Below are 98113 nucleotides of genomic sequence, written 5' to 3' on the forward strand. Positions count from 1 at the left end.
GCCCCTTCGGGGTGAGCAAGGCATTAGCGTGTGACACGAGGACCTCTCGGTTGTCGGTGCAGTTGTGGTAACCACACCGATACCGGAGGTCCTCACCTATCTGTCGCTGCCACGCCGTCCACAACGTCCCTGCTCATTACATCTAGCCCTGCCCCCGCCCCCGCCCCCCGCTTTCCGCGTGAATGGACCACTGAATACGTCTGGGCAGTGCAGTGGTCCATCCACTCGGATACCGGCGGAAGGTGAATAGACCATTGCATACGTCTCGACGGTGCAGTGGTCCATTCACGCGAGTGGGGCGGGCGGTCCGGTCGCGGGCGGGTGGGGCCGGAACTACAGCGGCATTGCCCACATCGAGCTCGATCGCTCCTTCAATTCGGTGCAGTTCGCGTGCAGGGCGCTCGCCCGCTGGTAAAACGTCTGCAGCGGCGCAGCGGGTGGAGCGGCCTTCGGTGCCGGGGCCGCCGGGAGATCGCTGAGTTCGAGCGCGGCGTCAAGGGCTTCCTCTGCCTCGATGCGTCGGGTACGTGCCAGGTTCGACAGCGCGAGCTGGTGAATGGTTACCCGATCGCCGGGCGTGGAGTCCATCGCGGCCAATCGGGCAACCGAGGCGTCGAGATCGTAGACCTTCGAGGCCAGCTGATAGATGCTGGGACGCTCGAGTTCTGCGTCCACCAGGCCCGGCGCGGCCACGGTGCGCCTCGAAGTCACGGGTTTCGTCGACTTCTCGGGCTTGTCGGGCATCGTGGTCTTCGCTGCCGACGGTCTTTCCAGTAGCTGCTCGAGTTCTGCCACCTCCCGGTTTGCCACTTCTCGGTTCGATGCGGTGTCCTTGGCGGGAGCAACGAAAGGCACGATCGGCTCGAACGGGATGGTCGCAGAGCTCGTCGCCGATGCCCGCTTCTTCGACGGGATCAAGACTGCCACGATCACGGCGCCGACTCCGAACACCACCGCCGCCACCACCGAGGTGTGCGCCACCGCAGTCCCGAACGCAGCGACAGCGTTGGCTTCCAGGTTGTCGGCGAACCCGCTGAGGAAGGCGTTCTGTTCACGAATGATGTCGGACACGATCACTGCGCCTGCGAGCGAATCCTGCGAAGCAGCAAGCCCTTCCGCGGCTTGTCCGGTGTACTGGCCGTTCGGCTGCTTACCGGGGAAGGTCTGCAGAAATCCGTCGATCCCGTGGCGATACGACGCTGCCAGCACCGACCCGAGTACCGCGATGCCCAGAGATCCGCCGAGCTCGAGAGCGGTGTCGTTGAGGCCGCCACCCACGCCGAGCTTGCTGTCCGGAAACTCGCCCATGATGGCATCGGTACAGGGCGAGACGGACAGTCCGATTGCCAGGCCGAGCATGCTCAATGCGGGCAGGAAGTCGTTGTATGTTGCCGACGGGTCGATCCCGATGAGCGAGACGACCGACAGCGTCCCCACGATCATCCCCGCCGTCACCGTGACGCGTGGTCCGAGCTTGGGTGTGAGCCACATCGTGATTCCGGATCCGACGAACACCGCTCCGGCCAGCGGCAGCAGATGCACGCCCGTCGACACCGGCCCGTAGCCGAGAGCGAATTGAAGATACTGGGCGACGAAGTAGATAGCGCCGAACGTGACGAGAAAGAACACCAGCACCGCGAGGGTCGCACCACTGAGGATGCGGGAGGAAAACCTTCGTACGTCGAGCAGCGGATTGGGATGTCGCAGTTCCCATCCGACGAATCCCAGAACCGACAGCAGTCCGACGAGACCGAAATACAACGGCCCGACGGTCCAGCCGAAGTGCATCCCCTCGATGATGGCGTAGACGATGGTCGACACGGCCAGCACCGACAACAATCCGCCGATCCAATCGATCGGTCCCGGAGCGACGGCCCGCGACGGCGGAACCAGAACGACGGCTCCGACAACGGCCGACAATGCAATCGGCACGTTGATCAAGAATGTCGAGTGCCAACTGAAGCTCTCGAGGAGCCAGCCGGCGAGGAGCGGACCGGCGGCGATCGCAAGTCCGGAGGTGGCAGCCCACACGGTGACAGCGGTGGCGCGTTCCCGCTTCGGGAACGTGGCGACCAACAGCGACAAGGTCGCGGGCATGACGATGGCGGCGGCCACACCCATGACGATGCGCGCCAGGATGACGCCGACCGTGGCCTCGGTGAGTGCCCCCGCGATCGACCCCGCCACGAAGACGATCAAGCCGAGGATCAGCGCCCCGCGGCGGCTGTAGCGGTCGCCGATCACGCCACACAGCAGCATCAGCGATGCGTACGGGACGGTGTAACCGTCGATCACCCACTGCAGGTCGCTACTGGACAGGCGCAGGTCGAGTGTCATCGACGGGGCTGCAACCAGCAGCGAGGTATTGGCCATCACCACGATCAGCAGGCTCAGGCACAGCACTACCAGCGCCGACCAGCGTCGCGGATACGGCCTGCGCATATCTTCGACAGGCGTCATCGCAAGTAACGTCATTGTGTTCCCCCCCATTGGCACGGTGCGACACACCTTGCACAGTGCTGTGCAGCTTAAGAATGATCGTCTAAGATCCGCAATCTTTTGTGGCGGCAACCACACTCTGCGTCCGCGATCGTGCTAGATGTTGAATCGTGCGCAAGACGACGGAGTCCAGGTCGAGTACACGGGATGCCGCAGCGCCGCCCGTGCAACGACGCGACGCTCGGTCGAACCGAGCGAGAATTCTCGATGTGGCACAAAGGGTCTTGGCAGACAATCCGGATGCAACCATCAACGACGTTGCTGCCGCGGCAGGGGTGGTCCGGCGAACGGTGTACGCCCACTTCGCATCGCGGGAGGCGTTGATCGACGGTATCGCGTTGGAAGCAGTGGAACGCATCTCGGCGGCCCTCGCCCGCGTTCCGGCTGCGGACGAATCGGCGGTGACGGTGTTCGTGCGGCAGACGCTGGCCCTGACCCGCGTCGGCGATCAGTACCGCCTACTCCTTGCGGTTGCGCGAACAGATCTGGGTCACAACGGTATTCACGATCTTCTCGCACCGATGCGAGAGTCGGCAGCCGCTGTCATCCGGCGCGGCCAGCGCGAGGGTGTGTTCTCGTCGTATCAGAACGCGGACGTGCTCATCCTCAACATCGAGGCCATCGCCCTGTCGATTCTCGACGCCACCAATGCCGCATTACTCACCGATCCGGCCGGTGCCACAACGACATCGAGTCTGGTGTTGCTGGGCATCGCCCCGGACGAGGCCGAACGCATCGTGGCAGACATCCGAGCCTCCGACTCTCCTACTCGGGCCCTCTGACCGACCCGGGCCACTTCGAAACGACGAATGCCCCGCTCGATGTGCATACTGCACCGAGCGGGGCATGTCGGTCGAGTGACGGCCGAAGCCGAACGATCAGGGGGCGGGGACGAATCCTGCGCCGAGTCCGTTGCCCTGATCGACATTGCGAAGGATCGCGTCGAAGTTGGTGCCGACCTCGGGGCCGAAGCACGCCACACCGAGGTAGGCGTTGACCATTCCCACGAGCGTGTTGCCGACGACGACCGGGCTGCCCGAGTCGCCTTCTACGACGCACAGCTGAGCCCACGTCTCCTGTGACTGCAGGATGTCGCCGTACGCGAGGCCGCAGGTGTTGCCCGTGGTGCGGCCTTCCTTGCAGACGATGTTCGGGAACCCGGTGGGCGGGCCGACCTGAGAGATGGTCACATTGCCGACGCGGTTGATCGGTGCGACCTTGTCACGCTGGAATTCGATGACCGCGTAGTCGTACTCCGGGTTGGAGAACGCGATTCGGCCGACCTCGCCGAGGGAGGTGTCGTACTCGGGAACGATGGAATCGCCTGCGCGCCCACAGTGGCCGGCGGTGAAGCCGACGAGATTTCCACTGCGATCGTTACCGATCGTCGTCAGCGTGCACTCGGCCTGACCTCCGACGATGATCCCCGAGCCGCCGCCGAGAGCAGCTGGAGCGGCCGCGGATGCGGTCCCCACGCCGACGCTGGCTACGACTGCAGCCGCCCCCACGACGACGAGCATGAATTTCTTGAACATGTACTCCCTCTCAGCGGTGTCGGCAGAACAGTAGCAACAACAGGTGTACTTATACGAGCGAGTAGCTCATACGTCCTGCTCGAGCGCGGCAAGCGTGGTGCGCGCTTCTTCCAGTTGCCTGCTCAGTTCTGCAACGCGGACCGCTGCCTCCTCGCGCGCGTGCGAGATGACGGCTTCGACGGCATCCCGAGCGGTGGGATCGCCCAACTCGCGGACGGCGCGGCTGACCGACTCGGGGCTGACCGGCTGCGCCTTGGTTGGCCGCTTCGCGCCGTGGGTGACGGTGACCGACCAATCGTTGTCGGGCCCGGCATGAATGGTGACACTGACTCCGCTCGGAGCCTTCTTGGCTCGACGCGCAGTCTCGCGGCGGGGAGTCTGCGGTGGCGTCTGCACGGCCGTGCTCGCTCCGGGGGCAGTCTTTCGTGCCGCTGCACGCGGCTTGTCCTCCACCGGTACGGCCCGGCTGTCCGCCGAGACAGCCTTCGGTTGCGCCGTCACGGACGCCGCGGTGCGCGTTGATTGCGGTGGCGTCGACACGGCCGCCACTTTCTTGGCGGGCACCCTCTTGGCCGGCGCGGCAGGGGTTGCCGCGTTGCGCGTGATCCGCAGTTCCTCGGCCTCGTAGGGCAATTCGTCATTGACACCCTTCGGACTGATGGTGACCGTCGTGCCGTCGATCGACACCACCTTCGCCGACGTTCCTTCTGGTAGGCCGAGGCTGGGGTTCGGTTCGCGGAGATACACAGTGGCCCGGCGGCCATCGGCGAGAGCCGCGGCGAGTGTCGCCAGATTCTCGGGCGTCAACGAATCGTGCGCGGCGCGCCCACGAGGTGGCATCGAAAACCGGCCTTTCTCGAAAGTGTTTGCGAATACTCTCGCACAGATGGGCAGGCAATGTCATTGCCCGGGTCACGACAGAATCGGTGCCGGCGTGCAGAGGCGGCGAACGGCCCCGAGGAGAGAAGCGATCCTCCGGGAATGGAGCGGCGGAAATCGCCTGCGTCGACCCGGTTCAGCGGTGGGAAGGCGCGACTCGACCGATGCACGGTTCTCGGATTCACCGAGCGAGGCTTTGCGAGATTCCACGTCGGCCAAGTAAATGTAACCAAAAGTAACTGTTACTTGGATTCACACTTAGATTTGGTGGGCGATACGACCGATGAAATCGACTGTATACGACAGCCTTCCCGAGCGCCCTACGAGTCCACTCGACGTGACATCGACTCCCGAGTACCCGCGAGTAGCCGTCCGCAACAGCACCGAAGATTTCGCCTCCGGGCCACCTCGCCGAACCACCCTCGCGGCCGGTATCTCCCGCGTAGCCTGGCGACGTGCCTTGTTGTGGAGGTACGGAACAGGAGCCTCGATGTACCACCTCGACGCGAACGAGCAATCACTGAGCGACGGGTCGCACGTATATCTACTCGACGCCACATCCACCCTCGAGGTTCAGGCACTGAATCAGTGGATCGACGCCACCACACCCGAAGGGCAACCGCGCCCGCCCTCGGTGGTGCTCACCGGTGAGGCGAGAACCTCACTGTCGGACAGTGTCCGCGGGTACGCCGACGATCCCCTGCTGATCCCTCTGCGCGTCACATTGTCCGACCGCAAGAGCGGCATCCTGCACCGCATCTTCGCGCCCCGAGGTCGTTCCAAGCCCACGCAGGTGTGGCAGCGTTGGGTAGCCGGCGACGATCCCGATCATTCCGCGGTTCTGGTCGGCGAACCGGCAACCCTCAGCGATCTGAAGGAACGGTTCGAGCGCGGCGGTGGCACCTCGTTGTCGTCGTTCATCCTGCGTCAGGCCAGTCTGGCACTGGACAAGGCCGAGCGAGGCGTCATCGGCTCGGAGTACAAGATTCCGCGATTCGTCGTCGAGGACATGACGGAGCAGAAGAAGTTCCACGACGGCATCACCGCACTCGCGGACGAAGTGGGCCAGGACCGGGACGCGGTCGACACACGCGTCAACGAGATCCTCGGCGAGATGGTGGCCACCGAGACCCGCCGGGCAGTGGAGATGTGGGGAACGCTCGGCGCGTACTTCTCCCGGGCCTACAAAGTCGACGTCGATCGGGCTCAGTTGCAGAAGGTCCGCGATCTGAACAAGAACTATCCGTTGGTGTTTCTGCCCAATCACCGTTCCTATCTCGATCCGCTGGTGCTACGTCCTGCCCTGTTGGCCGAGGGTCTGCCACTCAATCACGTCATGGGCGGCATCAATGTCGGCTTCTGGCCGTTGGGTCCCATCGCCAAACGCAGTGGCGTCGTACTCATTCAACGCAAGTTCTCCGACGCGATCTACAAGTGGACGCTGCGGCAGTACATGAGCTTTCTGCTGAGCAAACGGTTCAACCTCGAGTGGTACATCGAGGGTGGCCGCAGTCGTACCGGAAAGCTCCGCCCGCCCAGGTTCGGCCTGCTGACCTATTTGGTCGACGCCCTCGAGTCGAGCGACGCCGAGGACGTCTATCTGGTTCCGACGTCCATCACCTACGACCGTCTGCACGAGGTCGGCGCGATGGCCGAGGAATCACACGGCGCGAAGAAACAGGCCGAGGGAATCCGGATGGCCATCGGATACATCCGCGCGCAGGGAACGTTGCGCGGCAACGTGTATCTCAATTTCGGCGAGCCGATGTCGGTGGCCTCGATCGTCGCCGAGAACACCGACAAACGAGTGGCCGTGCAGAAGATCGCGTTGGGTGTGTCCCACGCGATCAACGACGCGACCCCGGTCACTCCGGCCGCGCTGGTCACCATGGCACTGTTGGGTATCGAGGACCGCGCCCTCAACGTCAACGAGATGTGGGCCATCATCGCCCCACTCGCCCGCTACATCAAGCGTCGAAATCTGCCCACCGCAGGAGGCGTCGACGTCTCCGACCTCGATGTGGTGCGCTCGGCCGTCATCGCTCAGGTCAACGCCAACGTCGTCAAACGATTCGACGACGGCCCCGAGCCGCTGTTCCATCTGGCCCAGGACAAGCACCTGGTAGCAGCGTTCTTCCGCAACAACGCTATTCACTTCTTCGTCATGCGCGCCATCGGGGAACTGGTGGTGCTGCCGACAGCCGGCGATTCGGCCCCCCTGACACAGGACACGCTGTGGCAGTCGGCATTGCAGCTACGCGATCTGCTCAAGTTCGAATTCTTCTTCGGCGACAAGAAGGACTTCGGCGAACGACTCGAATCCGAGGTCGATCTGATCGATCCGGACTGGCGAGCCAAGATAAGCGATCCCGATTATGCTGCGCAGCAACTCCAGTCGCAGGATCTCCATCTCGCGCACCGAGTACTACAGCCGATCTTCGAGGCGTATCAGGTGGTGGCCGATCAGCTGATGCTGCTGCCTCAGAGCTCCGAATTCGACAAACCGAAGTTCATCGCCGAGTGCCTCGGTGCCGCACAGGCCAGGAGGCTTCGCCAACAACTCGATCACAGCGAGGCCATCTCCGGCGAATTGTTCGATACGGCACTGCAATTGGCCGATAATCGCGATCTCATCGATTCCACCTCCGACGGTATCGCCCGCCGCCGCAGGGAGTTCGCACTCGAGATCGACGAATGGGCCCGCAAAGTCCGCATCATTCGCGACATGGCCCATCGCATGCTGAATGAAGTCGAACCCCTCCAGGCTACCGAGGAGACCAATTCATGACTCAGTTCGACGATCGGCTGATCGCGATCGCCGCAGCACCACCCGGCCGAGACACCGTCGCATTCTTCGATCTCGACGGCACGCTGATCAATGGGTTCTCGGCCCGCGCAGTGTTTCTCGAACGCCTCAAAACGCTCGACGTCACCGTCAAGGAACTGTGGGAGATCTCGAGCGCCGTCGTCGAGATGCGCATGCGTAACTCACCCGTCGACAACCTGATGGGCAAAGCCGTCCGCGGCCTCGAAGGCCGCCGAGAAGCAGACCTGATGGAGCAGGCATACACCCTGTTCCGCAACGAAATCGCCCCGATGATCTACCCACAGGCCCGCGCGCTCGTCGAAGCTCACCGGCACGCGGGTCATCGATTGGTGATGGCCACCTCGGCCACGCCGTACCAGGCCATCCCGGTGCAGCAAGACATGATGTTCGAAGAACTGCTGTGCACCACCCCCGTCGTCACCGACGGAATTCTCACCGGCGATCTGGTCGGCGAATCACTGTGGGGTCCACGCAAAGCGCAGGCGGCGATCGACTACGCCGAGCGGGAGGGCATCGAGTTGGCGGGTTGCTTCGCATACTCCAACGGCGGTGAGGACGTGCCGCTGCTCGAGGCCGTCGGTCGACCCGTCGCCCTCAACCCCGATCCGGAACTGCAGCGCTACGCGGCGAAGAAGAACTGGCCGTCGCTGACGTTGGACAAGCCGAAACGCGGTACCGATCTCACCTCCGCCGTCCGGAGCTCGGCCGCTCTGGGTTCGGTACTGGCCAGCGCATCGATCGGCCTCGGGCTCGGAATTCTGACGCGGAGCCGCCGCACCGGCGCGAACATCACCAGCACCATCGCACCGGACATCGCTTTGACCATCGCCGGTGTCAAGCTCGACGTCACCGGCACGGAGAATGCGTGGTCGGCTCGGCCCGCAGTATTCATGTTCAATCACCAGAGCACCGCGGACTCCATCATCGTCACATCGATCCTTCGCCGCGACATCACGGCCGTGGCCAAACGCGAACTCGAACGCGATCCGCGGTTCGCGCTGCTGGGCAGGATGTTCGACGTCGCATACGTCGATCGTGGTGATCCCTCACAAGCGCGAGAGGCGATGCTGCCCGCCATCGAGAAGTTGCACAGTGGCATTTCCGTGGCCATCGCGCCCGAGGGAACGCGAATGCCGACCTCGCGTCTGGGCCGGTTCAAGAAGGGCGGCTTCCACCTGGCAATGCAGGCAGGTGTACCGATCGTTCCCATCGTCATCCACAATGCAGGGGACGTGATGTGGAAAAAGGATTTCACCGTCCATTCCGGTACCGTCAAGGTCACCGTCGGCGAGCCCATTCCCACCACGGATTGGATACCCGACAAGATCGACGCCTACGTCGACGATGTCCGTTCCTATTTCGACAGAACGTTGGGATATGCCTGAGAATCAGATCAACTCGGTGGTGCAAGCGGAGATCGAACACAATCTCCTGGGCGGCACACCGAAGTACAACCGCGCCGACATCGTCGAGAAGTCGGGACTGCCCCTCGAGCGCGTCATCGCCCTGTGGATCGGCATGGGCTTTCCGATCCACACCGATACCGAGGCCGTGGTGTACACCGACGCCGATCTCGAGGCGCTCGAGCTGATCACCGGTCTTTCCGAGCAGAAGGTCATCAAGCCCGAAATGGAGGTCGCGATCGCCCGCACGCTCGGACAGTCGATGTCCAGGCTCGCGGAATGGCAAGTGGGCGTTGTGAACTCTCACATCCTCGAGCGCATCACCAACAGCGACGAGGACAAGAACGACATCGCCGCGATCCGGCGCAACGCCCGAGACATCGCAGCCGAGACGGTACCCACCCTCGAAGCCCTCCAGGCCTATACCTGGCGCAGGCATCTGGCCGCGGCCGCCGGGCGCTCCATCGCCGCTCCCGACGACACCGCCGACAGCCCCACCATGGCTGTCGGTTTCGCAGACATGGTCGGCTACACCAGCCTGACCCGTCGACTCGACATCGGCGAGCTGACGACGCTGCTCGAGGAATTCGAGTCCCTGGCCACCAACATCATCGCCCGTGGACGGGGTTCGGTGATCAAGAACGTCGGCGACGAGGTGATGTTCAGCGCGCAGACTCCCGAGGACGCCGCTCACATCGCTCTCGACCTGCAGGACGCCTTCGCCGAACAAGAGGACATGCCAGACCTGCGCGTCGGGCTGGCGTGGGGGCCGGTCCTGGCCCGATACGGCGACCTGTACGGATCGGTGGTCAATATCGCTGCACGCCTTACCAGTTCGGCCAATCCAGGGACGACACTCGTCGATACCGTGTTGACCGAGGAACTGCGCCACGACTCCGAGTTCTATCTCAAATCGATTCGTTCACTGCGGGTCAAGGGTTTCCACAAGCTCAAGCCGCATGCCTTGCGTCGAAACAAGCGCGGAAGTCAACGAAGCGAGGAGTAGAAGTCCACGTGTCTGCGCGCGGCCTCGTCCCAGGTGAGACTGTGCGCCAGCAACAACCCCGGTGTCGGATCGGGTGGCTCGACCAACGCACGTTCGATCTCGATCGCCATCGACTCCACCGATGATGCGTACGTGACACTGTCTGCGAATACTTCTCGCAGTACCGGCAGATCTCGGGCGACCACGGGGGTCGACGCAGCGAGCGCCTCCATGGCGGCAAGTCCGAAGCCCTCCTTCGTGGAGAAGAACGGCAACACTGCGGCCTGGGCGACGAGGTGCGGCAACTCGTCGTCGTCGACGGTACCGAGTATCACCGGTTCGACTCCCAATTCCCTTGCACGACGGTCGAACTCCGCTCGGTACTCGCGATAGTCGAACAGCGTCTCGCCGCCCGCGAACACCAACTGCAGCTCCCCGGTGCCTGCGTCCGACCGCACCCGAGCGAATGCGTCGAGCAGATCGAGGCTGCCCTTGCGTGGCTCGATCCCGCCCACCGCCACCACGTAGCGACCGAGCTGGGCGCTCCAGTGGGAGCGTCCCGATCGCGCGGCCGCCGCGAATCGTTCGGCGTCGACCCCGTTGGGGATCACCGTGGGCTCCACACCCCATCCGCGCCGAACATCGTTCGCCACCGCTGCCGAGACGCAGATGCGCGCATACGGCACCGTGATCGCCCGCTCGTGGCACGCCGCCAGCTCGGGGGTGGTGAACTCGTCGAGGTGATGGATGGTTCTGACGCATCGGCCCACGGCATTGGCCGAGATGCAGTCCTGGGCATGAACGATGTCGTACTCGTCCGGTGTGAAGGCATGTCGCAGCACTGCGATCGATCGTAGGATCCGTTCGCCTACGCTCTCACCATCGCGGTGCTCGAACGCCACCATGCGCACGTCCACGGCCGGGTCCACCGGACGGAAGAACGCGCTGTCACCGCCTCGGCCGAGAGACCACACCGCGACGTCCTGCTCGGAGCGCGCCAGTGCCTCGGCCAACGCCAGGGTGTGCACCACTCCGCCGCGTGGCTTGGAGGAGTACGTGAGCAAGGCGATCTTCACTGATCCGGCTTCTCCTGCAACAGGTTCGGGTAGGCATCCACGCGGCGTTCGGCGAGGTGATGCAGACCCCGCCTGGCACGGTCCACCTCGGCGTCGACGTCGATGTCGTGCACGGCCAGGCCACCTTTCGACCAGGTCTTCGCCAGGACGTCACCGCCGGGCCCGACGATCTTCGCCTGCCCCAGAAACCGCAGAGATCCCATCACCCCGGTCTGATTGGACGACACCAGCACCACCTGATTCTCGGCGGCTCGGGCGGCGTCGTACAGATCGAACAGTCGGGACTGCCGATCATTGGGCAGCGAGGACGCGCGATCGGTGACGCTCGCCGGCCATGCCGACAGCGCCGCAATGATTCTCGCACCATCGAGCGCCAGTGCTCGCGCCGATTCGGGAAACGTCTTGTCGTAGTCGATCAGCATGCCCATCCGCCCGACCGGAGTGTCGAAGGCCTCGAAGCGATCTCCGGCGGCGTAGGCGAGCGACTCGCCGAGCGGTTGATGCACCTTACGGTGACTGCCCAGGATCCCGTCGCCGGTCAGGCAGGCAGCAGCGTTGTACCGCAATCCTTTCGACAACTCGGTGTAGCCGATACAGATCGTCATATCACCGGCTGCCGCAATGATGGCACCCAGTTCCGGACCGTCCGGATCGAGAGCAGGCGGTAGTTCCGCCGGGTCAGGATCGCTGAGACTGTTGATGTAACCCCCGAGGGATGCGTCGGGCAACACCAACAGGTCGATGCCCTCCCGAGCCGCGCTGGAGATGATCGTGGTGATCTTCAGCACGGCCCGGTCGACGTCTCGGCCGAAATGCGCTGCCAGCGCACCGATCTTGATGGGGGCCACGATCAGTCAGGCCATCTGACTCTGCGGTTGCACTGAGTTTCTGGAGTGCGCCGCGCTGACCTCGAGTCCGATCTGATCGGCCAGGAAGGCGGCGTCCCTGGCAACCGAGGCGAAGCGTCCCGAACCCCACGTGTGCTGCCACGGTAGCCCCAGAAAGTACAGACCGGGGACGGCGGTGACCCCGCGGTTGTGAGTCGGATGCCCTTCGCCGTCGAACGCGCCGATCTCGAGCCACCGATAGTCGGTGCGGAAGCCCACCGACCACACGACTGCCCTGATCTCGCTCGTGGCGAGGTCGAGTTCGGTGGTCTCGGCATCGGGACGCCACACCGGCACATAGCGCTCCTCGGTGGGAGCGTTGATTCCCTCGCGCTCGATGTACGCGTCGATGTTGTCCTTGATGCTCTCGGCCACTCGATCTGCAGCATCGAGTGATGCCTCCAGAGTCGGTGCGAACCGCAGTACCCCGTTCTCGACGCCCAGCAGTCTGCCGTAGAGCTGCATCCCCTCGACGGCGAATGCGCGCAGGTCGATGTCACGACCACCGTCACGGCCGGTGACGTAGTGGTTGGTGTTCTCGCGTTTGCCGACGCCACCGGGTTGATCTTCGATGGAGACATCGTACGTTCCCATGTCGTGCAGCCAGGCGACACAGTCCCGGCCACGATAGAAACGAGCGACACGAGGCGCGGTACCTGCCACCAGGTGCACACGTCGACCGTCGAGATGCAGGTCTTCGGCGATCTGAGCACCCGACTGGCCCGTACCGACCACCAGCACGTCGCCGTCCGGGAACTGATGTGAGCCGCGGTAGTCGCTGGAGTGGATCTGGACGATCTCCGATGGCATCTTCTCGGCGAACCGCGGGATGACGGGGATGTGGTAACCACCCACCGCCACGACTATCTGCTCAGCGTGCATCGGACCCGCGGAGGTCTGTAGCTCGAAGCCGCCCTCTCGGCCCTGCCGTGCGGAAGTGACCGAAACATGTTCCAGCACCGGCGCATCGAAGCTCTCCGCATAGCGCCGCACGAAGGCATACACCTCGTCACGCTGCATGAATCCGTCGGGATCGTCTCCGTCGTAGGAGAATCCCGGCAGTGCGCACTGCCAATTCGGAGTCACCAGAGTGAAGTTGTCCCAGCGCGAATCCTTCCACTCGTGTGCCACGGTGTCGCGTTCGAGGACGACATGGTCGATGCCTCGCTGGGTCAGGTGCCAGCTGATGGACAGCCCTGCCTGGCCGCCGCCGATGACGATCACAGTGTGATGATCGGCTCCTCTGCTGCCGCTCATAGCAATTCAGCTCCCGACATGCTCAGCACTCGAACGGCACCGCGCTCGTACGAGGCACTGACGCCGTGAATTTCCGCCATCTGTTGCGCTGCCGAGGTGCACCGCATGCCGAACTTGGCGAGCACTCGATCGCTCGCGACCGTCAGCGCCTCCGAGGTTCGCTGCACGAACTCTGCCACCGGGTACTCCGCGCCGGGAGTCAGATAGTCGTGCATGACCAGTGACGGTGAGTAGCAGGACTGCTCGCGACCATCGGGCCACCGAACGACGAACGACATCTCAGGCATGGACCGCCTCCTTGGTGATGGTCCGGTAGACGGCGGGTCTGCGATCGCGCAGATTGAACATTCCGCCGCCACGTGCGGCACCGATGAGCCCGGCGACATCGACGGTTGCCGTGGCCAACCCGGGCTCCACACCCGTACCGGCGAGGATCTCTCCACCTGGCCCGACGATCTTCGCGCTGCAGACGAATCGCAGAGATCCGAAGGTGCCTGCCTGATTGGCAGCGACCCAGACTATCTGGTTCTCGAGGGCGCGAGCCCGGTCGTAGATGTCGAATCGCTGTTTCCAACGATCCTCCTCCATGTTCTCCACCGTCGCGGTGCGGGCTGTCGGCCATGCGGAGATCGACGCGACGATCTCGGCACCGTCGAGTGCCAGTTCTCGTGCAGCCTCGGGAAATCCCTTGTCGTAGCAGATCTGCATACCCATCCGGCCGACCGGAGTGTCGAACGCGGAGTAGCTCTCTCCCGCGTCGTAGCAGAGGTTTTCACCGAGCGGTTGATGCACCTTGCGGTACGAGCCGAGGATGCCGCTGCCGTCGACGGTCACTGCGGCGTTGTACCGGGTGTCTCCGTCCTTCTCGCAGAACCCGAACGTGATGACGGTGTCGCCCGCCATGTCGATGACGCGTCTGATCTCGGGACCGTCGAGTTCCAGCGCAGGCGGTAGAGCTCTGCGCCTGCGCTCACGCGATTCCTCGGTCTCGTCTCCGCCGCCGAGGCTCGGCAGATATCCGCCGAGGCAGGCCTCGGGCAGCACCAGCAGTTGGCTGCCGCGGTTGCGAGCTTCTTCGAGCAGTGCGGCGATAGTGGCGTACCCCTGTTCCATGTCGCGACCGAACTCGGCCGCGGCGACGGAAATGGTGACGGGCTTCGGGTGGGTGGTCATGCTTCTCCCAATCCGGTCACAGTGGATGTGACCGCGCGAGTGGTGATTCCATCGGGCCATCGCAGCGCGACACCCGGAATGTCGGTGAGCTCTCCGCAGACTGCGGACAGTGCAGGTCCTGACGGTGCGGTAGCTGCACCGGGACGGTCCGCGGTGATCATCGCGAACCCTGGAAAACACGTGATCCATTCGCCCATCGACGCGGCGTCCGGCTTCGGTATCGAGGCGATGTCCAGTACGGCACCCGTCCCGCTCGCCTCGGCGAGCATTCCGGTGGTACCGGCCAGCCCCGCCATCGAGACGTCCTTCGCGGCCTTGGGTGCGGCGCGGGAAACGAACGAGGCCATTGCCGTGAGTTCCTCGGTGTTCCGTCGCGAGGACGAATCCCATTGCTGACCATGGTATCCGCGTCGCCATTCGCCTTCGATGTCCGCGGTGAGCGTCAACAGATCTCCGACGCTTCCGCCGCCTGCCCGTATCGGTCGCGAGGTCCGCCCGAGTGCGGTGACCGACAGTGACGACGGCACCCCGGCCTGGGTGTGGCCGCCGAGCACCGGAACCTGCCATGCCGCAGACGCATCGGCGAGACCGCGGATGATGCGGGTCAGTCGACTCCGAGTCGGGGCTCCGACGGAATCGAGCATTCCGACAGCTTCTGCGCCCATCGCCGAGAGATCGTTCAGATTGACCAGCGCCGCGCACCAGCCGGCCCACTCGGGATCGCGATCGACCATGGAAGGGATGATGGCATCGCACGCGGCGATCATGTCGCTACCCGGCACCGGAACTCCGTCGTCGCCGCGAAAGCCTCTGGCCCCGAGTCCGAGTGGCTGCGCTCGCAGTGGTGCGAGCACCCCGGCGAGCATCGACTTGGTCGTCGAGACGAGCCGTTCGATGCGGTCGATCGGCCAGTACATCGCCACATGTGGGGTACCCGCCACCTCGACGTCGCCGCGCCTGACCCAACCGAGTCGAGTGAACAGTTGCTCACTGCGCTTCTGCACCGTCGCGTCGAAGCGAAGCACCCCGCGGCTCTCGGCATGTGCGCAGGCGGCACGAACCAGGGCAGGCCCGACGCCGGAAGTGCGCGCCGCGGCAGCGACGACGAGGCGGCTTCCTGACCACCACCCCAGATCCGTTGCCGTGCAGGGTGCCAACCGTACTCCGCCGAGTACGACGCCCTCCCGGTCGAGTGCGACCAGCACGACCGTTCGCGGATCGTCGTCCACGTCGTCCCGGTCGGTGCCGGCGAACAAGCCCTGCTCGGCGACGAACGTTGCTCTTCGCAGCGATCGATACGCATTCGATTCTGCTGTACCGGTGCATGGTTGGACGATGAACTCGGGCTCCACACCACGGTGTGCCGTGCCCGACAACCCCGCGGGATCCTGCACGTCCACGCGGTACATCTCAGCCCCCTGCATTCTGTAGGACGCTGCACGCACCGCAGGCCGCGCATCCTGCCTTCTGGTCCGCACCGAGCATCGACGCGGCCTGAAGTTCCTTGGCTACGCGTCGGGTCACGCTCTCGAGAACGTCGGCGGCGGGTGCCGTCGCGCGATCTGCGTCTGCGGCCAAGGTTCCCGCGAGCGGTCGGAACGGAACGACGAAGGGGTACACGCCCATCTCGATGAGTTCGGCTGCCCCGGAGACCAACTCGTCCGGATCCTCCCCGAGACCGACCAGAATGTACGTCGAGACCTGATTGCGGCCGAAGATTCGCACAGCTTCTTTCCATGCCGCGCGATACTCGTCGATCGACACCGACGCCTTGCCCGGCATCCAATGTCGCCGAACCTCGTCGTCGAGCGATTCGACGTGGATGCCGATGGATTCGGCTCCGGCGTCGTACAGATCCTGAATGGACGTCAGATCACCGGGCGGTTCGCACTGCACCTGAATCGGGAGCTGGGGAACCACAGCCTTGATGGCACGTACACACCGAGCCAAATGACGGGCACCGCGGTCCTTTGCCGCCGACGTACCCGTCGTCATGACCATCTGGGTGACCCCGTCCAACCGCACCGCCGCCTCCGCGACCTCGGCCAGTTGCGCCGGGGTTTTGACGGCGATGGTGTCGCCTGCCTCGAGGGAAGCCTCGATGGAGCAGAAGCGGCACCGCTGATCGGCGTGGTAGCGGATGCAGGTCTGCACCACTGTCGTCGCGAGAACACTGGAACCGTGCAACTTCGCGATCTTGTCGTAACCGATACCGTCGGAGGTGACGAGATCGTAGAACTTCGGCCGTTCGACGGCCGCAACATCGAGACCGATATCGTTGCCGTCGAACAGAACTCGACCATTTTCGAGAACATACGGACTCAGCGGATTGCGCGGGATGGCCGCGCCGAGGCCATCGATGGTGACATGCCCGTCATCGCTCGGCCCGGCGCCTGCCGTTCTCGAGACCGGCGTGGATCCTCGGATTCCGAGCAACGCCAGATCTACCCGCGTACTGACCGACATGATGAACTCCTAGACCATGTAGGTCGAGTTGATGATGGCACCTTTGCGCGCGTAGTGAATCAGCGCGTCTTGCACATCGAGGGGATGAGCCGGGATGACGCCCTCGATGAGGTCCTCTTCACGACCGCCGTGCAGAGCCAGTCCGAATCGGCAGCAGAACACCGTGCCACCCTCGGCGATGAACGTCGCCAAGGAATCGTTGATGTTCTGCTCGCCGGGAAAGCCGGAGTCTCCCGTCGTCGGAAATCCGCGAGTAGCAAGGCAATTGATGGCTCCGGGACCGTAGAAGTACATGGCCGACTCGAAGCCCTTACGTAGAGCGCGGGTCGCCTGGAGCACCGCGACGAACGACACCGAGGACTCGTGGGCGATACCGTGCACCAACGTGAAGTAGCTCTCACCGTTCTCGGCCTTGTAGTCGGGAAATATCTTGGTGGAGCCGTAGATGTTGCTGCCCTTGGGAAGTGACGGGTGCGGGATCTCTTCGAGAGACTTCTTGATGTTCTCGGCGATGGTCTGATCGATATCTGACACGGATGTCTCCTGAGGTTCGCAGAGCGGGCTGGATGCGGTGGACACCGATGGCCACCTGAGGAAGAGAAGTCATGTCCGGCGAGAGAGCGGATCCTCTGCGGCCATGCAACAAGTACACGACTCATCCATTTCCCATTGGTCACGTACGGAATAACGCCGCGTTTCGAGGGCCTCACAGTGTTGACGTGGCGTTACGCGGATAGTGTGGAGGCGGAACCACCCATCCACCACGACCTTGACGAGGAACTCGATGATCGGCGCCGTCACCGGCTTGTTGTACGCGTTGTCCCTGGTAGTGGGCATCTGGGTGCTCGCGAAGCTCATCTCCAACCGTCCTGTGCTGTTGAAGAACAAGTCCGATCGGGCACTGTTCTGGACGATCGCTGCCACCGAGGCCGTCGTGGCGCTGCAGGCCGTGATCGGGTTCGTCCTGATGTTCACCTCCGATCGCGATATTCACCGACTGACGTTCGGTTCGTATCTCGTCGGGCTGCTGTTTCTACTTCCACTCGGCACGTGGTGGTCGCTGGGTGACCGTTCTCGCGGCGGCACAGCGGTTCTGCTCGTTGCCGTCCTCACCCTCGCAGCCATGGTGCTGCGCCTGAGCCAGATTTGGGCCGGATATGCCTGACAGTCTCCAGCAAGCGACGCGCACCGGTTTCGGGCGCTTCCTCATCGCCGTCTACGCCGTGTTCGCCGTCGCCGCGACCTCGCGCTCGATCGTGCAGCTCACCACCCGATTCGACGAGGCACCCGTCGCGTACCTACTGTCGGCATTCGCAGCGGTGGTCTACATCGTGGCCACGTTCGGTTTGGCCAGAGCGACCGAGGCTTCCCGACGCGTGGTGACGGTGTCCTGCATCATCGAACTCGTCGGCGTCATCGGAATCGGGACTCTCAGCTACATCCAGCCGCAGGACTTCCCGGAGCCGACGGTGTGGTCGCACTTCGGATCCGGCTACCTCTTCATCCCGGTAGTGCTCCCCATCGCGGGGCTGTGGTGGTTGCGAAAGACTCAGCAGCGCTGACGTTCGACACCTGCCCGCGCAGGCGGTCCCGCCACTGTGGACGACGCCCCCGCTACCTTGTTCGTGGGTCTGAGACCAGGCCCACGGTCGCCGGTCCCGGTACGACTTCTTCCTGTCCCGATCAGGCAACCACAAACTCGAACGGGTGTTGTTCCTCTCGGCGTTCGCGGCCCTGCACGACCCCGCCTCTCGCACCTACAACGACCGAACAAGAGCCGAAGGCAAGAAGCGCAACGCCGCGCTCATCTGCCTTGCCCGACGACGCTGCGACGTCCTCTACGCGATGCTGAAAACCAAGCAGCCCTAACGAATCCCGGATCCCGTCGCCGGTCGAGCCTCGGCGCGCACGAGGTCATAGACATAGGATCGTTCGCCCTTACGGCTCACCCACACGCCCTCGGGCGGCAGGTCACCTCGACCTGCCGCGTCGAACGGACACCACACCGGCCGCATCGCACACCACCCAACCGAAATCAGGCAGTCGTCGACACCACATATCGAGGTCGACCCGCTTATACGACAGAAACCCGTCAGCTTCTCCGTCGCGGGCGAACTCGTAGGTCAACCCGTCCATACGCCGCACGAACCGAATACCCGACATAACGCCATCCTGGCCGACGATCCCGATCTCTTCAACCAACGACCGGCGTTGGGCTCGACGAAAACCACAGGGACACCCCCGGGCAGCACCGGGGAGTTCATCGATGCCACCCGCGAGTGCATTCACATTCACAGTGTGAAATCGCGCAGGCGGACAGACTGACGGCCCTCGAATGCCCGCGCAGGACGCCTACCACGAGCTACCGACAAGAACGTGCTCTCGAATAGTTGTGCAGGGCAATAGTTTTCGATTCGACGATCATTGAGACTCGAACACCAGTTCGATACTGTTGGGTCATGACGACCGAGATCTGGCAACTGAGCGAGGACCAACTCCTCGCCGACGCCGCCGCGGTCTCCCACCAGATCCAGTTGCTCGAAGCCCGCCGCATCGCCCTCGTCGCCGAGGTCGACACCCGCGTCACCCGCGAGAAACTCGGCTTCCCCGGCCCCGCCGGCTGGCTCACCTCCACCACCCTGCTCTCGCCGTCCAAAGCGAACAAGATTCTCGCCCTCGCCCGCGGACTGAAGAACTTCCCCGACATCGCCGACGCCGTCAACACCGGCGTCATGTCCATCGACCATGCCGCCCTCATCCTCGACTTCGCCGAAACCCCACCCCACGACCTCCCACCCGAGGGCCGCGACATGGCTCGAGCAGCGCTGATCACCGCCGCGACCGGACCCGAAGCCCGCACCGGACCCCTACGCGCAGCCATCACCCGCTTGCACGACCTCTACGGCGGCACCACCCCACCCGCCGAGGACACCGACCGCAACGAACTCTTCGCCTCGAAAACCCTCAACGGACGAATGATCATGAAAGGTGGCTTCGATGCCGTCACCGGCGAAAAACTCCTCACCGCCCTCTCACCCCTGACCGCACCCCGCCCCGCCGTCGACGGCACCCCCGACGAACGCAGCCCCGCCCGACGCCGCGCCGACGCATTCGGACACATCCTCGACCGCTACCTCGCCGCCAACAACCGGCCCACCGAAGGTGGAGAAAAACCGCACGTCAACCTCCACATCAACCTGCGAGATCTGACCGACCTCACCGGCAGCGGGAACAGTACCGACGACATCGCCGACGACGAAACCTCAAGCACCGCAGCGCAATCCGACAACTCCACCGAAAGGGACGCAGTCGACCCGGTCGACACCGGCGGCCCAAGACACCCCGACACGGCCGAGTCGAACGCCACAAACGAATCCGACACCGACAGCGCTGCCGGACCGCCTACCGATCGCGGCACCTATCGGGACGTGTTCGGTGACGGCACCAGTGTCGGGTGGCTGCCCTGGATGGGACCACTCTCGCGCACCACCTCCCGGCAACTGGCGTGCGATTGCATCCTCACCGCCATCGTGATGGACGAGACCGGTAACCCGATCAACCTCGCCCGCACCGCCCGCACGGTCACCGCCACACAGAAACGCGCCCTGACCGCCCGCGATCACGGCTGCGCATTCCCCGGCTGCGGCACACCCGCCGCCTGGACCGAAGGCCACCACATCCGACACTGGGCAGACGGCGGCCCCACCAACCTGAACAACCTCGTCCTACTCTGCGGCTTCCACCACCGACTCATCCACTATTCGGACTGGGAAGTGTTCATCGGCGACGACAACCACCCCTGGTTCATCCCACCGGCATCAGTGGACCCCAACCGAGAACCCCGACCCTCCCACGCCCGAGCCGGCCCCCACATCGCCTGAACCCGCCCACACCTGAACGACCCCGAAACGCAATCCAGCCCCGCACCGAGAACACGGTGCGGGGCCGGAAGAGGTCATTCGACAGGCTGATTCGGTCGAATCAAGGAGTAGACACCGCGGTCGTGCCACATCACCTCGAGCAGGTGTTGGTACAGCACGACAGCGCGAGGTCTACTGACCTAGTTCGCGTCGAGCTTCGCAACCGCCTCGTCGATCATCGGCACATAGCGCTCGAGTGCCCAGGGCACCGTCAGCGGATTGATGATGGACGACCCGGTGACGAACGACTGATCCGTCGGTGCCACGACCGAACCGCGGGACACGGCCGGAATCTGCTTGTAGGCAGGCTGATTCTCGGTGTCCGTTCGGTTCTGCGGGTCCGAGTAGAACGTGAAGATCAGGTCGGAATCGTTGAGCAGGTTCCCATTCTCCAACCCGATGACCGACGAATCGGTGCCCTCGGTTTCGTCCAGTGTGTTCACCACCGGATCTACCTGCAGCCCTAGCCCGCGGACCATCGCGACGCGCTGCTCGTCGGCGAGAAACACTCCGAGCGTCCCGGGACCGGTGTTGTAGATGTACGAAAAGCTCACGTCCGCATACTCGGGGTGCTGGGCAGCGGCATCCGCGAAGCGGCTCTCGATCCTGTCGATCTCCTCCGCAGCCTTCTCCTGTTCGCCCATGGCCTTGCCGATCACGGTGATCTGGTCTTCCCAAGTCGTCGTCCACGGCTGCTCCTTTTACGCGACCACCGGAGCGAAGGCACTGAGTTTGTCGAATTGATCCTGTGTCACTCCCGACCACGGCGCCAGAATCAGATCGGGATCGAGAGCGGCGACGGCCTCGATGTTCAATTCGGTTCCGCCGGTGAACTGTTCGGGAAGCTCGGCCCCCGCTTCGGTGACCGCGTCATGAATCCACGGCAGGTAGCCGGTGTCGTCGGCACCCCACGAATACTCCTCCACGCCGACCGGGACGGTACCCAGCGCGATCGCCGTTTCCGCCGAACCCTGACCGAGAGTGACGATGCGCTCGGGCTTCTCGGTGATGACCGCCCGGCCCAAGGCCGAGTCGATCGTCACGGCCGTGAACTCACCGCCGGAACGATCGGGTTCGCGATCCTCGGCACTCGAACATGCGGCGACGACAAGCGCCGAAGCGGCGAGCGCAGACAGTAGAGACGCACGGCGGGCAGTCCGTGGACCGACCCTGGGAGCTGAAAACATGGCTACCTCTCGACGAACAATCACAGCGTGAAGTAAGAGTAGGCTACCCTTCTACATCGACTCAAATGCGCTGCACAGCAGTCGTTCGCTACGGTGGGACACATGAGCCTTCCCCGCCCAGCACCTGACCGGACAGCCGTGGTGACCGGAGCGTCCTCCGGAATCGGGGCCGCCATCGCTCGCCAACTCGCCTCCCGAGGCCACGGCGTCACTCTCGTCGCCCGGCGCGCCGACAAACTCGAAGAGTTGGCACAGGAGATCCGCGCGCTGGGTGTACGGGCGGAGGTGCTGGCGGCGGATCTCTCCGATCGCACGGTGCGTGCAGAACTACTCGGTCGTATCACCGAACTCGGCCTGATCCCGGACATCCTGATCAACAACGCCGGGCTCTCCACGCTCGGACCGGTCGCAGAATCCGACCCGGACGCCGAGATGCACATGATCGAGGTCGACGTGGTCGCCGTCGCGGACCTGTGCACCCGCTTCCTCCCCGGCATGACCGAACGACGACGCGGCGCACTGCTCAATGTCGCCTCGACCGCCGCGTTCCAGCCCTTGCCCGGCCAAGCCGGCTACGGCGCATGCAAAGCATTCGTGCTCTCCTACACCCAATCTCTGACCGGCGAACTGCGCGGCACCGGAGTGACCGCAACTGCGCTGTGCCCCGGCCCGGTGCACACCGGATTCGGTGAGGCCGCAGGTTTCGCGAAAGACGATGCCGAAAAAGCACTTCCATCGATCATGTGGGTGTCGGCAGAAGCGGTGGCGAAGACTGCCGTCGACGACATGGCCAAGGGACGCATGGTATCGATCCCCGGGCCCGCCAACCGCATCGGATCGATCTTCGCCCAAATCACCCCGCGAACCCTGTTGGTGCCCATGCTCACTCGAATTCATCCCGGCCTGAAGAACGGTGCGTCCTCATGAAACGCGAACTCGAAGTCTCCGACAGCATCGTCGTCGCCGCCGACGCCGACACTCTTTACGCTGCGATCAGCGACCCCACCAAGATGGGCCAGTGGAGCCCCGAAAATACCGGTGCCACGGTCCACGAACCCCGCGAGAGCGCTTACGTGGGAATGGTGTTCGACGGAACCAACAAGCGCGGCCGGGCGAAGTGGATCACTCGCTGCACCGTCACGGCGGCCGACCCGGGCAAGACCTTCGAGTTCCGTGTCCACGCCATCGGCAAGAGCGCTCCGAAGATCAAGGGCGCGAACGCAACCTGGCGATACGACTTCGAGCCTGTCGCCGGCGGCACGAGAGTCACCGAGACCTGGACCGACGACCGAACGAAATGGCCCGACGCCCTGGCCCTGGTGTTCGACAAGATCGTCACCAGCGGCAAGACATTTCCGCAGTTCCAGCGTCGAAACATCCGTAAGACGCTGGAGAACCTGCAGAAGCGTTACGCCTGACGGCTAGGCCTGCCGGGTGTACAGGCCGAGAACATACGAGGCCTGCCCGGCATGCTGAAGGTCGTCGGCGACCACGGACACCAGCCGCGCCCCCAATGTGACCGGCGGATCCCAGTTCTCGTCGACGATCCGGTCCAAATCGTCGGTCGAGATACCGCTCAGGTAGGCAACGGTTTTCGAGTGCACGGCGTCGTGGTACTCACGCAGCAACTCGGCGCTCGAGGTGACCTGAGCGACCTCGGAGGACGATTGGCCGTACCCGATGTCGGAGCGGTCGAACGGAAGATCGAAGCGCTCGAACCACGAATCCGAATTCCAGACCTGCTCGCTTCCGGCCACACCAGCGATGTGATCGTCCTGCACCCGCGTCAGGTGCCACAGCAACCACGCGATGCTGTTGGCCTCGGAATCGGGGCGATAGGTCAACGCCGCAGCCGGAATCTCGTCCAGCACCGAGTGGACGAGTTCCTTGATCCGACCGAACGCGTCGGTGAGCAGGTCGTTGTGGTTCATCGAATACCCCTCTTTCGTCGAGCACTGATAACCAGTCATGCATACCCCGATTGCGTCGCAGGGAACATCCGGGTCCTCCAGGCGCGTTGCACCGAATATGACAGCTCCAGCAATTGTGTACACCCGCACCGGCGATTCCTCCGTCCTCGAGTTGAAGGACCGCGAGGTGACCGAGCCCGCCGCAGGCGAAGTCCGCGTCCGCATCGTCGTCTCGGGCGTCAATCCGACGGACTGGAAGAATCGAACCGGCTCCGGGCCGGGTGAGAAGCTGGCATTCGACGAGGTGGTTCCGAACCAGGACGGTGCCGGGGTGATCGACGCAGTCGGCCCCGATGTCGATGGCGTCTCCGTCGGAGATCGCGTCTGGGTGTACTTGGCCCAGCATCAGCGTCCGACCGGAACAGCACAGTCGTTTGCGATTTTGCCCGCCTCTCGGGTGGTGCCTCTGCCCGAGGGCGTCGGCTTCGACGTGGGTGCCAGCCTCGGAGTGCCCGCGATGACGGCGCACCGCGCACTGACCGTCTCCGAGGACGGACCCACCCGACTGCACCCGGGCGCACTGGACGGCAAGTCTGTACTCGTCGCCGGTGGTGCCGGTGCCGTCGGGCATGCCGCGATCCAGTTGGCCCGCTGGGCGGGCGCGACTGTGGTGACGACGGTCAGCGGCCCGGAGAAGGGCGCACTGGCCACCGCCGCGGGTGCGCACCACGTGGTGAACTACAAGACCGGCGACGCCGCCGCAGAGATCCGCGAGTTGGTTCCCGACGGAATCGACCTCATCGTCGAGGTCGCTCCCGCACAGAACGCCGCACTCAACGCAGCCGTGGGAGCGAACCGCGCATCGATCGCGGTGTACGCCAACAATGGTGGCGACACCGTGACCCTCGACGTCCGGCCGAACATGGTGCTCAACACCCGCTACCAGTTCGTACTCCTCTACACCGTGGGCGACGAGGCGCTGCGCAACGCCGAAGCAGATGTCAGCGCCGCGGCAGCCGCAGGTGTGCTGGAGGTGGGTGAAGCCACCGGTCTACCGCTGCACCGCTTCTCTTTGAGCGAGACCGCTGCGGCTCACGACGCCGTCGAAAACGGAACCGTCGGCAAGGTGCTCATCGACGTCTCCAGCGAATAACTCAGGTGATGACCGGCAATGTGGACCACGGAAAATTGATCCACTTGTCGGTCTCTCGCCACGAGTAATCCGGCTGCACGATGGTTCTGGGCTTGGTGTAGATCACTGCCGACCGGACGTCGGGTGTGTGTGCCTTCAGCAGATCGATCACCAGGGCGAGCGTGCGGCCGGAATCGGCGACGTCGTCGACGACGAGCAACTTCTTGTCGACGATGGCGTCGGTGTCCAGAAGCGGTTCCAGGACAACAGGATCGGGCAAGGTCTCTTCGATGTCCGAGTAGAACTCGACGTTGAGGGTGCCCGCAGCCTTGACTCCCATCGCGTAGGCAATCGCGCCCGCGGGAACGAGTCCGCCACGGGCGATCGCGATGACGATGTCCGGAACGAAGCCGTCGTCGACGATCACTCGGGTCAGTTCACGCGAGGCGTCTCCGAAGGCTTCCCACGTCAGCACTTCGCGTTCCTGTTCGGTCACGAGCATGACTCTACCCAGACCCTTTTGCCAATCGAGCAAAGATATTTGCGCCAAGCCTCGTCGGCGGGCACTCTCGAACCATGGCAGAGCACAAGCACGCACACATCCACGCCGAGAACGACCGCGGCCACGCAGAACCGGATTTCGAGAACGGCGCGTTCGACGCAGCGTTCTGGGACGACCTCTACAACCAACGCACCTCCATCTGGAGCGGAAACCCCAACGCCGTGTTGGTACAAGAGGCGTCCGAGCTGACCCCGGGCCGCGCCCTGGACATCGGCTGCGGAGAAGGTGCCGACACCCTGTGGCTGGCCGATGAAGGGTGGAACGTCACCGGCGTGGACATCTCCGATGTCGCCCTCGGCCGCGCTCGCGCGGCACAACAGGCACTCGAGTCGCAGACACTCGCGGTGGAGTGGAGACAGGAAGACGTTCTGGATTGGACTCCTCCGGCCGCGGCGTTCGATCTGGTGTCGGTGCACTTCCTGCAGGTGCCACCCGACGAACTCGAACTGACCACACGCAGGTTCGCCGCAGCAGTTGCGCCGAAAGGACGTCTACTGATCGTCGGCCACAGCCCCAACGACAGCCACGCATCGCAGCATCCGGCCCAGAATCGAATGTTCGGGCCGGAACCGGTTGTCGCCGCGGCAGGCGACGGGTTCGAGGTGATCCACGCCGAACACCGCACCCGTACGACGCCGGACGGTGACGAGCGAATCGACACGGTGGTGGTGCTGCAACGCCGGTAAACTCCTCGCGGTGTTCTCGCCGTCGACGTATCGAATTCCGCTGGGCGTCACTTTCGTCGTGGCCTTGGTCGTGCTGTTCACCCCCGCGTCGGGGGTGCCCTCTGGTTTCGAGCACAGCGACAAGATCATTCACTTCGTGCTCTTCGCCGCCCTCGCGTACACCTCACGCATGGCTGGAATCGGTTGGGCCGGGACCGCGCTGTGGGTGCTGGGATTCGCGGTGCTCTCGGAGTTCCTTCAGGCGATCCTGCCTCTGGGACGCTCCGGGTCGGTCGCCGACGCACTCGCCGACGCCGCTGGAATCGCAGTCGGCCTGGCCACGGCGAGCAGGGTTCTACCGCAGCGCGTTCAACAAGCCCCGGACCTGCACTAGACTGATGAAGCACCGGGTTTCCTCGGCCAGCGAGTTCACTCCGGAAGGAACGCCATCACCTCGTCTTCTGCCCCGCACGATATCTACCTCGTTCCACCGGAGCACGAGACGAACGATGCCGTCACTCGAGAATCAGCAGCATCCGCGGCGCGACTGAGCGAACGTTCCGACGTGGTCAGCCACGATGGCCGCTACGCGCTGACGATCACCTCCACCACACCCCAGCAGGCGATGGTCGAGGACCTGCTGTTCCTGCGCGGAGTTCTCGACGCCGCAGGCATCGAATACCTGCTCGTTCGCGGCAACGACGAACGACCCGTCATCGCCATCGAACTGAGTTCCCGCGAGGCACTCACCACTGCGCTGGCACACGCCTGCCGCGCCGAGCCGTTCTACTCGAAGACCGTCGACGCCCGCGGAAAAGCGGTGCTGGTGGCCGACGGCACCCTCTCGCCGTCCGCGAACGCACGGATCGTGCGCCTGTACCGTCCGCGGGTCGAACCGTTCAGCGGCTTGTACTACGGCGCATCGACGGCAGTGCAGATCGAACTGTGGTCGTTCTCGCCGAGCGAGATCGTGCTACCCATCGAGAACTCCCTGACCAGACGCAATATCCGGCCCGATGAGGCCGTCCGCGGAACCGTCGAACGCTTCGGCAGGACCTGGCCGACCATCGAGAACATGTTCGCCGACCACGCCTCGGACATCAATTTCGATATCGACATCGTCTTCTCCTGGGTCGACGGCTCGTCAGCGGAATTTCAGGCACAGCGCGCTCGCCGGATGGCGAATTACGTCGTCGGCGAAGGCGACGACTCGGCAGCCCGCTATCGACAGATCGACGAACTGAAGTACGCACTGCGGTCGATTCACCTGTACGCGCCGTGGATAAGACGCATCTTCGTTGCCACCGACTCGCCGAGACCGGCGTGGCTGGCCGAGCATCCGAAGGTGACGTTCGTGCCGAGCGAGGCATTCTTCGTCGACACTTCCGTTCTGCCGACCCATAATTCGCAGGCCGTCGAGTGCCAACTGCACCATATCCCCGGATTGTCCGAGCACTTCCTGTACTCGAACGACGACATGTTCTTCGGCCGTCCGGTCAACCCGTCGATGTTCTTCTCCCCTGGCGGAATCAGCATGTTCATCGAGGCGACAACGCGAATCGGGTTGGGTTACAGCGACGCCGACCGCAGCGGATTCGAGAACGCGGCGCGAGTGAACCGTCGTATCCTGCAGGACCGATTCGGAATGACCACCACCCGACATCTCGAACATGCGGCAACCCCGTTGCGCCGCAGCGTGATGCAGGAAATGGAGAACAAGTTTCCGGACGAGTTCGCTTCCACTGCTGCCAGCGCGTTCCGCGCGAGTACCAACATCTCGGTGACGAACTCGCTGTACCACTACTACGCGCTGATGAGTGGCCGCGCCGTGGTGCAGAAAGACGCCAAGGTGCGATACATCGACACCACCACCGCAGCCGGCCTCGACGCGATGGCGAAACTGCTCCCCAAACGGTCGGTGGATTTCTTCTGCCTCAACGACGGCAGCTTCCCGGAAGTCGACCTGGACCTGCGCACTCGGACGGTGACGCAGTTCCTGGACAAGTACTTCCCCATCGTCGCGCCGTGGGAACGCGAACAGCGTTAGGCGTCGCTGAACGTCTTCCGGCGAGCACTGTCTGCGATGGTGACTCCAGCCGCATCGAGCCTGCGTGCCGTCTCCTCGGCCGAGACCGCTTCTCCCACAGTGTCGTACGAGCCCGTAGGCACAACCGAGTGGACGACGGTGTCGTCGTAGACGTGCACGAGGTTGTATCCCTGGGCTCCGTCGCGGCCGCGCAATCCGCCGGCAGGCACGTTGAGATCCTGGGTGTAGCACGTGGCAGACGCGACCGACACGGGAATGCCTGCGAAGGTGGCAGTGGTCGAATAGTGCAGGTGCCCAGCAAGAATGGATCGCACGTCGGTTCCGCGCAGCACCTCTGCCAGGCGTGACTGATCGATCAACTCGACCAGCACCGCGAGATCGAGCACGGTGGGTACCGGCGGGTGATGCATCGCCAGGATGGTACCGAACTGGGCTGGTGTGGCGAGAATCTCGGTCAACCAAGCCAATTGCTCGTCGCCGAGCTCGCCGTGGTGCTCACCTGGAACCGTCGTGTCGAGGGTGACGACCCGAAGACCATCGACATCGTGCACCCGATCGATGGACTGGCCGCTCGGTTCCGCGTCGAGCAACTTCTGCCGGAACGCCGAACGATCGTCGTGATTGCCCATCGCCCACACGATCTGCGCGCCCAGTTCCGCTGCGACCGGCTCGACCAACTCCCGCAGCTTCTCGTACGCGCCCGGCTCGCCCTTGTCGGTGAGGTCTCCGGTGAACACCAACGCGTCGGGGCGCACACCCGAGTTGCGCACATCGGTCAAGACCTGCTCGAGCCTCAGCTCACTGTCCACGCCGCCGTACAACCGACCGCCGTCGACGAGATGCGTGTCGCTGACATGCAGCAAGCAGTGGTGGGGACGTGGGTACTCGGCCATCCGAGACTTCATCGAACTCTCGCTCACGATCGGACCTACCGTTTCGCAATCGTCCGGATTGGACGACCGCCGCTACTGCAACCCAAGCATACGAGCGTTCCCTGAGACCAGGCTGGTCGAATCTCGGCGGTGAACAGCGCGCAAACACCGGGTGCAGGCCCCGCACACGACTCTGGGCCCGGCCACCGTTCGACGGCAACCGGGCCCAGAGTGACACGACCTGGGTGTACTCAGATCCCGATGAGGTCGTGATCGGAGACCTTCGAGGCCAGGATGCGCAGGTGCTCGTCGGCACCACCGAGAGTGTGCTCGATAGCCACGAGCCGGCTGGTGTAGTGCCCCACCGGGTACTCGGCGGTGACGCCGATGCCGCCGTGCAGCTGAATCGCTTCCTGGCCGATCTTGCGACCGGACCGCGAGATCTGCAGCTTCGCACGCGAGGCGATTGTCGTGTCCACGTTGCCGTCCGACAACGACATCGTGGCGTAAAGGCTCATGCTGCGGGCCAGCTCGAGCAGCACGTACATGTCTGCCGCACGGAAAGTGAGCGCCTGGAACTTGGCCAGCGGGACCCCGAACTGCTTGCGCTGCTTGAGATAATCGGTGGTCAGCCGCAGCGCCTCCTCCATGGCACCGATTGCCTCCGCGCACAGCGCGGCCTGCGCCCGTACCTCGGCACCGGTGATCGCCGCTGCCGCGTTCTCTGCGGTGCCGAGCGGTTCCGCTGCAACGTCGACGAATTCGATCTGCGCCGCGCGCTGGCCGTCGTGGGTGGCATAGGACTTGCGTGTCACACCGGTCGCGTCGGCATCGACGACGAACAGTCCCGTTCCACCGGTGGGAAGCACGGCACTGACGACGATCACGTCTGCGCTACCGCCGTGCGGAACCGGGTTCTTGACGCCGGTGATCGACCACGATCCACCGTCCTCGGTGGCGGTGGTGGCCACCTGGATGTTCGGCCAGCGGCTACCGGATTCGTTGTGCGCGAACGCCAACATCGACGATCCTTCTGCCACCGGCGGCAACAGCCTCCGGCGCTGATCGGCGCTGCCGAGTTCGGAGATCAACCCACCGGGGACGAGGACGGCGTCGAGAATCGGCTCCGGAGCCAATCTGCGTCCGACCTCGGTCATGACCGCCATGATCTCCACGGGACCGGCGTCCATGCCACCGTCCTCCTCGCCGAATGTCAGGCCCAGCAGCCCGACCTCGGCCAGCTGCTTCCAGACATCGGTGCTCCAGCCCAACTCACCGGCAACGACCTTGTTGCGCTTCTCGGTGTCGTAGGCCCGCGAGAGGACCTCACGAGTGGTGTCGCGCAGCAGCTTCTGTTCTTCGCTGAAATCGAAATCCATGTCTTCAGATGCTCCCTTACAGTCCGAGGATCGCCGAGGCGATGATGGTGCGCTGAACCTCGTTCGAGCCACCGTAGATCGAGACCTTGCGGTAATTGAGGTAATTCGGTACGGATCGCTGTGCCCACCCGTCGCTCTCGATGTCATCGCCTGCCTCGTACGGCAGCGAGTCGGGTCCGGCGATGTCCATCAGCAATTCGGTGGTGGCCTGCTGCAACTCCGATCCTCGCAACTTGAGGATGGACGACGCAGGGTTCGGCTTGCCGTCGTCCGAGCTGGACACCATCCGCAGCTGGGTCAGCTCCAGAGCGAGCAGTTCGTTCTCCACCTCGGCCAGTTTCGCCGCGAACAACGGATCCTCGAGCAGCGTGCCGGTGCCGACCTTCGTCTGCGCGGCATGCTTTTTCGCCTGTCCCAGCCGCACCGTGGTGTGTCCGGCGCGGGCGACTCCGGTGCGCTCGTTACCGAGCAAGAACTTGGCGTAGCTCCAACCCTGGTTCTCCTCGCCGACGAGGTTCTCGGCCGGAACGCGGACGTTGTCGAAGAAGACCTCGTTGACCTCGACACTGCCGTCGACCAACTTGATCGGCCGCATCTCGATGCCGGGGGTGCTCAGATCGATGAGCAGAAACGAGATTCCGGCCTGCTTCTTCGGCGCGTCCGGGTTGGTGCGTACGAGTGCGAAGATCCAGTCGGCGTACTGACCGAGCGTGGTCCATGTCTTCTGCCCGTTGACGATGTAATCGTCGCCGTCGCGAATTGCGGTGGTGCGGAGCGAGGCGAGATCCGATCCGGCCTCGGGCTCGGAGAAGCCCTGGCACCACCAGATGTCGAGGTTCGCCGTTTTCGGGAGGAACTTTTCCTTGAGTTCCTGGGAGCCGAACGTCGCGATGACCGGGCCGACCATCGAGGCGTTGAACGCCAGCGGCTCCGGCACCGATGCCAGCTGCATTTCGTCGAGCCAGATGTGACGCTGTACTGCGGTCCAGTCCCGGCCGCCGAACTCCGCGGGCCAATGCGGCACCGCCAGGCCGTTCTCGTTCAAGATCCGCATGGTCGTGACCACGTCGTCCTTGCTCAACTCCTGGCCCGTCGCGTTCTTCTCGCGAATCTCGGCAGGGATCTTCGTGGTGAAGAACGTCCGCATCTCGTCGCGGAACGCGGCCTCTTCTTCTGTCAGGGCAAGATTCATCGACAATCCTCCGTGCTCGTTCGCGTATCTTCGTATCGACCGTACTCCCAGGTAACTGTGGGATATTCTCCGCTCACTATGACTTTTCTGGCGCTGGTTCGGCACGGCGAAACGAACTGGAATCTGCACGGGCGTCTGCAAGGCTCATCGGACATTCCTCTCAACGACACCGGCCGCGCTCAGGCCCGTGAGGCCGGCTACGAACTCGCGTACCGGCCTTGGGACCAGCTTGTCAGCTCACCGCTGATCCGAGCAGCGGAAACCGCCGACATCATCGGTGCTCACATAGGCCTGACACGAACAGCCGAATTCCCCGATCTGGCCGAACGGCACTTCGGCGAGGCCGAGGGATTCACGGACTGGGATGCCTATTCGCACTGGCCCGACGGTCGATACCCCGGTTTGGAGCCGCGCTCGAATCTGATGCTCAGGGGTGTGCGCGCGGTCGACGAGATCGCCTCCCTGCATCCCGATTCGGCAGTGGTCGCCGTCGCACACGGGGGCGTCATCCGGGCGATCTTGGACTCGATTCGTCGCCGACACTCACCGCGCATTCTCAATGCCGGCGTCTCGACCCTCGAACACGACGGTATCCGCTGGACCGTTCGCACCATCAACGGTGTTGTGGTCTGACAGGATTTTCGTTCATGGAGATCGAACGCCGCATCACCGAACTCGGCTTCACGTTGCCCGGTGAACCGACCGCACCCCCGGGATTCGAGTTCTCCTTCGAGTGGGCACGTGTGCGCGGCAACCGCGTATTCGCCTCGGGGCATTCTCCCTTGGCACCGGACGGCACTCTCGCGGGCCCGTTCGGTGCCGTCCCGTCACAGGTGAGTCTCGATGCGGCCACCGACGCCGCGCGCGATACGGCGCTGGCGCTGCTCGGTAGCGTCGCCCGTGCCGTCGGCGACCTCGATCGAATCAGTGCGTGGTTCACCGTCACCGGGTCGGTCAACGCCGATCACGGCTTCACCCAGACCACCACGGTCGTCAACGGCTTCTCGGATCTGGTGCTGGCCGTCTTCGGCCCCGAGATCGGCGCTCATGCACGCACCGCACTCGGGGTGGCCGCGCTGCCGATGAACAACACCGTGGTGGTGTCAGCGGAGTTGGAGATCGACGGGTAGGTTTTTCTCCACTCGTCAATACAGCGAAAGCAGGCGCAAATGGTGCGCAGATCGACCCTGGCTCTGGTCGCGATCCTGATCGGCATCCTGGGGTTGTCCGGATGCAGTTCGTCCTCGCAGTCGCTACTGGACCGCGTGCGGGACGAGGGCGTGCTGGTGGTCGGCACCGAGGGCACGTACAGCCCGTTCAGCTATCAGGGAGCGGACGGGCAACTCACCGGATACGACATCGACGTGATCGACGCGGTGGGTGCCGAATTGGGCGTGCGCGTGGACTTCGTGCAGACCCCGTTCGACTCGATCTTCGCCGGCCTCCAGTCGCAGCGATTCGACCTCATCGCCAATCAGGTCTCGATCACTCCCGCTCGACAATCCGCGTACGACCTGTCCAAGCCCTACACGGTGTCGCAGGGCCAGATCCTCACTGCCGCAGACAACACCACCATCACCTCGCTGGCCGACTTGGCAGGCAAGACCACAGCGCAATCGTCGACGAGCAACTGGGCCGAGGTCGCCGCGAACGCAGGCGCGAACGTCGAGGCCGTCGAGGGATTCGTTCAGGCCGTCACTCTCGTCAAGGACGGACGCGTCGACGCCACCGTCAACGACTCGCTCGCCATCGCCGAGTACCTTCAGCAGACCGGCGACACCGGCGTGAAAATCGCGGCCGATACCGGAGACACGACGCTGCAATCGTTCGTGGCCCGCAAGAACAGTGGGCTGATGGGCGAAGTCGACACCGCGATCGACACCTTGCGGGAGAACGGCACTCTCGCCGAGATCTCGCGGAAGTACTTCGGCAGCGATGTCGCCGCACCCACCGCGGACACTGCGGCCCCGGTCGGTGACGAGGCTGCGTCGACCGCTCCTTCGAAGATGCAGTTGGTTCTCGACAATCTGTGGCCGATGCTCAAAGCCACCGTCACGATGACCATTCCGCTGACCGCGATCAGCTTCGTGATCGGGCTCGTCATCGCCTTGGCGGTTGCGCTGGCACGCATTTCGTCGATGAAGCCACTCGCTGCGGTCGCCCGGTTCTACGTCTCGATCATCCGCGGTACTCCCCTACTGCTGCAGCTGTTCATCATCTTCTACGGGCTGCCACAGTTCGGTATCGTGATCTCGCCGTTCCCGGCCGCGGTGGTGGCGTTCTCCTTGAATGTCGGCGGCTACGCCGCAGAGGTCATTCGTGCCGCGATTCTGAGCGTGCCCAAGGGCCAGTGGGAGGCCGCCCAGACCATCGGGATGGGCTACCGAACCACGTTGCAACGCATCGTGCTTCCGCAGGCCCTCCGTACTGCGGTACCCCCACTGTCGAACACACTGATCTCGCTGGTCAAGGACACCTCACTGGCATCGACGATTCTGGTGACCGAACTGCTGCGCGTCGCTCAGCTCGCCGCAGCCCCGACCTTCGACTTCTTCACGCTCTACTCCGTCGCGGCTCTCTACTACTGGGTGATCTGCATCATTCTCTCGTTCTTCCAAGGCAAGCTCGAAGTCCGACTCGACAGGTACGTGGCCACATGACAGACCTGCTGGAAGTATCCGCACTGAACAAATCGTTCGGCGAACTCGAGGTACTCGAAGACATCTCGTTCACCGTGCCCTCCGGCACCGTCACCGTCATCATCGGCCCGTCCGGCTCGGGCAAGACCACGGTGCTGCGTTCCCTCAATGCACTCGACCGGGCAGACTCGGGAGTCATCCGAATCGGCGAGGTGTCGGTGGATTTCGCCCAACCCGTCGATGCCGCACAGCTGCGACACTTTCGTGCTCAGAGCGGCATGGTGTTCCAGAGCCACAACCTCTTTCCACACAAGACGGTGCTGCAGAACATCATCGAAGGACCGGTCGTCGTGCAGAAACGCGCGAAGGAGGACGCCGTCCGCGACGCTCATGCGATCCTCGACCAGATCGGTCTCGACGCCAAGTCCGACCAGTACCCGTTCCAGCTTTCCGGTGGCCAACAGCAACGCGTCGGAATTGCCAGAGCTCTCGCTCTGCGTCCCAAGCTGATGCTCTTCGACGAGCCCACCTCCGCGCTCGATCCCGAACTGGTCGGCGAGGTTCTCTCGGTCATCAAAGGCCTTGCCGCCGAAGGCTGGACGATGGTGATCGTCACCCACGAGATCCGGTTCGCCCAGCAGGTCGCCGATCAGGTGCTGTTCATCGAGAACGGCGTCGTCCTCGAACGAGGCACGCCGGACCAGGTGCTGGTGAACCCGACCGAGCCCCGGACACGGCAGTTCCTGCAGCGGATCTTGGCGTAGCCCGGCTAGAGGTGCGGCAGCACCTTGTCCAGTGTGATCGGCAGATCACGCACCCGAACCCCGGTGGCGTTGTAGACCGCGTTACCGATGGCCGCAGGCGACCCGACGGTACCGATCTCACCGATTCCCTTGCCTCCCATCGGCGCGAGCTCGGTATCGACTTCCTCGACCCAGACGGCCTCGAGTTCGGTGACGTCCGCACATGCCGGGATGTGGTACTCCGCGAAATCGTGATTGGCGAATCCGCCGAACTCGTGATCGACGACGCCGTTCTCCATCAGCGCCATCCCGAGCCCGAACGTCATGCCGCCGATCAGTTGAGACCGTGCCAGAGAAGGATTCATGACCGCGCCGATGCCGAAGACTCCCAGCATCTTTCGGACCCTGATCTCACCGGTGTCGATGTCGACCGCGACCTCGGCGAACTGTGCGCCGAACGCCATGCGCGCCAGCTCCTTCTGGCCTTCGACGTCGTCGGTGGTATCGGCATCGGCGGAGTTGCCCGGAGCGTACGGCCCCTGAGATTTCAACGCACGGCACACCTTGGTGACCGCCCAGCCCCATGACGAGGTACCCGAGGATCCACCTGCTCCGGGAGCGGTCGGTAGAGCGCTGTCACCGAGTTCGACGGTGACAGTGTCTGCATCGACCCCCAGGGCATCGGCTGCGATCTGCCGCAGCACGGTGCGCGCACCGGTTCCGATGTCCGTGGCAGCAACGGACACCGTGATCGTGCCGTCCTGCTGCACTCGCGCGGAGGCGGTACTGGGCGAGATCAGCACCGGATAGCTCGCCGTGGCCACCCCCATTCCGATCAGCTTCCGGCCCTCGAGGCGCTGACCGGGATCGGCCTGACGACGCTCCCAGCCGAACTTCTCCGCTCCCTCGCGAAGGCACTGCACAACACTGCGCGAGCTGAACTCGTTGCCGCTGGCGGGGTCGAGGTCCGGCTCGTTGCGAATGCGCAGTTCGATCGGATCGATGCCGGTGATCGCGGCCAGTTCGTCGATCGCCGTCTCGACCGCGAACATGCCCGGCGCCTCGCCCGGTGCCCGCATCCACCGCGGTGTCCCCACGTCCAGGGGCGCCAGGCGGTGGGTGGTGCGACGGTTCGCGGACGCGTAGATGTGTCTACTGGATTCGGCGGTCTGCTCGCAGAACTCGAAGATGGTGCTGGTCTGCTGGAAGGAGTCGTGCGTGATCGCCTGCAACGTCCCCGTCGAATCAGCGCCGAGACGAACATGATTGAGCGTCGGCGTGCGGTAGCCGACCAGATCGAACAACGCCTGCCGTGGTAGCACCAGCTTGACGGTCTTTCCAGTCGCCCTCGCGGCCAGCGCAGCCAGTACCGCGTTGGGACGCGTGCTGCCCTTCGCTCCGAATCCGCCGCCGACGTTCTCGGCGATCACGCGAACATTCTCCGGCTCCAGGCCGAATGCCGTGGCCAGATCGCCCTGGACTCCGGACGGTGCCTGCGTCGAATCCCACACCGTCAGCACGCCCTCGGACCAGTGCGCGGTGGTGGCGTGTGGCTCCATCGCACTGTTGTGCATCGGGGCCGTGGAGTACCAGTTGTCCACGACGTGCTCGGCCGTCTCCAGTGCACTGTCCGGATCGCCGACGGTGACATCGGTGGGAAACCCGGCATTGACGGACTCGGGTGCGTACAGCGCGGCGTGATCGGCGGTGAGGGTGTTGTCGGGGGCACGAACATCGCCGTAACGCACCTGCACCCGGGCGGCGGCCGCTCGGGCGGCGTCGAGGGTATCGGCCATGACGACGGCCACGATCTGGCCGCGGTACGCGACGGTGTTCGACTGCAGCACATGCAGTTCGGCGTCCTCGAGCTCGCCGAGCTTCTCGGTGTTGCCGTGCCACAGGACAGGATAGGTGTCCGTATCGGCGTCCAGTTCGACGTGCTCGACTGTGCCTGCGGGAATTTTCGCGGGCACGTACCAGGCGTACAGCTGCCCGACGGTCGGCGGCTGCTCCGCTGCATACCGGGCTCGACCGGTGACCTTCGCGATCGATTCGGTGCGGCGAATCGACTGTCCGATCGATGCGGTCATGACCGGTCTCCCCGTTCTGTGCGTGCGCCGGTCTCGGTCAGTTCCACGAGTGTGCGAGCCACGAGATTGGTCACCAGTGGAATTTTGAAAGCGTTGTCTCGCAGCGGTTCCGCAGTCTCCAACTCGAGACCGATCGCCCGTCTGAACGAGGCCTCCTCAGCGGCGGTGCCGAGCAGTGCGTGCTCGGCCGTGCGCGCCCGCCACGGCTTGTGTGCGACGCCGCCCAGCGCAATGGACACTCCTCGAACGATCCCGTCCTCGACATCGAGCACCGCGCCGACCGACGCCACCGCGAATGCGTAGGACTGCCGATCGCGCACCTTGCGGTACGTGGAGTGGGCGTCGGCGGCAGGCTTCGGGATGTCGATGGCCGTGACGATCTCGTCCCGTCCGACGGTGTTGTCGCGCTCCGGCTCGTCGCCGGGGAGTCGGTAGAAGTCGTCGATTGCCAGAACGCGCTCACCATCGACGCTCTGAACGACCACGCGCGCATCGAGCGCCGAGAGCGCGACTGCCATATCGGAGGGATGGGTTGCCACGCAGGACTCGGAGGCACCCAGGATTGCCAGGTTTCGGTGCTCACCCGTCCGCGCCGGGCAGCCCGAGCCGGGTTCACGCTTGTTGCACGGCTTGGAAGCATCCATGAAGTACACGCAGCGGGTGCGCTGGAACAGGTTTCCGCCGGTGGTGGCCATGTTGCGGAGTTGGCCCGAGGCACCGGAGAGCACCGCGCGCGCGAGGACCGGATAGCGCTGACGGACCAACGGATGCACGGCGAGATCACTGTTGGTCACGGCCGCACCGATGCGCAGGGAACCGTCGTCGACCGTCTCGATGTCGTGCATCGGCAGGCGCGTCACGTCGATCAGCGTTCCCGGGTGCGCGACACCGAGTTTCATGAGGTCGACGAGGTTGGTTCCTCCGCCGAGCACCATGGCGTGTTCGTCCTCGGCCAAGCGGGCGAGGGCGTCGTCGACTGCGGTGGCGCTCTCGTATTCGAAGGTTTTCACGAGACGGCGTCCTGGACGGCCGGAACGATATTGGCGTAGGCACCGCACCGACAGAGGTTGCCGCTCATACGTTCACGCACTTCCCCGGAATCGAGGTCGATGTCGGTGGCCTCCAGGTCATCGGTGACCGCGCTCGGCCAACCCTGCTTCGCCTCCTCGATCACCGCGACCGCTGAGCAGATCTGCCCCGAGGTGCAGTATCCGCATTGGAACGCATCGCGGTCGACGAACGCCTGCTGCACGGGATGCAGTGTGTCTCCGTCGGCCAGCCCCTCGACGGTGGTGATCTCGCGATCGTGCTGGGCGATCGCGAACGTCAGGCAGCTGTTGATCCGCCGACCGTCGACCAGAACCGTGCAGGCACCACACTGCCCGTGGTCGCAGCCCTTCTTGGCACCGATCAGATCGAGATTCTCGCGTAGCGCGTCGAGCAAGGTGGTTCGGGTGTCGCAATCGAACTCGCGATCGGCCCCATTGACACGGAGTGTGACGGTGGTCATGCGATGGCAGATACCCGAGGCCTCGTCCACCAAACGCCGATGCCGGGTTCGATCCTCGGATCGGTCGAGGACCGTCGGAGGCTACGAGCCGGAGTGCAGCTAGCGCTTCCCCTTGAACTTTCCGCCGCGAGGTCCGCCGCTGCGGCCGGGAGGACCCGTGTCGGGTTGCAGCTGAATCAACACGCCACTGATCCGGGTGCGGCGTAATGCCTCGACGGTCTCGTCGGCGAGATCGGCCGGAAGCTCGACCAGCGAATGATCGGGTCGAATACTGATGTGTCCGAAGTCGCTTCGACGCAGACCGCCCTCGTTGGCGATGGCACCGACGATCGCACCGGGGGCGACGTGATGCCGCTTGCCGACGCTGATGCGGTAGGTGGCCATCTGCTGCCCCGTCTTACGGTGATGCGAACTGGCCGCATCCTCGTCGAACGTGCGCGGCGGACGAGGTTCCCGCGGCTGGCGAGGCGCGCGCGGCGGGGCAGGCGGTTCCGGCTTGAGCAGGAACGCTTCGCCGTCGCGAGACTGGATGGCCAGTGCTGCGGCGATATCGACCAAGGGCACGTCGTGATCGCGCTGGTAGTCCTCGATCAGGCGTCGGAACAGCGCCAGATTCTCGTTGCCCAGGCTCTCGGTGATGGAGTCCTTGAACTTCGTCACGCGCTGGGCGTTGACGTCGTCGACGCTGGGCAACTGCATCTCGGTGATCGGCTGCCGTGTCGCGCGCTCGATCGCCTTGAGCAGGTGCCGCTCACGCGGTGCAACGAACAGCAGTGCCTGACCGGCTCTGCCTGCACGGCCGGTACGACCGATGCGGTGCACATACGACTCGGTGTCGTGTGGAATGTCGTAGTTGATGACGTGCGAGATGCGGTCGACGTCGAGACCGCGGGCGGCCACGTCGGTAGCCACCAGGATGTCGATCTGGCCGTTCTTGAGCTGACCGATGGTGCGCTCGCGTTGCGCCTGCACGATATCGCCGTTGATCGCCGCTGCGGAGAACCCTCGCGCGCGCAGCTTCTCTGCGAGCTCCTCGGTGGCCTGCTTGGTGCGCACGAACATGATCATGGCCTCGAACTCTTCGACCTCGAAGATTCGAGTGAGCGCCTCGAGCTTGCGCTGATGTGCCACCTGGACGTAGCGCTGGGTGATGTTCGGTGCCGTCGACGTCTTCGTCTTGACGGTGATCTCCACCGGGTCGTGCAGGTACTGCTTGGAGATCTTGCGAATCGCAGCAGGCATCGTGGCCGAGAACAATGCGACCTGCTTGTACTCGGGAGTATCGGAGAGGATGCGTTCGACATCCTCCTGAAATCCCATCTTCAGCATCTCGTCTGCCTCGTCGAGCACCAGGTATTCGAGGCCGGACAGGTCGAGCGTGCCCTTCTCGAGATGGTCGATGACGCGGCCCGGCGTACCGACGATGATCTGAGCACCCTTACGCAGGCCCGAGAGCTGGATGCCGTACGCCTGGCCACCGTAGATGGGCAGAATGTGCAGACCTGGAATGTGGGTGGCGTATTTACCGAATGCCTCGGCGACCTGCAGCGCCAACTCACGAGTCGGCGCCAGCACCAGCGCCTGCGGCACCCGACGTGAGACATCCAGACGCGACAGGATCGGTACCGCGAACGCGGCGGTCTTGCCGGTTCCGGTCTGTGCGAGGCCGACGACGTCGTTGCCCGACATCAACGGCGGGATCGTGGCCGCCTGGATGGGCGAGGGGGTCTCGTACCCGACATCACGCAGGGCCTTCAGGACCCGCTCGTCTATTCCGAGATCGACAAAGGTGATGTCCTCACCGTCGACGACGGGAGCCGACCCCGGTGAGGGCGAACTCGTCTCGTCAGACGTCACGGCGGCATCCTGATCAGATTCTGAAGTGCTCATATGCAACCGAGTTTAGTACCTGCCAGGCCGCTTCGACTCCTTCTGCGCTGATCAGGTGACGAAAACGGCGTCCTCGAACGCGGGATGCGAGTGCCCTCACACATCTGCCCCCACGGAGATGGTCGACTACGCACAGTTAGGTTGTACTCCCAGTCACACTCACATCGCTCCGAATCGGCCGAAGAAATACACAAACCGGACAACCTCGGTGATGCGTTACGGACTCGGGTGTGATGAAATGCACAACTACCACGCTATTTATCCGTAAGGGGTCCAGCAGTGCGCGAATATTCTGTGCCGGCGTCGTTCACCATTCCCGACGACGCGTCCATGGCCGACACCGTATTCCGGTACGAAAAGGAATCGCCGAATCTCGTACCGTTCCAGCGACTCGTCGACGGCAACTGGACCGACGTCACCGCGGCCCAGTTCGCCAAGGAAGTCGCCGCAGTGGCCAAGGGTCTGATCGCCTCCGGCGTCGAACTCGGCGACCGCGTCGCCATCCTCAGCGCGACCCGGTACGAGTGGGTCGTCCTCGACTACGCCATCTGGACCGCAGGAGGATGCACCGTAGCGATCTACGAAACCTCCTCCGCAGACCAGGCCCAGTGGATTCTCGAGGACTCCGCCACCAAGCTGCTCGTCGTCGAGACTGCGGCGCACGCCTCGAACCTCGACGAGGTCACCAAGGGTGCCAAGGACCTGCGTGAGGTGCTGCAGATCGACGCCGGAGCCATCGACGAGCTGACCAGCCGCGGCGCGGGGGTCAGCGACGAGGACCTGCATGCGCGTCGGCACCAGGTCACCGCCGAATCACCGGCGACACTGATCTACACCTCGGGTACCACCGGCCGCCCCAAGGGCGTCCAGCTGACGCACTCGAACTTCTACGCCGAGGTCCAGGCCACCCAGATCGCTCTGCACGACTCGATGAAGGAGGGCAACCGCACCCTGATGTTCCTCCCGATGGCGCACGTGTTCGCCCGCGCCATCTCGTTCGGAGCATTCGAGTCCAAAGCAACAGTGGGCCACACCTCGGACGTATCGACCCTGGTGGAGCAGTTCGCCGTGTTCAAGCCGGACTTCATCCTCTCGGTACCGCGCGTGTTCGAGAAGGTCTACAACTCCGCCAAGCAGAAAGCGCACGACGGCGGCAAGGGCAGCATCTTCGACAAGGCCGCCGCGACGGCCATCGAATGGAGCGAGGCGCAGGAGAAGGGCGGCGCCGGGCTGCTACTGAACCTCAAGCACACCGTCTTCGACAAGCTCGTCTACTCCAAGCTGCGCGCGGCCCTCGGCGGCAACTGCGAACGCGCAGTGTCCGGTGGCGGCCCACTCGGTGCTCGCCTCGGCCACTTCTTCCGCGGTGCAGGCGTACCGGTCTACGAGGGATACGGACTGACCGAGACCAGCGCGGCCGTCACCGTCAACACCACCAAGGAACAGCGCGTCGGCACCGTCGGCAAGCCGATCAACGGCCACGCGGTCAAGGTCGCCGAGGACGGCGAACTGCTGCTCAAGGGACCGGTCGTCTTCAGCGGCTACTGGCACAACGACAAGGCCACATCCGAGGCGATCGTCGACGGCTGGTTCCACACCGGTGATCTCGGCGCGATCGATCAGGAAGGCTACGTCTCGATCACCGGCCGCAAGAAGGAGATCATCGTCACCGCAGGCGGCAAGAACGTCGCCCCCGCGGTGCTCGAGGATGCCCTGCGCGCCAACGCCATCATCAGTCAGTGCCTCGTGGTCGGCGACGCGAAGCCGTTCATCGGTGCCCTCATCACCCTCGACGCCGAGGCGCTGCCGGGCTGGCTCGAACGACACGGGCTCGCCGCCGACGTCCCGTTCGCGGAACTGTCGAAGAATGCCGATCTGGTAGCCGAGATCGACAAGGCCGTCGCGGAGGCCAACAAGAAGGTCTCCAGCCCCGAGCAGATCAAGAAGTACACGATCCTCGAGAACGACTTCACCGTCGAGACCGGCGAGCTCACCCCGACGATGAAGCTCAAGCGCAACATCATTCACGCCGAGCGCGGCAATGACATCGAGGCCATCTACTCCTAGATCGCTCACACGAACGACAAGGGCCCGGCGTATCGCCGGGCCCTTGTCGTTGTCGAGCTTCAGGACATGTGGTCGTCGAGGAACTCCGCGACCGCCAACGTCACCTTCAGGTGGATCTTCTCGTGCAACAAGTCGTGACCACCGTCGTCGAACTCCTGCAGAGATGCGTCGGGAACACCGGCGATCCAGTCACGCACCGCGTCGACCGGAGCCAACCGGTCGTCGACGCCGTGCACGGCGAGAATCGGAATCACGTTGTCTGTCAGATCGTCGGCCGAACCGGTCACGGACTTCGGGGTGCCGCACAGCACGGCACAGCGGACCGCCTCGGGGTGCGCACCGAGAGCTGCGATGGCCGTCGCAGCGCCCAATGAATGGCCCATCAGCGCGAACGACAACTCGGGATGCTCGGCCTCGGCGATGTCGAGCAACTGCAGCGCATTCTGTGCGAGGCCCGGAATCTGGGCCGCATCGAGCAACTCTCCCTCGGTGAGGCCGTGACCGACGTGATCGACGGCCCACACATCCACTCCGCGACCGTTGAGGATCCGGGCGAAGCGGTGATAGTGGCCGCTGTTCTGACCGAGACCGTGCAAGAAGACGAGACCGAAACGAGCATCGGGAACAGTCCAGTTTCGGTAATGGACAGCACCGGTGGCTCCGTCGAAAAATGGCATTCGATCATTTTGCCTTCTCGTGGCCGCTTCCGCGAACAACGTGACCGGTGCCGCATCCACCGATGGCTAGGGTTGGCGCTTGTGTTCCTCCTCGGCGATCGGGTCATCTACAGCGCCAGCGATCTGGCGGCGGCAGCGTCCTGCGAATTCGGGCTGCTGCGCAGGCTGGACGGGCTGACCGGACTGCTCCCGCGCACAGTGGCCGAGCCCGATCCGATGCTCGACCGCACCTCTGCCCTCGGATTCGAGCACGAACGCCGTCAGCTCGACGCATTCGAGCAGCGCTACCCCGGTGGCGTACTGACGATGGAGCGACCGGGTCGCACTGCGCAGGAGATGGCCGATGCCTCGTGGGCGACGTTCACCGCCCTGACCGCTCGTACCCCCGTGCTGTATCAAGCCACGTTCTTCGACGGTCGATTCCTGGGTTTCTGCGATTTCCTGGTGGCCGAAGGATCCGGCTACGCGGTCTACGACACCAAACTGTCGCGGCACGCGAAAGTGCCTGCGCTGCTGCAGCTGGCGGCCTATGCCGATGCGTTGCGTGCCGGCGGCATCACCCCGAGCGAGACCGCCCACCTGATGCTCGGCGACGGGAGCGACTCCGCACACTCTCTGACCGAGATCCTTCCGGTCTATCGCCAGTCTCGCGACCATCTGCAGCACATCCTCGACGAACACCACGCCGAAGGCACAGTGGTCGACTGGTTCGATCCGCGCTACTCCGGCTGCGGACAGTGTGCGTCCTGCACCGTCGAAGTCGAGCTCCATCGCGACCTGGTTCTCGTCGCAGGCATGCGCGTGAGCACACGGGAGAAACTGTTCGACGCGGGAATCACCACCGTCGACGAGCTCGCCGCCTCGACCGGGACGGTGGACGGAATCTCCAGCCGCACGATCACGAATCTGCGAGCGCAGGCCGAGTTGCAGGTGCGCCAGGAACGTAGCGGCAACCCCGAATTCGAAATCTTCGACGCCGAGGCCCTCGGCGTGATCCCCGAGCCCGATCCGGGCGACATCTTCTTCGATTTCGAGGGCGACCCGCTGTGGGCGGAGACCGGCAGTTCGGCACCTGAGGGCGTACCGCGGGCTCGACTCCCGGAGTGGGGACTCGAGTACCTCTTCGGTGTCTACACCGCCGACGGTGATTTCCTCCCGTTCTGGGCGCACGATCGCGCCCAGGAACGCCGCGCCCTGATCGAGTTCCTCGACTACGTGACCACCCGTCGCGCGGCCTACCCGAACATGCACGTCTACCACTACGCGCCGTACGAGAAGACCGCGCTGCTGCGCCTGGCCGGTCGGCACGGAGTAGGCGAGGACGCCGTCGACGACCTACTGCGAGACAACGTTCTGGTGGACCTGTATCCCGTCGTGCGATCCGCGGTGCGCATCGGGGCCAGGTCCTACAGCATCAAGAAGCTCGAACCCCTGTACATGCCCGCGGCCCGTGACGGAGACGTCACCGACGCGGCTGCGTCGATCGTCGAATACGCGAACTGGTGCGATCTACGAGACCAGGGCAAGACGGCCGAGGCCGCGGCGTTGCTCGCAGACATCGCCGAGTACAACCGGACCGACTGTGAATCGACTCTGCGACTGCGTGATTGGTTGCTCGACCGAGCGGCGGACGCCGGTGTGGCACCGCGAGCGGATCAGCAGCTCGCGCCCCAGGAGCGCGCTGGCGACAGCGCGAGTCCGCTCGAACATGCGCTCGCCGAATACGCAGGACTGGCCTGGGACCGCACCCCGACCCAGCAGGCCGTCGCCCTGTTCTCCGGCGCCATCGGTTACCACCGGCGCGAGCGAAAGCCGTTCTGGTGGGCGCACTTCGATCGCCTCACCCAACCCCTGGACGAGTGGGCCGACGCGGCAGAGGTGTTGAAAGTCGAACGCGCAGAACTGGTGCACGACTGGATGAAGACAGCGCCGACGCAACGGGTACTGCGTCGACAGATCAAGCTGCTGGGGCATCTGAGCAACGGTGCACTCTCGGGCGCGAAGGTCAAACTGCTGTATGCCGATCCCGCCCCCGAGGGACTACCGAAGCAGCAGCCGAACCATCGGGCGACCACGTCGGTGGAGATCGTCGAGACCGGCTACGAGGGCCCCTTGGACATGGTCGTGGTGCAGGAGAACCTGCGCAAGGGTGTGGACGCGTACATCGACTTCCCCATCGCGACCGCACCGGAGCCGCCGCCTGCCACCAAGTATCTCGAAGAGGCCATCGCCGGAGTTGCCGGCGAGGTCAGCACCGCCCTGCCGCAGCTGCCGCGCACCGCCGTCGCCGATCTGCTGACCTCCTCTGCGCCCCGAACTCGCTCCGGGAACGGCCTCCCCGCGGTGCAGGGCAGCGACTATGCCACTGCGGTCACCGCTGCGCTGCTCGATCTGGACAACTCCTACGTAGCCGTGCAGGGGCCGCCCGGAACCGGGAAGACCTACACCGCAGCGCGGGTGATCGCCGAATTGGTCGATGTTCATCACTGGCGAATAGGCGTCGTCGGCCAGTCGCACCACGTGGTGAACAATCTGCTGGACACCGTCGTGGCGGCCGGAGTGGACCCGGCCCGAGTGGGCAAGAAGGCCCCGACTGCCCACACAGTCGTGGACCCCTCGGACTACTCTCGTTTCGTCACCGACGCCGAGGCAGGGTGCGTCATCGGCGGCACCGCCTGGGACTTCTCCAACCCGGGCCGGATACCGCCCGGGGCCCTGGATCTACTCGTCGTCGACGAGGCGGGACAGTTCTCTCTGGCCAACACCATCGCCGTCTCGGTCTCCGCCCGCAATCTGTTGCTGCTCGGCGATCCGGCGCAGCTGCCACAGGTCAGCCAAGGCACCCATCCCGAACCCGTGGACGAGTCGGCGCTCGGCTGGATCACCGACGGCCACCCGACGCTGCCCGCCGACCGCGGCTATTTCCTCGCGACGACGTGGCGGATGCATCCGGATCTGTGTGCACCCGTCTCGGCATTGTCGTACGAGGGCAAACTCGAGTCCAACAGCACTGTGACACAGGCACGTTCACTCGATGCTCTCGAGCCCGGCCTGCACATCGTCTATCTCGACCATCATGGAAACTCCACCGATTCGGTGGAGGAAGCCGACGAGATCGTTGCCCGAGTGCAGGACCTGCTGGGCCGACGGTGGAGCGACCCCCAGTCCTTCGAGGGATCCCGGCCGATGGAACAGACCGACTTCCTGGTCGTCGCGGCCTACAACGCTCAGGTCGCCGTCATCGTCGAACGACTCGCAGCTGCGGGACTCGGCGACGTCTCGGTGGGCACCGTCGACAAATTTCAGGGCCGACAAGCCCCGGTGGTACTGATCTCGATGGCAGCATCGGCGATCGAGGATGTTCCGCGGGGCATGGGATTTCTGCTCTCGCGCAACAGACTCAATGTCGCGGTCTCCCGTGGTCAGTGGGCCGCCATACTGATCCGATCGCGAGCCTTGACGCAGTACCTACCGTCGACGCCGACCGGACTGAGCACCCTCGGAACCTTCATGGCATTGTGCCAGAACGGAATTCAGCCGAAAGCCATTCCCTCGCCACGATAGGTGGGTACCGCCTCGACAGATCCGTCCGCGTGCACCAGCTGCAGTGCGTCGAACCGCTCGCACAACTCGCCCGCCTTCGCATGTCGAAACCAGACGCGATCACCGATCTGCACCTCCTCGGCCCCACTCACCGGAGTCTGCACCTCGCCCGCGCCCTCGTTGCGCAGCAACTTCAGACCCGATGTCACCACTCCTGCGACCTTCCTCGACCACGCGACCGGACGAGGTGATCTCGACGCCGACGCGGGCCCCGAGGCGATGTATCCACCGCCGAACAACGTGGCGATCTGCGGGGTGGGCTTACGCACCGCAGGCAGGGCGAAGAACAGCGAGGGCTCGGCCGAGAACGCGCGATACCGATCGAACAGCGTCGGCGCGAACAGGCCCGATCCTGCCGTGACCTCGGTGACGGCCGGATCTGCCGCAGAGAAGTCGATCGAACCAGTGCCCCCGCTGTTGACGATCTCGATGGGGCCGATCGCAGCAGTCACCGCCTCGACCACCGCAGCTCTGCGCGTGGAGATCTCGCGAGCAGAGAACGACTTCATCAATTCCATCGCGACATTGGAATCGGGGACACCGGCGATCTGCGCCTCGTAGAACATCAGACCGACCACCCGAAACCCACGTGATCGCGCTGCCCGCGCGAAAGCAGCGACCTGCTCGGGTTCGCGCAACGGCGAACGCCTGACCCCGATGTGCAGCGGCCCGATCCGCAGCGAGGCATCGACGTCGATGCAGATGCGCGGCTTGAGCAACTCGCTGTCGGTTACCTCACGGACGATCTCGAGCTGTGCGAGATCGTCGACCATCAAGGTGACACGACCCGAGAGCACCCGATCGTTGACGACCTCGGCGAGCGCGGTGCGGTCGACGCTCGGGTATCCCATCACGATGTCGTCGACGCCGTTGCGTGCCAGCCACACGGCTTCGGGCAACGAGTACGCCATGACCCCACGCACGCCCTCGCTCGCGAGAACCCGATCGAGCACTGCCCGACACCGCACCGACTTGCTCGCAATCCGGATGGGGACCCCGTTCGCTCGCGCTAGCAGCGCCGATGCGTTGGCATCGAGAGCCGTCGAATCGACTGCAGCCAAAGGTGATTCGAGCCCCTCGGTGGCGGCGGCGATGCGGGACAATGGTGTCGAGTCGGTGATTGCGACACCAGCGATCGAACTCATACGGCTCATTCCTTCGTCGTTGCCGGGCCTGCACAGTCAAGCACTCCGCCGCCGAGAAGTCCCGGCGAACACTCAGCGGTCCTGGGCCTTGGCCGCGATCAGACCCGACAGGTCGTCTATCTGCGCCAGCACCTCGAGATCATCACCGTCGACCAACCACCGCAACACCAAGCCGTCGAGGGTGGCCATCCCGAAACGGGCGATCGATTCCACCGGCTCCAACCACCGTGTACCGGTGTGATCGGAACAGTTCTCGAAGAACTGCCGCGCCTCGGTATCTCTGATCCGATACTGGCCACTGGCGATCTCGGCTGCCGTGGCCGACCCGAGCGCGCGGTGCCTGAGCAGGTAGGTCTTGATCTCGTAAGCGAGCAACTGCCGGTCCGGCGACTTCTCGATCAACAACCACACCGCGCTCAGCCCGCCGTGCACCAGTTCGCGCAGACCCCGCACGCCCGGCAGCTCGCGGGTGTCCACTGCGCTGGCCAGAGCGGCGTGCAGAATCTCGGTGACGTCGACGATGAGGTGCTCCCCCATCGCGATCACCAGATCCTGCTTCGTCTCGAAGTGGTATTGCACTATGCCCTTGGTGACACCGGCGTACTCCGAGAGCGCGCGGACCGTCAGAGACTCGATTCCCACTCGCTCGGCAACGTCGATCGCCGACTGCACCAGTTGTGCGCGTCGCACACCCGCAGGCAGCCTCGATTGCATCACCCGATACTAGGGCGCAGCCTGAGTCTGTGCCTCGGATTGACTCATGCGGAACGACTCACATGAGCCTGCGGAACGACTATTTGACATAGTGATTCGATGATCGAGCGGTCGTGGCAGAACTGGGCGGGCAATCAGTGTGCGTTTCCTTCGCACACGGCCAAACCCTCGTCGGTGGACGACCTCCGAGTCGAAGTGCAGGCCGCCGCGGCGCGGTCCCAGTCGGTGCGGTGTGTCGGTGCCGGGCATTCCTTCACCCCGATTGCCGTCACCGACGGAGTCCAGATCGGCCTGGATTCACTGCGCGGGATCGAATCGGTCGTTCGCGTGGCCGACGGTTCCGCCGAGGTGACGGTCCTTGCCGGCACTCGGCTGCACGAGCTGACCGCTCGGCTGTGGGACCTCGGGTTGGCCATGACCAATCTGGGCGATATCGACGAGCAATCCATCGCCGGAGCCATCTCCACGGGAACTCATGGAACCGGAGCACGCTTCGGCGGCATCGCCACCCAGGTGCGTGCGCTGGAGTTGATGACGGCGGACGGAAAGCTGGTGCAGTGCTCTCGCGAGGAGAACTCCGATGTGTTCCACGCGGCCCGCGTCGGCCTCGGTGCGCTCGGTGTGATCACCCGGGTGACGCTCGAGTGCGTGCCGGCCTTCGCTCTGCGCGCCGTCGAGGAACCGTCGACGCTACGGGAAACCCTCGAGGACCTCGAGGAGACCGTGGCAGGCGTCGACCACTTCGAGTTCTACTGGTTTCCGCACACCGACCGCGTGCTGACCAAACGCAACACCCGCCTGCCCGGTGACGCGACGCTGCGACCACTGGGAAGAGTGCGCTCGTACGTCGACGACGAACTGTTGTCCAACACCGTCTTCGAGGGCCTCAATCGCCTGGTGACGCGTGTGCCGGCTCTGATTCCTGCGCTCAATGCGGTCTCGGCCCGGGCGCTGTCTGCCCGCGAGTACACCGACCGCTCGTACCGGGTGTTCGCGTCGTCGCGGACCGTGCAGTTCGTCGAGATGGAGTACGCGGTACCGGTGTCCGAGATCGGGTGGGTGCTGCGCGAGGTGGATCGTTGGCTCGAGCGATCAGCGGTGTCCATCGCGTTTCCCGTCGAGGTGCGCTTCGCCGCGGCCGACGACATCTGGCTCTCCACCGCGTCGGGACGCCCGACGGCGTACCTCGCCGTGCACCAATATCACCGGCGTGACCACCGGGAATACTTCGATGCGGTCGAAGCCATCTGCCGCAGCGTCGGCGGTCGGCCACATTGGGGCAAACTGCACTCGCTCGGCAGCGCCGAACTGCGCGATTCCTACGATCACTTCGACGACTTCCTACGCATCCGCGATGAGATGGACCCGGCAAAGTTGTTCGGCAGCGAGTACCTCGAACGTTTGTTGTCGTGAGCGGTGGTTCGCACACACTGCCACGAAATACCGCGCACGACCGTTTCGCTTACATTGGAGCGAGTGAGTACAGGAAAACGCGCGCTGTCCGGCATCATCGCGGCCGGAGTCGTCCTCGGCGTCGGTGAGCTGATCGCCGTACCCATCGGACCGACCTCGTCGCCGCTGACCGCCGTCGGGTCCTCGGCTGTCGACCACAGTCCGGCCCCGGTCCGTGAGTGGGCCATCGATACATTCGGCACCTCGGACAAACTCGCCCTGTTCGTCGGTATGGCCCTCGTGATCGCCGCTGTCGCCGCAGCGGCAGGTGTCGCCCGCAAGCCGATCGGTGCAGCGGTGTTCGCGGCTCTGGGCGTGCTCGGCGTCCTCGCGGCCGTCACCCGCCCCGACGCCACAGTCGTCTATGCGGTTCCGACCATCGGCGGCGTCATCGTGGGCATCGTCGTCCTGCACTCCCTCATCGGTGCCGCTGCCCCTGCGACCGAAGGCATGAACCGACGCAGCTTCCTGACTCTCGCCGCCGGTGCCGCGGCACTCGGAGTGGTCGCCGGAACAGCCGGACGGATGCTGACCTCGGCCCGAGCGGTCACCGCCGATCGCCTCGGTTTCATGCTCCCGACGCCGACGCCGCAGCCCCCGATACCGGACGGGGCAGACCTGAAGATCGACGGCCTCGCGTCGTACATCACGCCGAACGAGGACTTCTATCGCATCGATACTGCGTTGGTCGTGCCGCGCGTGGCGTCGGACACGTGGTCGCTGCGTATCCACGGGATGGTGGACCGCGAGATCGTGCTGACGTTCGCCGATCTTGCACAACGTCAGGCGGTGGAGAAGACGATCACCCTGACCTGCGTGTCCAATATCGTCGGCGGCGATCTGGTGGGCAATGCGACGTGGATCGGCTACCCGCTCAAGGACATTCTCGAGGAAGCGGGCATTTCGCCGGATGCGGACATGGCCCTGTCGTCGAGCAGTGACGCCTTCACCGCGGGCACGCCCATCGAGGTGCTGCTCGACGGCCGCGACGCGCTGCTCGCCGTCGGCATGAACGGCGCACCGTTGCCCGTGGAGCACGGCTACCCGGCGAGGCTCGTCGTCCCCGGCCTGTACGGCTACGTCTCGGCGACCAAATGGGTCACCGATATCGAGATCACCCGATTCGATCGCGTGACCGCGTACTGGACCGACCGAGGCTGGGGAGCGCGCGGACCGATCAAGACGGCCTCCCGAATCGACACCCCGCGATCGGGCAGTTCGGTGCCTGCCGGGAAGACGGTGGTCGCGGGCGTCGCCTGGGATCAGCACACCGGCATCGACGGCGTGGAAGTACAAGTGGACGAGGGCAATTGGGTGCCGGCCACGCTCTCGCAGGAGTATTCCAAGGACACCTGGAGGCAGTGGGTGGTGGAGCTCGACTTGCCTGCGGGACAGCATTCGATCCGCGCCCGCGCCACCAACTCCGCTGGTGAGCTGCAAACGAACAAGACCGCCGACACCGTTCCCGACGGGGCCACCGGCTACCCGAGGATCTCGCTGACGGCGACCTGAGCTACCGCTTCGCGAAGCTCGCGCGGATCGAGTTCTCCGCCAACTGCTTTCGCTCCTGCGAGGTCAGTCCGATACCTGCTTCGAGGGCAGCGAAGTTGTCGTCGACATAGCCACCGAAGTAGGCGGGGTCGTCGGAATTGATCGACACCGACAGTCCTCGCTCGAGCATTCGACGCAGCGGCACCTGCTGGACCTCGTCGACCACCTTGAGCCGAACATTGGACAGTGGGCAGACGGTGAGCGGAATCTGCTCCTCGACGAGACGATCGATCAGCGCCTCGTCTTCCAGGCACCGCACGCCGTGATCGATGCGCTCGACCTTCAGCAGATCCAACGCCTGCCAGATGTACTCCGGCGGACCTTCTTCACCGGCATGGGCAACGACATGCAGGCCCTCGGCACGCGCCTTGGCGAATACGTCGACGAACAGCGACGGTGGGTAGCCCACCTCTGCGGAATCGAGTCCGAGCCCGATGATCGGGGCCTGCATCGCCAACAGGTCGTCGAGCAACTGATTCGCATGCAATACCGGCTTGTCTCGCAGGATCGACGCGATCAATCCACTGGTGACGCCGAATTCGCGCTCGCTGGAGGCACACGCGTCGGCCAGTCCGTCGACGACGGCCGCGAGGGGGACGCCGCGCTCGGTGTGCGCCTGCGGATCGAAGAAAATCTCCGCGTGCGTCACTCCGGCCTGCGCTGTACGTCGGAAATAGGCCCGAGCGAGATCAGCGAAGTCCTCTGCCGTCCGCAGCACTACCATGTTCGCGTAGTACAGATCCAGGAACGACTGCAGGTCGGTGAACTCGTATTTTGCGCGCAGTTCATCGATGTCGTTGTAGGGCAACGTGATTGCGTTGCGTTCGGCAAGCTCGAAGATCAGCGGAGGCTCGAGAGACCCTTCGATGTGCAGGTGCAGTTCGGCCAGTTGATCAGTACTCACTCACTCGATGCTACTTGCCCGTGTACGTCGCCTTACCCGGGCCGACCTCGAGGAAACTCTGCACCGCTCCGCGTAGATCCTCGGTCTCGAACAGTGCGCCGGAAACCTCGGAGGTGATCTCGTCCGCGTGGGCCACTCCACCCGAACGCCACGCTGCCACAATCTGTTTCGTTGCCGCATGCGCGGCGGTGGGGCCGTCGGCCAGTCGATGGGTCAGCGCGAGGGCCGCGGCGTCGACGTCGTCGTGGATCTGATTGACGACGCCCCACTCCTTCAGCGTCTGCGCGTCGTACAGATCACCGGTCATGACGAGCTCGCGAGCCCGACCCGAACCGGCTCGTTCGGCCAACCGCTGCGGCCCACCCATCGACGGCGTCAACCCGACGACGGTCTCGACCAGACCGAACTTCGCCTTCGGTCCGGCAAGAATGATGTCGCAGGCCAACGAGATCTCGAAGGCCGCGGTGAGGGTCAAGCCGTGCGCTGCGTAGACGACCGGGCAGGGCAGCGCCTCGAGTGGATGGGCGATATCGGCGAACAGGCCACGCCACAGGTCGGCACCCTGCGCGGCGGACAAACCCTCGAAGACGTGCACGTCGACGCCCGCAGAGTTGACCTTGCCTTCGGCGCGCAACAGCACCGCACGTGGCGGGTTCGCGACGAGATCGGCCACATTCGCCGCCACCGCGTCGAACATCGCTTGATCGAAGAGATTGAGCGGGCCGTGATCGAAGGTGAGCACGGCAACCTCCGCCCCGGCCTCGGTAACGGATCGAACGAGCGAAGTGGGTGCGTCAACCATGTCTCGCATAGTGCCACACCCCTTCCGGGCGGTTGTTACCAGCGAGTATTGTTCAGGGCACTAGCCGTTACCGAGAGGAACAAGCAAGTGAAGCGCAGCCTGTTCGAGTCCGATCACGACGACTTCCGCGCATCGGTACGCGAGTTCGTCGCCAGGACCATCGCGCCCGTCGAGGAAAAGCTGATCGAACAGCGTTACATCGACCGCGACATCTGGCTCGAAGCCGGACGCAACGGCTTCCTCGGACTCGAAGTACCCGAGGAATACGGCGGCAGCGGAGCCGAGGACTACCGATTCAACGCCGTGCTGGGTGAGGAACTCGCCCGCTCGAGCGCCGCGGTGGCGTCGTGCTTCGGTATCCACGTGGACATCGTGGCTCCGTACTTGGTCAAGCTGACCACCGAGGAGCAGAAGAAGCGCTGGCTGCCCGGCTTCTGCAGCGGCGAGATCCTCACTGCCATCGCGATGACCGAACCCTCCGGCGGCTCCGACCTGGCCGCGCTGAAAACCACTGCTGTCAAGGACGGCGACGATTTCATCATCAACGGGTCCAAGACCTTCATCACCAATGGCAACTCCGCCGACCTCGTCGTCGTCGCCACCCGTACGACGCCCGAGAAGAAGGCCAGGGGCATCACTCTCTTCGCCGTCGAGAACGGCACCGAGGGCTTTACTCGCGGCCGCAAACTCGACAAGGTCGGGCAGCCCGAATCAGACACAGCCGAACTGTTCTTCGAGAACGTGCGGGTGCCGAGCGCGAACATGATCGGCGAATTCGACGGCGGCTTCATCCACATGATGCAGCTTCTTCCCCAAGAACGCATCAGCTGCGCGGCGGCCAACCTCGGTCACGTTCGCCCCATCCTGGAGGAGACGCTGCAGTACGCCAAGGACCGCAAGGCCTTCGGCCAGCAGATCGGCTCGCTCCAGTGGAACAAGTTCCTGCTCGCCGAGCTCGTCACCAAACTCGATGTGGCACAGGCATACATCGACAACTGCATCACCGCGCACGGTGAAGGCGAGCTGACGGCCATCGATGCGGCCAAGGCGAAGTGGTGGAGCTCGCAGGTGCAGAACGAGATCCTCGATCACTGCGTGCAGCTGCACGGCGGCTACGGATTCATGAACGAATACCGCGCCGCGCGTGCATGGAAGGACGCTCGCGTGACCAAGATCTGGGCCGGATCGAACGAAATCATGAAGGAACTGATCGGCCGCGATCTGGGACTGTGAGCGACTGCGACACTTACTTGAATGCGGGCCGGGCGTAGCAGCCGACCGCGATCATGCCGCAGATCAGCACGGCTGCAGGCAGAATCAGCGACTGCGCCATCGCCGTGGTGAATCCGTCGCGCAGCATCTCGGGCACTCGCCCGGCGAATTCGTTTGCCCCGGTTGCCGATCCACTGGTCGGTAGTTCGACGGCCAGTCGCGACTGGATGAGCGCGCCGATACCAGCACTACCGAGTACCGAGCCGATCATCCGGGTGGTGTTGTAGATTCCCGAACCTGCGCCCGCCTGACTCATCGGCAGGTTGCGAGTTGCGGTGGCCGCCAACGGAGACCAGATCAGCGCATTCGCCACACCCATGGCCGCGACGGGAAGCAGCAGCTTCCAAATGGCGGTGGTGGGCGTCATCTCGTAGGCGAACCACAGCAGCGACGCGGAGAGAATGAACAGCCCTGATCCGGCGATGTAGCGGGGATGCGTCTTGTCCACGAGTTTGCCGACGTTGGGCGCAAGGATGCCGGTCAGCAGCGCCATCGGGACGAACAGCAACGCCGAACGGGTCGGCGAGAGGCCGGTGACGCTCTGCGCGTAGAACATGATCGGCAGCATCATGCCGGACATTGCGAAACCCATTGCCGCGATGCCGATATTGGACAGTGAGAAGTTGCGATCACGGAACAGCGCCAGCGGCACCAACGGTTCGCTCGTGTTCACCGCCTGCCAGTACAGGAACCCTGCGAAGACGAGCAGACCGAGGCCGATGAGGACCCAAATACCGGTACCCCAGTCGTACTTCTGCCCTTCCTGGATGCCGAACACGATGCAGAACAGTCCGACGGCGCTCAATGCGACACCGAGCAGATCGAATTTGTGGTCGTGGGTGGGCAGCGCCGGGACGAATTTGAGCGCCAACGCAATTGCCACGACTCCGACCGGCAGATTGATGAAGAAGATCCACTCCCAACCGAGCGAGTCGACGAGTACACCGCCGAGGATGGGGCCGACGAGGGTCGCCACTCCTGCGACGGCTCCCCATGCCCCCATGGCCGTTCCACGCTTCTCGGCCGGGAACACTCGGGTGATCACTGCCATCGTCTGCGGGGTGATCATCGCAGCACCGAGACCCTGCACCGCGCGGGCCGCGATGAGCATCTCGATCGATCCCGACAGTCCACACCAGGCCGAGGCGAGGGTGAACACCACGAGGCCGGCAACGTACAGATTCTTGGGACCGAATTTGTCACCGAGACGTCCGGTGACCAGCAGCGGCACCGCGTAGGCCAGCAGGTACGCACTGGTCACCCAGATGACGTTGTTGATGTCGGTACCGAGGCCCGCCAGGATGGCAGGCTGTGCGACGGCCACGATCGTGGTGTCCACCAAGATCATGAAAAATCCCAGGCAGAGCGCCCACAGCGCGGGCCAGGGCCTGATCTCGCGTTGTAGCGGAGCGGTCTCGACGGCGTTCATTGTCTCTCCTCGTCCCGATCGGTCGGGGTGATGTGGTGTGCAGAGATCTCGTGCGGCCACGCGAGCTCGCCGCTGTCGACTCGATGTACGTAGCTCGTCAACCAGTTCATTTCGGCCGTGAGCATGTGATAGGTGTAATCGATTCCAGCCCAATAGACTTCGGACACTGCGCGTTCCGCCGCGAGGCGCTGGTAACCGGACAGTTCCTCGATCTCACGACCGAGGTCCTCGATGCGCGCCCGGAGCAACGCGAGTACCTCGGAAGCCGGCAGATTGTGCATCTCGGACAGGCCGAGAGCGAACCGCGGATATTCGCGTACCGGGGTGCGCAGAATCTCGGCAAGCCGATCGACCAGAATTCGCCGTCCGGCAGGCGTGATCTCGTACGTCGTGCGCTCGGGACGATTGCCGCCGCGGTCGGTGCCGACTTCGGCGACCAGCGCTCGCTCGTGCAGTCGCGCCACGGCGTGATACAGCGATCCGGGTCGGACCTTGACGATCCGGTCTTCCTTTCGCTCCACCAGCAGCTGATACATCTCGTAGGGATGCATCGGTGCTTCCGACAGCAGCGCCAGCACCGAGACGCCCAGCGGGTTCACCACCTCGCCCCGCATCGCTGCCCCCTCGATACCCCGTCCGAATTATTCCAACTGGAATATAGGGTCAGGGCTCGAACGAAAGCAACCAGGACAATCCTCTGATCAGAGGATCAAACGGACATACAAACCACACAAGGACACCGACCGAAGACGGTGCCCTACCAACAGATATGCCCTACAAACAGACATGCCCCACAAACAGACATGCCCTACCAACAGACAAAGGCCGGATACTCGGAATTTCTTCCGTGTATCCGGCCTTGTCACCGAGTTTCTGGTTGAGATTACTTCGAGAAGGTCACTCCGCCAGGAGAAATCGGGTTACGAAGCTTGAATCAGATGGCGCGGACGCCGGTAGCCTGGGGGCCCTTCTGACCCTGGCCCACCTCGAACTCCACGCGCTGGCCCTCGTCGAGCGACTTGAAGCCGCTACCCTGAATCTCCGAGTAATGAACGAAAACGTCCGGTCCGCCACCATCCTGCTCGATGAAGCCGAAGCCCTTTTCGCCGTTGAACCACTTCACACTGCCCTGCGTCATTCTGTAAACCTTCTGTAAGCGAGCTAGATCTTCACGTCGAAGCTCTAATCTCAACGCCGAGTCTGCCATCTCTCGGCGCTCAGCGATACACCGGGGGCGAAAAAGTCCCAAAGATTGCTTCCTGACGGCAAAACCAGAACGTCGCTCGAGCCCACGATGGTTAATCTCGATACGTGGATTTCCCCCGTCTCGACGCCGGCCTTTTCGACTCGCACAAACTCGATATCGTTCGCCTTGCCTGGTGTCGACAACTCCACCTGGCCGACGACGCCCTCGCCACCGACGCGCGACGCGTCGAGCACGTCGTCGACTCCACGGACATCACGGTGCTGCGACTGGCCGAGACCACCGTCATCAGCGCTCCGGCCTGGGCGGTGGACGCATCGCGATCGATCACCGACCAGGCAGGTACGGACCGAACCTGGATGTCGTCACTGCTCGGGAACCTCGCCGAGCGCTACGCCATCGACACCCACACGCTTGCCTACGGCACGGAGATCGGTCATTCCATCGAGGTGCACGACCCGTTGATCTCCCACGACGCCGCGCACGCCCGCAACCTCGCGGCGCACTGCACTGCCGCCGACGTCGAGGAGGCCTTCGGCGAACCGGTCTCACGCCACTGGTTCACGATGCTCGGCGACGATCGACCCGCCGACTCCGCGAGCTCGCTTTCCTCGGCCGGATACTCCGAACAGCAGTCGATCCTGGCGGACATGCGCGTGCTCACGGACCCCGAGCACCGCCGTCGGGGTCACGCCCACGTGGTCGGCCGACTGGCGACCAACGATGCAATCGACGACGGCCTGATACCTCAATGGCGATCCCGACCCGAAAACGCCATTGCTCGACGCCTCGGCGCGCGACTCGGTTACGTGGAAATCGGCGCATGCCACACGGCCGTCCTCACCTCGTGATGGAGATTGAGGTGCGGGTGAACTGGGTAGCGTCGTGCATGACCGACCGAACGATGTGAGGAGTCGACTCGATGGGCGACAATGCGGCCTACGTGGAACCGGGCAAGGAATTCACCCGCGATACCAATTACATTTCGACGCGAATCACCGCCGACGGCAGTGACGGCTATCCGGTGGAGGCAGGGCGCTATCGATTGATTGCCGCAAGGGCCTGCCCATGGGCGCACCGGTCCATCATCGTGCGCCGACTGTTGGGACTCGAAGACGCACTGTCCCTCGGCATTCCCGGACCGACCCACGACCCTCGCAGCTGGAACTTCCAAGAGGAACCGGACGGCCTGGACTCGGTATTGCAGATCCCGAGGTTGCAGGACGCCTACTTCGCCCGCTTCCCCGATTACGAGCGCGGCATCACCGTCCCTGCCATCGTCGACGTTCCCACCGGCCAGGTCGTCACCAACGACTACCCACAGATCACCCTCGACCTGTCGACCGAGTGGACGCAGTTCCACCGCGACGGAGCCCCCGATCTGTATCCGGAGGCCCTGCGCGGCGAGATCGACGAAGTGGCCCAGTTGGTGTTCGAGGACGTCAACAACGGTGTGTACCGCTGCGGATTCGCCGGCTCCCAGGAGGCCTACGACAAGGCCTACGACCGACTGTTCGCCCGCCTCGACTGGCTCGTCGAACGCCTGGCCACACGGCGCTATCTCGTCGGCGACCACATCACCGAGGCCGATGTGCGCCTGTTCACCACACTGGTGCGCTTCGACCCCGTCTACCACGGTCACTTCAAGTGCAACCGCAGCAAACTCAGTGAGATACCGGTGCTGTGGAACTACGCGCGCGATCTGTTCCAGACCCCGGGTTTCGGCGACACCGTCGACTTCGACCACATCAAGCGGCACTACTACGAGGTGCACACCGACGTCAATCCGTCGGGCATCGTGCCCAAGGGCCCCGACCTGTCCGGATGGCTCGAACCGCACGGGCGTGAAGCCCTCGGCGGATCACCGTTCGGTGACGGCACCGCTCCCCCGCCTCCGAAATCCGACGAGCTCGTTCCACAGGATCACTGGGTGCGCTGAACCTGCGAATCGACCGGCCACCACACTCGCGACCGAAAGAGGCATCGATGGCAGGCAAGAAGGACGACGCACAGATCGACGGCCCGAACGGAGGCAAGCTCGAACGGGCCTTGGTCAACATCCTCGACAACGCCAGCCGCCTACAGGGTCCCGCCGTCGACAAATATGTCGCGCACGTGCGTCGGGCGCACCCGTACGACACGCCGGCGCAGATCATCGAACGCCTGGAGAAGCGGTTTCTGCTCGCGGTCACCGGTAGCGGCTCGGCCGTCGGTGGTGCAGCGGCGGTCCCGGGAATCGGAACTGTCACCTCACTCGCCGCGGTCGGGGCAGAAACCGCCTTCTTCATCGAGTCCTCGGCGCTGCTGACGCTCTCGGTCGCGTCCGTGCACGGTATCCCCGTCGAGAACCACCAACAGCGTCGTGCACTCGTTCTGTCTGTCGCACTGGGTGAGTCGGGCATGCAGATCGTTCAGCGGACGGTCGGCACCACCGCCAAGAACTGGGGACCACTGATCACCTCCCGCATACCCGGCGGGGCGATGACGAACATGAACAAGTCGCTGGTGAAGAAGTTCATCACCAAGTATCTGGCCAAGCGCAGCGCGCTGGTGGTGGGCAAGATGCTTCCCGCCGGGATCGGCGCGGCGATCGGCGGCGCGGGCAACCGCGTGGTCGGCAAGGGCGTCATCAAGAACGCCCGTGACGCATTCGGCCCACCGCCCGCCCGATTCCCGGAAAACAGAATCATCGAACCCGACGAGTGAGGCCCCGGAATCCTCCCGAGGGGAATCTTCGCGAGACGCTCGCGTTCAACACGATATGACTTCCACACCTGAACTCGGTAAGTACGGCGTCTGGCGACGACACTCGGCGTTCACACCCGAGCTGTCCCGGTCGATCGAATCGTTCGGCTACGGCACGATCTGGCTCGGCGGCTCACCGCCTGCGGACCTGACGACCACCGAAGAGACTCTCGACGCCACCGAGACCATCGTCGTCGCCACCGGCATCGTCAACATCTGGTCGGACGCCGCGGCCGACGTCGCCGCGTCGTATCACCGGTTGGAGAGCAAGCACCCGGGTCGTTTCGTCCTCGGAATCGGGGCAGGCCATCCGGAGGCGACGCAGGAATACACCAAGCCGTACGACGCGCTGGTGGCCTATCTCGACGGTCTCGACGAGGCCGGAGTACCGGTGGAGCGACGCGTCCTCGCCGCCCTCGGACCGAAGGTGCTCGCGTTGGCTGCCGACCGCACCGCAGGGGCGCATCCGTACCTGACCACTCCCGAGCACACCCGCGAGGCGCGAGAAGCACTGGGACCGAACAAGATACTGGCCCCCGAACACAAGGTGGTCCTCGAGTCGGATCCGGAGAAGGCGCGCGCGATCGGCCGTCCACCGGTCAACGACCCGTACCTGCACCTGCGCAACTACACCAACAATCTGAACCGCCTGGGCTACTCCGACGAGGAGATCGGCGACGGCGGTAGTGATCGACTGATCGATGCGTTGGTCGCGCACGGTGGGGCCGAGGAGATCGCGGCTCGATTGAACGAGCACCTCGCCGCCGGCGCCTCGCACGTGACACTGCATTCGCTCCCCGACGACGGCGATCCGCTCACCACCTATCGGGAGATCGCAGCGGCCCTGCATACCTGACATCGGGTACTGGCGAGAAAGCGTCGGAAGCACCCCGTAGCCTCGGGTACCGGTTGCCGAGTGCAGCCGGTATCCGAGGTGATCCAAGGCCAGGGGGATGTCGCACAGATGACCAGCTATCCGGGAGCAGCGCTGGAAGCGCAGGCACTGACCAAGCAATTCGGCACCGTTCGCGCGGTGTCCGAGCTGAGCTTCGTCGTGCCACGCGGCACCGTCACCGGGTTCCTCGGCCCCAACGGATCCGGCAAGACCACCACGCTGCGCATGCTGCTGGGGCTCGTCCGCCCCACCTCGGGTGTCGGCCTGGTGAACGGCGCGCCCTTCCATACGGCCACGCACCCGGCCCACACCATAGGGGCCGTCCTGGACTCGCTGAGTCTGCATCCCAAACGCAGCGCCGCAGGACATCTGAAGATCTACACCGCGGCGATCGGTGTGCCCGACAGCCGCGCACTCGACGTGTTGCACCTGGTGGGCCTCGGCAATGCCGCCGACCGCGCCACAGGAGGGTTCTCCCTCGGGATGCGTCAGCGCCTCACACTGGCGACGGCACTGCTGGGAGACCCGGAAATCCTCGTACTCGACGAACCCGCCAACGGCCTCGACCCCGAAGGAATCGCCTGGCTCCGCGACTTCCTGAAGGGGTTCGCCGCATCGGGACGAACCGTCCTGGTATCGAGTCACATCCTGCGCGAGATCGAGCAGACCGTCGACAATCTGGTGATCGTCAGCGCAGGTGCACTCGTGTATCAGGGTTCCATCGCGCAGCTGAGGTCCACGCGTCCGAGCCGCGTACTGGTGGCCGCATCGGACCCCGCAGGCCTGGCATTGGCGCTGGCATCGAGTGGGTTCAACGACAGCCAACTGCTGCCCGACGGACGCATCGGCGTCGCCGGGACCGACGCTGCCACGATCGCGCGCATCGCGGCAGACGCGCAGATGACGATCTTCGGGACCACCAGCGAGCACGTCGACCTCGAGCAGGTGTTCCTGTCGATGACGGCGGGTCAATACACCGCCGCACCCGTTCAGCAGAATCCGTACGGCGGGCCGCCGCCGGGATACGGCCCGCCGCCGGGTCACCACCAGGGCTACGGCCCGCCGCCGGGTTACGGCCCGCCGCCGCAGAATTACGACCCGCCGCAGAACTGGAACGGGGGTCCGCGATGAACGCGCTGCTGACGTCGGAGATCCGCAAGGTCACGACACTGAAGTTCTGGTGGGCGCTGGCGATCGCCCCGATCGTCGTCGGGGTGTTCGCGTCGGTCATCACCTCCGTGATCGCGAACCAGCTGGGCGAATTCGAAGAGGACCTGGATATTTCCGGTGGGGTCGCCTCGATCGGCCTGTACGTCGCCGCCGGTGCCGCCATTCTGTTCGCCGGCATCTTCGGAGCCGTCAATGCAGGCACTGAATTTCGCCACCAGACCATCACCACCAGTTTCCTGACCGCCCGCGGGCGGGACGGAGTGATCGCGGCCAAGCTCGTCGTCACTGCACTGTTCGGCCTCGGATACGGCCTGGTGGTACTACTGGCCAGCTTGCTCTGCCTGCTGATCTTCAACGAGCGCACCGTGGTACTCGACGGCCCGTTCATCGGCGTCGTGGTGTCCTGCCTCCTGGCAGTGGTGCTGTGGTCGATGATCGGTGCCGGCCTGGGCCTGCTGCTGAAGTCCCCGACCTGGGCCGCCATCGTGCTCGTCGCGTGGCTCCCGTTCGGCGAAGGTCTACTCTCGCTGATCCTGTTCGGTGTGGGACTCGGACCGGTGGCCACCGTGCTGCCGTCGAATCTGACACTGCCGACGATGGCGGCGACTCAACTCGACGATGCCAGCGATCTGCTGTCGTGGCCGTGGGCACCGCTGGGACTGGCATTGTGGGCCGCGATCCTCACCGGTGCCGGTTGGTTCCTGGCCCGCACCCGCGACATCGACTGAGGTCGACGGGGTTCGGCGCGTTCGTCGGCACGCCCTGTCGGTGTGCGGGTCTAACGTGGTGAATCGATGACACACAGCAACTCGGTGACGAACCGTAGCGCGGCGAGAAACCGCGACACGGTCGACGAGGGCACCCGTATTCGGTCCGGCCTTCTCGCACCGGGCCGGCCGAGCAGCGAAGTCCCCGCCGGGCACGATGCGTCGAGTACTTCACCCGGCTGGATTCGGCGTCTGATCACCCAGTGCATGCTGCACCGGCGCACGGCCCTCGGCGCGCTGGGCGTGACGATGCTCGCCGCAGTGATCGATATTTCCTTCCCGCTGCTCACCAGGCTGGCGATCGACGACGCGACTGCGGGCAAGAGCGAGGTGATCCTCACGGTCGCCATCGCCATCGCACTGTTGGGTGTCGTGCGCTTCGCCTGCCAATTCGGTCGGCGCATGCTCGCCGGAAGACTCTCGATCGACGTCCAGCACGATCTGCGGTTGGACCTGCTCGCCTCGCTGCAGCGACTCGACGGACGCAAGCAGGACGAGATCCGTACCGGTCAGGTCGTGTCGAGATCGATCACCGACCTGCAGCTCGTGCAGGGGCTGCTGGCCATGGTGCCGCTGTCGGCCGGGGCGCTGTTGCAGTTCGTTCTCGCGCTGATCGTGATGGCGTACCTGTCGCCGCTGCTCACCGTCGTCGCGATTCTGATCGTTCCCGCCGTCGGCATCGTCGTGTACCGCACGCGGCCGAGGCTGTTCGCGGCCACCTGGTCGGCGCAGCAACGGGCCGCCGACCTCGCTCAGCATGTCGAAGAAACCGTCACCGGGGTTCGAGTGGTGAAGGGCTTCGGACAGGAAGCGCGCGCGGTGGACCGCATCGAAACACTCGGCCGCACACTGTTCTCCGAGCGGATGCGATCGGCACGGATCAACTCGCGGTTCGCACCGTCGATGGCCACCATCCCCCAACTCGGTCTCGTCGGTGTCATCGCTCTGGGCGGCTATCTGGCACTGCACGGCCACATCACCATCGGCACGTTCCTCGCATTCGCCACCTACGTCGCGACGCTGTCCGCAGTCACCCGAACCGTCTCCTCGGTGGTCATCATGGCCCAGCTTTCTCGCGCTGCCGTCGAACGCGTCTACGAGGTGGTCGACACCGAACCGACCGAGCCCGAGCCTGTTGACCCGATCGCGCTCCCCGACGGCCCACTCGGAGTTCACATCCACGATGTCACCTTCGGATTCGAGCCCGAGCGGGACGTACTCGACGGCCTGAACTTGACCATCTCGCCCGGGGAGACGGTCGCCGTGGTCGGGCATGCAGGTTCGGGTAAGACCGCGCTCGCCCTACTGCTCCCACGCTTCTACCGCCCATCGAAGGGGCAGATCGCACTGACGTCCGGCACCACGGGCATCGACATCGACGATCTCGACTCCACATCGCTGCGCGAGGCCGTATCCCTGGTCTTCGACGAGCCGTTCCTGTTTTCCGACAGCATCGCCGCCAATATCGCCTTGGGCAGGCCCGATGCCTCTGCGGAGGACATCGAGCACGCCGCGCGCCTGGCACAGGCGTCCACCTTCATCGACGCTCTCCCCGAGGGCTACGACAGCCTCGTCGGCGAACGCGGACTCACGCTCTCCGGAGGACAACGGCAACGCATCGCCCTGGCGCGCGCTCTGCTCGTCGATCCCCGAATCCTGATCCTCGACGACGCCACCTCGGCCGTGGACGCCGAAACCGAGGCCGCAATCTACGACGCGCTACGCGGCGTCCGAACCCGCGCGACGCTCGTCCTCGCGCACCGCCGCTCGACCCTGACGCTGGCCGACCGCGTCGCCGTACTCGACAACGGCCGCATCATCGACACCGGAACGGTCGAGGAACTCGATCGACGTTGTCCACTGTTCCGCACGTTGCTGGCCAGCAGTGACGACGAGAGCGGTGACGACGAGAGCAATGACGAGGTAGGCGCGCCGGAGCCGGATCCGATCGCCGAGCCCTCGGCCGAGGCCCTGTGGCCGCAGATCGCCCCGGCAGCGACAGCCGAGCCCGGCGTCCCCGGCCCGGCCGCCCCCGGGGGCGGCGGTACGCACGGCGCGGCCATGGCAGGGGCCTTCGGTTCATTGGCCCCCACACCCGCGATTGCGGCAGCCGTCGCAGCCTTGCCACCGGCAACCGAGAATCCCGGCGTCGCGGGATCCGAACTTCGCACCCCCGACCCCGGATTCCGGCTGTCGAGGCTGCTCGGCCCGGTCCGGCTTCTCCTTGCAGCAGTGGTGGTGTTGCTCGCACTGGACTCGCTCGCCTCGATCGCGTTTCCCTCACTCGTTCGCTACGCAGTGGACAGCGGAGTGGCACGCGGAGACTCGAACACCCTGTGGATCGCCACCTCGATAGGCGTGGCACTGGCAGTGGCGAGTTGGTTCGTCGTCTGCTGGACGACGGTGATCACCGCACGAGCAGGAGAGCGAGTGCTCTTCGGACTGCGCGTGCGCAGTTACGCGCACATTCAGCGGCTGGGTCTGGACTACTACGAACGAGAACTGTCGGGCCGCATCATGACCCGGATGACCACCGACGTCGACGCGCTCTCGTCGTTCATCCAGACGGGCGCATCGACGGCTGTGGTGAGCGCACTGACCGTGCTGGGCATCGCGGCAGCACTGCTGTTCACCGACACCGTTCTGGGGCTGGTGGCGCTGGCCGTCGTTCCGCCCCTGGCCGTGGCCACCGTCATCTTTCGGCGCATCTCCTCAGCGGCATACTCGACGTCCCGCGAACGCATCTCGATAGTCAACGCCGATTTTCAAGAAAACGTCACGGGCCTACGCGCGGCACAGGCATACGGCCGTGAGCAGTACGCCGCGTCTCGATTCGCCGAACGCTCCGACCGCTACCGGACCAGCCGAATGCGATCCCAGACCGCGATCTCGGTGTTCTTTCCGCTCATCACGTTTCTCTCCGACATCGCCCTCGCCGTCGTCGTGTTCGTCGGCGCGCATCAGATTGCGACCGGCACGACCACCGCGGGAACCCTCGTGGCATTCGTGCTCTACCTCGGGCTGCTCTTCGGCCCGATCCAACAGCTCTCGCAGGTCTTCGACGGCTACCAGCAGGCACGAGTCGGAGTCGGTCGCATCGGCGATCTGCTGCGCACCACCAGTTCGATCGAAACGGCCACCGCCGCAGACCCCACAGCACTTCCCGGCGGGCGGCTACGCACCGACATCGATCTCGTCGACGTCGGATTTCGGTATGCCGGATCTCACAGCGACGCCCTGAGTGAGGTATCTCTCACCATTCCCGCCGGCACCACGGTCGCCTTGGTCGGCCGCACCGGCGCAGGCAAATCCACGGTGGTGAAATTACTGGCCCGCTTCTACGACCCGACCTCGGGATCGGTGCGGGTCGGCGGCCACGATCTGCGCGACTATCGCCTGTCGGACTACCGGCAAAGGCTCGGCGTCGTACCGCAGGAGGCGCATCTGTTCACCGGCACCGTGGCGTCGAACATCGCCTACGGCCGACCCGACGCCAGCCGGGCCGATATCGAGAACGCGGCACGCTCGGTCGGCGCTCTGAGCACTATCGCTGCACTTCGCGGCGGTATGCATCAACCCGTCGGAGAACGCGGGCAAGGTTTGTCGGCGGGACAACGGCAGTTGATCGCACTCGCCAGAGCCGAGCTGGTCGACCCCGATCTTCTCCTCCTCGACGAGGCCACCGCCACACTCGATCCGGCGACCGAACGGACGGTGCTCGCGGCCAGCAACGCCGTCGCGCGCACCCGAACCGCCGTGGTCGTCGCGCACAGGTTGGCGACCGCAGCGCGGGCAGATCTCATTGTGGTGGTCGACGGCGGCCGTATCGTGGAAGTGGGGAACCACACCGAACTTCGATCCAGCGGCGGCTTCTACGAACAATTGTGGACTGCAGCCGAAACGAACCGAGGGAATAATTCGATAGTCCAAGGAGTCATCGACAACGAGGCCGATGGTTACCGGTGAGTACATATCACAGCTACGTCCCGGACGCATGTGAGCTGGACCAAAGGTCTAGCCTGGACGTGTACGCGCGCTGAACGGGAACGAAGACAGAAACGAGGCGAACTACTGCCGTGAGCAGCAGCTCTACTACCCAATTCGGACAGAACCAATGGCTGGTCGACGAGATGTACCAGCGATTCAAGCAGGATCCTTCCTCCGTCGACGCAAGCTGGCACGAGTTTCTCACCGGGTACGACCCCGATGCCGTGACCGAGGACCAGACAGCCGCTGACTCCAACGGTGCGTCCGGAAACGGCGCGGCCTCGAACGGTAGCTCCACCAAGTCTGCTCCCCCTGCAGCACCTGCACCTCCGGCCAAGCCTGCCGCGTCCGCTGCGCCGAAGGCCGCAGCGAAGACCGAGGCACCGAAGGCCGCTGCTCCCAAGTCCGATGCACCGAAGCCTGCCGAGAAGAAGGCAGCTCCGGCCAAGCCCGCCGCAGCCGAATTCGGCGAAGAGTCGAGCAAGGTCCTCCGCGGTGCCGCAGCTGCGGTCGCGAAGAACATGTCTGCCTCGCTGCAGATCCCCACCGCGACCAGTGTGCGTGCGATCCCGGCGAAGCTCATGGTCGACAACCGCCTCGTCATCAACAACCATCTCGCGCGTACCCGCGGTGGCAAGATCTCGTTCACACACCTTCTCGGCTACGCCATCGTGCAAGCCGTCAAGGCGTTCCCGAACATGAATCGTCATTTCGCCGAGGTCGACGGCAAGCCGAACGCAGTCACCCCGGCATCGATCAATCTCGGCCTCGCGATCGACCTGCCCGGCAAGGACGGGAATCGTTCCCTCGTCGTCGCCGCCATCAAGGACACCCAGGACTTCACCTTCACGCAGTTCTACAACGCGTACGAGGACATCGTTCGCCGCGCCCGCGACGGCAAGCTCACCGGTGACGACTTCCAGGGCGTCACGATCTCGCTGACCAACCCCGGCGGCATCGGAACCGTCCACTCCGTGCCGCGTCTGATGAACGGTCAAGGTGCCATCATCGGTGCCGGTGCGATGGAATACCCCGCCGAGTTCCAGGGAGCCAGCGACGAGCGCCTCGCCGAGATCGGTGTCGGCAAGCTCATGACGCTGACCTCGACGTACGACCACCGCATCATCCAGGGTGCGGAGTCCGGCGACTTCCTCAAGACCATCCACAACCTGCTGATCAGCGACGAGTTCTACGACGAGCTGTTCCATTCGCTCAAGATCCCGTACGAGCCCATCCGCTGGCGCAAGGATCTGCCCGAGGGCACGGTCGACAAGAACACCCGCGTGCTCGAGCTCATCGCCGCGTACCGCAACCGCGGTCACCTGATGGCCGATACCGATCCGTTGCAGTTCACCAAGGACAAGTTCCGGATGCATCCGGACCTCGACGTGATCAGCCACGACCTCACGCTGTGGGACCTCGACCGCGAGTTCAAGGTCGGCGGATTCCACGGCAAGGACAAGATGAAGCTGCGGGACGTGCTCAGCGTGCTGCGCGACTCGTACTGCCGCCACGTCGGCGTCGAATACACGCACATCCTCGAAACCGAGCAGGTGTCGTGGCTGCAGGAGCGCGTCGAAGCTACGCACGTCAAACCGACTGTGGCGCAACAGAAATACATCCTGAGCAAGCTCAATGCGGCTGAGGCGTTCGAGACGTTCTTGCAGACCAAGTACGTCGGGCAGAAGCGCTTCTCGCTCGAAGGTGCCGAGTCCGTCATCCCGATGATGGACTCCGTCATCGACCAGAGCGCCGAATATGCCCTCGACGAGGTTGTCATCGGCATGCCGCACCGCGGCCGACTGAACGTGCTCGCCAACATCGTCGGCAAGCCCTACTCGAAGATCTTCACCGAGTTCGAAGGCAACATGAACCCGGCCGCCGCTCACGGCTCCGGCGACGTGAAGTACCACCTCGGTGCCGAGGGCACCTACATCCAGATGTTCGGTGAGAACGACATCAAGGTCTCGCTCACCGCCAACCCGTCGCACCTCGAAGCCGTCGATCCGGTTCTCGAAGGCCTCGTTCGCGCCAAGCAGGACATGCTGGACAAGGGAACCGGCCAGGGCGGATATTCCGTTCTGCCGCTGATGCTGCACGGTGATGCCGCGTTCGCGGGTCAGGGCGTCGTAGCCGAGACCCTGAACCTGTCCGATCTGCGCGGCTACCGCACCGGCGGCACTGTGCACATCGTCGTCAACAACCAGGTCGGCTTCACCACCTCGCCGGAGTTCTCGCGCTCCTCCGAGTACTGCACCGACGTGGCGAAGATGATCGCCGCCCCGATCTTCCACGTCAACGGCGACGACCCGGAGGCATGCGCCTGGGTTGCTCAGCTGGCGGTGGACTTCCGTCAGAAGTTCCACAAGGACGTCGTCATCGACATGATCTGCTACCGCCGCCGCGGCCACAACGAGGGCGACGACCCCTCGATGACCCAGCCGGCGATGTACGACGTGATCGACACCAAGCGAAGCGTCCGCAAGAGCTACACCGAATCGCTCATCGGCCGCGGAGACATCTCGCTCAAGGAAGCCGAGGACGCCCTCCGCGACTACCAGGGCCAGCTCGAACGCGTCTTCAACGAGGTACGCGAACTCGAGAAGTACACCCCCGAGCCCAGCGAGTCCGTGGAGCTCGACCAGCAGCTGCCGACCAAGCTCAAGACAGCTGTGGACAAGTCGGTGCTGCACCGCATCGGCGACGCCCACCTCGATGTACCCGACGGCTTCAACGTGCACCCCCGCGTCAAGCCGGTGCTCGAGAAGCGTCGCGAGATGGCGCACGAGGGCAAGGTCGACTGGGCCTTCGGCGAGCTCCTCGCGCTCGGATCGCTCGTGGACGAAGGACGCAACATCCGTCTCTCCGGCCAGGACACCCGCCGCGGCACGTTCACGCAGCGGCACTCGGTGATCATCGACCGCAAGACCGGTGCCGAGTACACGCCGCTGCAGAACATCGGCAGCGACAACCCCGGCAAGTTCATGGTCTACGACTCCGCACTGAGCGAGTTCGCCGCCGTGGGCTTCGAATACGGCTACTCCGTGGGTAACCCGGACGCGCTGGTGATGTGGGAAGCGCAGTTCGGCGACTTCGTCAACGGCGCGCAGTCCATCATCGACGAGTTCATCTCGTCCGGCGAAGCCAAGTGGGGTCAGCTCTCCGACGTCGTACTGCTGCTGCCGCACGGACACGAGGGCCAGGGCCCCGACCACACGTCCGGTCGCATCGAACGCTTCCTGACGCTGTGCGCCGAGGGATCGATGACAGTGGCAGTCCCCTCGACGCCTGCGAACTACTTCCACCTTCTGCGTCGGCACGCGCGTGACGGCATCCGTCGCCCGCTGATCGTCTTCACCCCGAAGTCGATGCTGCGTAACAAGGCTGCGGTGAGCAACATCGAGGACTTCACCGACGGCAAGTTCCACTCGGTGTTCGACGAGCCCACCTACGACACCGGCACCGGTGACCGCAGTGCGGTCAAGCGCGTGCTCATGGTCAGCGGCAAGCTCTACTACGAGCTCCTCGCTCGCAAGCAGAAGGACAACCGCGACGACGTCGCGATCGTGCGAGTCGAGCAGCTCTACCCCGTGCCGGTGCATCGGATCCGGGAAGCTCTCGAGAGCTACCCCAACGCAACCGAGTTCCGCTGGGTCCAGGAAGAGCCCGCGAACCAGGGCGCATGGCCGTTCTTCGGTCTTGCACTACCCGAGCTCATGCCCGAAAAGCTGGTCGGAATCAAGCGCATCTCGCGTCGCGCAATGTCCGCCCCGTCCTCGGGCTCGAGCAAGGTCCACGCCGTCGAGCAGCTCGAAATCATCGACGAGGCCTTCAACGCGGTCGGCGAAGGCTAGAAAAGTTCGGTAACGACAGCGGCCCACTCCTTCGGGAGTGGGCCGCTGTTGTCGTTTCTGGGCTCCCCCGTTCCGCGTCAATGGACCATTGCATACGTCTGAGCAGTACAACGGTCTATTCACGCAGAGTTAGGGGCTGCGTGAATGAACCCTTGCATACGTCTGAGGAGTGCAAGGGTCCATTGACGCGGGCGGGGCGGGGGTGCAGGCGGGCGGGGCGGGGGCACGCGGGCGGGGCTGAAGCGGGGCGGGGTGCAGCGGGCGGGGGATGCAGGCGGGCGGGGCGCTCAGGTCTCAGGCGTCGGCGTCGGATCCCAGGAGTGCGGAGATCATGCTGGGTGCCAGGGCGACGGCGGGCAGGGCGTTGACGTTCAGGTCGATCAGCTCGTCGCGGGTGATCTGCGGATCCCGGAGCCAGGTGATAGTGGCCTCTTCCACGAAGGCGATCCAGCCGCGAACGGCGAGGTCGATGGTGGGGGTGACCTCCATGTCGAGGCCCGCGAGTTGGACGAGGGTGCGGTCGGCCATGGCGGTGCGGGTCTGCTCGAACACCTCTCGCATCTGGGGGTCTCCGCTGGCCGTGCCGCGGAGCAGGGAGATGAAGGTGTCGCGCTTCTCGCTGACGTAATCGACGTAGTTGGCGATGGAATCGCGGAGGATCTCGAAGGGTTCGAGATCGGGATCAGGGGCTGTTCTCTCGATCATCGACCGGGATGCTTCGCGGACTATTTCGAGGTGAAAGTCCTGCTTGGAGGCGAAGTAGTGGAAGAGCAGGCCTCGTGAGACGCCCGCTTGATCGGCGATGTCCTCGACGGAGATCTGTTCGAGGGGTCGGTCGGCGAGCATCTCGGTGCCGAGTTCGATCAGCTGCGCTCGTCGTTGTTGCGGGCTGAGCCTGGTCCGCTTCGTCGTCGATACTCCTGCATGGTTCACATCCGCCATGCAATCATCCTATTGAATAGTAGTCAATAACTATTGACTCACACTCAATAAGCTCCTATTCTGCTCTACATGAGTCTTCCCGTAACAGATACTTCGGACCGTGCAACGACGCCGCGTCACGTCGATACGCTGATCATCGGCAGCGGATTCGCCGGCCTCGGTGCCGCGATCAAGCTGACGAAGGCAGGCAAGAAGGACTTCGTCGTCATCGAACGCGGCCACGACGTGGGCGGCACCTGGCGCGACAACACCTACCCCGGCGCGGCCTGCGACGTACCGTCCCATCTGTACTCCTACTCGTTCGCTCTGAATCCGGATTGGACGCGCTCGTTCTCCACACAGCCCGAGATTCAGAAGTACATCGCCGGCGTGGCACGCAAGTACGGCGTGATGGACAAGCACGTGTTCGGGACGGACGTGACATCGGCGCGCTGGAATGCCGGAACCAGTCGCTGGGACGTCGAGACCACCAGCGGCAACTACACCGCCAAGATCGTCGTCTCCGCCGTCGGCGCATTGTGTGAGCCGAACCTGCCCGATATCAAGGGAATTCACGACTTCGAGGGCGACGTCTTCCACTCCGCACAGTGGAATCACGACATCTCGCTCGCAGGTAAGCGGGTTGCCGTCATCGGCACCGGTGCGTCGTCGATTCAAATCGTGCCTGCCATCGCAGGTCAGGTGGAGCATCTGGACGTGTACCAGCGCACGGCCCCGTGGGTCCTCCCCCGCGCCGATCGCCCGTACACCAAGCTCGAGCGCTTCGCCTTCAAGCATGTTCCCGGTTTCCAGCGACTGTCCCGCGCCGGCATCTACGCACTGCGCGAGACGCAGGTCGTCGGACTGGCCAAGGCCCCGGCATTCATGAAGCCGTTGCAGTGGGCGTCGGAGAACCACCTGCGCACCCAGATCAAGGACAAGACTCTGCGCGCCAAGGTCACCCCGAATTTCAGGATCGGCTGCAAGCGCATGCTGATCTCCAACACGTACTACCCGGCGCTGGCCCAGAGCAACGTCGAACTCGTCACCGACGGCATCGCCGAGATTCGGGCCGGATCCATCGTGACCACAGACGGCACCGAGCGCCCCATCGACGCACTCGTCGTCGCCACCGGCTTCCACGTCACCGACTCCCCCGCCTACCACGGCATCACCGGCAAGGACGGCCGCACGCTGGCCGAGACCTTCGACGAACACGGCCAACAGGTCTACAAGGGGGCGGCGGTGGCCAACTTCCCCAACATGTTCTTCCTGGTGGGACCCAATACGGGCCTGGGACATACCTCGATGGTCTTCATGATCGAATCGCAGATCAACTACCTGGTCGACGCATTGAACACCATCGACAGGCACGATATCGGCACCATCGAGGTGCGCAAGGACGTGCAGGACGACTACAACACCACCCTGCAGGACCAGCTGTCCAAGAGCGTCTGGATGAACGGCGGGTGCGCCAGCTGGTACCTCGACAAGCACGGCAACAACACCACGCTGTGGCCGGGCTTCACGTTCGAGTTCCGCCGCCAAACGAAGAAGTTCGATCTCGATGCGTACCGTAGCGTCGCAACCGCAGATCTGCCCTCCGCACCGTCGGCACACAGTCCCGCCGACCACAACACAGACAAGGTGACCTCTCGATGAGCGCATTCACAGGCAAAGTAGCCGTCGTCACCGGCGCAGGCTCGGGAATCGGCCGCGCACTGGCCCTCGAACTGGCCGGACGCGGAGCGAAGCTGGCACTGTCCGATGTCGACACCGCCGGACTGGACGAGACGGTGCGCCGGGTCGAAGCACTGGGAGCCGAGTTCAAGTCGGACTTCCTCGACGTCTCCCAGCGTGAGACGGTGCTGGACTACGCAGACGCCGTGGTTGCGCATTTCGGCAGGGTCAACCAGATCTACAACAACGCGGGCATCGCCTATCACGGTGACGTCGACAAGTCCTCGTTCAAGGACATCGAACGCATCGTCGACGTCGATTTCTGGGGAGTGGTCAACGGCACCAAGGCCTTCCTGCCGCACATCCAGGCCTCGGGCGACGGCCACATCATCAACATCTCCAGCCTGTTCGGTCTGCTGGCGATCCCCTCGCAGTCCGCGTACAACGCGGCAAAGTTCGCGGTACGTGGTTTCAGCGAGTCCCTGCGCATCGAGATGCTGATCTCCAAGGCTCCGGTGAAGGTCACCGTGGTGCACCCCGGCGGCATCAAGACCGCCATCGCCCGCAACGCCACCGTCGCCGAGAACTACGACCAGGCCGATTTCGCCAAGTTCTTCGACACCAAGCTCGCCAAGACCACCCCGATCGATGCCGCCAAGACCATTCTCAAGGGTGTCGAGAAAGGAAAGGGTCGAGTCCTCATCGGTTCCGACGCCATCGCACTGGATCTGTTGCAGCGGATCACCGGTTCGCGGTACCAGGGCCTGATCGCCGCGGTGTCCAAGCGCGCGCTGCCGCGCACGAAGAAGTAGGCGGTACCGCAGGTGAAGTCCTTCTACGTACCGCTACCGATCGTCGCGGCGGCACTGAAGCCGTTCTACCGTGTTGCCCTGAACCCACGGTTGTCGTTTCGGATGCAGCGCCGCATCCTCGAAGCCGGGGCACCGTTGCAGACGCTTCCGCACGGAACCGTCGCGCAGAAACTGACGTTGGCAGGACGACGGGCCGAGCGCATCACCGTCGGCGCGACCGAACGCGATACCGCGATCTTGTATCTGCACGGTGGCGCGTACACGATCGGATCGATCAATACGCACCGCTCGCTGGCTGCGCACCTGGCCAGGGAGTCGGCCAGTGCCGTGTACGTACTCGACTACCGATTGGCACCGGAGAATCCGTACCCGGCAGGTTTGGACGACGCCGTCGCGGCATTTCGGGAGCTCGTGCGACTGCACGGCTTCCCGGCGCAACGCATCGCCATCGCCGGTGACTCCGCGGGCGGCGGCCTGACCGTTGCCACCGCGCGGCGCCTGGTGGACGACGGAACCAGCCCGGCGGCCCTCGGTCTGATCTCGCCATGGATCGATCCAGGAGCGCGCGATGCAGCCAAGGACCGCGACCTGGTGGTCAACACGGGATGGTCGTACAGCTCGGCCGAGGCTTATCTCGGGTCCGGTGACCCGCTCGACCAGGGTTTCGCACCGTTGTTGGGCAACTTGGACGGATTGCCGCCGACGGTGATGCACGTGGGCACCTCCGAGGTGCTGTACCCGCAGATCACCGCATTCGCGGACAAGCTTCGCCTCTCGGGGGTCGAACTGGAACACGTCGAATACAAGAAACTCTGGCACGTGGCCCACCTGCAGGCATCGATCCTGCGTGAGGCCGCCCATGCCGTCCAGCACATGGGCGGTTACCTCGGCCGCAAAGTCAGGTCAGGGCAGCAGAACCACCCGTCACAGGGTGTGCTCACCGAGCCAACGGCCAGCGACATCGCCTGACGGCACACCACTGCGGACCTCGCCGATCATGTCGGCGAGGTCCGCAGTGGTCAGCTCCCCCGCTACCACCGAGAACGACCGCAGAGCGCTCTCGCTCAGCAGCCCGTTGCGGTAGAGCGGCACCACGTTCTGCGCCGGGTACACGTGATCCTCGTCGGGCAATGTGGTGAGATCCTTCGCCAGTGGGCCGAACGAGGCGGTACGAATCGCGAGCGACTCCACCTCTCCCGCGTTCAACCCCTCGACGGCGGTCTGTGCATCGGAATACTGAACGACATCGGTGACCGCCGCGCCCGTGAACGTGGGCAGCTGCCGAGTGGGAAAGGCCCGCACGACATCGGTCGGATCGACCTGTCCATCGACGATTCCCACCGTCCTGTCCTCGCGCCGCAAGAAGTCCGTCACAGTCGTCCCATCGGCAAACTCGCTGCCCGACGCCACCGCGATGGCAAGTCGGTCCTCGGCCGTCGCGTAATCCCCCACCGACAGACCGGCCGGCAGTGAGCGGTTCAGATCCGTGTAGACGTCCTCGGCCTCGGTGGCCCCGGAAAGAGTGTCGAAGGTGCGCAGCAGCTCTCCGGTCAGGTCGGGAACCATCGTCACCTCACCGCGGTCCAGCGCTGCGAGGTAGTCGGCACGATCGCCCAGGTCTTCCTTCACCTCGACGTCCACTCCTGTCGACCGCAGGCCACCGGCGTAGATCTGCGCGAGCAAGCGGGAGAGGTCCGAACTGCCGGATCCGACGACGGGCGTAGCTGCGGAGCCGGTCGGCGTGGCCGCACTGCAGCCGCCGAGCAATCCGGCGATCGAGATCACCGCAGCCGCGGCCAGAACCGAGGAACGCACTGTCATTTTCTCCTGTTCACAGCGTGCACGGGTTTACCGATCTCGGCAGCGGGGCACAGATGCGAACGAGACGGTAGTCGAACCAACCTTATGGGCTCGGCGATTTCGACTACCATCCCGAGCAGCCCGAGTCCTGATTCTTCCGATCCGCCTGCTGTCCGGTGGTGATCGGCGGAGCTGGGTAGGACTGTGCCCGAACCGATGGAAGGACACCATGACCACCTCCCGAATCACGCGTGCGTTCTCCGCTCCGAGGGCCGTGGCAGCCGTTGCCGCACTCGCTCTCTCGGTCACCGCCTTGACCGCTTGCGGCGGAAATTCGGACCCACTCTCGAGCGGTGGCGGCGAGAGCAACGACGACACCAACTCCATCATCATCGGTTCGGCCAACTTCCCCGAGTCGGAAACGGTGGCGAACATCTATGCCGAGGCACTGCGCGCCAACGGCTTCGATGTGAGCACCAAGCTCAACATCGGCAGCCGCGAGGCGTACATCCCCGCCCTCCGGGACGGGTCGATCGATCTGATCCCCGATTACACCGGCAACCTGCTGCAGTACTTGGATCAGTCCGCTACCGCCACGTCCTCCGCGGATGTGCTCGCGGCACTGCCTGCCGCCCTCGGTGACGATCTCACCGTGACCGAGCCCGCCCCAGGCGAGGACAAGGACGCCGTCGTCGTCACTCGCTCGACTGCGACCGAACGCAACCTCACCACCATCGGCGATCTCGCGCCGTTCTCGTCCGAGGTGACCTTCGCGGGCACGCCCGAGTTCCAGGAACGCGTCGGCGGCCTGCCAGGGCTCGCGGCCAAGTACAACCTCGACATCCCGGCAGGCAATTACGTGCCGATCTCGGACGGGGGTGGACCGGCCACGGTCGAGGCACTCGTCTCGGGCCAGGTCGTCGCTGCGGACATCTTCACCACTTCGCCTGCGATCGCACAGAACGACCTGGTGGTCCTCGAGGACCCGGAGAACAACTTCGCCGCCCAGAATGTCATCCCGGTGCTGCGGACGGCCAAGCAGTCGGACAAGCTCACCCAGGTTCTCGATGCGGTCTCGGCGCAGATCACCACCGACGAGCTGATCGCACTGAACACCTCGGTGTCCGGTGACGAGAAAGCCGAGCCGGCGGCTGCCGCGGCAGCGTGGGTCAAGGACAAGGGCCTGGACCAGCCGGTCAGCTGATGATCACATTCGAGCAGGTCAACAAGACGTATCCGGACAACACCACGGCCGTCGACTCCCTGGACCTGGTGATCGAACCACACTCGTTCACCGTGTTCGTTGGGCCGTCCGGCTGTGGAAAGACCACGTCGATGCGGATGATCAACCGCATGATCACGCCCACGTCCGGGGTGATCACGGTCGACGGGCGCAATATCGCCGATACCGACGCGGTGAAGCTGCGGCGCGGCATCGGCTACGTCATCCAGAGTGCCGGACTGTTGCCGCACCGCACCGTCGTCGACAACGTCGCGACGGTTCCGGTCCTCAACGGACAGTCCCGCCGCGCGGCGCGTAAGGCCGCACTCGAGGTACTCGAACGCGTCGGCCTCGACCCGGCCCTCGCCGCTCGCTATCCAGCGCAACTGTCCGGCGGACAGCAGCAACGGGTCGGGGTGGCACGGGCGCTGGCCGCCGACCCACCGATTCTGTTGATGGACGAGCCGTTCAGCGCAGTCGATCCGGTGGTGCGGGAAGACCTGCAGACCGAGATGCTGCGGCTGCAGGACGAGCTGAAGAAGACCATCGTGTTCGTCACCCACGACATCGACGAGGCCGTACGGCTCGGCGATCACATCGCGGTCTTCGGGCCGCACGGTCGACTGCAGCAGTACGACACACCCGAGACCGTCCTGGCGGCCCCGGCGACGCCGTTCGTCGCGTCCTTCGTCGGTCGCGATCGCGGTTATCGAGGTCTGTCGTTCCGATCGGCGCAGTCGGTGACGCTGCATCCGATCGAGACGGCCACCGAAGACGAGGTCCGCGGACTTCGGTTGAGCCAGGGACAGTGGGTGCTCGTCGTCGATTCGCAGCGGCGTCCACTCGGCTGGGTCGACCCGACCGGAGTCGAGAAAGTGCGCGCCGGCCTGAGCACCGACGAGAGCACCGCGGCGGGCGGGTCCTTGTTCCTCGAGGGCGGAGATCTGCGTCAAGCACTCGACTCGGCGATCTCGTCACCGTCCGGTATCGGCGTCGCGGTCGACGCCTCGGGCGCGGCCGTCGGTAGCGTCGACGGTGCCGAAATCCTCGAAAACCTTGCCGCCCAGCGTAAGGCGGAAGACGAGGAGCGCAATCGGCACCATTTCATCGCTGCACAGGACGACGAACAGTGACCTGGCTGTTCGACAACTTCGATGTCGTTCTCGGCTACACGAAAACACACCTGTATCTCTCACTCGTCCCGCTGCTCATCGGGTTGCTGATCGCGGTCCCCGTCGGCACGCTCATCCGGAACAGGCGCTGGATCCGCCGAATCACGTTGACGGTGGCCAGCATTGCGTTCACTCTTCCGTCGCTGGCACTGTTCGTGACCATCCCCGCGGTGGTCGGCCTCCCGGTACTCGATCCGCTCAATGTGGTGATCGCCCTGACGGTGTACTCCACGGCACTGCTGATCCGTGCGGTGCCCGAGGCGCTCGATTCGGTGCCGTTCGCCGTGGTCGACTCGGCCGAGGCGATGGGTTTTTCGTCACTGCGACGGGCGGTGACCGTCGAGCTACCGTTGGCTCTTCCGGTGCTGATAGCCAACATTCGCGTCGTGACGGTCACCAACATCTCGTTGGTCTCGGTCGGGTCGGTGATCGGAATCGGTGGTCTCGGGCAGCTCTTCACACAGGGCTATCAACGTGATTATCCGGATCAGATCTTCGCGGGCATCATCTCGATCGTGTTCCTGGCGTTGATATTCGACGCGGCGCTGTATCTGCTGGGCCGTCGACTCACCCCGTGGACCCGGCCGAACTCGACATCGCCGACGAAGAAGGCGCGCACATGAACCTGTTCTCGGAGGCGTTTTCGTACATCGTCGACGGTGCCAATTGGGCCGGTCCGACGGGCATCGGCGCGCGCATGGTCGAGCACATGTGGTACTCCCTGCTGGCAGTGCTGCTCTCTGCTGCGATCGCGGTACCCATCGGTCTGCTCATCGGTCACCTGAGGCGCGGCGAGGCCGTGGTGGTCGGACTCGTCAATGCGCTTCGGTCCCTGCCCACCCTCGGCATCCTGGTGTTTCTGGTTCTGGTGATCGGATTGGGGCTGATGCCGCCGATCATCGCGCTGATCCTGCTCGGCATTCCGCCCCTGTTGGCAGGCACGTACGCCGGCATCGCGAACGTCGATGCGAACGTGGTCGACGCCGCCCGCGCCATGGGCATGACCGAAACCCAGGTATTGCTTCGGGTGGAGATCCCCAACGCGATGCCGCTCATCCTCGGCGGCCTACGCAATACGACGCTGCAGATCATCGCCACGGCGACCATTGCGGCGTACGTCAATCTCGGCGGACTCGGCAGATACATCTTCGACGGTCTCGCGCTGTACGACTACGTCCGAGTTCTGGTCGGCGCGATCCTGGTGGCCGTGCTGACCCTCGTCGTCGACGGCCTGCTTGCGCTCGCGGTGTGGGCATCCGTTCCCGGCACCGGTCGCCTGCACCGGACTCCCGCCGGGCCGGCCCAGGCCTGATTCCGCCCGTCCACTCCCGCCCGTCTGTTGCTGCTCGACAGCGAAAGACACCGGCGAACCACGGCCCTCGTAGGGCCGGGTTCGCCGGTGTTTCCTCCGTTTTCCTACGCGACGCCCTCGGCTCGCGCTGCTGCCGCAACTGCGTCCGCAACGGCCGGGGCGACACGAGGATCGAGTGGGCTCGGGACGATTTTGTCCGCAGCCAACTCGTCGCCGAGCACCGAGAGGATTGCCTCGGCAGCGGCGAGCTTCATGCCTTCGGTGATACGGCGAGCGCCCGCGTCGAGCGCACCCTTGAACACACCGGGAAAGGCGAGAACATTGTTGATCTGGTTCGGGAAGTCGCTTCGTCCGGTGGCGACGATGGCGGCGTACTTCCCTGCCACCTCCGGATGGATCTCCGGATCCGGGTTGGACAAGGCGAACACGATGGCCTGCGATGCCATCGAGGCGATGTAGCTCTCGTCGACGGTGCCAGCGGACAGACCGAGGAAGACGTCGGCCTCGGCCAACGCGTCGCCAGGTCCTCCGCTGACCCCACGTGGATTGGTGCGAGCCGCCAGATCCGCTTTGACGTCACCGAGGTCGCTGCGCCCCGCCGAGATGACCCCCTTGGAATCGAGCACCACCACATCGGAGATTCCGGCGGCCAGCAGAATGTTGGTGCACGCCACCCCCGCAGCGCCGGCACCGGACACGACCACCCGTAGCCCGGACAGAGCGCGCCCCTGCACCCGGGCCGCGCCGGTGAGCGCGGCCAGGACGACGATCGCCGTGCCGTGCTGGTCATCGTGCATCACCGGGCAGTCGAGGGCATCGATGACGCGTCGTTCGATCTCGAAGCACCGCGGCGCCGAGATGTCCTCGAGGTTGACGGCCCCGAAGCTGTGCCGCAGCCGCACGATGGTCTCGACGATCTCGTCGGAGTCGTGGGTATCGAGCACGATCGGAATGGAGTCGAGACCTGCGAACTTCTTGAACAGCGCGGCCTTGCCCTCCATCACCGGCAGCGACGCCCGGGGGCCGATATCGCCGAGGCCGAGCACTGCGGAACCGTCGGAGACGACGGCCACGAGGCGGTCGGTCCAGGTGTATCGCTTCGCGAGCGTCGGATCGGCGGCAATGGCACGGCTGACCTGGGCAACCCCCGGGGTGTACGCGATGGACAGATCCCGCTGGGTCTCGAGAGGTGCCGCCAGTTGGACCGACAGCTTGCCGCCGAGATGCCCGGCGAAAATCTCCTCGTCGGTGATTGCTGTCGGTTCTGCCGACGCTGTGGTTGCTGCTGCGGTGTTCTCGACTGCCGTCACGGTGAAAGCTCCTCACACGCTCGACCTCGACCGGCAAGGCGACGCGTGTCAACGAAAATGAGTGGTCTGGGTGATGAGGGCTGCCGGAGTGCGCCAGTGCTGGCTGCAGACTGCCGAGAGCGTGTCTCGCGCGTGAGGCGGGTGGCCTGCACGATCGGCGATGGGCTGTAGCCCTGTCGGTGCCTCAGTGTGCCACATCGCCGGTTCACCCGACCACAGAGTCAGAAACGGATCGGTCTCGGTTCCGCTACGGACGCCACCGCGCTCGTTGCCACGCCTATTGCCACCACTGCGCCTATTGCCACCATTGTGTCCACAGGACGAGTCCGGAAACGCCGAAGACCACGATCGCGCCGAGCACTGCAGCGGACCCACGCCGGTGGTCGACCACGCGCTGCGCGAGGACGACGACAACCGCGGCGAGGACATGAGCGGCAACCGAGAGGGCACCGGGACCGGGAAAGCCGCGAGAGTGGCCGAGATACTGCGTGACCGCCACACAGATCGCGAGCACCACCAGCCCGGCGGTGACGACACCACACACTCCGCGCAGGAACCGAAGTCCCACACCTGCCCCGGTCATCCTCCGGCCACGAATCCGCGGACCGACTCCGCAATCAGTTGCACCGCGATGGCGGCCAGCAACAAGCCCGCGATGCGTGCCAGCAACGAGATTCCACCTTCACCCAGCAACCGAATCAGCACCGTCGAGAAGCGCAGCACGAGGTAGAACAGTACGTGGATGGTGATGATGCCCGACGCGATCGCCAGCAGCGAACCGACCTGTCCGTCTGCCTGACTGACGTAGACGATCACTGCAGCAATGGCACCGGGGCCTGCCATCAACGGAGTACCCAGTGGCACCAGGGCCACGTTGACGTCCTCCGCAGCAGTGTCACCGCCCGCGCCTTTTCCGGTGAGCAGCGACAACGCGATGAGCAGAAGCAGCAAACCGCCCGCGCCCTGCAGTGCCGGAATGCCGATATGCAGGTAGCTCAGTATTGCCTGGCCACCGATCGCGAACACCGAGATGACGGTGAGTGAGACCGCGGGGGCCTGCCATGCCGCCTTGTTGCGGGCCTCCTTGCTCTGGCGGCCGACCAGAGACAGGAATACCGGGATGGCTCCCGGTGGATCCATGATGACGAACAGGGTGATCAACACCGTCAGATACAGCGTCACGTCGAAGGTCATGGGCGTGCCGCCGCAACGATCCGGTCGTATTGCTCGGGAGAAGTGGTGTATTCACCCAGCTCGACCGTCTTGTTGGTCCCGTGATAATCCGAGGAACCGGTGACGATCAGGTCCAGCTCCGCTGCCAGCTCGGCCATCACCGTCGTGTCTTGCACCGAGTGATCCATGTGATGGACCTCGACGCCCCCCAGTCCGAGCGCGGCGAGTTCGCGAACGTGGTCCAGATCGAGGATGCGGCCGCGAGAGCGTGCCCTGGCATGGGCGAGCACGCTGACCCCGCCTGCTGCCGAGATCATCTGCACCGCGAGCTCGAGCGGAGTATCGAGTTTCTCCACGTAGTACGGCCCATCGGTGGCCAACGGACCGGCGAACGCGGCATCCATGTTCGATACGTATCCGGCATCGATCAACGCGCGGCCCAGGTGCGGTCGTCCGGCAGCCTCTCCGGCCGAGGCCAGCACCGCGTCCGGGTCGATCGGCAGACCGTCGGCCGCCATGTTCTCGGCAATGGCGCGCAAGCGCGTCACCCGTTCGCCGCGTAGTCGTGCGCGCTCCTGCGCGAACGCCTCGTCTTCGGGGTCGAACAGGTACGCGAGCAGGTGCACCGGCACCGGCTCACCGTCCTCGCCACGTCCGGTGCACGAGAGCTCCATACCGCGCACGAGGGTCAGGCCGGACGGCACCGCCGCGGCCGCCTCGTCCCATCCCGAGGTGGTGTCGTGATCGGTCAGGGCCACCACCGACAGACCCGCTGCCGAGGCGGCGCGGACCAGCTCGGCGGGGCTGTCGGTACCGTCGGACGCCGTCGAGTGAGTGTGAAGGTCGATGCGCACCTTCGACAGTGTTCCAGGCCCACTCTCTCGTCGTTTTGCTGGCGTACGATTGCCCGCCATGCCGTCCCTTCCCCCTCGACCGTCGCTCCCGTCACTGCACAGACGAGGATCCAAGGCCGATCACGATCCGGCCCCACGAATCCCGGTGCCCACGGCCCGCGCGATCGTCGACTGCGCGGTGTACGTCGACGGGGCCAGATTGCCCGGCAGGTTCACGCACACCTCGGCTATCGCCGAGGTACGAGCACGCGGCGAAGGGTTCGTGTGGGTCGGTCTGCACGCACCCGACGATCATCAGATGAACGCGATCGCCCAGTGCTACGGGCTGCACGAGTTGATGGTCGAGGACACCGTGCACGCGCACCAACGCCCCAAGCTCGAGCGCTACGACGACGTCGCGTTCCTCGTACTGCGAACAGTGAAATACGTCGAACACGAGTCGGTGACGACCGCCAACGAAATCGTCGAGAGCGGCGAGATCATGGTGATGGTCGGCCGCGAGTTCGTCATCACCGTCCGGCACGGCGAGCATTCGGGACTGGCAGGGGTTCGGCACCGCCTCGAATCGAACCCGGAACAGCTCGCGCTCGGTCCGTCGGCGGTGCTGCACGCGGTGGCCGACCACGTCGTCGACGAATATCTGGCGGTGACCGACTCGATCGAGCGGGACGTCGACAGCATGGAAGAGGAGGTGTTCTCGCCCGATCACCACGTGCCGATCGAGAACATCTACCTGCTCAAGCGGGAGGTCGTCGAGCTACGTCGTTCGGTGACGCCCCTGTCGACGCCGTTGGCGAGGCTGGTCCAGGAACCGAGCGTCCCCAAGGCCGTGCGGCGTTATCTGCGCGACGTACAGGACCACCACACGACGGTCGCCGAGCGGATCTCCGAGTACGACGAGGTGCTGAGCTCACTGGTCGACGCAGCGCTGGCCCGCGTGACGATGCAGCAGAACTTGGACATGCGCAAGATCTCGGCGTGGGTGGCGATCGCCGCCGTGCCCACGATGGTCGCGGGCATCTACGGGATGAACTTCGACAACATGCCCGAATTGCATTGGCGGTACGGCTATTACACGATCGCCGCGATCGTCGCGTGTGTGTGCATCGCACTGTGGCGGACATTCCACAAGAACGATTGGCTCTAGCGACCACAGTCGACGTTTGGACCTCGTCCAACAAATCCACACGGTTGTCGGTAATTGCACCGACCGTCTCCTGGCGGTCGGCCCGCCGGTTCGCCCCGGATGAGACTGCAGAGATCTGCAGGCCCGTCCGGAAGGCATCGATGAAGATCCGCACACCGATACTGGCATCGATCGTCGCCATCGTCTGCACGTACGCACCGGGCGCTGCCTCGGCCCAGCCTGTTCTCTCGGTGGCCGATACCGGACCCGAGCTCACCGTCCCGCAATCCGATCTCGATCGCGCACTGACCTGCACCACCGATCTGCAGGACGCCACCCGCGACCCGGTCCTGCTGACTCCGGCATTCGCCACCGATCAGCAGTCGTTCGGCTGGAACTACCTACAGTCCCTTCCCGCCATCGGCATCCCGGTATGCAGCCTGTCGTTCCCCGACGAGGGCTACGGAGACCTGCAGATCTCGGCGCAGTACGTGGTGCATGCCGTTCGGACGATGGCCGCCGCCAGTGGCCGCAAGGTGGTCATGATGGGTCACCAGCACGGTCCCCTGGACGAACTGTGGGCCCTGACGTTCTGGCCGGACCTGCCTGCGCTGGTGTCGGATTTCATCTCGCTCGCCACCCCGTACAACGGCACCGATTCGGCCCGAAACGGGTGCGACGACGCCGAGAAGTGCCCGCCTGCCAACTGGCAGATCGCCACCGGGTCGCGGTTTCTCACAGCATTGGCCGCACGCCCGCTGCCGCAGGGGCCCAGCTACACCTCGATCTTCACGCGATTCGACGAACTGATCTATCCGCAGCCTCGGGCGAGCACCCTCGCCGGAGCCGCGAACATCGCCGTGCAGGACATATGTCCGCTGCGGCCGGTCGAGCACTTCACCATTCTCGGCGACAATGTTGCCTTCAACATCGTCCTCGACGCACTCGATCACGATGGACCTGCGGTCCGGGAACGTATTTCGCACAATCTGTGCTTCACGTTCAGCATGCCGAACGTGCGCTCCTCCGCGGAATCAGCGAAGAACGGCGTGAAATTCCTGCTTCAGGTGCCCCGGCATTTCCTGCACGACTCCGTGGACAGCGAGCCGGAGTTGGCGTCCTACGCGCAGTGAGAACGGTCAGAGACTGGCTGCCGACCGGTTGGGATCGCGGACGTCGATCCCGGCCTCGGTCCAGGCCTCGCGTAGTGCGTCCGCCCCGCGTAGCCGTACCCAGGCGGCCTCTGTGCCGGTCAGAGGCACAGCCGCGAGAAAACGAACGGGATCGTAGGGCTCGGGCAGCGTCAGGTCGTCGATATCGCTCGCACCGAGCAACACCGCGGTGAACGGCGCATTCGCCCAGAGTGGTTCACCCAGGTCGAGCAGCGCGTCCTCCACCAGTACGACGCCCTCCACCGCAGGTGAAGCGGCCAGCACGGCCAGGCTCTTGTGCACGCCCGACGCCACTCCTGCCCCACCGGTGAGGGTCAACACCAGTTCGGCTCGGGGACCACGCGAGGGGTCGGCGACGAGTTCGTTGGGGTCGGCCATGGGGTGCCGAGAACAGCCGAGACTGACGTACCGGACCACATCGGAGTCCGCGCCGAATCTCAGCACGTCCAGCGGCTCGAGGCCGAGGAACGTCACCGAGGCCGAGGACGGCTCCGCGTCGCCTGTCTCGGTCGTCAGATGTGCGCGTACCGCTGCAATGACACTGTCGCTCACCTGACCCATCCAACACCACCGTGCCCGAGAAGTCCGTTCGGAGGTACCACCCACCGGAGATGGGTACCGTCGTACCCGTGGTCTCCGTTCTCGCTGTCGCCGACGAAACGATCGAATCCCTGTGGAGTCCGCAGGTGAAGTCGCTGGGCGTCGACCTGATTCTCGGTGCAGGCGATCTGCCGTTCGACTACCTCGAGTACCTCACCGACGCGTTGAACGCGCCCTGTGTCTTCGTTCCCGGCAATCACGACGCGGACCTCAGCGGCTACTCGGCCGGCCGAGCCGGATGGATGCGTGCCGGGCTCCCCACCACGTGGCCCGGTCCTGTCGGTGCCGTCAATGCCGATCGCCGCATCGTCACCGTGGCGGATCTGCGCATCGCCGGTCTCGGCGGATCGATCCGCTACAACGGTGGGCCGAATCAGTGGACTCAGCGGCAGCAGCGCCGCAGGGCCCGCACCCTCACTCGCACGTACGCATGGCACCAGAATGTTCGCAAGGATGCTCGACCACTGGACATACTGCTCACGCACAGTCCGCCGCTCGGCGTCGGTGACGACACCGACCCCGCACACATCGGATTCGACTGTCTCGACGAGGTGACGCGTCGACTCTCGCCACAGTTGTTGTTGCACGGCCATATTCATCCACACGGTGCAACCCCGGACGATCTGACCCTGCATGGGGCCGCGGTGATCAACACCGTCGGATACACCCTGTTCGAGATCGAACCCGGCAGCCGTGCAACACAATTCAATGCACCGAAGATCGTGAGGCGCAGACATGGCACGTGACACCGGTTTTCCTGCCGCCGATGCGGAGAACGACTTCACCCGCCAGCGCAGGCGGGCCGACGTCGCCCGCCTGGTCGGCTGGCTTCGGCGTCAACCCGACGACGTCAACACCATCCTGCCGTTCGACGAGGTGGTCGCTGCCCTGGGCAAGGTGGGCGAGCGTCACCTCGGTCTGCAGGTCATCCGCGTCGAGACCATCGTCGGCAGTGTCGATCGCACACGCGATTTCGATCGCTTCTTCCGGCCGACGTCGGCGCGCATCCGCGAACGCTGGCAGCGACTCGCTGCCGCTCAGCGCCGCGGTGAGGCGATGCCGCCGATCCAGGTGTACCGCATCGGCGGCATGCATTTCGTCGTCGACGGCCATCACCGGGTGTCCATCGCGTTCGCCATGCACCGCACGTCGATCGATGCCGTGGTCACCGAGATCATCACGCGCATCTCACCCGAGGGCATCACCCGACGCGGCGACCTGCTGATCAAGGATCATCGGCGCATCTTCCTCAGTCGGGTGCCGCTGGTGGGCCGGGCGCGCGAGGCCGTTCAGGTCACCGATCCCTTCGACTACGCCCAGCTCAGCGAATCGGTGGAAGCCTGGGGATTCCGGTTGATGCAGGAGGTCGGCGAGTTCGTCGACCGCGGTACCGTCGCGCGGCGTTGGTTCGGCGAGGAGTACCTGCCGGTGGTACGCATGGTGCGCGCGGCCGAGATCCTCGAGGACCGCACCGACGCCGAGGCATACCTCTGGATGAGCCGGGAACGCTACCGTCTTGTGCGTGAGCACGTCTGGAACGACGAAATCGTCAGCGAGTTGCGCCAGCAGGCACTGAGAAAAGCTCCTCGGCAGTGACGGCGGGCGGCCGCCCACGGGATCTGCGTGGCGGTCCAGGTGAGCGGAACCTCGTCTACGACCACGAAGTTCCACTCACCTGAGCGTGGCGCTCAGATCGTCAGATTGGTGCCCGAGGCCTGGTCGAACACCGCCACCTTCGCGGGATCGAACCACAGTTCCACCTGACCGCCCTCGGCGGCCTTGGACTCCGCCGCCAGACGCGCGACCACCTGTGCGCCACCGAGATCGGTGATACCGGCGTCGGCCGCGAGTTCCTGAAGCTCACTGGATTCGACTCGTGCGCCCTCGAGAGTGAAGTAGACGTACTTGTCGCTGCCCATCGATTCGAGCACATCCACCGTCGCAGTGAAGGTGGCCCCGCTCATCTTCTGGTACCCGTCGATCAACGCTGCGTCCTCGAAGTGCTCGGGGCGAATTCCCACGACCACCTCGCGGCCCGGGTTCTTGGCCTTGATCGAATCCATCCGCTCGAGCGGAATGTCGATCTCACCGAGTGCAGTCGACACTCCGTTCGAGGTGAGCTGTCCGGGAATGAAATTCATCGACGGCGATCCGATGAAGCCGCCGACGAACAGGTTTCGCGGCTTGTCGTAGAGCTCCTGCGGGGAACCGATCTGCTGCACCAACCCGCCGCGCAGCACCACGACGCGATCGCCGAGCGTCATCGCCTCGGTCTGATCATGCGTGACGTAGACGGTGGTGGTGCCGAGCCGCTTCTGCAGCCGCGAGATCTCGGCGCGCGTCTGCACACGCAGCTTGGCGTCGAGGTTGGACAGCGGCTCGTCCATCAGGAACGCCTTGGGTGTGCGAACGATTGCGCGGCCCATGGCAACTCGCTGCCGCTGACCACCGGAGAGGTTCGCCGGCTTGCGATCCAGATGCTGGCTGAGGTCGAGGATCTTGGCTGCCTCTTCGACCTTGCCGTTGATCTCGGACTTCGAGAGCTTGGCCAGTGTCAGCGGGAAGGCGATGTTCTGTCGCACCGTCATGTGCGGATACAGCGCGTAGGACTGGAACACCATCGCGATGTCGCGGTCCTTCGGTGCCCGCTCGTTGACCCGCTCCCCCGCGATCCGCAGCTCGCCGGAGGAGATGTCCTCGAGGCCGGCGATCATGTTGAGAGTGGTCGACTTTCCGCAGCCGGACGGGCCGACCAGGATGATGAACTCGCCGTCGGCGATGGTGATGTCGACGTCGCTGACCGCAGCCGCGCCGTCGGGGTAGAGCTTGGTGACTTTGTCGAGAACGATTTCGGCCATGACGGTTATCCCTTCACTGCGCCGGACGTCAAGCCCGCCACGATACGTCGTTGGAAGAAGAGCACGAAAATGATGATCGGGATCGTGATGACGACGGCCGCCGCCGCGATCGACCCTGTGGGCTCCTCGAACTGAGAGCTACCGGTGAACTGCGAGATGGCCGCCGGAACAGTGATGGAGCGCTCCGTCGCCGTCAACGAGATGGCGAGAAGCAGGTCGTTCCAGGCGAAGATGAACACCAGGATCGATGCAGTGACGATGCCCGGTGCTGCGAGCGGAGCGATCACCTTGCGGAACGCCTGAGCAGGTGTTGCGCCGTCCATCTTCGCTGCCTTTTCGAGCTCCCACGGAATCTCGCGGAAGAACGCCGAGAGGGTGTAGATCGCCAACGGCAAGGCGAAGGTGATGTACGGAATGATCAGCCCCGGCCAGGTATCGAACAGTCCCAGCTTGCGGGAGATGTCGAACAGTGGTGTCACCAGGGAGATCTGCGGGAACATCGCGATGAGCAGCGCGGCGCCGACGAGCAGTTTCTTTCCCGGAAAATCCAGGCGAGCCACCGCGTATGCGGCCATCGTGCCGACCACCACGGCGATCGCGGTGGTGATCAACCCGATTCCGATCGAGTTCACCAATGCCGAGGTGAATTGATTGGTCGAGAAGATGCCCTTGTAGTTGTCGAAGGTGATCGACGACGGAATGAACTTGCCGTCGGCGATGGTGGCCGTCGACTTGAACGACAGACTGATGATCCACAGCAGCGGGATGAGTGCGTAGAGCAGGACGAGGACGTTGACGACCGTCCAGCCGACCTTCTTGCGAGGCGTAACAGTGGTCATTACTTGCGGCCTCCATCGTCGGATCCCGGTGCCGAGGCACCGAACAACTTGATGAACACGAACGCGATGATCGCGACACAGAAGAAGATCAGGATGCTGATTGCGGACCCGAGACCAAGATTGAACGCACCGAACAGGTTGTCGTAACCGAGAATCGACACCGATCCGGTCTCGTTGCTACCTCGGGTGAGCACGTAGATGTTGTCGAAGATCCGGAATGCGTCCAGCGTGCGGAAGAGCACCGCGACGAGAATCGCCGGCTTCATCAACGGGATGGTGATGCGCATCAGCCTGGTCCATCCACCTGCTCCGTCGACCTCGGCCGCCTTGAGCAGATCATCGGGCACCAACGCCAAACCTGCCAGCAGCAGCAACGCCATGAACGGCGTCGTCTTCCACACCTCGGCCAGAACGACGATGGCCAGGGACGGGAACTGCTCGGTGAGCGGAGCACTACCGTCGGGCAACAGATTCGCGAGATATCCCGTACCGGGTGTCCACGCGTAGTACCAGCTGTATGCCGCGGCGACGGTCACGATGCCGTACGGGATGAGCACAACGGTGCGCACCAGTCCGCGGCCGAAGATGGTGCGGTGCATGACCAGAGCCACCGCAAGACCGAGGACGAACTCGATGATCACCGAGATGATCGTGATGCCCGCCGTCACGCTGAACGCCGTCCACCAGTAGCCGTCGGACAGCACCGTCACGTAGTTGGAGATGCCGACGAATTCGCGGTCCTCGGGAAACGCGAGGTTGTATTTCTGCAGGCTCAGCCAGAACGCGTAGACGATCGGATAGCCGGTGACAGCGAGCATCAGGATCGCTGCGGGTGCGACGAGCAACAGCCCCAGGCGACGTTCGGCCTTCTTGCCGTCGGAGATGTTCTTCAGCGCTGCTTGTCTGTCGAGAGCCTTCGGCTGCGGCTCGGCCGTGTGCGCACTCATGGAATCAACCCTTCGGAATTGACGGCCTTGGTGACCAGATCTGCGAGCTTGTCCACGTCGGCTACCGGATCGATGTTCTGGGGCGGGTTGAGCGCATCGGTCAACAGAATCGAAATGCTTTGGTAGGCAGGCGATACGGGCCGCACTGCCGCCGATTCGATGGAACCGAGCACGCCCTCCCATGCGGGATAGACAGCCTGGAAATCGGGATCGTCGTAGAGACTTGCGAGAACCGGCGGTACACCACCGTTGACGGCGTTGTTGCGCTGATTCTGCTCATTGGTCAGGCATGCCACCGCATCCCAGGCCAGATCCTCGTGTTGGGTGGTCTTCGCGACCCCGATGTTGAATCCGCCGATGGTGACCTTCGCGGGCTCACCCGGAATCACCTCCGGATACGGAGCACTACGAAAGACCTCGGCAATGCGCGCATCCTGCTGGTCGGCGGGCACTCCGGACAGGTCCAGGAACGACACCCCACCGGCCTGCGCGTTCTCTTTCAGACCGGGCAACACGAACGGGTAGTTGACCTGGAAGGCCATCCGACCCGCTTCCATCCCGAGCCGGGCAGTTCCCTCGTCGCTCTGCGAGATCGACGGATCGTGGCCGTCGGCCGTGGCCACCCGCTTGATGATCTCGAGTGCCTTCTCGGTGGCCGCGCGATGCTCGGGGGTGTCGTTCAGCGTGACCGTCTTTCCGTCCTCGGCGACGACCGACCCGCCGGCGCTTTCGAGCAACGTGTTGAACCAGACCATGAAGCCCTCGTACTGCTTGGCCTGAACCCCGATCTCCGCGGGCCTGCCCGCCGCGGCGTTGGCCTCGGCCACGTCGATCAACTCATCCCAGGTCTGCGGCGGTGTGCCTCCCGGAACCTCGTCCGGTCGGTACCAGAGCAGCTGCGTGTTGGAGTTGAGAGGAACCGCATAGAGCTGGTCTTTCCATTCCGCAGTGGCGAGGGGGCCTTCCAGGGTGGAGCCGTCGCGCAGTTTCGCGGACAGATCGGCAGGGACGGGCAATGCCCAGCCGGCTTCGGCGAATTCGGCGGTCCACACCACATCGAGTGTCATCAGATCGAGCGTCTGGTCGTTTCCGGCGAGACGCCGCGCGAGCTGGAGCCGCTGATCGTTGGCGCTCTTGGGGAGGGTCCGCTGCTCCACGCGGTATCGACCGTTCGAGGCGTCCGAGCACACCTGTGCCGCAGCGGCGTACTGCTCTGCGCCGTCTGCGGCAGTATAGAAACTGAGAACGGGAATCGAATTGTCCGACGAACCACACGCTGCGAGCAACGGACTCGTCACCAGAGCCGCTGCCGCCAACACCCCTATCCTCGTTGCTTTTCCACGCCTACGACCGCGATGTCTCGGCACTTTTCGCCTCCGTACGTTCAGTTACTCGCGCAGCACTTGTGTCGGCACTGCCGTGCACGAAAGAAACGTAACCGAACTCACTGGAATCGAGGGCGATTTGGGGCTATTCCGTTACCTGTCGGTTGCCTGGCCGTCCAATTGTTGTGATCAGATCGACAGCTTGGCGAGTAGGTCGCGCGCTTTCTCGGCGGTTCGCGGCTCGCAGAGGACGTCGTATCGACCCGCAACCAACTGCATGCTCGACGCGAAATCTCGCTGACCCTTGGTTGCCGCGTACGGAATCGATGCCGAGATCAGCCCGAAGATGATGCCGCCGCCGACACCGATGAGCAGCGCTCCGAAGATGTTCTCGCTGAAGATGCCGAGCACAAGACCGAGGAATACACCCAGCCACGCTCCCGAAACAATGCCTCCGCCAATGACTTTCGGCCACGTGAGGCGGCCGAGAACGCGCTCGACCTGCATCAGGTCGACGCCGACGATCGTGACGTCCTGCACCGAGAACTCTTCGTCGGAGAGATAGTCGACGGCGCGCTGCGCCTCGGCGTAGGTGGGGTACGAACCGATGGGCCACCCGGAAGGCGGCGTCGGCAGTCCCTGCCCCGAGCGGCCGGACTGTGAGAGGGGATTGGTCATATCTCCATTGTGCCCCGAAACGGACAACCGTCACAGCCACTGCAGCGTTTCATTACGCGCGACGCAACGTCAGGACACGGGCGGCGTGAAGGTCGTCGTGCGCGTCATCCCGGCAGCACGACCCTTCGCCGAGACCACGAGCGCCATCTTGCGGCTCGCCTCGTCGATCATCTCGTCGCCGAGCATCACCGCGCCGCGGCCACCGCCCGCCGCGGAGGTATGAAACGCGTACGCGTCGAGAATCATCTCGGCCTTGTCGTAATCGTCCTGTCGGGGCGCGAAGATCTCGTTGGCGGCCTCGATCTGCGTCGGATGCAGCACCCACTTGCCGTCGAAGCCGAGCCCGGCAGTGCGGCCCGCGGCCCGACGGAAAGCGTCGAGATCGCGAATCTGCAGGTAAGGGCCGTCGATCGCTTGAAGTCCATGGGTCCGCGCCGCAAGCAGAATGGTCATCAGGATGTGGTGATAGGCGTCGCCGGTGTCGTACCCCACCGGCTGCTCGCCGACGACGAGGGTGCGCATGTTGACACTTGCCATCAGATCCGCCGGACCGAACACCAGGGTCTGCACTCGCGGGCTTGCGGTCGCGATCTCGTCGATGTTGCGCAGGCTGCGCGCGCTCTCGATCTGCGGCTCGATCCCGATCGCACCGACGTCGAGCCCGTGGGTGCGCTCGAGTTGCGACAGCAACAGATCCAACGCCTGCACGTGTGCCGCACACTCGACCTTCGGCAGCAGGATCGCATCCAGCGCGCGGCCCGCACCCGAGACGACGTCGATGACATCGCCGTACGTCCATTGCGTCGTCCAGTCGTTGACACGAACGACCTTGAGTTGACCGCCCCAGCCGTCGGAGTTCAGGGCATCGACGATGCGCGCGCGGGCCTCCACTTTCGCGATGGGAGCCACGGCGTCTTCGAGATCGAGGAAAATCGCGTCGGCAGGCAGCCCCTTGGCCTTGGCGATCATCTTGTCCGAACTGCCCGGAACGGCCAACACCGATCGCCGAAGGCCCGAAGCACTCACCGCAGCACAACCCCTGTCTGATTCAGACTCTTCCTTGCCGAGCCTCTAACCTTGCCATCATGGCAGCACTGAGCAAGGTATTCGCGGCCAGGCTCGCCGGCCTGGGTGTATTGGGCCCCGACGGCGAATCGATCGGCCGGGTTCGCGACGTGGTGGTCTCGATGCGCGTCGGCAGAGCGCAACCCAGAGTGCTGGGGCTGGTGGTCGAATTGGCCACTCGACGAAGAATTTTCGTGCCGATGCTTCGCGTGACCAGTATCGAGCCCAACTCTGTTCAACTCACCACCGGCAACGTCAGTTTGCGTCGATTCACCCAGCGCGCGAACGAGATCCTGGTGTTCGCTCAGATCCTCGACTCCAAGGTGCGCGTCGATGACCCCGAGCTCGACGAGCTGCACGAGGTCGACTCGGTCGTCGTGGATCTCGGCATCGAGCTGACCCGAACCCGCGACTGGGTGGTCGCGCGCGTGGCGGTCCGCAAGCAACGTCAGCGCCTGGCCCGGCGCGGTGCCATCCACGTGGTGGACTGGCAACACGTACAGGGTCTCACCCAGAACGAGCTCTCGTTGCCCGATCAGGGTGTGGCGCAGCTGCTGATGCAGTTCGAGGATCTACGCGCCGCCGACGTGGCGAACGCGATGCGTGAGCTGCCCGTCAAACGCCGGATGGAAGTGGCGAGGGCACTCGACGACGAGCGCCTCGCCGACGTCGTTCAGGAGCTACCCGACGACGATCAGGTGGAGTTGATGCACTACCTCGGCGTCGATCGCGGTGCCGACGTGCTCGAAGCCATGGATCCCGACGACGCCGCCGACTTGCTGGGCGAGCTACCCGAGACCGAGGCGGAATTGCTTCTGCGACTGATGGATCCGGAGGACTCCGCGCCTGTCCGTCGACTGCTCGAGCACTCCCCCGATACCGCGGGCGGTCTGATGACGCCGGAGCCTGTCGTGCTCAACGCGTCGACGACGGTGGCCGAGGCGCTGGCGCGGGTGCGTAACCCCGATCTGACCCCTGCGCTCGCCTCGCTGGTGTTCGTGGTGCGGCCACCGACTGCGACGCCGACCGGGCCGTACCTCGGCTGCGTTCATCTACAACAATTGCTTCGAGAACCCCCGGCAAGCCTGGTCGGCGGCGTGGTGGACAGCGCGTTGCCGCGGTTGTCCCCGGAGGACAGCCTCACTGCCGTGACGCGATACTTCGCGACGTACAACCTCGTCTGCGGCCCGGTGGTCGACGACGAGGATCACCTGGTCGGGGCAGTGACCGTGGACGACGTCCTCGATCACCTACTGCCCGAGGACTGGCGAGATCAGGAAGTGGCCGGACAGTGAAAGAAACAGCACGCCAGAGAATGGACACCCCGCGCGGATCGCGGATGTTCAATGTCAATCTCGATTTCGATCTCGGCAAGTCGGGTGAGAAGGCAGCCCGATTTCTCGGCACCGGACGCTATCTGGCGATTCAGACCGCCATCGTGGTGGTCTGGATCTTCCTCAATGTCGTCGCCGTCAACCTGCGTTGGGATCCGTATCCCTTCATTCTGCTCAACCTGGCGTTCTCGACCCAGGCCGCATACGCCGCGCCGTTGATCCTGCTGGCGCAGAATCGTCAGGACGACCGCGACCGCGTCTCCCTGGAGGAGGACCGCTCCCGTGCGCAGCAGACGAAGGCGGACACCGAATTCCTCGCACGCGAGCTGGCAGCATTGCGCATCGCCGTCGGTGAAGTCGCCACCCGTGACTATCTGCGCCGCGAACTCGACGACATCAAGGCCCTACTGGAAACGGTGGCGGGTCAGCCCCCGAGCACCCCGAAGAAGGCCCGCAAGAAGGCTGCTGCACGGCTGGCAGAGGACGGGAACTCGGACATCGACGTGCCGTAGTCCGATCGCCGTCCACGGCTGATAACGGCCCGATAACAGAACAGTCTCGAATCAGGTACCCTCGATCCCGGTCATCAGGTCGGGCCCCGGACGAGTCCCGGGGATATCAGGAGGTACAGCTCGCGTGGGTCGTCACAGAAAAGCATCGAATTCCAAGATGCGACGGAATTCGGTGATTGCTCTGGCCGGGCTCGTCCCCGCAGGACTTGTCACCGCAGCTACCAGCGCCGGAGCTGCAGAATACATTCCGTTCGTCAGCGCCAAGACCTCGCCCGCCGCACAGGAATCGAACTCCGTGGTCGAAACTCCGGAACCGATCGCCCAGGATCGTCCGGCGCAGCCGGTGGCCGAGGCCGAGCTTCCGGTACCGGCTCCGGTCCCCGAACCCGCCCCGGCTCCTGAGATCCCGCCCACACCGGAGCTGCCCACCAATCTCGCTGTGAGCCCCATCGCCATCCCCGTCGTCAACGTCGCCGCCTACAAGAACGCGGAACGGATCCTGGCCCAGCAACAACCCGGCTGCGGCATCAGCTGGACCGTCATCGCCGGCATCGGCCGCGTCGAATCCACCCACGCCAACAACGGCAAGGTCGACGACTCGGGTGAACTGCACGAGCCCATCCTCGGGCCCCGCCTGAACGGCACCCTCGCAGGCAACCAGGTGATCCCCGACACCGACGGCGGAGTCCTCGACGGCGACCCCGAATACGATCGCGCAGTCGGACCCATGCAGTTCCTGCCGTCCACGTGGAACCTCTACCACGCCGACGGCAACGGCGACGGCGTCTCGGACCCCCAGAACCTGTACGACGCGGCCCTGGCCACCGGCATGTACCTCTGCGACGGCGGCACCAACATGCGCGATCTCGGATCCACCACGAAAGCGATCCTGCGCTACAACAATTCGATGGCATACGTGGCGAACGTGCTCGCCTGGTCGGCCGGATACGCCACCGGCATCGTTCCGACCTCGGACCAGCTGCCGCGCATTCACTGACCGGCCGGCGCTGCGCTGCCCTGCCGTTCATCGAGCCCCTGCGCACCGCCTAGCATGAAGACATGGCTGTACTGACCGAATCCGACGTTCGGACCGCGCTCACGAAAGTGATCGACCCGGAGATCCGCAAACCCATCACCGATCTCGGGATGGTCAAGAGCATCGATATCTCCGCCGACGGGACCGTCGGCGTCGGCATCTACCTCACCACCTCCGGTTGCCCGATGAAGACCGAGATCAGCGATCGCGTCAAGAACGCCGTCGCCGATGTCGCGGGGGTCGGCACCGTGACGGTCGAACTCGACGTGATGAACGACGAGCAGCGCACCGAACTCCGCAAATCCCTGCGCGGCGATTCCGCAGAACCGATCATCCCGTTCGCGCAACCCGGATCCCTGACGCGCGTTTACGCGGTGGCGTCTGGCAAGGGCGGCGTCGGAAAATCCAGCGTCACCGTCAATCTTGCCGCCTCACTGACCGCTCGCGGGTTGTCGGTGGGAGTTCTCGACGCGGACATCTACGGCCATTCCGTGCCGCGCATGCTCGGCAACGACGCACGGCCGACCCAGGTCGAGAAGATGATCATGCCGCCGCAGGCGCACGGGGTGAAGTTCATCTCGATTGCCCAGTTCACCCAGGGCAATACCCCGGTGGTGTGGCGTGGACCGATGCTGCACCGCGCCCTGCAACAATTCCTCGCCGACGTCTTCTGGGGCGATCTCGACGTACTGCTGCTCGACCTGCCGCCCGGCACCGGCGATGTGGCGATCTCTGTCGCTCAGCTCATTCCGAGCGCCGAGATTCTCGTGGTCACCACGCCGCAACAGGCCGCGGCCGAGGTGGCCGAGCGAGCGGGAGCCATTGCCCTGCAGACGCGTCAGCGCGTGGCGGGCGTGGTGGAGAACATGTCGTGGCTCGAACTGCCGGACGGCACCCGCATGGACATCTTCGGATCCGGTGGTGGCCAGGACGTATCGGACCGACTGAGCAAGGCCGTCGGAGCCGACGTTCCACTGCTGGGGCAGATTCCCCTCGACACCGCCGTCCGCGAGGGCGGCGACGCGGGCACCCCGATCGTGTTGAGCAACCCGGAATCGCCCGCGGCACAAGCTCTGGAAGCGGTGGCGGCCAAGTTGGCGGTACGCGAGCGGGGCCTGGTGGGTATGTCGCTGGGAATCGACTCGGCCCGCACGCTCTAGAGCCCGACTGTTCACCCGACGACGCCGTCGAGCACAGGTTGCCCCAGTGCGCTCCCCCGCCCGCCTGCGCTCCCCCGCCCGGGTCAATGGACCATTGCACTGCTCAGACGTATGTGCACCGCTCCCCGGAAGTTGGACTGAGTAATTCAGTTCCGACTACCGGGGAGTTTTGTATGCGTGCACGAAGTTCACTTACCGAGGATCAGCGGGTCGCGGCGGTAGCGTTGTTCGAGGATGGTGTG

At 64.5% G+C, this 98113-nt stretch carries 86 protein-coding genes and 2 pseudogenes; 46 read left to right on the forward strand and 42 right to left on the reverse strand.

All coding sequences use genetic code 11. The annotated features are described in order from the left end of the window. Positions 1 to 333: 333 nt before the first annotated feature. A complete protein-coding gene (locus ACOQFP_RS12800; protein WP_421584528.1) occupies positions 334 to 2475 on the reverse strand; it encodes an MFS transporter in 2142 nt (713 codons plus the stop codon). A 233-nt stretch (positions 2476 to 2708) separates the two neighbouring features. Between ACOQFP_RS12800 and ACOQFP_RS12805 the strand changes: the two genes are divergently transcribed. Then, positions 2709 to 3281, forward strand: a complete 573-nt coding sequence (locus ACOQFP_RS12805) for a TetR/AcrR family transcriptional regulator (protein ID WP_206487513.1) — start codon at positions 2709 to 2711, stop codon at positions 3279 to 3281. 96 nt (positions 3282 to 3377) lie between these two features. On the opposite strand, the gene ACOQFP_RS12810 is transcribed toward ACOQFP_RS12805, so the two are convergent. Further along, on the reverse strand, positions 3378 to 4034 hold the full coding sequence (locus ACOQFP_RS12810; protein ID WP_206487511.1) for a serine protease: 657 nt from the start codon (positions 4032 to 4034) through the stop codon (positions 3378 to 3380). A 66-nt stretch (positions 4035 to 4100) separates the two neighbouring features. After that, on the reverse strand, positions 4101 to 4874 hold the full coding sequence (locus tag ACOQFP_RS12815; RefSeq protein ID WP_421584529.1) for a DUF6319 family protein: 774 nt from the start codon (positions 4872 to 4874) through the stop codon (positions 4101 to 4103). A 322-nt stretch (positions 4875 to 5196) separates the two neighbouring features. Here ACOQFP_RS12815 and ACOQFP_RS12820 point away from each other — a divergent pair, with 322 nt between their 5' ends. The 3 genes from ACOQFP_RS12820 to ACOQFP_RS12830 are packed head-to-tail and all read left to right on the forward strand — an operon-like array spanning position 5197 to position 10149. Continuing rightward, a complete protein-coding gene (locus ACOQFP_RS12820) occupies positions 5197 to 7701 on the forward strand; it encodes a glycerol-3-phosphate 1-O-acyltransferase (protein WP_421584530.1) in 2505 nt (834 codons plus the stop codon). Continuing rightward, positions 7698 to 9125, forward strand: coding sequence for an HAD-IB family hydrolase (locus tag ACOQFP_RS12825; protein WP_421584531.1), 1428 nt, complete (start codon positions 7698 to 7700; stop codon positions 9123 to 9125). The genes ACOQFP_RS12820 and ACOQFP_RS12825 overlap by 4 nt, the downstream gene beginning before the upstream one ends. Beyond that, entirely contained in the window at positions 9118 to 10149 is a 1032-nt protein-coding gene (locus tag ACOQFP_RS12830; protein ID WP_206487505.1) for an adenylate/guanylate cyclase domain-containing protein, read from the forward strand. The genes ACOQFP_RS12825 and ACOQFP_RS12830 overlap by 8 nt, the downstream gene beginning before the upstream one ends. On the opposite strand, the gene ACOQFP_RS12835 is transcribed toward ACOQFP_RS12830, so the two are convergent. Genes ACOQFP_RS12835 through ACOQFP_RS12870 form a run of 8 tightly spaced genes read right to left on the reverse strand, consistent with a single transcriptional unit; the run spans position 10131 to position 17521 of the window. Further along, positions 10131 to 11204 (reverse strand): MSMEG_0565 family glycosyltransferase, encoded by a 1074-nt coding sequence (locus tag ACOQFP_RS12835; RefSeq protein WP_421584532.1) that lies wholly within the window; start codon positions 11202 to 11204, stop codon positions 10131 to 10133. The two genes, ACOQFP_RS12830 and ACOQFP_RS12835, sit on opposite strands and share 19 nt — an antisense overlap. Further along, positions 11201 to 12052, reverse strand: coding sequence for a carbon-nitrogen hydrolase family protein (locus ACOQFP_RS12840; protein ID WP_421584533.1), 852 nt, complete (start codon positions 12050 to 12052; stop codon positions 11201 to 11203). The genes ACOQFP_RS12835 and ACOQFP_RS12840 overlap by 4 nt, the downstream gene beginning before the upstream one ends. 6 nt (positions 12053 to 12058) lie before the next feature. Continuing rightward, the gene (locus ACOQFP_RS12845; RefSeq protein ID WP_421584534.1) at positions 12059 to 13348 is read right to left on the reverse strand and encodes an MSMEG_0569 family flavin-dependent oxidoreductase; all 1290 of its coding nucleotides are present in this window, start codon (positions 13346 to 13348) and stop codon (positions 12059 to 12061) included. After that, positions 13345 to 13635 carry an MSMEG_0570 family nitrogen starvation response protein gene (locus ACOQFP_RS12850; RefSeq protein ID WP_421584535.1) on the reverse strand — a complete coding sequence of 97 codons (291 nt, stop codon included), beginning with the start codon at positions 13633 to 13635 and terminating at the stop codon, positions 13345 to 13347. Before ACOQFP_RS12850 ends, ACOQFP_RS12845 begins: the two co-directional genes overlap by 4 nt. Beyond that, positions 13628 to 14521, reverse strand: coding sequence for a carbon-nitrogen hydrolase family protein (locus ACOQFP_RS12855; RefSeq protein WP_206487491.1), 894 nt, complete (start codon positions 14519 to 14521; stop codon positions 13628 to 13630). Before ACOQFP_RS12855 ends, ACOQFP_RS12850 begins: the two co-directional genes overlap by 8 nt. Next, a complete protein-coding gene (locus ACOQFP_RS12860) occupies positions 14518 to 15945 on the reverse strand; it encodes an MSMEG_0567/sll0787 family protein (protein WP_421584536.1) in 1428 nt (475 codons plus the stop codon). The genes ACOQFP_RS12855 and ACOQFP_RS12860 overlap by 4 nt, the downstream gene beginning before the upstream one ends. Next, positions 15932 to 16987: an MSMEG_0568 family radical SAM protein gene (locus tag ACOQFP_RS12865; RefSeq protein ID WP_421584537.1), complete on the reverse strand. Its 1056-nt coding sequence runs from the start codon at positions 16985 to 16987 to the stop codon at positions 15932 to 15934. The genes ACOQFP_RS12860 and ACOQFP_RS12865 overlap by 14 nt, the downstream gene beginning before the upstream one ends. 9 nt (positions 16988 to 16996) lie before the next feature. Continuing rightward, positions 16997 to 17521, reverse strand: a complete 525-nt coding sequence (locus ACOQFP_RS12870; RefSeq protein WP_206487488.1) for an MSMEG_0572/Sll0783 family nitrogen starvation response protein — start codon at positions 17519 to 17521, stop codon at positions 16997 to 16999. A 250-nt stretch (positions 17522 to 17771) separates the two neighbouring features. Here ACOQFP_RS12870 and ACOQFP_RS12875 point away from each other — a divergent pair, with 250 nt between their 5' ends. The 4 genes and pseudogenes from ACOQFP_RS12875 (at position 17772) to ACOQFP_RS12890 (ending at position 20868) form a co-directional block, all read left to right on the forward strand. Continuing rightward, on the forward strand, positions 17772 to 18152 hold the full coding sequence (locus ACOQFP_RS12875) for a hypothetical protein (RefSeq protein WP_206487483.1): 381 nt from the start codon (positions 17772 to 17774) through the stop codon (positions 18150 to 18152). After that, positions 18145 to 18549, forward strand: coding sequence for a hypothetical protein (locus tag ACOQFP_RS12880; protein ID WP_206487481.1), 405 nt, complete (start codon positions 18145 to 18147; stop codon positions 18547 to 18549). The genes ACOQFP_RS12875 and ACOQFP_RS12880 overlap by 8 nt, the downstream gene beginning before the upstream one ends. Before the next feature lie 115 nt (positions 18550 to 18664). Then, positions 18665 to 18856, forward strand: a pseudogene (locus ACOQFP_RS12885) (IS110 family transposase); the annotation flags it as partial. 590 nt (positions 18857 to 19446) lie between these two features. Continuing rightward, positions 19447 to 20868, forward strand: coding sequence for a DUF222 domain-containing protein (locus ACOQFP_RS12890; RefSeq protein ID WP_421584538.1), 1422 nt, complete (start codon positions 19447 to 19449; stop codon positions 20866 to 20868). Positions 20869 to 21047: 179 nt separating this feature from the next. Here ACOQFP_RS12890 and ACOQFP_RS12895 read toward each other — a convergent pair. Continuing rightward, positions 21048 to 22094, reverse strand: a pseudogene (locus tag ACOQFP_RS12895) (iron-siderophore ABC transporter substrate-binding protein). A 102-nt stretch (positions 22095 to 22196) separates the two neighbouring features. On the opposite strand from ACOQFP_RS12895, the gene ACOQFP_RS12900 reads away from it, so the two are divergent. Then, positions 22197 to 23021, forward strand: coding sequence for an SDR family NAD(P)-dependent oxidoreductase (locus tag ACOQFP_RS12900; RefSeq protein ID WP_421584539.1), 825 nt, complete (start codon positions 22197 to 22199; stop codon positions 23019 to 23021). Then, entirely contained in the window at positions 23018 to 23512 is a 495-nt protein-coding gene (locus ACOQFP_RS12905; RefSeq protein ID WP_206490301.1) for an SRPBCC family protein, read from the forward strand. Before ACOQFP_RS12900 ends, ACOQFP_RS12905 begins: the two co-directional genes overlap by 4 nt. A 3-nt stretch (positions 23513 to 23515) precedes the next feature. Here ACOQFP_RS12905 and ACOQFP_RS12910 read toward each other — a convergent pair whose 3' ends face one another. Continuing rightward, entirely contained in the window at positions 23516 to 24025 is a 510-nt protein-coding gene (locus ACOQFP_RS12910; RefSeq protein ID WP_206490299.1) for a mycothiol transferase, read from the reverse strand. Positions 24026 to 24122: 97 nt separating this feature from the next. Here ACOQFP_RS12910 and ACOQFP_RS12915 point away from each other — a divergent pair, with 97 nt between their 5' ends. Then, positions 24123 to 25157: an NADPH:quinone reductase gene (locus ACOQFP_RS12915; RefSeq protein ID WP_421584540.1), complete on the forward strand. Its 1035-nt coding sequence runs from the start codon at positions 24123 to 24125 to the stop codon at positions 25155 to 25157. Between the two features lies 1 nt (position 25158). On the opposite strand, the gene ACOQFP_RS12920 is transcribed toward ACOQFP_RS12915, so the two are convergent. Further along, entirely contained in the window at positions 25159 to 25638 is a 480-nt protein-coding gene (locus tag ACOQFP_RS12920) for a phosphoribosyltransferase (protein WP_421584541.1), read from the reverse strand. Between the two features lie 74 nt (positions 25639 to 25712). Between ACOQFP_RS12920 and ACOQFP_RS12925 the strand changes: the two genes are divergently transcribed. From ACOQFP_RS12925 to ACOQFP_RS12935, 3 genes are all read left to right on the forward strand, one after another. Next, on the forward strand, positions 25713 to 26384 hold the full coding sequence (locus tag ACOQFP_RS12925; RefSeq protein ID WP_421584542.1) for a class I SAM-dependent methyltransferase: 672 nt from the start codon (positions 25713 to 25715) through the stop codon (positions 26382 to 26384). A gap of 10 nt (positions 26385 to 26394) precedes the next feature. Beyond that, positions 26395 to 26757 carry a VanZ family protein gene (locus ACOQFP_RS12930; protein WP_341243914.1) on the forward strand — a complete coding sequence of 121 codons (363 nt, stop codon included), beginning with the start codon at positions 26395 to 26397 and terminating at the stop codon, positions 26755 to 26757. 153 nt (positions 26758 to 26910) lie between these two features. Beyond that, the gene (locus tag ACOQFP_RS12935) at positions 26911 to 28410 is read left to right on the forward strand and encodes a stealth family protein (RefSeq protein ID WP_421584568.1); all 1500 of its coding nucleotides are present in this window, start codon (positions 26911 to 26913) and stop codon (positions 28408 to 28410) included. On the opposite strand, the gene ACOQFP_RS12940 is transcribed toward ACOQFP_RS12935, so the two are convergent. The 3 genes from ACOQFP_RS12940 to ACOQFP_RS12950 all read right to left on the reverse strand — a co-directional run bounded on the left by ACOQFP_RS12940 (position 28407) and on the right by ACOQFP_RS12950 (position 31853). Beyond that, positions 28407 to 29315: a phosphodiesterase gene (locus tag ACOQFP_RS12940; RefSeq protein ID WP_206490638.1), complete on the reverse strand. Its 909-nt coding sequence runs from the start codon at positions 29313 to 29315 to the stop codon at positions 28407 to 28409. The genes ACOQFP_RS12935 and ACOQFP_RS12940 overlap by 4 nt on opposite strands. Positions 29316 to 29533: 218 nt before the next feature. After that, positions 29534 to 30661: an acyl-CoA dehydrogenase family protein gene (locus ACOQFP_RS12945; protein WP_421584543.1), complete on the reverse strand. Its 1128-nt coding sequence runs from the start codon at positions 30659 to 30661 to the stop codon at positions 29534 to 29536. 16 nt (positions 30662 to 30677) lie between these two features. After that, positions 30678 to 31853 (reverse strand): acyl-CoA dehydrogenase family protein, encoded by a 1176-nt coding sequence (locus ACOQFP_RS12950; protein WP_206490289.1) that lies wholly within the window; start codon positions 31851 to 31853, stop codon positions 30678 to 30680. A 78-nt stretch (positions 31854 to 31931) separates the two neighbouring features. Between ACOQFP_RS12950 and ACOQFP_RS12955 the strand changes: the two genes are divergently transcribed. The 4 genes from ACOQFP_RS12955 to ACOQFP_RS12970 are packed head-to-tail and all read left to right on the forward strand — an operon-like array spanning position 31932 to position 35256. Continuing rightward, positions 31932 to 32486 carry a histidine phosphatase family protein gene (locus ACOQFP_RS12955; protein ID WP_206490287.1) on the forward strand — a complete coding sequence of 185 codons (555 nt, stop codon included), beginning with the start codon at positions 31932 to 31934 and terminating at the stop codon, positions 32484 to 32486. A gap of 14 nt (positions 32487 to 32500) precedes the next feature. Further along, a complete protein-coding gene (locus ACOQFP_RS12960) occupies positions 32501 to 32983 on the forward strand; it encodes a RidA family protein (RefSeq protein ID WP_421584544.1) in 483 nt (160 codons plus the stop codon). Between the two features lie 39 nt (positions 32984 to 33022). Beyond that, positions 33023 to 34513, forward strand: coding sequence for an ABC transporter permease subunit (locus ACOQFP_RS12965; RefSeq protein WP_206490283.1), 1491 nt, complete (start codon positions 33023 to 33025; stop codon positions 34511 to 34513). Beyond that, on the forward strand, positions 34510 to 35256 hold the full coding sequence (locus tag ACOQFP_RS12970; RefSeq protein WP_274610940.1) for an amino acid ABC transporter ATP-binding protein: 747 nt from the start codon (positions 34510 to 34512) through the stop codon (positions 35254 to 35256). The genes ACOQFP_RS12965 and ACOQFP_RS12970 overlap by 4 nt, the downstream gene beginning before the upstream one ends. Positions 35257 to 35261: 5 nt before the next feature. Here ACOQFP_RS12970 and ACOQFP_RS12975 read toward each other — a convergent pair whose 3' ends face one another. From ACOQFP_RS12975 to ACOQFP_RS12990, 4 genes are all read right to left on the reverse strand, one after another. Further along, a complete protein-coding gene (locus ACOQFP_RS12975; protein WP_421584545.1) occupies positions 35262 to 37325 on the reverse strand; it encodes a xanthine dehydrogenase family protein molybdopterin-binding subunit in 2064 nt (687 codons plus the stop codon). Further along, positions 37322 to 38335 (reverse strand): FAD binding domain-containing protein, encoded by a 1014-nt coding sequence (locus ACOQFP_RS12980; RefSeq protein ID WP_421584546.1) that lies wholly within the window; start codon positions 38333 to 38335, stop codon positions 37322 to 37324. The genes ACOQFP_RS12975 and ACOQFP_RS12980 overlap by 4 nt, the downstream gene beginning before the upstream one ends. After that, the gene (locus ACOQFP_RS12985) at positions 38332 to 38835 is read right to left on the reverse strand and encodes a 2Fe-2S iron-sulfur cluster-binding protein (RefSeq protein ID WP_206490277.1); all 504 of its coding nucleotides are present in this window, start codon (positions 38833 to 38835) and stop codon (positions 38332 to 38334) included. The genes ACOQFP_RS12980 and ACOQFP_RS12985 overlap by 4 nt, the downstream gene beginning before the upstream one ends. 99 nt (positions 38836 to 38934) lie before the next feature. Beyond that, on the reverse strand, positions 38935 to 40725 hold the full coding sequence (locus ACOQFP_RS12990) for a DEAD/DEAH box helicase (protein ID WP_241256970.1): 1791 nt from the start codon (positions 40723 to 40725) through the stop codon (positions 38935 to 38937). Between the two features lie 279 nt (positions 40726 to 41004). On the opposite strand from ACOQFP_RS12990, the gene ACOQFP_RS12995 reads away from it, so the two are divergent. Then, positions 41005 to 42792: a long-chain fatty acid--CoA ligase gene (locus ACOQFP_RS12995; protein ID WP_341243918.1), complete on the forward strand. Its 1788-nt coding sequence runs from the start codon at positions 41005 to 41007 to the stop codon at positions 42790 to 42792. A 59-nt stretch (positions 42793 to 42851) separates the two neighbouring features. On the opposite strand, the gene ACOQFP_RS13000 is transcribed toward ACOQFP_RS12995, so the two are convergent. Then, positions 42852 to 43469, reverse strand: coding sequence for an alpha/beta hydrolase (locus ACOQFP_RS13000; RefSeq protein WP_206490275.1), 618 nt, complete (start codon positions 43467 to 43469; stop codon positions 42852 to 42854). 81 nt (positions 43470 to 43550) lie between these two features. Here ACOQFP_RS13000 and ACOQFP_RS13005 point away from each other — a divergent pair, with 81 nt between their 5' ends. Continuing rightward, positions 43551 to 47033, forward strand: a complete 3483-nt coding sequence (locus tag ACOQFP_RS13005; RefSeq protein WP_421584547.1) for a TM0106 family RecB-like putative nuclease — start codon at positions 43551 to 43553, stop codon at positions 47031 to 47033. On the opposite strand, the gene ACOQFP_RS13010 is transcribed toward ACOQFP_RS13005, so the two are convergent. Further along, on the reverse strand, positions 47003 to 48217 hold the full coding sequence (locus ACOQFP_RS13010; protein WP_421584548.1) for an alanine racemase: 1215 nt from the start codon (positions 48215 to 48217) through the stop codon (positions 47003 to 47005). The two genes, ACOQFP_RS13005 and ACOQFP_RS13010, sit on opposite strands and share 31 nt — an antisense overlap. Positions 48218 to 48289: 72 nt before the next feature. Next, positions 48290 to 48931 (reverse strand): TetR/AcrR family transcriptional regulator, encoded by a 642-nt coding sequence (locus ACOQFP_RS13015; RefSeq protein WP_421584549.1) that lies wholly within the window; start codon positions 48929 to 48931, stop codon positions 48290 to 48292. Positions 48932 to 49030: 99 nt separating this feature from the next. On the opposite strand from ACOQFP_RS13015, the gene ACOQFP_RS13020 reads away from it, so the two are divergent. Together ACOQFP_RS13020 and ACOQFP_RS13025 are read left to right on the forward strand one after the other, a co-directional pair. Then, positions 49031 to 50344 carry a D-arabinono-1,4-lactone oxidase gene (locus tag ACOQFP_RS13020; protein ID WP_421584550.1) on the forward strand — a complete coding sequence of 438 codons (1314 nt, stop codon included), beginning with the start codon at positions 49031 to 49033 and terminating at the stop codon, positions 50342 to 50344. Between the two features lie 63 nt (positions 50345 to 50407). Next, positions 50408 to 51895 (forward strand): molybdopterin-dependent oxidoreductase, encoded by a 1488-nt coding sequence (locus ACOQFP_RS13025; protein ID WP_421584551.1) that lies wholly within the window; start codon positions 50408 to 50410, stop codon positions 51893 to 51895. A 1-nt stretch (position 51896) separates the two neighbouring features. On the opposite strand, the gene ACOQFP_RS13030 is transcribed toward ACOQFP_RS13025, so the two are convergent. Both ACOQFP_RS13030 and ACOQFP_RS13035 read right to left on the reverse strand, forming a co-directional pair. Then, entirely contained in the window at positions 51897 to 52838 is a 942-nt protein-coding gene (locus ACOQFP_RS13030) for an adenosine deaminase (RefSeq protein ID WP_421584552.1), read from the reverse strand. Between the two features lie 10 nt (positions 52839 to 52848). After that, entirely contained in the window at positions 52849 to 53640 is a 792-nt protein-coding gene (locus ACOQFP_RS13035) for an enoyl-CoA hydratase/isomerase family protein (protein ID WP_421584553.1), read from the reverse strand. Positions 53641 to 53727: 87 nt separating this feature from the next. On the opposite strand from ACOQFP_RS13035, the gene ACOQFP_RS13040 reads away from it, so the two are divergent. After that, complete coding sequence (locus ACOQFP_RS13040) at positions 53728 to 54873, forward strand: acyl-CoA dehydrogenase family protein (RefSeq protein ID WP_206490260.1); 1146 nt, start codon at positions 53728 to 53730, stop codon at positions 54871 to 54873. Between the two features lie 13 nt (positions 54874 to 54886). Here ACOQFP_RS13040 and ACOQFP_RS13045 read toward each other — a convergent pair whose 3' ends face one another. The 3 genes from ACOQFP_RS13045 to ACOQFP_RS13055 form a co-directional block, all read right to left on the reverse strand. Beyond that, a complete protein-coding gene (locus ACOQFP_RS13045) occupies positions 54887 to 56341 on the reverse strand; it encodes a DHA2 family efflux MFS transporter permease subunit (RefSeq protein WP_421584554.1) in 1455 nt (484 codons plus the stop codon). Next, positions 56338 to 56955, reverse strand: coding sequence for a PadR family transcriptional regulator (locus ACOQFP_RS13050; protein ID WP_206490256.1), 618 nt, complete (start codon positions 56953 to 56955; stop codon positions 56338 to 56340). Before ACOQFP_RS13050 ends, ACOQFP_RS13045 begins: the two co-directional genes overlap by 4 nt. A gap of 320 nt (positions 56956 to 57275) precedes the next feature. After that, positions 57276 to 57479 carry a cold-shock protein gene (locus ACOQFP_RS13055; protein ID WP_008714360.1) on the reverse strand — a complete coding sequence of 68 codons (204 nt, stop codon included), beginning with the start codon at positions 57477 to 57479 and terminating at the stop codon, positions 57276 to 57278. 173 nt (positions 57480 to 57652) lie between these two features. Between ACOQFP_RS13055 and ACOQFP_RS13060 the strand changes: the two genes are divergently transcribed. From ACOQFP_RS13060 to ACOQFP_RS13095, 8 genes are all read left to right on the forward strand, one after another. Next, the gene (locus ACOQFP_RS13060; RefSeq protein ID WP_341245262.1) at positions 57653 to 58396 is read left to right on the forward strand and encodes a GNAT family N-acetyltransferase; all 744 of its coding nucleotides are present in this window, start codon (positions 57653 to 57655) and stop codon (positions 58394 to 58396) included. A 71-nt stretch (positions 58397 to 58467) separates the two neighbouring features. After that, a complete protein-coding gene (locus ACOQFP_RS13065; protein WP_421584555.1) occupies positions 58468 to 59484 on the forward strand; it encodes a glutathione S-transferase family protein in 1017 nt (338 codons plus the stop codon). 47 nt (positions 59485 to 59531) lie between these two features. Beyond that, on the forward strand, positions 59532 to 60251 hold the full coding sequence (locus ACOQFP_RS13070; protein ID WP_421584556.1) for a hypothetical protein: 720 nt from the start codon (positions 59532 to 59534) through the stop codon (positions 60249 to 60251). Between the two features lie 55 nt (positions 60252 to 60306). Continuing rightward, positions 60307 to 61146, forward strand: coding sequence for an LLM class F420-dependent oxidoreductase (locus ACOQFP_RS13075; protein WP_421584557.1), 840 nt, complete (start codon positions 60307 to 60309; stop codon positions 61144 to 61146). Between the two features lie 108 nt (positions 61147 to 61254). After that, positions 61255 to 62316, forward strand: coding sequence for an ABC transporter ATP-binding protein (locus tag ACOQFP_RS13080; RefSeq protein ID WP_421584558.1), 1062 nt, complete (start codon positions 61255 to 61257; stop codon positions 62314 to 62316). Then, complete coding sequence (locus tag ACOQFP_RS13085) at positions 62313 to 63083, forward strand: ABC transporter permease (RefSeq protein WP_206490246.1); 771 nt, start codon at positions 62313 to 62315, stop codon at positions 63081 to 63083. Before ACOQFP_RS13080 ends, ACOQFP_RS13085 begins: the two co-directional genes overlap by 4 nt. Before the next feature lie 246 nt (positions 63084 to 63329). After that, positions 63330 to 67088, forward strand: a complete 3759-nt coding sequence (locus tag ACOQFP_RS13090) for an ABC transporter ATP-binding protein (protein ID WP_421584569.1) — start codon at positions 63330 to 63332, stop codon at positions 67086 to 67088. A gap of 110 nt (positions 67089 to 67198) precedes the next feature. Continuing rightward, on the forward strand, positions 67199 to 70963 hold the full coding sequence (locus ACOQFP_RS13095) for a multifunctional oxoglutarate decarboxylase/oxoglutarate dehydrogenase thiamine pyrophosphate-binding subunit/dihydrolipoyllysine-residue succinyltransferase subunit (protein ID WP_421584559.1): 3765 nt from the start codon (positions 67199 to 67201) through the stop codon (positions 70961 to 70963). 294 nt (positions 70964 to 71257) lie between these two features. On the opposite strand, the gene ACOQFP_RS13100 is transcribed toward ACOQFP_RS13095, so the two are convergent. Next, entirely contained in the window at positions 71258 to 71905 is a 648-nt protein-coding gene (locus tag ACOQFP_RS13100; protein WP_341245399.1) for a TetR/AcrR family transcriptional regulator, read from the reverse strand. A gap of 69 nt (positions 71906 to 71974) precedes the next feature. On the opposite strand from ACOQFP_RS13100, the gene ACOQFP_RS13105 reads away from it, so the two are divergent. Genes ACOQFP_RS13105 through ACOQFP_RS13115 form a run of 3 tightly spaced genes read left to right on the forward strand, consistent with a single transcriptional unit; the run spans position 71975 to position 75345 of the window. Next, positions 71975 to 73546, forward strand: a complete 1572-nt coding sequence (locus ACOQFP_RS13105) for a flavin-containing monooxygenase (RefSeq protein WP_421584560.1) — start codon at positions 71975 to 71977, stop codon at positions 73544 to 73546. Then, positions 73543 to 74376 carry an SDR family NAD(P)-dependent oxidoreductase gene (locus ACOQFP_RS13110; RefSeq protein ID WP_421584561.1) on the forward strand — a complete coding sequence of 278 codons (834 nt, stop codon included), beginning with the start codon at positions 73543 to 73545 and terminating at the stop codon, positions 74374 to 74376. Before ACOQFP_RS13105 ends, ACOQFP_RS13110 begins: the two co-directional genes overlap by 4 nt. 12 nt (positions 74377 to 74388) lie before the next feature. Beyond that, the gene (locus ACOQFP_RS13115) at positions 74389 to 75345 is read left to right on the forward strand and encodes an alpha/beta hydrolase (protein WP_206490241.1); all 957 of its coding nucleotides are present in this window, start codon (positions 74389 to 74391) and stop codon (positions 75343 to 75345) included. Here ACOQFP_RS13115 and ACOQFP_RS13120 read toward each other — a convergent pair. Beyond that, a complete protein-coding gene (locus tag ACOQFP_RS13120) occupies positions 75301 to 76197 on the reverse strand; it encodes a glycine betaine ABC transporter substrate-binding protein (protein WP_421584562.1) in 897 nt (298 codons plus the stop codon). The genes ACOQFP_RS13115 and ACOQFP_RS13120 overlap by 45 nt on opposite strands. A 208-nt stretch (positions 76198 to 76405) precedes the next feature. Here ACOQFP_RS13120 and ACOQFP_RS13125 point away from each other — a divergent pair, with 208 nt between their 5' ends. The 4 genes from ACOQFP_RS13125 to ACOQFP_RS13140 are packed head-to-tail and all read left to right on the forward strand — an operon-like array spanning position 76406 to position 79882. Next, positions 76406 to 77380 (forward strand): ABC transporter substrate-binding protein, encoded by a 975-nt coding sequence (locus tag ACOQFP_RS13125; RefSeq protein WP_206490239.1) that lies wholly within the window; start codon positions 76406 to 76408, stop codon positions 77378 to 77380. Continuing rightward, entirely contained in the window at positions 77380 to 78531 is a 1152-nt protein-coding gene (locus tag ACOQFP_RS13130; RefSeq protein ID WP_421584563.1) for an ABC transporter ATP-binding protein, read from the forward strand. Before ACOQFP_RS13125 ends, ACOQFP_RS13130 begins: the two co-directional genes overlap by 1 nt. Beyond that, on the forward strand, positions 78528 to 79193 hold the full coding sequence (locus ACOQFP_RS13135; protein ID WP_206490237.1) for an ABC transporter permease: 666 nt from the start codon (positions 78528 to 78530) through the stop codon (positions 79191 to 79193). Before ACOQFP_RS13130 ends, ACOQFP_RS13135 begins: the two co-directional genes overlap by 4 nt. Further along, a complete protein-coding gene (locus tag ACOQFP_RS13140) occupies positions 79190 to 79882 on the forward strand; it encodes an ABC transporter permease (protein WP_421584570.1) in 693 nt (230 codons plus the stop codon). Before ACOQFP_RS13135 ends, ACOQFP_RS13140 begins: the two co-directional genes overlap by 4 nt. Positions 79883 to 79986: 104 nt before the next feature. Here the strand turns inward: ACOQFP_RS13140 and ACOQFP_RS13145 are convergent, their stop codons facing one another. From ACOQFP_RS13145 to ACOQFP_RS13160, 4 genes are all read right to left on the reverse strand, one after another. Beyond that, complete coding sequence (locus tag ACOQFP_RS13145; protein ID WP_206490632.1) at positions 79987 to 81135, reverse strand: NAD(P)-dependent malic enzyme; 1149 nt, start codon at positions 81133 to 81135, stop codon at positions 79987 to 79989. Positions 81136 to 81487: 352 nt separating this feature from the next. Next, positions 81488 to 81775 carry a hypothetical protein gene (locus ACOQFP_RS13150; RefSeq protein ID WP_206490236.1) on the reverse strand — a complete coding sequence of 96 codons (288 nt, stop codon included), beginning with the start codon at positions 81773 to 81775 and terminating at the stop codon, positions 81488 to 81490. Beyond that, positions 81772 to 82386 (reverse strand): MarC family protein, encoded by a 615-nt coding sequence (locus ACOQFP_RS13155; protein WP_206490235.1) that lies wholly within the window; start codon positions 82384 to 82386, stop codon positions 81772 to 81774. Before ACOQFP_RS13155 ends, ACOQFP_RS13150 begins: the two co-directional genes overlap by 4 nt. Continuing rightward, complete coding sequence (locus ACOQFP_RS13160) at positions 82383 to 83219, reverse strand: PHP domain-containing protein (protein WP_421584564.1); 837 nt, start codon at positions 83217 to 83219, stop codon at positions 82383 to 82385. The genes ACOQFP_RS13155 and ACOQFP_RS13160 overlap by 4 nt, the downstream gene beginning before the upstream one ends. A gap of 58 nt (positions 83220 to 83277) precedes the next feature. Here ACOQFP_RS13160 and ACOQFP_RS13165 point away from each other — a divergent pair, with 58 nt between their 5' ends. Both ACOQFP_RS13165 and ACOQFP_RS13170 read left to right on the forward strand, forming a co-directional pair. After that, positions 83278 to 84366 (forward strand): magnesium and cobalt transport protein CorA, encoded by a 1089-nt coding sequence (locus ACOQFP_RS13165; RefSeq protein WP_421584565.1) that lies wholly within the window; start codon positions 83278 to 83280, stop codon positions 84364 to 84366. A 140-nt stretch (positions 84367 to 84506) separates the two neighbouring features. Next, positions 84507 to 85478 carry a lipase gene (locus ACOQFP_RS13170; protein ID WP_341244616.1) on the forward strand — a complete coding sequence of 324 codons (972 nt, stop codon included), beginning with the start codon at positions 84507 to 84509 and terminating at the stop codon, positions 85476 to 85478. 6 nt (positions 85479 to 85484) lie between these two features. Here the strand turns inward: ACOQFP_RS13170 and ACOQFP_RS13175 are convergent, their stop codons facing one another. Beyond that, positions 85485 to 86078, reverse strand: coding sequence for a suppressor of fused domain protein (locus ACOQFP_RS13175; RefSeq protein WP_206490231.1), 594 nt, complete (start codon positions 86076 to 86078; stop codon positions 85485 to 85487). 68 nt (positions 86079 to 86146) lie between these two features. Between ACOQFP_RS13175 and ACOQFP_RS13180 the strand changes: the two genes are divergently transcribed. Continuing rightward, on the forward strand, positions 86147 to 86863 hold the full coding sequence (locus ACOQFP_RS13180) for a metallophosphoesterase (protein WP_341244617.1): 717 nt from the start codon (positions 86147 to 86149) through the stop codon (positions 86861 to 86863). Next, positions 86853 to 87713, forward strand: coding sequence for a chromosome partitioning protein ParB (locus ACOQFP_RS13185; RefSeq protein WP_206490229.1), 861 nt, complete (start codon positions 86853 to 86855; stop codon positions 87711 to 87713). Before ACOQFP_RS13180 ends, ACOQFP_RS13185 begins: the two co-directional genes overlap by 11 nt. A 92-nt stretch (positions 87714 to 87805) precedes the next feature. Here the strand turns inward: ACOQFP_RS13185 and ACOQFP_RS13190 are convergent, their stop codons facing one another. From ACOQFP_RS13190 to ACOQFP_RS13215, 6 genes are all read right to left on the reverse strand, one after another. Next, on the reverse strand, positions 87806 to 88975 hold the full coding sequence (locus ACOQFP_RS13190) for an ABC transporter ATP-binding protein (protein ID WP_206490228.1): 1170 nt from the start codon (positions 88973 to 88975) through the stop codon (positions 87806 to 87808). Between the two features lie 5 nt (positions 88976 to 88980). Continuing rightward, positions 88981 to 89814, reverse strand: a complete 834-nt coding sequence (locus ACOQFP_RS13195) for a carbohydrate ABC transporter permease (protein WP_206490227.1) — start codon at positions 89812 to 89814, stop codon at positions 88981 to 88983. Then, positions 89814 to 90761: a carbohydrate ABC transporter permease gene (locus ACOQFP_RS13200; RefSeq protein WP_206490226.1), complete on the reverse strand. Its 948-nt coding sequence runs from the start codon at positions 90759 to 90761 to the stop codon at positions 89814 to 89816. Before ACOQFP_RS13200 ends, ACOQFP_RS13195 begins: the two co-directional genes overlap by 1 nt. Continuing rightward, positions 90758 to 92080 carry an extracellular solute-binding protein gene (locus ACOQFP_RS13205; protein WP_421584566.1) on the reverse strand — a complete coding sequence of 441 codons (1323 nt, stop codon included), beginning with the start codon at positions 92078 to 92080 and terminating at the stop codon, positions 90758 to 90760. The genes ACOQFP_RS13200 and ACOQFP_RS13205 overlap by 4 nt, the downstream gene beginning before the upstream one ends. 195 nt (positions 92081 to 92275) lie before the next feature. Further along, positions 92276 to 92764 (reverse strand): general stress protein, encoded by a 489-nt coding sequence (locus ACOQFP_RS13210; protein WP_206490224.1) that lies wholly within the window; start codon positions 92762 to 92764, stop codon positions 92276 to 92278. 69 nt (positions 92765 to 92833) lie between these two features. After that, positions 92834 to 93790, reverse strand: a complete 957-nt coding sequence (locus tag ACOQFP_RS13215; RefSeq protein WP_206490223.1) for an HpcH/HpaI aldolase/citrate lyase family protein — start codon at positions 93788 to 93790, stop codon at positions 92834 to 92836. Between the two features lie 59 nt (positions 93791 to 93849). On the opposite strand from ACOQFP_RS13215, the gene ACOQFP_RS13220 reads away from it, so the two are divergent. From ACOQFP_RS13220 to ACOQFP_RS13235, 4 genes are all read left to right on the forward strand, one after another. Further along, positions 93850 to 95124 carry a magnesium transporter MgtE N-terminal domain-containing protein gene (locus ACOQFP_RS13220; RefSeq protein WP_421584567.1) on the forward strand — a complete coding sequence of 425 codons (1275 nt, stop codon included), beginning with the start codon at positions 93850 to 93852 and terminating at the stop codon, positions 95122 to 95124. A 20-nt stretch (positions 95125 to 95144) separates the two neighbouring features. Then, positions 95145 to 95675, forward strand: a complete 531-nt coding sequence (locus ACOQFP_RS13225) for a DUF1003 domain-containing protein (RefSeq protein WP_206490631.1) — start codon at positions 95145 to 95147, stop codon at positions 95673 to 95675. A 124-nt stretch (positions 95676 to 95799) separates the two neighbouring features. Beyond that, a complete protein-coding gene (locus ACOQFP_RS13230) occupies positions 95800 to 96672 on the forward strand; it encodes a murein transglycosylase (protein ID WP_341244618.1) in 873 nt (290 codons plus the stop codon). A gap of 62 nt (positions 96673 to 96734) precedes the next feature. Further along, positions 96735 to 97871 carry an Mrp/NBP35 family ATP-binding protein gene (locus ACOQFP_RS13235; protein ID WP_341244619.1) on the forward strand — a complete coding sequence of 379 codons (1137 nt, stop codon included), beginning with the start codon at positions 96735 to 96737 and terminating at the stop codon, positions 97869 to 97871. Positions 97872 to 98113: the final 242 nt, after the last annotated feature.

Source organism: Rhodococcus sp. MALMAid1271 (genome assembly GCF_049195265.1).
In the GTDB taxonomy this organism is placed as follows: domain Bacteria; phylum Actinomycetota; class Actinomycetes; order Mycobacteriales; family Mycobacteriaceae; genus Rhodococcoides.

Coding starts and splice junctions, on each gene's coding strand:
- ACOQFP_RS12800 (WP_421584528.1), bottom strand. CDS start 2,475: ATGACGTTACTTGCGATGACGCCTGTCGAAGATATGCGCAGGCCGTAT.
- ACOQFP_RS12810 (WP_206487511.1), bottom strand. CDS start 4,034: ATGTTCAAGAAATTCATGCTCGTCGTCGTGGGGGCGGCTGCAGTCGTA.
- ACOQFP_RS12815 (WP_421584529.1), bottom strand. CDS start 4,874: ATGCCACCTCGTGGGCGCGCCGCGCACGATTCGTTGACGCCCGAGAAT.
- ACOQFP_RS12820 (WP_421584530.1), top strand. CDS start 5,197: ATGAAATCGACTGTATACGACAGCCTTCCCGAGCGCCCTACGAGTCCA.
- ACOQFP_RS12825 (WP_421584531.1), top strand. CDS start 7,698: ATGACTCAGTTCGACGATCGGCTGATCGCGATCGCCGCAGCACCACCC.
- ACOQFP_RS12830 (WP_206487505.1), top strand. CDS start 9,118: ATGCCTGAGAATCAGATCAACTCGGTGGTGCAAGCGGAGATCGAACAC.
- ACOQFP_RS12845 (WP_421584534.1), bottom strand. CDS start 13,348: ATGAGCGGCAGCAGAGGAGCCGATCATCACACTGTGATCGTCATCGGC.
- ACOQFP_RS12850 (WP_421584535.1), bottom strand. CDS start 13,635: ATGCCTGAGATGTCGTTCGTCGTTCGGTGGCCCGATGGTCGCGAGCAG.
- ACOQFP_RS12855 (WP_206487491.1), bottom strand. CDS start 14,521: ATGACCACCCACCCGAAGCCCGTCACCATTTCCGTCGCCGCGGCCGAG.
- ACOQFP_RS12860 (WP_421584536.1), bottom strand. CDS start 15,945: ATGCAGGGGGCTGAGATGTACCGCGTGGACGTGCAGGATCCCGCGGGG.
- ACOQFP_RS12865 (WP_421584537.1), bottom strand. CDS start 16,987: ATGTCGGTCAGTACGCGGGTAGATCTGGCGTTGCTCGGAATCCGAGGA.
- ACOQFP_RS12875 (WP_206487483.1), top strand. CDS start 17,772: ATGATCGGCGCCGTCACCGGCTTGTTGTACGCGTTGTCCCTGGTAGTG.
- ACOQFP_RS12880 (WP_206487481.1), top strand. CDS start 18,145: ATGCCTGACAGTCTCCAGCAAGCGACGCGCACCGGTTTCGGGCGCTTC.
- ACOQFP_RS12890 (WP_421584538.1), top strand. CDS start 19,447: ATGACGACCGAGATCTGGCAACTGAGCGAGGACCAACTCCTCGCCGAC.
- ACOQFP_RS12900 (WP_421584539.1), top strand. CDS start 22,197: ATGAGCCTTCCCCGCCCAGCACCTGACCGGACAGCCGTGGTGACCGGA.
- ACOQFP_RS12905 (WP_206490301.1), top strand. CDS start 23,018: ATGAAACGCGAACTCGAAGTCTCCGACAGCATCGTCGTCGCCGCCGAC.
- ACOQFP_RS12910 (WP_206490299.1), bottom strand. CDS start 24,025: ATGAACCACAACGACCTGCTCACCGACGCGTTCGGTCGGATCAAGGAA.
- ACOQFP_RS12915 (WP_421584540.1), top strand. CDS start 24,123: ATGACAGCTCCAGCAATTGTGTACACCCGCACCGGCGATTCCTCCGTC.
- ACOQFP_RS12920 (WP_421584541.1), bottom strand. CDS start 25,638: ATGCTCGTGACCGAACAGGAACGCGAAGTGCTGACGTGGGAAGCCTTC.
- ACOQFP_RS12925 (WP_421584542.1), top strand. CDS start 25,713: ATGGCAGAGCACAAGCACGCACACATCCACGCCGAGAACGACCGCGGC.
- ACOQFP_RS12940 (WP_206490638.1), bottom strand. CDS start 29,315: ATGAAGTCTCGGATGGCCGAGTACCCACGTCCCCACCACTGCTTGCTG.
- ACOQFP_RS12945 (WP_421584543.1), bottom strand. CDS start 30,661: ATGGATTTCGATTTCAGCGAAGAACAGAAGCTGCTGCGCGACACCACT.
- ACOQFP_RS12950 (WP_206490289.1), bottom strand. CDS start 31,853: ATGAATCTTGCCCTGACAGAAGAAGAGGCCGCGTTCCGCGACGAGATG.
- ACOQFP_RS12955 (WP_206490287.1), top strand. CDS start 31,932: ATGACTTTTCTGGCGCTGGTTCGGCACGGCGAAACGAACTGGAATCTG.
- ACOQFP_RS12960 (WP_421584544.1), top strand. CDS start 32,501: ATGGAGATCGAACGCCGCATCACCGAACTCGGCTTCACGTTGCCCGGT.
- ACOQFP_RS12965 (WP_206490283.1), top strand. CDS start 33,023: ATGGTGCGCAGATCGACCCTGGCTCTGGTCGCGATCCTGATCGGCATC.
- ACOQFP_RS12970 (WP_274610940.1), top strand. CDS start 34,510: ATGACAGACCTGCTGGAAGTATCCGCACTGAACAAATCGTTCGGCGAA.
- ACOQFP_RS12975 (WP_421584545.1), bottom strand. CDS start 37,325: ATGACCGCATCGATCGGACAGTCGATTCGCCGCACCGAATCGATCGCG.
- ACOQFP_RS12985 (WP_206490277.1), bottom strand. CDS start 38,835: ATGACCACCGTCACACTCCGTGTCAATGGGGCCGATCGCGAGTTCGAT.
- ACOQFP_RS12990 (WP_241256970.1), bottom strand. CDS start 40,725: ATGAGCACTTCAGAATCTGATCAGGATGCCGCCGTGACGTCTGACGAG.
- ACOQFP_RS13000 (WP_206490275.1), bottom strand. CDS start 43,469: ATGCCATTTTTCGACGGAGCCACCGGTGCTGTCCATTACCGAAACTGG.
- ACOQFP_RS13010 (WP_421584548.1), bottom strand. CDS start 48,217: ATGAGTTCGATCGCTGGTGTCGCAATCACCGACTCGACACCATTGTCC.
- ACOQFP_RS13015 (WP_421584549.1), bottom strand. CDS start 48,931: ATGCAATCGAGGCTGCCTGCGGGTGTGCGACGCGCACAACTGGTGCAG.
- ACOQFP_RS13020 (WP_421584550.1), top strand. CDS start 49,031: ATGATCGAGCGGTCGTGGCAGAACTGGGCGGGCAATCAGTGTGCGTTT.
- ACOQFP_RS13035 (WP_421584553.1), bottom strand. CDS start 53,640: ATGGTTGACGCACCCACTTCGCTCGTTCGATCCGTTACCGAGGCCGGG.
- ACOQFP_RS13045 (WP_421584554.1), bottom strand. CDS start 56,341: ATGAACGCCGTCGAGACCGCTCCGCTACAACGCGAGATCAGGCCCTGG.
- ACOQFP_RS13050 (WP_206490256.1), bottom strand. CDS start 56,955: ATGCGGGGCGAGGTGGTGAACCCGCTGGGCGTCTCGGTGCTGGCGCTG.
- ACOQFP_RS13055 (WP_008714360.1), bottom strand. CDS start 57,479: ATGACGCAGGGCAGTGTGAAGTGGTTCAACGGCGAAAAGGGCTTCGGC.
- ACOQFP_RS13065 (WP_421584555.1), top strand. CDS start 58,468: ATGGGCGACAATGCGGCCTACGTGGAACCGGGCAAGGAATTCACCCGC.
- ACOQFP_RS13070 (WP_421584556.1), top strand. CDS start 59,532: ATGGCAGGCAAGAAGGACGACGCACAGATCGACGGCCCGAACGGAGGC.
- ACOQFP_RS13075 (WP_421584557.1), top strand. CDS start 60,307: ATGACTTCCACACCTGAACTCGGTAAGTACGGCGTCTGGCGACGACAC.
- ACOQFP_RS13080 (WP_421584558.1), top strand. CDS start 61,255: ATGACCAGCTATCCGGGAGCAGCGCTGGAAGCGCAGGCACTGACCAAG.
- ACOQFP_RS13085 (WP_206490246.1), top strand. CDS start 62,313: ATGAACGCGCTGCTGACGTCGGAGATCCGCAAGGTCACGACACTGAAG.
- ACOQFP_RS13090 (WP_421584569.1), top strand. CDS start 63,330: ATGCTGCACCGGCGCACGGCCCTCGGCGCGCTGGGCGTGACGATGCTC.
- ACOQFP_RS13100 (WP_341245399.1), bottom strand. CDS start 71,905: ATGGCGGATGTGAACCATGCAGGAGTATCGACGACGAAGCGGACCAGG.
- ACOQFP_RS13105 (WP_421584560.1), top strand. CDS start 71,975: ATGAGTCTTCCCGTAACAGATACTTCGGACCGTGCAACGACGCCGCGT.
- ACOQFP_RS13110 (WP_421584561.1), top strand. CDS start 73,543: ATGAGCGCATTCACAGGCAAAGTAGCCGTCGTCACCGGCGCAGGCTCG.
- ACOQFP_RS13120 (WP_421584562.1), bottom strand. CDS start 76,197: ATGACAGTGCGTTCCTCGGTTCTGGCCGCGGCTGCGGTGATCTCGATC.
- ACOQFP_RS13125 (WP_206490239.1), top strand. CDS start 76,406: ATGACCACCTCCCGAATCACGCGTGCGTTCTCCGCTCCGAGGGCCGTG.
- ACOQFP_RS13130 (WP_421584563.1), top strand. CDS start 77,380: ATGATCACATTCGAGCAGGTCAACAAGACGTATCCGGACAACACCACG.
- ACOQFP_RS13140 (WP_421584570.1), top strand. CDS start 79,190: ATGAACCTGTTCTCGGAGGCGTTTTCGTACATCGTCGACGGTGCCAAT.
- ACOQFP_RS13150 (WP_206490236.1), bottom strand. CDS start 81,775: ATGACCGGGGCAGGTGTGGGACTTCGGTTCCTGCGCGGAGTGTGTGGT.
- ACOQFP_RS13155 (WP_206490235.1), bottom strand. CDS start 82,386: ATGACCTTCGACGTGACGCTGTATCTGACGGTGTTGATCACCCTGTTC.
- ACOQFP_RS13165 (WP_421584565.1), top strand. CDS start 83,278: ATGCCGTCCCTTCCCCCTCGACCGTCGCTCCCGTCACTGCACAGACGA.
- ACOQFP_RS13170 (WP_341244616.1), top strand. CDS start 84,507: ATGAAGATCCGCACACCGATACTGGCATCGATCGTCGCCATCGTCTGC.
- ACOQFP_RS13175 (WP_206490231.1), bottom strand. CDS start 86,078: ATGGGTCAGGTGAGCGACAGTGTCATTGCAGCGGTACGCGCACATCTG.
- ACOQFP_RS13185 (WP_206490229.1), top strand. CDS start 86,853: ATGGCACGTGACACCGGTTTTCCTGCCGCCGATGCGGAGAACGACTTC.
- ACOQFP_RS13190 (WP_206490228.1), bottom strand. CDS start 88,975: ATGGCCGAAATCGTTCTCGACAAAGTCACCAAGCTCTACCCCGACGGC.
- ACOQFP_RS13195 (WP_206490227.1), bottom strand. CDS start 89,814: ATGACCACTGTTACGCCTCGCAAGAAGGTCGGCTGGACGGTCGTCAAC.
- ACOQFP_RS13200 (WP_206490226.1), bottom strand. CDS start 90,761: ATGAGTGCGCACACGGCCGAGCCGCAGCCGAAGGCTCTCGACAGACAA.
- ACOQFP_RS13210 (WP_206490224.1), bottom strand. CDS start 92,764: ATGACCAATCCCCTCTCACAGTCCGGCCGCTCGGGGCAGGGACTGCCG.
- ACOQFP_RS13220 (WP_421584567.1), top strand. CDS start 93,850: ATGGCAGCACTGAGCAAGGTATTCGCGGCCAGGCTCGCCGGCCTGGGT.
- ACOQFP_RS13225 (WP_206490631.1), top strand. CDS start 95,145: ATGGACACCCCGCGCGGATCGCGGATGTTCAATGTCAATCTCGATTTC.
- ACOQFP_RS13235 (WP_341244619.1), top strand. CDS start 96,735: ATGGCTGTACTGACCGAATCCGACGTTCGGACCGCGCTCACGAAAGTG.